At 72.1% G+C, this 103,764-nt stretch carries 101 protein-coding genes, 3 pseudogenes and 1 riboswitch (1 of these 105 cut by a window edge); of the genes and pseudogenes, 52 read left to right on the top strand and 52 right to left on the bottom strand.

Going from position 1 to position 103,764, the window contains the following annotated elements; translation table 11 throughout:
* Positions 1-378 precede the first annotated feature (378 nt).
* Positions 379-1,029, bottom strand: a complete 651-nt coding sequence (locus ACFY0P_RS19400; protein ID WP_388914096.1) for a DNA-3-methyladenine glycosylase — start codon at positions 1,027-1,029, stop codon at positions 379-381.
* Positions 1,030-1,178: 149 nt separating this feature from the next.
* Between ACFY0P_RS19400 and ACFY0P_RS19395 the strand changes: the two genes are divergently transcribed.
* From ACFY0P_RS19395 to ACFY0P_RS19385, 3 genes are all read left to right on the top strand, one after another.
* The gene (locus ACFY0P_RS19395; RefSeq protein ID WP_351958545.1) at positions 1,179-1,961 is read left to right on the top strand and encodes a sporulation protein; all 783 of its coding nucleotides are present in this window, start codon (positions 1,179-1,181) and stop codon (positions 1,959-1,961) included.
* Positions 1,962-2,026: 65 nt separating this feature from the next.
* Complete coding sequence (locus ACFY0P_RS19390; protein WP_388914093.1) at positions 2,027-2,566, top strand: YbhB/YbcL family Raf kinase inhibitor-like protein; 540 nt, start codon at positions 2,027-2,029, stop codon at positions 2,564-2,566.
* Between the two features lie 166 nt (positions 2,567-2,732).
* Complete coding sequence (locus tag ACFY0P_RS19385) at positions 2,733-3,245, top strand: HNH endonuclease (RefSeq protein ID WP_388914090.1); 513 nt, start codon at positions 2,733-2,735, stop codon at positions 3,243-3,245.
* 139 nt (positions 3,246-3,384) lie between these two features.
* On the opposite strand, the gene ACFY0P_RS19380 is transcribed toward ACFY0P_RS19385, so the two are convergent.
* From ACFY0P_RS19380 to ACFY0P_RS19370, 3 genes are all read right to left on the bottom strand, one after another.
* On the bottom strand, positions 3,385-4,332 hold the full coding sequence (locus ACFY0P_RS19380) for an SPFH domain-containing protein (RefSeq protein ID WP_388914087.1): 948 nt from the start codon (positions 4,330-4,332) through the stop codon (positions 3,385-3,387).
* 130 nt (positions 4,333-4,462) lie between these two features.
* Positions 4,463-4,897 (bottom strand): NfeD family protein, encoded by a 435-nt coding sequence (locus ACFY0P_RS19375; protein WP_388914084.1) that lies wholly within the window; start codon positions 4,895-4,897, stop codon positions 4,463-4,465.
* Positions 4,898-4,968: 71 nt separating this feature from the next.
* Complete coding sequence (locus tag ACFY0P_RS19370; protein ID WP_388914077.1) at positions 4,969-5,760, bottom strand: ABC transporter ATP-binding protein; 792 nt, start codon at positions 5,758-5,760, stop codon at positions 4,969-4,971.
* 150 nt (positions 5,761-5,910) lie between these two features.
* Here ACFY0P_RS19370 and ACFY0P_RS19365 point away from each other — a divergent pair, with 150 nt between their 5' ends.
* A complete protein-coding gene (locus ACFY0P_RS19365; protein WP_388914074.1) occupies positions 5,911-6,696 on the top strand; it encodes a hypothetical protein in 786 nt (261 codons plus the stop codon).
* 89 nt (positions 6,697-6,785) lie between these two features.
* Here ACFY0P_RS19365 and ACFY0P_RS19360 read toward each other — a convergent pair whose 3' ends face one another.
* The 3 genes from ACFY0P_RS19360 to ACFY0P_RS19350 form a co-directional block, all read right to left on the bottom strand.
* Positions 6,786-7,034: a chaplin gene (locus ACFY0P_RS19360; protein ID WP_388914071.1), complete on the bottom strand. Its 249-nt coding sequence runs from the start codon at positions 7,032-7,034 to the stop codon at positions 6,786-6,788.
* 170 nt (positions 7,035-7,204) lie between these two features.
* On the bottom strand, positions 7,205-7,846 hold the full coding sequence (locus ACFY0P_RS19355; protein WP_351705757.1) for a response regulator transcription factor: 642 nt from the start codon (positions 7,844-7,846) through the stop codon (positions 7,205-7,207).
* Positions 7,839-8,984 carry a GAF domain-containing sensor histidine kinase gene (locus ACFY0P_RS19350; protein ID WP_388914068.1) on the bottom strand — a complete coding sequence of 382 codons (1,146 nt, stop codon included), beginning with the start codon at positions 8,982-8,984 and terminating at the stop codon, positions 7,839-7,841. Before ACFY0P_RS19350 ends, ACFY0P_RS19355 begins: the two co-directional genes overlap by 8 nt.
* 226 nt (positions 8,985-9,210) lie before the next feature.
* Here ACFY0P_RS19350 and ACFY0P_RS19345 point away from each other — a divergent pair, with 226 nt between their 5' ends.
* The 3 genes from ACFY0P_RS19345 (at position 9,211) to ACFY0P_RS19335 (ending at position 12,104) form a co-directional block, all read left to right on the top strand.
* Complete coding sequence (locus ACFY0P_RS19345; protein WP_388914065.1) at positions 9,211-9,906, top strand: SDR family NAD(P)-dependent oxidoreductase; 696 nt, start codon at positions 9,211-9,213, stop codon at positions 9,904-9,906.
* Positions 9,903-11,048, top strand: a complete 1,146-nt coding sequence (locus tag ACFY0P_RS19340) for an S-adenosylmethionine:tRNA ribosyltransferase-isomerase (protein ID WP_388914062.1) — start codon at positions 9,903-9,905, stop codon at positions 11,046-11,048. The genes ACFY0P_RS19345 and ACFY0P_RS19340 overlap by 4 nt, the downstream gene beginning before the upstream one ends.
* A gap of 234 nt (positions 11,049-11,282) precedes the next feature.
* Entirely contained in the window at positions 11,283-12,104 is an 822-nt protein-coding gene (locus ACFY0P_RS19335) for a transglycosylase SLT domain-containing protein (protein ID WP_388914059.1), read from the top strand.
* A gap of 95 nt (positions 12,105-12,199) precedes the next feature.
* Here the strand turns inward: ACFY0P_RS19335 and ACFY0P_RS19330 are convergent, their stop codons facing one another.
* Complete coding sequence (locus ACFY0P_RS19330) at positions 12,200-14,731, bottom strand: FHA domain-containing protein (RefSeq protein WP_388914056.1); 2,532 nt, start codon at positions 14,729-14,731, stop codon at positions 12,200-12,202.
* Between the two features lie 232 nt (positions 14,732-14,963).
* On the opposite strand from ACFY0P_RS19330, the gene ACFY0P_RS19325 reads away from it, so the two are divergent.
* A complete protein-coding gene (locus ACFY0P_RS19325) occupies positions 14,964-16,991 on the top strand; it encodes a streptophobe family protein (protein ID WP_388914053.1) in 2,028 nt (675 codons plus the stop codon).
* A gap of 235 nt (positions 16,992-17,226) precedes the next feature.
* The gene (gene serB, locus ACFY0P_RS19320) at positions 17,227-18,435 is read left to right on the top strand and encodes a phosphoserine phosphatase SerB (RefSeq protein WP_388914050.1); all 1,209 of its coding nucleotides are present in this window, start codon (positions 17,227-17,229) and stop codon (positions 18,433-18,435) included.
* An 89-nt stretch (positions 18,436-18,524) separates the two neighbouring features.
* On the opposite strand, the gene ACFY0P_RS19315 is transcribed toward serB, so the two are convergent.
* From ACFY0P_RS19315 to ACFY0P_RS19300, 4 genes are all read right to left on the bottom strand, one after another.
* Entirely contained in the window at positions 18,525-19,043 is a 519-nt protein-coding gene (locus tag ACFY0P_RS19315) for a SixA phosphatase family protein (protein ID WP_388914048.1), read from the bottom strand.
* A 90-nt stretch (positions 19,044-19,133) separates the two neighbouring features.
* Entirely contained in the window at positions 19,134-19,340 is a 207-nt protein-coding gene (locus ACFY0P_RS19310) for a hypothetical protein (RefSeq protein WP_388914045.1), read from the bottom strand.
* 176 nt (positions 19,341-19,516) lie between these two features.
* Entirely contained in the window at positions 19,517-19,633 is a 117-nt protein-coding gene (locus ACFY0P_RS19305) for an SGM_5486 family transporter-associated protein (protein WP_089107830.1), read from the bottom strand.
* 110 nt (positions 19,634-19,743) lie between these two features.
* Positions 19,744-21,072: a CynX/NimT family MFS transporter gene (locus tag ACFY0P_RS19300; RefSeq protein ID WP_388914042.1), complete on the bottom strand. Its 1,329-nt coding sequence runs from the start codon at positions 21,070-21,072 to the stop codon at positions 19,744-19,746.
* Positions 21,073-21,151: 79 nt separating this feature from the next.
* Here ACFY0P_RS19300 and ACFY0P_RS19295 point away from each other — a divergent pair, with 79 nt between their 5' ends.
* A complete protein-coding gene (locus ACFY0P_RS19295) occupies positions 21,152-21,844 on the top strand; it encodes a FadR/GntR family transcriptional regulator (RefSeq protein WP_388914039.1) in 693 nt (230 codons plus the stop codon).
* Here ACFY0P_RS19295 and ACFY0P_RS19290 read toward each other — a convergent pair.
* The 3 genes from ACFY0P_RS19290 to fabG all read right to left on the bottom strand — a co-directional run bounded on the left by ACFY0P_RS19290 (position 21,822) and on the right by fabG (position 23,838).
* Positions 21,822-22,172: a hypothetical protein gene (locus tag ACFY0P_RS19290; protein ID WP_388914036.1), complete on the bottom strand. Its 351-nt coding sequence runs from the start codon at positions 22,170-22,172 to the stop codon at positions 21,822-21,824. The genes ACFY0P_RS19295 and ACFY0P_RS19290 overlap by 23 nt on opposite strands.
* A gap of 173 nt (positions 22,173-22,345) precedes the next feature.
* Complete coding sequence (gene fabI / locus ACFY0P_RS19285; RefSeq protein WP_046727988.1) at positions 22,346-23,113, bottom strand: enoyl-ACP reductase FabI; 768 nt, start codon at positions 23,111-23,113, stop codon at positions 22,346-22,348.
* 5 nt (positions 23,114-23,118) lie between these two features.
* Positions 23,119-23,838 (bottom strand): 3-oxoacyl-[acyl-carrier-protein] reductase, encoded by a 720-nt coding sequence (gene fabG / locus ACFY0P_RS19280; RefSeq protein WP_388914033.1) that lies wholly within the window; start codon positions 23,836-23,838, stop codon positions 23,119-23,121.
* A 236-nt stretch (positions 23,839-24,074) separates the two neighbouring features.
* Here fabG and ACFY0P_RS19275 point away from each other — a divergent pair, with 236 nt between their 5' ends.
* The 3 genes from ACFY0P_RS19275 (at position 24,075) to tyrS (ending at position 28,337) form a co-directional block, all read left to right on the top strand.
* Positions 24,075-25,598, top strand: a complete 1,524-nt coding sequence (locus ACFY0P_RS19275; protein WP_388914031.1) for a TldD/PmbA family protein — start codon at positions 24,075-24,077, stop codon at positions 25,596-25,598.
* Positions 25,595-26,989: a metallopeptidase TldD-related protein gene (locus ACFY0P_RS19270; protein ID WP_388914028.1), complete on the top strand. Its 1,395-nt coding sequence runs from the start codon at positions 25,595-25,597 to the stop codon at positions 26,987-26,989. Before ACFY0P_RS19275 ends, ACFY0P_RS19270 begins: the two co-directional genes overlap by 4 nt.
* A 79-nt stretch (positions 26,990-27,068) precedes the next feature.
* Complete coding sequence (gene tyrS, locus ACFY0P_RS19265) at positions 27,069-28,337, top strand: tyrosine--tRNA ligase (protein ID WP_388914025.1); 1,269 nt, start codon at positions 27,069-27,071, stop codon at positions 28,335-28,337.
* Positions 28,338-28,466: 129 nt separating this feature from the next.
* Here tyrS and ACFY0P_RS19260 read toward each other — a convergent pair whose 3' ends face one another.
* Positions 28,467-28,745 (bottom strand): GlsB/YeaQ/YmgE family stress response membrane protein, encoded by a 279-nt coding sequence (locus tag ACFY0P_RS19260; protein ID WP_388914022.1) that lies wholly within the window; start codon positions 28,743-28,745, stop codon positions 28,467-28,469.
* 242 nt (positions 28,746-28,987) lie between these two features.
* On the opposite strand from ACFY0P_RS19260, the gene ACFY0P_RS19255 reads away from it, so the two are divergent.
* Together ACFY0P_RS19255 and ACFY0P_RS19250 are read left to right on the top strand one after the other, a co-directional pair.
* Positions 28,988-29,392 carry a DUF3099 domain-containing protein gene (locus tag ACFY0P_RS19255; RefSeq protein ID WP_388914019.1) on the top strand — a complete coding sequence of 135 codons (405 nt, stop codon included), beginning with the start codon at positions 28,988-28,990 and terminating at the stop codon, positions 29,390-29,392.
* A gap of 217 nt (positions 29,393-29,609) precedes the next feature.
* The gene (locus ACFY0P_RS19250) at positions 29,610-29,825 is read left to right on the top strand and encodes a hypothetical protein (RefSeq protein WP_388914017.1); all 216 of its coding nucleotides are present in this window, start codon (positions 29,610-29,612) and stop codon (positions 29,823-29,825) included.
* A 15-nt stretch (positions 29,826-29,840) separates the two neighbouring features.
* Here ACFY0P_RS19250 and moaA read toward each other — a convergent pair whose 3' ends face one another.
* The 3 genes from moaA to ACFY0P_RS19235 form a co-directional block, all read right to left on the bottom strand.
* Complete coding sequence (gene moaA / locus ACFY0P_RS19245; RefSeq protein ID WP_388914014.1) at positions 29,841-30,830, bottom strand: GTP 3',8-cyclase MoaA; 990 nt, start codon at positions 30,828-30,830, stop codon at positions 29,841-29,843.
* 153 nt (positions 30,831-30,983) lie between these two features.
* Positions 30,984-32,603, bottom strand: a complete 1,620-nt coding sequence (locus ACFY0P_RS19240; RefSeq protein WP_388914011.1) for a cation acetate symporter — start codon at positions 32,601-32,603, stop codon at positions 30,984-30,986.
* The gene (locus ACFY0P_RS19235) at positions 32,600-32,956 is read right to left on the bottom strand and encodes a DUF485 domain-containing protein (RefSeq protein ID WP_388914008.1); all 357 of its coding nucleotides are present in this window, start codon (positions 32,954-32,956) and stop codon (positions 32,600-32,602) included. Before ACFY0P_RS19235 ends, ACFY0P_RS19240 begins: the two co-directional genes overlap by 4 nt.
* Positions 32,957-33,290: 334 nt before the next feature.
* Between ACFY0P_RS19235 and ACFY0P_RS19230 the strand changes: the two genes are divergently transcribed.
* From ACFY0P_RS19230 to ACFY0P_RS19215, 4 genes are all read left to right on the top strand, one after another.
* Positions 33,291-34,817 carry a S8 family serine peptidase gene (locus ACFY0P_RS19230; RefSeq protein ID WP_388914005.1) on the top strand — a complete coding sequence of 509 codons (1,527 nt, stop codon included), beginning with the start codon at positions 33,291-33,293 and terminating at the stop codon, positions 34,815-34,817.
* A 62-nt stretch (positions 34,818-34,879) separates the two neighbouring features.
* Entirely contained in the window at positions 34,880-36,415 is a 1,536-nt protein-coding gene (locus ACFY0P_RS19225; protein WP_388914002.1) for a S8 family serine peptidase, read from the top strand.
* 39 nt (positions 36,416-36,454) lie between these two features.
* The gene (locus tag ACFY0P_RS19220; protein ID WP_388913999.1) at positions 36,455-37,831 is read left to right on the top strand and encodes a CoA transferase; all 1,377 of its coding nucleotides are present in this window, start codon (positions 36,455-36,457) and stop codon (positions 37,829-37,831) included.
* A gap of 157 nt (positions 37,832-37,988) precedes the next feature.
* Positions 37,989-38,990 carry a CopD family protein gene (locus ACFY0P_RS19215; protein ID WP_388913996.1) on the top strand — a complete coding sequence of 334 codons (1,002 nt, stop codon included), beginning with the start codon at positions 37,989-37,991 and terminating at the stop codon, positions 38,988-38,990.
* Between the two features lie 52 nt (positions 38,991-39,042).
* Here the strand turns inward: ACFY0P_RS19215 and ACFY0P_RS19210 are convergent, their stop codons facing one another.
* From ACFY0P_RS19210 to ACFY0P_RS19175, 8 genes are all read right to left on the bottom strand, one after another.
* Positions 39,043-40,089 (bottom strand): zinc-dependent alcohol dehydrogenase family protein, encoded by a 1,047-nt coding sequence (locus tag ACFY0P_RS19210; RefSeq protein WP_388913993.1) that lies wholly within the window; start codon positions 40,087-40,089, stop codon positions 39,043-39,045.
* Positions 40,090-40,125: 36 nt separating this feature from the next.
* Positions 40,126-40,791: a lysoplasmalogenase gene (locus ACFY0P_RS19205; RefSeq protein ID WP_388913990.1), complete on the bottom strand. Its 666-nt coding sequence runs from the start codon at positions 40,789-40,791 to the stop codon at positions 40,126-40,128.
* Positions 40,788-41,654 (bottom strand): sterol desaturase family protein, encoded by an 867-nt coding sequence (locus tag ACFY0P_RS19200; protein WP_388913987.1) that lies wholly within the window; start codon positions 41,652-41,654, stop codon positions 40,788-40,790. Before ACFY0P_RS19200 ends, ACFY0P_RS19205 begins: the two co-directional genes overlap by 4 nt.
* A gap of 118 nt (positions 41,655-41,772) precedes the next feature.
* A complete protein-coding gene (locus ACFY0P_RS19195) occupies positions 41,773-42,486 on the bottom strand; it encodes a VIT family protein (RefSeq protein ID WP_388913984.1) in 714 nt (237 codons plus the stop codon).
* A gap of 66 nt (positions 42,487-42,552) precedes the next feature.
* Positions 42,553-43,782, bottom strand: a complete 1,230-nt coding sequence (locus tag ACFY0P_RS19190; RefSeq protein WP_388913981.1) for an amidohydrolase family protein — start codon at positions 43,780-43,782, stop codon at positions 42,553-42,555.
* The gene (locus tag ACFY0P_RS19185) at positions 43,779-45,065 is read right to left on the bottom strand and encodes an amidohydrolase family protein (RefSeq protein ID WP_388913978.1); all 1,287 of its coding nucleotides are present in this window, start codon (positions 45,063-45,065) and stop codon (positions 43,779-43,781) included. The genes ACFY0P_RS19190 and ACFY0P_RS19185 overlap by 4 nt, the downstream gene beginning before the upstream one ends.
* Before the next feature lie 13 nt (positions 45,066-45,078).
* Positions 45,079-45,963, bottom strand: coding sequence for an SDR family NAD(P)-dependent oxidoreductase (locus tag ACFY0P_RS19180; protein WP_388913975.1), 885 nt, complete (start codon positions 45,961-45,963; stop codon positions 45,079-45,081).
* Positions 45,963-46,766 (bottom strand): acetoacetate decarboxylase family protein, encoded by an 804-nt coding sequence (locus ACFY0P_RS19175; protein ID WP_388913972.1) that lies wholly within the window; start codon positions 46,764-46,766, stop codon positions 45,963-45,965. The genes ACFY0P_RS19180 and ACFY0P_RS19175 overlap by 1 nt, the downstream gene beginning before the upstream one ends.
* 190 nt (positions 46,767-46,956) lie before the next feature.
* Here ACFY0P_RS19175 and ACFY0P_RS19170 point away from each other — a divergent pair, with 190 nt between their 5' ends.
* The 6 genes from ACFY0P_RS19170 to ACFY0P_RS19145 all read left to right on the top strand — a co-directional run bounded on the left by ACFY0P_RS19170 (position 46,957) and on the right by ACFY0P_RS19145 (position 52,566).
* Complete coding sequence (locus ACFY0P_RS19170) at positions 46,957-47,946, top strand: DEDDh family exonuclease (protein ID WP_388913969.1); 990 nt, start codon at positions 46,957-46,959, stop codon at positions 47,944-47,946.
* A gap of 113 nt (positions 47,947-48,059) precedes the next feature.
* Entirely contained in the window at positions 48,060-48,293 is a 234-nt protein-coding gene (locus ACFY0P_RS19165; RefSeq protein WP_089101588.1) for a hypothetical protein, read from the top strand.
* A gap of 49 nt (positions 48,294-48,342) precedes the next feature.
* Positions 48,343-49,140, top strand: a complete 798-nt coding sequence (locus ACFY0P_RS19160) for an SURF1 family protein (RefSeq protein WP_388913965.1) — start codon at positions 48,343-48,345, stop codon at positions 49,138-49,140.
* A 70-nt stretch (positions 49,141-49,210) separates the two neighbouring features.
* Entirely contained in the window at positions 49,211-50,995 is a 1,785-nt protein-coding gene (locus ACFY0P_RS19155) for a glycoside hydrolase family 15 protein (protein ID WP_388913962.1), read from the top strand.
* 5 nt (positions 50,996-51,000) lie between these two features.
* Positions 51,001-51,756 (top strand): SDR family oxidoreductase, encoded by a 756-nt coding sequence (locus ACFY0P_RS19150; RefSeq protein WP_388913959.1) that lies wholly within the window; start codon positions 51,001-51,003, stop codon positions 51,754-51,756.
* A 159-nt stretch (positions 51,757-51,915) separates the two neighbouring features.
* A complete protein-coding gene (locus ACFY0P_RS19145; protein ID WP_388913956.1) occupies positions 51,916-52,566 on the top strand; it encodes an FAD-dependent oxidoreductase in 651 nt (216 codons plus the stop codon).
* A gap of 82 nt (positions 52,567-52,648) precedes the next feature.
* On the opposite strand, the gene amaP is transcribed toward ACFY0P_RS19145, so the two are convergent.
* The 5 genes from amaP to ACFY0P_RS19120 are packed head-to-tail and all read right to left on the bottom strand — an operon-like array spanning position 52,649 to position 54,887.
* Positions 52,649-53,227 carry an alkaline shock response membrane anchor protein AmaP gene (amaP, locus tag ACFY0P_RS19140; RefSeq protein ID WP_388913953.1) on the bottom strand — a complete coding sequence of 193 codons (579 nt, stop codon included), beginning with the start codon at positions 53,225-53,227 and terminating at the stop codon, positions 52,649-52,651.
* Between the two features lie 4 nt (positions 53,228-53,231).
* A complete protein-coding gene (locus ACFY0P_RS19135; protein WP_388913950.1) occupies positions 53,232-53,840 on the bottom strand; it encodes a DUF6286 domain-containing protein in 609 nt (202 codons plus the stop codon).
* A complete protein-coding gene (locus tag ACFY0P_RS19130; protein WP_388913947.1) occupies positions 53,840-54,199 on the bottom strand; it encodes an Asp23/Gls24 family envelope stress response protein in 360 nt (119 codons plus the stop codon). The genes ACFY0P_RS19135 and ACFY0P_RS19130 overlap by 1 nt, the downstream gene beginning before the upstream one ends.
* Complete coding sequence (locus ACFY0P_RS19125; protein WP_388913944.1) at positions 54,196-54,390, bottom strand: hypothetical protein; 195 nt, start codon at positions 54,388-54,390, stop codon at positions 54,196-54,198. Before ACFY0P_RS19125 ends, ACFY0P_RS19130 begins: the two co-directional genes overlap by 4 nt.
* A gap of 32 nt (positions 54,391-54,422) precedes the next feature.
* Positions 54,423-54,887 carry an Asp23/Gls24 family envelope stress response protein gene (locus ACFY0P_RS19120; protein WP_089101589.1) on the bottom strand — a complete coding sequence of 155 codons (465 nt, stop codon included), beginning with the start codon at positions 54,885-54,887 and terminating at the stop codon, positions 54,423-54,425.
* Positions 54,888-54,974: 87 nt separating this feature from the next.
* Here ACFY0P_RS19120 and ACFY0P_RS19115 point away from each other — a divergent pair, with 87 nt between their 5' ends.
* Entirely contained in the window at positions 54,975-55,670 is a 696-nt protein-coding gene (locus ACFY0P_RS19115; protein ID WP_388913940.1) for a nucleopolyhedrovirus P10 family protein, read from the top strand.
* Positions 55,671-55,874: 204 nt separating this feature from the next.
* On the opposite strand, the gene ACFY0P_RS19110 is transcribed toward ACFY0P_RS19115, so the two are convergent.
* From ACFY0P_RS19110 to ACFY0P_RS19095, 4 genes are all read right to left on the bottom strand, one after another.
* Entirely contained in the window at positions 55,875-56,678 is an 804-nt protein-coding gene (locus ACFY0P_RS19110; RefSeq protein WP_388913937.1) for an enoyl-CoA hydratase/isomerase family protein, read from the bottom strand.
* A 128-nt stretch (positions 56,679-56,806) separates the two neighbouring features.
* On the bottom strand, positions 56,807-57,025 hold the full coding sequence (locus tag ACFY0P_RS19105; protein WP_046727957.1) for a helix-turn-helix domain-containing protein: 219 nt from the start codon (positions 57,023-57,025) through the stop codon (positions 56,807-56,809).
* Between the two features lie 361 nt (positions 57,026-57,386).
* The gene (locus ACFY0P_RS19100; protein ID WP_388913934.1) at positions 57,387-58,985 is read right to left on the bottom strand and encodes an ABC-F family ATP-binding cassette domain-containing protein; all 1,599 of its coding nucleotides are present in this window, start codon (positions 58,983-58,985) and stop codon (positions 57,387-57,389) included.
* A 92-nt stretch (positions 58,986-59,077) separates the two neighbouring features.
* Entirely contained in the window at positions 59,078-59,887 is an 810-nt protein-coding gene (locus tag ACFY0P_RS19095) for a hypothetical protein (protein ID WP_388913932.1), read from the bottom strand.
* A gap of 274 nt (positions 59,888-60,161) precedes the next feature.
* Between ACFY0P_RS19095 and ACFY0P_RS19090 the strand changes: the two are divergent.
* Positions 60,162-60,687 (top strand): annotated as a pseudogene (locus tag ACFY0P_RS19090) (neutral zinc metallopeptidase); the annotation flags it as partial.
* 116 nt (positions 60,688-60,803) lie between these two features.
* Complete coding sequence (locus tag ACFY0P_RS19085; protein WP_388913929.1) at positions 60,804-61,217, top strand: VOC family protein; 414 nt, start codon at positions 60,804-60,806, stop codon at positions 61,215-61,217.
* Between the two features lie 22 nt (positions 61,218-61,239).
* On the opposite strand, the gene ACFY0P_RS19080 is transcribed toward ACFY0P_RS19085, so the two are convergent.
* From ACFY0P_RS19080 to ACFY0P_RS19070, 3 genes are all read right to left on the bottom strand, one after another.
* Complete coding sequence (locus ACFY0P_RS19080) at positions 61,240-62,628, bottom strand: hypothetical protein (RefSeq protein ID WP_388913926.1); 1,389 nt, start codon at positions 62,626-62,628, stop codon at positions 61,240-61,242.
* A gap of 408 nt (positions 62,629-63,036) precedes the next feature.
* A complete protein-coding gene (locus ACFY0P_RS19075; RefSeq protein ID WP_388913923.1) occupies positions 63,037-64,164 on the bottom strand; it encodes an alpha/beta hydrolase in 1,128 nt (375 codons plus the stop codon).
* A gap of 93 nt (positions 64,165-64,257) precedes the next feature.
* The gene (locus ACFY0P_RS19070) at positions 64,258-64,992 is read right to left on the bottom strand and encodes a class II aldolase/adducin family protein (RefSeq protein WP_388913920.1); all 735 of its coding nucleotides are present in this window, start codon (positions 64,990-64,992) and stop codon (positions 64,258-64,260) included.
* Positions 64,993-65,187: 195 nt separating this feature from the next.
* Here ACFY0P_RS19070 and ACFY0P_RS19065 point away from each other — a divergent pair, with 195 nt between their 5' ends.
* The 10 genes from ACFY0P_RS19065 (at position 65,188) to cobI (ending at position 79,046) form a co-directional block, all read left to right on the top strand.
* The gene (locus ACFY0P_RS19065) at positions 65,188-65,946 is read left to right on the top strand and encodes a lysozyme (RefSeq protein WP_388913918.1); all 759 of its coding nucleotides are present in this window, start codon (positions 65,188-65,190) and stop codon (positions 65,944-65,946) included.
* Positions 65,947-66,120: 174 nt separating this feature from the next.
* Positions 66,121-67,365: an anion permease gene (locus ACFY0P_RS19060; protein ID WP_388913915.1), complete on the top strand. Its 1,245-nt coding sequence runs from the start codon at positions 66,121-66,123 to the stop codon at positions 67,363-67,365.
* A gap of 18 nt (positions 67,366-67,383) precedes the next feature.
* A complete protein-coding gene (locus ACFY0P_RS19055; RefSeq protein WP_362651701.1) occupies positions 67,384-67,611 on the top strand; it encodes a hypothetical protein in 228 nt (75 codons plus the stop codon).
* Positions 67,612-67,765: 154 nt separating this feature from the next.
* A riboswitch (cobalamin riboswitch) is annotated at positions 67,766-67,906 on the top strand.
* A 106-nt stretch (positions 67,907-68,012) separates the two neighbouring features.
* Complete coding sequence (locus ACFY0P_RS19050) at positions 68,013-68,972, top strand: cobalamin biosynthesis protein (RefSeq protein ID WP_388913911.1); 960 nt, start codon at positions 68,013-68,015, stop codon at positions 68,970-68,972.
* Positions 68,969-70,480, top strand: coding sequence for a cobyric acid synthase (locus ACFY0P_RS19045; RefSeq protein ID WP_388913909.1), 1,512 nt, complete (start codon positions 68,969-68,971; stop codon positions 70,478-70,480). Before ACFY0P_RS19050 ends, ACFY0P_RS19045 begins: the two co-directional genes overlap by 4 nt.
* Entirely contained in the window at positions 70,477-74,160 is a 3,684-nt protein-coding gene (gene cobN, locus ACFY0P_RS19040) for a cobaltochelatase subunit CobN (RefSeq protein WP_388913906.1), read from the top strand. Before ACFY0P_RS19045 ends, cobN begins: the two co-directional genes overlap by 4 nt.
* Complete coding sequence (locus tag ACFY0P_RS19035) at positions 74,157-76,238, top strand: putative cobaltochelatase (RefSeq protein WP_388913903.1); 2,082 nt, start codon at positions 74,157-74,159, stop codon at positions 76,236-76,238. The genes cobN and ACFY0P_RS19035 overlap by 4 nt, the downstream gene beginning before the upstream one ends.
* A complete protein-coding gene (gene cobO / locus ACFY0P_RS19030; RefSeq protein ID WP_388913900.1) occupies positions 76,238-76,837 on the top strand; it encodes a cob(I)yrinic acid a,c-diamide adenosyltransferase in 600 nt (199 codons plus the stop codon). Before ACFY0P_RS19035 ends, cobO begins: the two co-directional genes overlap by 1 nt.
* On the top strand, positions 76,837-78,315 hold the full coding sequence (locus tag ACFY0P_RS19025; protein ID WP_388913897.1) for a cobyrinate a,c-diamide synthase: 1,479 nt from the start codon (positions 76,837-76,839) through the stop codon (positions 78,313-78,315). Before cobO ends, ACFY0P_RS19025 begins: the two co-directional genes overlap by 1 nt.
* Entirely contained in the window at positions 78,300-79,046 is a 747-nt protein-coding gene (gene cobI / locus ACFY0P_RS19020) for a precorrin-2 C(20)-methyltransferase (RefSeq protein WP_388913894.1), read from the top strand. Before ACFY0P_RS19025 ends, cobI begins: the two co-directional genes overlap by 16 nt.
* 11 nt (positions 79,047-79,057) lie before the next feature.
* Here the strand turns inward: cobI and ACFY0P_RS19015 are convergent, their stop codons facing one another.
* Entirely contained in the window at positions 79,058-79,786 is a 729-nt protein-coding gene (locus tag ACFY0P_RS19015) for a ZIP family metal transporter (RefSeq protein ID WP_388913891.1), read from the bottom strand.
* Between the two features lie 84 nt (positions 79,787-79,870).
* On the opposite strand from ACFY0P_RS19015, the gene cobM reads away from it, so the two are divergent.
* From cobM to cobC, 6 genes are read left to right on the top strand one after another with little or no spacing between them, the layout of a single operon-like run.
* Complete coding sequence (cobM, locus tag ACFY0P_RS19010) at positions 79,871-80,719, top strand: precorrin-4 C(11)-methyltransferase (protein WP_388913888.1); 849 nt, start codon at positions 79,871-79,873, stop codon at positions 80,717-80,719.
* Entirely contained in the window at positions 80,716-81,960 is a 1,245-nt protein-coding gene (gene cbiE / locus ACFY0P_RS19005) for a precorrin-6y C5,15-methyltransferase (decarboxylating) subunit CbiE (RefSeq protein ID WP_388913886.1), read from the top strand. Before cobM ends, cbiE begins: the two co-directional genes overlap by 4 nt.
* Positions 81,957-83,660 (top strand): precorrin-3B C(17)-methyltransferase, encoded by a 1,704-nt coding sequence (gene cobJ, locus ACFY0P_RS19000; RefSeq protein WP_388913883.1) that lies wholly within the window; start codon positions 81,957-81,959, stop codon positions 83,658-83,660. The genes cbiE and cobJ overlap by 4 nt, the downstream gene beginning before the upstream one ends.
* Entirely contained in the window at positions 83,657-84,241 is a 585-nt protein-coding gene (locus tag ACFY0P_RS18995) for a precorrin-8X methylmutase (RefSeq protein WP_388913880.1), read from the top strand. Before cobJ ends, ACFY0P_RS18995 begins: the two co-directional genes overlap by 4 nt.
* On the top strand, positions 84,238-85,164 hold the full coding sequence (locus ACFY0P_RS18990) for a sirohydrochlorin chelatase (protein ID WP_388913877.1): 927 nt from the start codon (positions 84,238-84,240) through the stop codon (positions 85,162-85,164). Before ACFY0P_RS18995 ends, ACFY0P_RS18990 begins: the two co-directional genes overlap by 4 nt.
* Complete coding sequence (cobC, locus tag ACFY0P_RS18985) at positions 85,139-86,275, top strand: Rv2231c family pyridoxal phosphate-dependent protein CobC (RefSeq protein ID WP_388913875.1); 1,137 nt, start codon at positions 85,139-85,141, stop codon at positions 86,273-86,275. Before ACFY0P_RS18990 ends, cobC begins: the two co-directional genes overlap by 26 nt.
* Positions 86,276-86,395: 120 nt before the next feature.
* On the opposite strand, the gene ACFY0P_RS18980 is transcribed toward cobC, so the two are convergent.
* The 6 genes from ACFY0P_RS18980 to ACFY0P_RS18955 form a co-directional block, all read right to left on the bottom strand.
* Positions 86,396-87,334: an SCO1860 family LAETG-anchored protein gene (locus ACFY0P_RS18980; protein WP_388913872.1), complete on the bottom strand. Its 939-nt coding sequence runs from the start codon at positions 87,332-87,334 to the stop codon at positions 86,396-86,398.
* Between the two features lie 142 nt (positions 87,335-87,476).
* Positions 87,477-88,568, bottom strand: a complete 1,092-nt coding sequence (locus ACFY0P_RS18975) for an amidohydrolase family protein (RefSeq protein WP_388913869.1) — start codon at positions 88,566-88,568, stop codon at positions 87,477-87,479.
* Positions 88,569-88,573: 5 nt separating this feature from the next.
* Complete coding sequence (locus ACFY0P_RS18970) at positions 88,574-88,795, bottom strand: hypothetical protein (protein ID WP_388913866.1); 222 nt, start codon at positions 88,793-88,795, stop codon at positions 88,574-88,576.
* 21 nt (positions 88,796-88,816) lie between these two features.
* Positions 88,817-89,590, bottom strand: coding sequence for an amino acid ABC transporter ATP-binding protein (locus ACFY0P_RS18965; RefSeq protein ID WP_388913863.1), 774 nt, complete (start codon positions 89,588-89,590; stop codon positions 88,817-88,819).
* Positions 89,587-90,423: an amino acid ABC transporter permease gene (locus tag ACFY0P_RS18960; RefSeq protein WP_388913860.1), complete on the bottom strand. Its 837-nt coding sequence runs from the start codon at positions 90,421-90,423 to the stop codon at positions 89,587-89,589. The genes ACFY0P_RS18965 and ACFY0P_RS18960 overlap by 4 nt, the downstream gene beginning before the upstream one ends.
* Positions 90,420-91,274 carry an ABC transporter substrate-binding protein gene (locus tag ACFY0P_RS18955; protein WP_388913858.1) on the bottom strand — a complete coding sequence of 285 codons (855 nt, stop codon included), beginning with the start codon at positions 91,272-91,274 and terminating at the stop codon, positions 90,420-90,422. The genes ACFY0P_RS18960 and ACFY0P_RS18955 overlap by 4 nt, the downstream gene beginning before the upstream one ends.
* 218 nt (positions 91,275-91,492) lie before the next feature.
* On the opposite strand from ACFY0P_RS18955, the gene ACFY0P_RS18950 reads away from it, so the two are divergent.
* The 5 genes from ACFY0P_RS18950 to thpD all read left to right on the top strand — a co-directional run bounded on the left by ACFY0P_RS18950 (position 91,493) and on the right by thpD (position 96,137).
* Positions 91,493-92,593: a pyridoxal-phosphate-dependent aminotransferase family protein gene (locus tag ACFY0P_RS18950; protein ID WP_388913855.1), complete on the top strand. Its 1,101-nt coding sequence runs from the start codon at positions 91,493-91,495 to the stop codon at positions 92,591-92,593.
* Between the two features lie 383 nt (positions 92,594-92,976).
* Positions 92,977-93,492 (top strand): diaminobutyrate acetyltransferase, encoded by a 516-nt coding sequence (gene ectA / locus ACFY0P_RS18945; protein ID WP_388913852.1) that lies wholly within the window; start codon positions 92,977-92,979, stop codon positions 93,490-93,492.
* Positions 93,493-93,503: 11 nt separating this feature from the next.
* Positions 93,504-94,775, top strand: coding sequence for a diaminobutyrate--2-oxoglutarate transaminase (ectB, locus tag ACFY0P_RS18940; protein WP_388913850.1), 1,272 nt, complete (start codon positions 93,504-93,506; stop codon positions 94,773-94,775).
* Between the two features lie 73 nt (positions 94,776-94,848).
* Complete coding sequence (locus ACFY0P_RS18935; RefSeq protein ID WP_388913848.1) at positions 94,849-95,247, top strand: ectoine synthase; 399 nt, start codon at positions 94,849-94,851, stop codon at positions 95,245-95,247.
* A 2-nt stretch (positions 95,248-95,249) separates the two neighbouring features.
* Positions 95,250-96,137: an ectoine hydroxylase gene (gene thpD / locus ACFY0P_RS18930; protein ID WP_388913846.1), complete on the top strand. Its 888-nt coding sequence runs from the start codon at positions 95,250-95,252 to the stop codon at positions 96,135-96,137.
* A 121-nt stretch (positions 96,138-96,258) separates the two neighbouring features.
* Here thpD and ACFY0P_RS18925 read toward each other — a convergent pair whose 3' ends face one another.
* The 4 genes and pseudogenes from ACFY0P_RS18925 to ACFY0P_RS18910 all read right to left on the bottom strand — a co-directional run.
* Positions 96,259-97,320 (bottom strand): aminotransferase class V-fold PLP-dependent enzyme, encoded by a 1,062-nt coding sequence (locus ACFY0P_RS18925; RefSeq protein ID WP_388913844.1) that lies wholly within the window; start codon positions 97,318-97,320, stop codon positions 96,259-96,261.
* Between the two features lie 97 nt (positions 97,321-97,417).
* Complete coding sequence (locus ACFY0P_RS18920) at positions 97,418-98,134, bottom strand: DsbA family oxidoreductase (RefSeq protein WP_388913842.1); 717 nt, start codon at positions 98,132-98,134, stop codon at positions 97,418-97,420.
* 64 nt (positions 98,135-98,198) lie between these two features.
* Positions 98,199-98,702 (bottom strand): GNAT family N-acetyltransferase, encoded by a 504-nt coding sequence (locus ACFY0P_RS18915; protein ID WP_388913839.1) that lies wholly within the window; start codon positions 98,700-98,702, stop codon positions 98,199-98,201.
* A pseudogene (locus ACFY0P_RS18910) lies at positions 98,699-99,261 on the bottom strand (GlxA family transcriptional regulator); the annotation flags it as partial. The pseudogene ACFY0P_RS18910 and the gene ACFY0P_RS18915, both read right to left, overlap by 4 nt.
* Between ACFY0P_RS18910 and ACFY0P_RS18905 the strand changes: the two are divergent.
* Positions 99,262-100,337, top strand: a pseudogene (locus ACFY0P_RS18905) (MFS transporter); the annotation flags it as partial.
* Here the strand turns inward: ACFY0P_RS18905 and ACFY0P_RS18900 are convergent.
* On the bottom strand, positions 100,297-100,905 hold the full coding sequence (locus ACFY0P_RS18900) for a DUF1349 domain-containing protein (RefSeq protein WP_388913837.1): 609 nt from the start codon (positions 100,903-100,905) through the stop codon (positions 100,297-100,299). The pseudogene ACFY0P_RS18905 and the gene ACFY0P_RS18900 overlap by 41 nt on opposite strands.
* A gap of 209 nt (positions 100,906-101,114) precedes the next feature.
* Positions 101,115-102,644 (bottom strand): aldehyde dehydrogenase (NADP(+)), encoded by a 1,530-nt coding sequence (locus tag ACFY0P_RS18895; RefSeq protein WP_388913834.1) that lies wholly within the window; start codon positions 102,642-102,644, stop codon positions 101,115-101,117.
* A gap of 156 nt (positions 102,645-102,800) precedes the next feature.
* Here ACFY0P_RS18895 and ACFY0P_RS18890 point away from each other — a divergent pair, with 156 nt between their 5' ends.
* Together ACFY0P_RS18890 and ACFY0P_RS18885 are read left to right on the top strand one after the other, a co-directional pair.
* Entirely contained in the window at positions 102,801-103,574 is a 774-nt protein-coding gene (locus ACFY0P_RS18890; RefSeq protein WP_351694752.1) for an IclR family transcriptional regulator, read from the top strand.
* 96 nt (positions 103,575-103,670) lie between these two features.
* Positions 103,671-103,764: the 5' portion of a peptidoglycan D,D-transpeptidase FtsI family protein gene (locus ACFY0P_RS18885; RefSeq protein WP_388913831.1), read on the top strand. Its footprint extends 1,367 nt past the window's final position; only the first 94 of its 1,461 coding nucleotides appear in the window; its start codon is at positions 103,671-103,673; the stop codon falls past the right edge of the window.

Raw genomic sequence — 103,764 nt, 5'->3', positions numbered from 1 at the left:
CTGGCGTTGACTTTTGGCACGCTGTTGAGTTCTCAAGGAACGGTCGCTTCCTTTGTACTCACCCTCTCGGGCTTTCCTCCGGGCTTCCCTTCGGTGTTTCCGACTCTATCAGATCCTTTCGGCGTCCGATTCCCGGTCGGCGGGATTGTCTTTGGCTTTCCGGCTTTCGCCCGTCGGCCTTTCGACATTCACTACGTTAGCCGATTCCCGCCGGGACTCATAATCGAGTTCCGTGAGCTCGAATTCGGACATGCAGGCACGCCGAAATCGACCCCGTCAGGGGAAGTCGTAGGTAGTGGGTGGCCGCTTCCGGCTGCTGGCGATTGCCGTACCCGGTTCAAGCGGCTCGGGCTACATTACGCACCTTCCAGGGACGCGTCAACTTGAGCGGCGCCTCGGCGCATGGGCCCGATAGGGGCTCACGGTGGGGTCGTTGGCGACCCAGTAGCGCCAGGGATGGACGTCGCCGTCGCCGCCCTCGCCGGCGACTCCGGTGCGCGGACCGTTGCGTACCTGGTCGGAGGGGACGGGAGTGCCGGTCAGTATCCGCAGCGGTGTCTCGCCGGAGGCACACGCGTCCGTGCCGTCCAGGGCCCGGTCGACGCCCAGGGCGGTGGCCAGGCGGGCCGGTCCTTTGGCCAGTTCCCTGTCGTATCGGGCCGAAAGTCGACGTTTGCGGGCGAGCTCGGTGCCCTCGATGATCTCGCCGGCACGGAGCAGGACCGCGCACGCGGTGCCCTCGGGACCGCAGACGAGGTTCATGCAGAACCACATGCCGTAGGTGAAGTAGACGTACACATGTCCGGGCGGACCGAACATCACGTCGTTGCGGGGGGTACGGCCGCGATAGGCGTGCGAGCCGGGGTCGTTCGGGCCGTCGTACGCCTCCACCTCTGTGAGGCGCACCGCGATCGGACCGTCCGGGGTGGTGCGGACGAGGGTGCGGCCGAGGAGGTCGGGGGCGACCTCCAGTACAGGGCGGTCGAAGAAGCTTCTGGGGAGTGGCGTACGGTCCGGTGGCGCGATCATGGCGTCCGAGCCTAGTCCAGACCGGGGACCCCAAGGGCTGGTCAAGGATTCGTCTGCTTGCCAGGGTGTGGGCCGGAACCGGTCGTCACCGGATCGCGTTTGTAGGGATCAAGGGTCCGTTCGTACGTAGCAGGTAGTAGAGGAGAGTCATGGGGTTCAAGAAGCTGCTCGCGAGCCTGGGGGCCGGCGGGGCGTCCGTCGAGACGGTGCTCACCGAGGTGAACGTCGTACCGGGCGGTGTCGTCCAGGGCGAGGTGCGGATCCAGGGCGGCTCGGTGAACCAGGAGATCCAGGGACTGTCCGTGGGGCTCCAGGCGCGGGTCGAGGTGGAGCACGGCGACGAGGAGTACAAGCAGAACATCGGCTTCGGCAAGACGCGGCTCGGCGGTGCCTTCGAGCTGCAGGCCGGGGCCGTGCACGCGGTGCCGTTCGGGCTGGAGATCCCGTGGGAGACGCCCGTCACGATGATCGACGGACAGGCGCTGCGCGGGATGCACATCGGGGTGACCACCGAGCTGGAGATCGCGCGTGCCGTCGACTCCGGGGACCTGGACCCGATCAACGTGCACCCGCTGCCGGCACAGAAGGCGATCCTCGACGCCTTCATCCAGCTGGGCTTCCGGTTCCGGAACGCGGACCTGGAGAAGGGGCACATCCGGGGGACGCGGCAGACGCTGCCGTTCTACCAGGAGGTCGAGTTCCACCCGCCGTCCCAGTACCGGGGGCTGAACCAGGTCGAGCTGAGCTTCGTGGCGGACGCCCACGCCATGGACGTCATCCTCGAAATGGACAAGAAGCCGGGGCTGTTCAGCGAGGGCAGTGACACGTTCCGGTCGTTCCAGGTGGGTCTGCACGACTTCCACGGGACCGACTGGGCGGCTTATCTCAACCAGTGGCTGTCCGAGGTCGGCAGCAAGCGCAACTGGTTCTAGGCTCGGGAACCGCGGATTCCGTGACGGGGTCCGTCATCGATCAGTATCGATCAGGAGGTACCGAGGTGACCGAGCTCAAGCGGCGGCCTCTCCCCCATGACTTCCATCCGCCCGTCCCGTCCTTCACGGTGACGAGCGAGGACATCGAGGAAGGGGCGACGCTCAAGGACCCTCAGGTCTACGCCAAGGGCAACACCTCGCCGCAGCTGCGGTGGGAGGGCTTCCCGGCCGGGACCAAGAGCTTCGCCGTGACCTGCTACGACCCGGACGCCCCGACGGGCAGCGGGTTCTGGCACTGGGTCGTGTTCGACATCCCGGTCTCGGTGACCGAGCTGCCGGCGGGCGCGGGCAGCGGCAAGTTCGAGGGGCTTCCCGAGGGCGCGGTCCAGGTGCGCAACGACTACGGGTCGAAGGACTTCGGCGGTGCCGCGCCGCCGCCCGGGGACGGCCCGCACCGGTACGTCTTCACGGTGTACGCGGTGGACCAGGAGAAGCTCGGTCCGGACGCCGATGTGTCGCCTGCCGTCGTCGGGTTCAATCTGCGGTTCCACGCGATCGCTCGGGCGCAGCTCATCGGGGAGTACGAGAACCCCGGGCAGGGCTGACGCAACGCGCGAAATCGGCTGAGCGTTCATTGAACGTTTGCCCGTCTCTGGTCATGGAAGTGATCAGAGGCGGGCAGTTTTTATTGCGTTGTCCATCTCGGCGCGCCCGTCCAGAGTTGATCCAAGCCCGCCGGGGGTGGGCAGGTGCACATGGGAGGTGGGCTGGATGCGTGACACGCTGGTGCTGAACGCGAGCTTCGAGCCGCTGTCTACGGTGACATTGAACCGCGCCGTCGTTCTGGTGCTCCAGGACAAGGCCGTCGTCGAGCAGGCCCACCCCGAGCTGCGCATGCGCGGTGCCGAGGTGGACATACCTGCGCCTCGGGTCATAAGGCTGTGCAGGTATGTGCGGGTGCCCTTTCGGAGACAGGCGCCGTGGTCGCGGCGGGGGGTGCTGGTCAGGGACCGGCACCGGTGCGCGTACTGCGGGAAGCGGGCGACGACCGTGGACCATGTGGTGCCGCGGGCTCAGGGCGGTGCCGACTCCTGGCTGAACACGGTGGCGTCCTGCGCGGAGGACAATCACCGGAAGGCGGACCGGACGCCGGAGCAGGCGGGGATGCCGTTGCTTCGGAAGCCGTTCGAGCCTTCGCCGCAGGATGCGATGCTGTTGGCTATGGGGGCCGAGGATCTGGCGGCGTTGCCTGAGTGGCTTTCGGGGGATGTGGCCGCCGCCTAATCGTCTGCATGGCCGTCCCGTCGTGCGGCTGCGGCCGCGTTGTGGCTTGTCGCGCCCACGCGGCGGAGCCGCAAATCAAACAGAGCCCCGCGCCCCCAAGAAGAAGGTGGGCGCGGGGAACGTTTGCCTACCAGTGGCCCTAGTCGATGTTCGGCTTCTCGCGGCGTTCCTGCTGTGCCGGGATGTTGCCGCCGCCGTTGGAACCGCCGCCCAGGGGGCCGAAGTTGCCCATCGCGCCGGAGAGGCCCTTGAGGGCGTCGCCGATCTCGCTGGGGACGATCCAGAGCTTGTTGGCGTCGCCCTCGGCGATCTTCGGGAGCATCTGGAGGTACTGGTAGGAGAGCAGCTTCTGGTCCGGGTCGCCGGCGTGGATCGCCTCGAAGACCGTGCGGACCGCCTGGGCCTCGCCCTCCGCGCGCAGGGCCGCCGCCTTGGCCTCACCCTCGGCGCGCAGGATCTGGGACTGCTTCTCGCCCTCGGCGGTGAGGATCGCCGCCTGGCGGGTGCCCTCCGCGGTGAGGATCGCGGCGCGCTTGTCGCGGTCGGCGCGCATCTGCTTCTCCATCGAGTCCTGGATGGAGGTCGGCGGCTCGATCGCCTTGAGTTCGACGCGGTTGACGCGGATGCCCCACTTGCCGGTGGCTTCGTCGAGGACGCCGCGCAGGGCCGCGTTGATCTCCTCGCGGGAGGTCAGGGTGCGCTCCAGGTCCATGCCGCCGATGATGTTGCGGAGCGTGGTGACCGTGAGCTGCTCGATGGCCTGGATGTAGCTGGCGACCTCGTAGGTGGCCGCGCGGGCGTCCGTGACCTGGTAGTAGATGACGGTGTCGATGTTCACGACCAGGTTGTCCTGGGTGATCACCGGCTGGGGCGGGAACGGTACGACCTGTTCACGCAGGTCGATCCGGTTGCGGATGGTGTCGATGAACGGGACCACGATGTTGAGGCCCGCGTTCAGGGTCCGCGTGTAGCGGCCGAAGCGCTCGACGATGGCGGCGCTCGCCTGTGGGATGACTTGGATCGTCTTGATCAGGGCGATGAAGACCAACACCACCAGAATGACCAGGACGATGATGACCGGTTCCATCGTCGCTCCCCGTACCCTTCTCCGCCTCGGCGCTTCGGCAGATCTTATGGTTGTTGAAGATCTTGCTGGATGAGTCTGACAGACGCACGCGCAACTCGGGGACTCTTCTGTTCAGTTGAGTCTTACGAGGTCAGATGACGATCGCGGTGGCCCCCTCGATCTCGACGACGTCGACTTCCTGCCCCACTTCGTAGGCACGGTCCGGGTCGAGGGCGCGCGCCGACCAGATCTCGCCGGCGAGCTTGATCCGGCCGTCCGCGCCGCCGTCGACGCGTTCGAGCACGACGGCCTGTTTGCCCTTCAACGCGTCGACGCCGGTGGCGAGTTGCGGGCGCTGCGCGGCGTGCCGGTTCGCGATGGGCCGTACGACGGCGATCAGCGCGACCGAGACGACGACGAAGACGAGCACCTGGATCACGGTGCCCGCGCCCAGTCCGGCGGTACCGGCGGCGGCCACGGCACCGGCCGCGAACATGCCGAACTCCGGCATCGCGGTCACCACGAGCGGAATTCCGAGCGCCGCCGCGACGACGAGCCACCACACCCATGCGTCGATGCTGTTCACACAGTCATGGTAGGGCCGGGGGTGCCGACCACGACAGTGCGCTTTGCCGGGTCAGGGCCCGTCAGGTCCGGTCAGGACAGGGGCAGTCCGTGGGCGGTCCAGCGGTCGCCGAGCTGCTCGACGACGAGCGGGAGGCCGAAGCAGAGGGAGAGGTTGCGGGAGGTGAGTTCGAGCTCCAGCGGGCCGGCGGTGAGGACCTTGCCCTGGCGGATCATGAGGACGTGGGTGAAGCCGGGGGCGATCTCCTCGACATGGTGGGTGACCATGATCATGGAGGGGGCGATCGGGTCGCGGGCGAGCCGGCCGAGGCGGCGGACCAGGTCCTCGCGGCCGCCGAGGTCGAGTCCTGCGGCGGGTTCGTCGAGGAGGAGCAGTTCGGGGTCGGTCATCAGGGCGCGGGCGATCAGGGTGCGCTTGCGCTCGCCCTCGGAGAGGGTGCCGAACTTCCGGTCCACGTAGTCGGTCATGCCGAGGCGGTCCAGGAAGGCGCGGGCGCGCTGCTCGTCGACCTCGTCGTACTCCTCCTGCCAGTGGGCGGTCATGCCGTAGGCGGCGGTGAGCACGGTCTCCAGGACGGTCTGGCGCTTGGGGAGCTTCTCGGCCATCGCGACGCCGGCCATGCCGATGCGCGGGCGCAGGTCGAACACGTCGACCTTGCCGAGGGTGTCGCCGAGGACGGTGGCGGTGCCCTTGCTGGGGAAGAGGTAGCTGGACGCGACGTTGAGGAGGGTGGTCTTGCCGGCGCCGTTGGGGCCGAGGATGACCCAGCGCTCGCCCTCCTTCACCGACCAGGAGACCTGGTCCACCAGAGCCCGGCCCTCCCGGACCACGGATACGTCCTGAAGCTCCAGAACATCGCTCATGAGCGCGTTGTCTCCCCTTGCAGTGTCGCCGTTCTCGGCTGTCGCGTACGCCTGTGGCCCGGGCGGCGGCGCCGGTGGGCGCAGCCCTCATGAAATCTACGCCACGAGTGCGGCGCTCCATTCCATCGGTCCGGTCCTTAGGGTGGGGGCATGCTCTCGGAACCGCGTTCAGGACGCCTCGCCGCTTGGGGAAATGCCCTTTTGGCCGGACTTGTCTCTCCGGATGACGCTGTGCTCGCCATCGTCGGCGAGGACGCGGTGCACCGGGTGGAGGGGCTGCCCGGTGAGTCCGCTCCGGTCGGGCTCACGCTGGCCCTGGGGCGGCTGCGGACCCTGGGGACGACCGGGCTGCGGGTCGCGCTGCCGGCGTCGGGGCATCCGCTGGGGCTGAGCGGGCCGCCGGAGTTCAATGCGCGGGCGCTGGAGGCCGAGGAGGCGGTGATCTGTCACGGCGCCCCGTTCGGGCTGGTGCCGGAGGTGTACGAGGCCGGGCCGGCCGGCGATGTACATGTCGACGTGGTCTGGCACGTGCTGCCGGTGCGGGAGGCGCCGCCGGCCGACGTGCCGTCGCTCGGTGAGGCGGAGCGCGAGCTGGCGGAGGCGCTGCGGGATGCCACCGAGGTGTTGTCGAAGCTCGATGTCGCCGGGTCGGGGCCGGTGGCGGAGGCGGCGATCGACGCGTACCGGTCGCGGGCCGAGCGGGGTCGCGAGGTACTGGCGCCGGGGTATCCGCCGCGGGCGGTGCGGGTGCTGGAGCTGGCGCAGCGGGTGGGGCTGCTGATCTCGCTGGCCTACGACAACGGGCCGGGCGGTGCGGTGAGCGCCTCGGAGATGGCGGCGCGGTCGCTGGCGCTGCGGCCGGTGGAGCGGACGGCACGACGGGCGCAGGTCGCGGCGTACAACTCGGTGGTGGAGGAGCGCGAGCGGGGGCGTTAGGGCGTACGGAGGGGGCCGGCCGGAAAAGCCGACCGGCCTTCCGGGAGCGCCCGGAAGGCCGGAGGTCGATGCCGCCGTGCGGCGCGGTGTCAGTGGTTGAGGCAGGTGTTGCCGAACGCGGGGTTCAGTACGCCGATGACGTTCACGCTGTTGCCGCACACGTTGACCGGGACGTCCACCGGGACCTGGATGACGTTGCCCGAGACGACGCCCGGAGAACCGTGGGCCGCGCCGACCGCGGCGGCACCGCCGGTGTGGGCGGAGGCCATGCCCGCACCGGCGGCGACGATCCCGCCGGCCACCATCGTCACGGCCGCTGCCTTCTTCAGGTTCTTCACTTCTTGAGCCCTCCTTGGCGATCGCCACGGCGGTCGCCGCGGCACGCACTGAAGAACGGCGGCGGCCGGCGGAGGATGCGCCGTCCGGGTGACATTCCCACGACGGTATGAATCTCAGCCCGTAGGACGACCCTTCAGGTTGCCGGCGGTGAAGCGTTGCGGAGGGCGTTTCAGCCGGTCACGCCATGGCGAACGGCCCACAGGGCGGCCTGGGTCCGGTCCGCGAGGTCGAGTTTCATCAGGATGTTCGAGACGTGCGTCTTGACGGTCTTCTCGGAGAGCACCAGGGCGCGCGCTATCTCGCGGTTGGAGCGGCCGTCGGCGATCAGCCCGAGCACCTCGCGCTCCCGCTCGGTGAGTGAACCTCCCCTGCCCTGGCCGGAGTTGGCCTCCTCCTGGGAGAGCAGGGCGCCGGCCACCTCGGGCTGGAGCAGGACGTGCCCGGCGTGCACCGAGCGGATGGCGGTGGCGAGCGCGTCGGGATCGACGTCCTTGTAGACGTACCCGGCGGCGCCCGCGCGCAGGGCCGGGACCACCGTGCGCTGTTCGGTGAAGCTGGTGACGATCAGCACGCGCGCGGGGTTGTCGAGTTCGCGGAGCCTGCGCAGCGCCGCCACGCCGTCCAGGCCGGGCATCTTGACGTCCATGAGGACGACGTCGGGGGTCAGCTCCTGGGCGCGCTCGACCCCTTCGGCGCCGTCGGCGGCCTCGCCGACGACCTCGATGTCGTCCTGGACCTCCAGGAAGGTGCGCAGGCCGCGCCGGACGACCTGGTGGTCGTCGACCAGCAGCACCCGGATTGCGTCAGCCACCGGGGACCTCCATCTCGATCGTGGTGCCCTTGCCGGGCGCCGATTCCACGGTCAGCGTGCCGCCGACGCCGCTCGCCCGGTCCCGCATGGAGACCAGGCCGAGGTGGCGCCCGGCGCGCCGGGTGAGGTGCGGGTCGAAGCCGCTGCCGTCGTCGGTGACCCGCAGGACGGCTCCGCCGCCGCGCCGGTTCACCGTCACGTCGACATGCTCGGCCCCGGAGTGCCGCAGGGCGTTGTGCAGGGCCTCCTGGGCGACCCGGAGCAGGGCCTCCTCCTGGGCGGCGGGCAGGGCCCGGAAGCCGCTCGCGGCGAAGGTCACGCGCGCGGTGTGGGCGCGGTCGAGGACCTGGACCTGGGTGCGCAGGGTGGCGAGCAGGCCGTCCTCGTCGAGGGCGGCGGGGCGCAGTTCGACGACGGCCGCCCGCAGTTCGTCGATGGCCTCGGCGGCGAGCACGGCTACCTGCTGCAGCTCGCCCTTGGCGCGGGAGGGGTCGCGGTCGACCAGGGCGGCGGCGGCCTGGGCGGTCAGGCGCAGCGAGAAGAGCTTCTGGCTCACCGCGTCGTGCAGTTCGTGGGCGAGCCGGGAGCGTTCCTCGGCGATGGTCAGTTCGCGGCTGCGCTCGTAGAGGCGGGCGTTGGTGAGGGCGATGGCCGCGTGCTGGGCGAGGATGGAGAGCAGTTCCTCGTCCTCGGCGGTGAAGCCGCAGCCGCCCTCCGGCTTCCCACAGTTCTTGTTGGCCAGGAACAGCGCGCCGATCACCTCGTCGCCGTCCCGGATCGGCAGGCCCAGGAAGTCGGACATCTCGGGATGGGCGGAGGGCCAGCCCTCGAAGCGGGGGTCCGTGCGCACGTCGGCCAGCCGCTCGACCTTCGCCTCCCGCAGCATCGCCGCGAGGATGCCGTGCTGGCGCGGGAGCGGGCCGATGGCCTTCCACTGGGCGTCGGTGACGCCGTCGACGACGAACTGGGCGAACCCGCCGTGGTCGTCCGGCACCCCCAGCGCGGCGTACTGGGCGTCGAGCAGCTCACGGGCGGAGGCGACGATCGTCTTGAGGACGTCGCGCACCTCCAGATGCCTGCTCATGGCCAGCAGCGCGGAGCTGACCGCCGCCAGACCGGACCGGGGACCTTGACTCATGTCCTCACGGTACCGGTGGGCTCCGACAGCGCGGATCGGGCCGACGGCGGCAGCGCCTGGGCCGGTGGCCGTAGGCCTGGGGACCTAGGGCTCGGGGCCCGGACCTGCGGCTTAGTCCGAAGGGCCCCGCCCGGTTGCGGCCCGCGTCCGAGGCGGCCGGGGTGGTCCGGTTCCTACGTTGGGTTCACCGCCGACGCGGGCGGACGGAGCCGAGGGGACGGTTGTCATGCCGGTAGCGATCATCACGGGGGCCTCGAAGGGGCTGGGGCGGGCGCTGGCGGAGGCGCTGGCCACGCGCGGCTGGGATCTGGTGCTGGACGCCAGGGGGGCCGCGGTACTGAAGGAGACGGCCGAGGCCGTCGCGGGGCACGGGACGCGGGTGGCGGCACTGCCCGGTGATGTCACGGATGCCGCGCACCGGGCCGACCTGGTGGCCGCCGCGCGGGAGCTGGGCGGGGTGGACCTGCTGGTGAGCAACGCCAGCGCGCTGGGGGCCGAGCCGCTGGTGCGCCTGGGCGAGCTGCCCCTGGCGGGGCTGCGCCGGGCGCTGGAGGTGAACGTGGTGGCGGCGCTGGGCCTGGTCCAGGAGGCGCTGCCGCTGCTGCGGGAGTCGGCGGCGGGTGCGGTGGTCGCGGTCAGCTCGGACGCGGGCGCCGAGGCGTACGAGACCTGGGGCGGCTACGGCGCCTCGAAGGCGGCCCTGGACCAGCTGGCGGCCGTGCTCGGCGTGGAGGAGCCGGGGCTGCGGGTGTGGGCGGTGGATCCCGGGGACATGGCGACCGGCCTGTACGCGGCGGCCGTCCCGGACGACGACGATCCGCGGCCGGCGCCGGTGAGTGTCGTACCGGCCTTCCTGCGGCTGCTGGACGAGCGGCCGGCGAGCGGGCGGTACGGGGCGCCGGCCCTGGTGGAGGGGCGATGACGACGGTGGTGCGGGTGCCCGAGGAGCTGTCCGCGCGGGTGCCGGCCGAGCAGCGCGGGCCGGGTCTTGAGCGGGACGCCGTACGGCTGCTGGTGTCGCGCGGGACGGCGGTGTCGCATCACGCCTTCGCCGAGCTGCCGGGCCTGCTGCGGGCCGGGGACCTGCTGGTGGTGAACACCTCGCCGACGCTGGCGGCCGCCGTGGACGGGAGGGTCGGTTACGCGCGCGTGGTGGTGCACTTCTCCACGCGCGGGGACGACGGGCGGTGGGCGGTCGAGCTTCGGGAGCCGGACGGGAACGGCACGACCCGCGCGCGTGCGGGCACCCGCGCGGGTACTGGGGTGCGACTGCCCGGAGGCGGGCGGCTGGTGCTGGAGGAGCCGCTGAGCGAACGGGGCGAGCGGCTGTGGTGGGCGCGGGCCTCGGCGGACGTGCGCGGGGTGCTGCGGGAGCACGGGCGGCCCATCCGTTACTCCTATACGGAGCGGGACCAGCCGTTGTCCGTCTATCAGACGGTGTTCGCGCTGCCGTCGGCGGACGGGGCGGGGAGCGCGGAGATGCCGAGTGCGGCGCGGCCCTTCACCGCGCGGCTGGTGGTGGAGCTGGTGAGCCGGGGGGTGCAGTTCGCGCCGGTCACGCTGCATACCGGGGTGTCGTCGGCGGAGGCGCACGAGCCGCCGTACGCGGAACGTTTCACCGTGCCGGAGGCGTCGGCGCGGCTGATCAACGACGTGAGGGCCGGAGGAGGCCGCGTCGTCGCCGTCGGGACGACCGCCGTGCGGGCGGTGGAGTCGGCCGCCGGTGCCGACGGGGCGGTGCGGGCGGCCGAGGGGTGGACGGAGCTCGTCGTGACGCCGGAGCGCGGGGTGCGGGTGGTGGACGGGCTGCTGACCGGGCTGCACGAGCCGGAGGCCTCGCATCTGCTGATGCTGGAGGCGGTCGCGGGGCGGGCGGCTGTGGACCGCAGTTACGAGGAGGCGTTGCGCGGGCTCTACCTGTGGCACGAGTTCGGGGACGTGCACCTCATCCTCCCGGAGGAGGATGCCTCACGCAGAGCGTTGCGCCAGCAACTCCAGGTGAGATTCATGCGCGGCCGATGTGAGGCCGCACATAGGGCGCACATCACGTACGAACGGACATAGGAGATATACGGTCACGGCGCGAACGGGGCAGACGTTCTAGTCTGTCCCGATTTGCACCTCCGGGCTCCACTATCGAGGTTCGTACGTCACACCTTTGCCAGGGCATTTTGCGGCCGCTAAGAATGGCTGCCGTCGCTCAGCACCGCGGTTTCCTCCCGGTGCTCGTGCAGGAGGAGCCGGTCTCCCCCGCGGACAACGAGCGACCTCCGCGCTATCCGAAGAGGTCTCCACCGCATGCCCAAGCACGCCCACAGTCCCACGCTGACCAAGCACCACAAGATCGCGCTCGCCGGCGTCGCCACGCTCGGCGCCGCCGCCCTCGCCTTCTCGGCCGTGCCCAGCAGCGCCGAGACGATCGCGTCCGGTACCCCCCAGACCGCCGCCAAGGCGGCCTACGGCACCGCGCAGATCAAGGGCGTCACGGGCAAGGTCACGGACCAGCTGGCGCTGCAGAGCGTCAAGGTCGAGGCCATCGCCGCCAAGAAGAAGGCCTCCGCCCACCAGCTGCACGTGGCTCACGTGAAGAAGGTCCACGCGGCCCACGTCGCGCACGTCAAGAAGGCCCACGCGGACCACGTGAGGAAGCTGCACACGGCTCACGTGAAGCACGTCCACGCGGCCCACGTGAAGCACGTCGCCGCCGCCAAGAAGGCCGCCGCCAAGCGCGCCGCCCAGCAGGCCGCGAGCCGGTCCGCGCAGCGCCCGCAGATCCAGCAGGTCGCCGCGAAGACCTACGCCAACAACCTCGACGGCTGGATCCGCCAGGCCCTCGACATCATGAACGCCAAGGGCATCCCGGGCTCCTACAGCGGCCTGCACCGCAACATCATGCGGGAGTCCTCCGGCAACCCGAACGCCATCAACAACTGGGACATCAACGCCATCAACGGCATCCCCTCCAAGGGCCTGCTGCAGGTGATCCCGCCGACCTTCGCGACGTACCACGTCTCCGGCACGTCCTGGAACATCTACGACCCGGTCGCCAACATCACCGCCGCCGCCAACTACGCGGCGCACCGCTACGGCTCGATCGACAACGTCAACAGCGCGTACTGAGGCCGGCGCGGACCTCTGCACGCACACGCCGAAGGGCGGCACCCCATTTGCGGGTGCCGCCCTTCGGCGTCGTACGGCGTCAGAGACCGCGCGTGCTACTTCCGCATGACCTCGGGCTCGTGGCGGCGCAGGAAGCGGGCCACGAGGAAGGCACAGACCACGCCGAGGACGACCAGGGCGATCATGTCCAGGGTCCAGGCGCCGGCGGTGTGCGCCCACAGCGGGTCGTCGGGCTTGCCCTTGCCGGGCGGGGCGATCCTGTTGAAGTCCAGGGTGGCGCCCGCGGCGGCGACCGCCCAGCGCGACGGCATCAGGTACGAGAACTGGTTGACGCCGACCGTGCCGTTCAGGGCGAACAGGCAGCCGGTGAAGACGACCTGGATGATCGCGAACATGACCAGCAGCGGCATGGTCTTCTCGGACGTCTTCACCAGGGCCGACATGACCAGGCCGAACATCATCGAGGTGAAGCCCAGCGCCATGACCGGCACGCAGAGCTCCAGGAGCGTGAGGTGGCCGAAGACCACGCCCTCCGCCGGGATCTTCCGGCTGGCGAAGCCGATGACGCCAACCAGCAGGCCCTGCAGGATCGTGACGATGCCGAGCACGAAGACCTTGGACATCAGGTACGCGGAACGGGACAGGCCGGTCGCGCGCTCCCGCTCGTAGATGACCCGTTCCTTGATCAGCTCACGGACGGAGTTCGCGGCGCCGGCGAAGCAGGCACCGACCGCCAGGATCAGCAGGACTGTGGTGGCCGTGCCGTTCGGAACGGGCTGCTGGGTCGCCGGATTGATCTCCGTGTTGACCAGCAGGTCCTTCCCCGAGTCGATCAGCAGGCTCACCGAGCCGAGGACGAGCGGCAGGATCACCGTCAGAAGCAGGAAGCCCCTGTCGGAGGCGATCACCGACACGTATCGCCGCACCAGCGTGCCGAACTGCGACATCCAGCCCTGCGGCTTGCGCGGCTTCATCGCCTGCATCGGCGGCATCTGTACGGACTGCGGGGCGATCGCGTCGATGTCCGCGGCGTACATCTGGTAGTGCTGCGAGCCCTTCCAGCGGCCCGCCCAGTCGTAGTCGCGGTAGTTCTCGAAGGCGGAGAAGACGTCGGCCCAGGTGTCGTAGCCGAAGAAGTTCAGCGCCTCCTCCGGCGGCCCGAAGTAGGCGACCGCGCCGCCCGGCGCCATCACCAGGAGCTTGTCGCACAGCGCCAGCTCGGCCACCGAGTGGGTGACGACGAGGACCGTGCGGCCGTCGTCCGCGAGGCCGCGCAGCAGCTGCATGACATCGCGGTCCATGCCCGGGTCCAGGCCCGAGGTGGGCTCGTCGAGAAAGATCAGCGACGGCTTGGTGAGCAGCTCCAGGGCCACCGACACGCGCTTGCGCTGGCCGCCGGAGAGGGAGGTGACCTTCTTCTCCTTGTGGACGTCGAGCTTCAGCTCGCGCAGCACCTCGTCGATGCGGGCCTCGCGCTCCTCCCCCGTGGTGTCGGCGGGAAAGCGCAGCTTGGCCGCGTACTTGAGGGCCTTCTTGACCGTCAGCTCCTTGTGCAGGATGTCGTCCTGCGGGACCAGACCGATGCGCTGGCGCAGCTCGGCGAACTGCTTGTACAGGTTGCGGTTGTCGTACAGCACCTCGCCCTCGTTGGCGGGGCGGTAGCCGGTGAGCGCCTTGAGCAGGGTCGACTTGCCGGATCCCGACGGGCCGATGACCGCGATCACGGACTTCTCCGGGACACCGAAGGAGACGTCCTTGAGGATCTGCTTGCCGCCGTCGACCGTGACGGTCAGGTGACGTGCGGAGAAGGAGACTTCACCGGTGTCGACGAACTCCTCGAGGCGGTCGCCGACGATCCGGAAGGTGGAGTGGCCGACGCCCACGATGTCGTTCGCGTCGAGCAGCGCGCTGCCGCCCTTGGCGATCGGCATACCGTTGACGTACGTGCCGTTGTGCGAGCCGAGGTCGCGGATCTCCATGCGGCCGTCGGGCGTGGAGTGGAACTCGGCGTGGTGGCGCGATACCTGCAGGTCGGAGACGACCAGCTCGTTGTCCAGGGCGCGGCCGATGCGCATCACTCGGCCGATGGAGAACTGGTGGAAGGTGGTCGGGCTGCGGTCGCCGTAGACCGGCGGCGCCCCCGCGCCACCACCGGAGGCCATGGCCGGGGCGCTCTGCTGCTGCGGGATCGCGGGCGGGGCCTGCTGCCAGCTCTGTTGCGGAGCCCGCGGCTGCGGAGCGGGCGGCTGGGACCAGCCCGCGCCGCCCGCGCCCTGCGCCGCGAACGGCTGCTGCTGGGGCTGCGGTCGGGCGACGGCGGCCGCGGCGCCGGAGAGGCTCAGGCGCGGTCCGTCGTTCGCGTTGCCGAGATGGACGGCCGAGCCCGGGCCGATCTCCGACCGCTGGACCCGGCTGCTCTGCACGAAGGTGCCGTTGGTACTGCCGTGGTCCTCGATGACCCAACTACGGCCGTCGAAGCTGATCGTGGCGTGCCGCCAGGAGACCCTGGCGTCGTCGAACACGATGTCCCCCTGCGGATCGCGTCCGAGGGTGTATGACCTGGACGGATCGAGCGTCCAGGTGCGTCCGTTTGATTCCAGTACGAGTTCCGGCACTCCAAGCCCCATGAGTAGTCCCCCGAGTTACCCCCATCACAGGGAGTCTAGGGATGTCGAACATCGTCGGGAACTATTTCAGGCTCGGCCCTCTGACCGAAATCCGGGCCTTGTGGAGGCCTCGGACGAGCGCTTCAACTCTTTCCGTTGACGGGGTTGAAACCGGGCCGGAGAGTGGTAATTCACGCGAGGGGGACAAGCACGACGGAGTGGTCCGTGGCTGCTGCGGATCGGGGGGGCTGCCATGAGTGCTGGTGTGTCTGGTACGGGAGTCGAGCACGGGAGGCACGGCGGGCGGCTGCCGTGGGCCGACATCCTGCTGTCCTCGACAGCCGCCGTGAGCTGGGCGTTGATCGGTATGGCGGGTACGGCGGCCCTGGGCCTGCATCTGCTGCGGGCCGATGCGGCGGGTTCGCTGGGCCCGATGACCGCGGCCGTTGTGGCTCTCGGGGCGGGTGGTTCGGTCACCCCGGACGGAGATCTGTCCGCTTTCGGTCTGAAGGGTGCGCAGGCCACGACGGCCATCGAGATCACGCCACTGGGGGTGAGCCTGGTCGGTGCGCTCCTTTTGTCGTGGTTCTTCTTACGGTCCCTGCGCACGGCCGGAGTTGTGATCTCCCCGGCCGAACTGCTGGCCCGCGCGGGCTCGGTGGTGGTGCTGTTCGTGGCGATGCTGGGCGGACTGGCGTGGGCGGGTCACTCCGTCGTGACGATCGACGGCGGCGCGCTCGGCCTGGACAGGCTGCCGGGGGGCGGGAGCGGCGGCGGCGGGCTGAAGATCCCCGGCATCGGTGACATCGGCGGGCTGCTGCCGGACCGCCTCGGCGACCTCGTGCACGCGAAGGCGGCGGTCGGCTTCAGCGTGGACACGGCGGCGACCCTGCTCGGCGGCCTCGGCTGGTCGGTGGGCATCCTGCTGATCGCCCTGCTGGCCTCGCGCCGGACTCCGCTGCCACCCGGCTGGGCGGCGGTGCACCGGGTGGTACGCCCGGCGGCCTCGGCGCTGGTGACGGTGCTGCTGGTGGCCGTGGCGGCCGGCTGGGCGGCGGCGGCCTACGCGGCGATCGGCGACCCGCATCCGGCCCGGATCCTGGGTGCGGCCCTGCTCGGCGCCCCGAACGGCGTCTGGCTCGGCATCCCGATCGGGCTATTCGTCCCCTTCGACGGCAGGGCCACCGGCGTCCTGACCATGTTCCTGCCGCACCCCCTGGACGAGTTCCTGAACTCGAAGTCCGACCGGTCGGTGACGCTGGGCCATCTGGCCGGCCTGGACGGACGGGTGTGGCTGCTGGGGGTGGCGGCGGCCCTGCTCATGCTGCTGGCCGGGGTGTTCACGGCGGTCCGGACACCGGTGGGGCGGCCGGCGGGGCGTCCCGTGGAGCGGAGGACCGACGCGGCCGGGACAGCAGGCACCGGCGAGCCGGAGTCCCGGTCGGGCGCGCTCGGCTTCGCCGGGCGGTGCGCCGTGCGGCTGGGGATCGCCACCGCGCTCGCGCTGCCGCTGCTCGCCTGGCTGGCGGACGTGTCGGTGGACGCCTCGCTGTCGGTGCTGGGCTTCGACGCGTTCGGGGCGGGAATCCAACTGCACGGGCAGCTGGGCACGGCACTGCTGCTCGGAGCGGTCTGGGGTGCGGCGGCGGGGGCCGCGGGAGCGCTGCTGGCCTGGGTGACCGGGGCGGCGGGGGCACGGGCGGCTCCGCTGGCACTGGGTGACGGCGGGGCGGGCGGCGGGCCTGCTCATCAGGGGGCCTGGGCTCCGGGACGGGACGGCGGCGAGGCGGCGGGGCCTTACCTGCCGGGGACTCCGTACCGTCCGCCGAATCCGAACACCAACCCCTATCTCCGGGTGCCGGAGGAACTGCGGGAGCCCGGGGGCGGCCGAGGAGCTCGGTCCGGTGGAGTGCAGGGGGCGGGGGCGGCACCGCCGGGCGGTCCCGCCGTCCCAGGCCGTCGTCCGACAGGCGCTCCGCCCCCGGCGGACGACCGCCGGCGGGCACCGGAGGAAGGTCGGGCGGGCGGCGTCCCCTCCGACGTGCCTCCGCCCGGCTCGGGTGATGTGTACGGCGCTCCCACCATGGCGCGGCCTCTCGATCCACCGCCCCGCTCCTCGCAGCCCCGACCGGGCGCGCGGCGGCCGGACGGGTCCCAGAGCGGCCCGAGCGCCGGGCCCCCACCGCCGCCACCGCCTCCTCCACCGCCTCCACCGCCTCCACCGCCTCCTCCGCCGCCTCCACCGCCTCCTCCGCCGCCGCCCAGGCGGCCCCCCAGGTGAGGCCGGGCGCCGGGCCGGGAAGCGGCGGCCGCGCGGGGCCGTGCCTGTCCTGGCGCTGAACCATGCGTGAAGACGCGGCGGCGTGCGCCCCGGTCCCGGCCATGGACATCGCACGCACGTTCGCTCGTAGGGCGGAGGCAAGGCGTCCGACACCGGCCCGACACCTATTGTTCCGTGTCCGTCAGGCGGACCACCTGCGCCGCAGGCACTGCGTGCCGGTTACCTTGGTTACACCATGAGCGATGCGCAGACCTCCGAGGTCCCCACTCTCCTCGTCAAGATTTTCGGCAAGGACAGGCCGGGCATCACGGCCGGCCTCTTCGACACACTTGCCGCCTACATGGTCGACGTGGTCGACATCGAGCAGGTCGTCACCCGGGGCCGCCTGGTGCTGTGCGCGCTCGTGACCCAGCCCCCGGCGGGTCTTGAGGGCGACCTCAGGGCGACCGTGCACAGCTGGGCCGAGTCGATGAAGATGCAGGCGGAGATCATCTCCGGGCGCGGCGACAACCGCCCGCGTGGCCTCGGCCGTTCCCTGGTCACCGTCCTCGGCCACCCCCTGACCGCCGAGTCGACGGCCGCGATCGCCGCCCGGATCGCCAAGACCGGCGGCAACATCGACCGTATCTTCCGGCTCGCCAAGTACCCGGTGACCGCGGTCGAGTTCGCGGTGTCGGGCGTGGAGACCGAGCCGCTGCGCACCGCCCTGGCCTCCGACGCGGCCGAGCTCGGCGTGGACATCGCGGTGGTGTCGGCGGGCCTGCACCGGCGGGCCCAGCGGCTGGTCGTCATGGACGTGGACTCGACGCTCATCCAGGACGAGGTGATCGAACTGTTCGCCGCGCACGCCGGCTGCGAGGACCAGGTCGCCGAGGTGACGGCGGCCGCGATGCGTGGTGAGCTGGACTTCGAGCAGTCGCTGCACGCGCGCGTGGCGCTGCTGAAGGGGCTGGACGAGTCGGTCGTGCAGAAGGTGCGCGCCGAGGTGCGGCTGACGCCTGGCGCGCGGACCCTGATCCGCACGCTGAAGCGGCTCGGCTACCAAGTCGGCGTCGTCTCGGGCGGTTTCACCCAGGTCACCGATGATCTCAAGGAGCGGCTGGGGCTGGACTTCGCCCAGGCCAACACGCTGGAGATCGTCGACGGGAAGCTGACCGGCCGGGTGACCGGCGAGATCGTGGACCGGGCGGGCAAGGCGCGGCTGCTGCGCCGGTTCGCCGCCGAGGCGGGCGTACCGCTGGTGCAGACGGTGGCCGTCGGTGACGGGGCCAACGACCTCGACATGCTGAACGCGGCCGGTCTCGGTGTCGCCTTCAACGCCAAGCCGGTGGTCCGCGAGGCCGCGCACACGGCGGTGAACTTCCCGTTCCTGGACACGGTCCTGTATCTGCTGGGCGTCACCCGCGAAGAGGTCGAGGCGGCGGACACGCACGACGAGAGCTGAGCCGTCCGGCCGATCCGGATCGAGGGCCCGGCACCGTGGAGATCGGTGCCGGGCCCTCGTCGTACCACGTCAGTGGTGGTGCGGTGGTCTCATTCGGAGGGTGCCCAGTAGTCCACGAGCGTGGCCACGCCGGGTTCCAGGGCCTTCCAGGAGCCCTCGTGCGTCAGGACGGCGAAGGCGGCGGCGGGAAAGCCCCGCCGGTCCATCCGCTCACGGGCGTCGGCCTCGGCGGTGCCGGCGAGTATCTCGGCCACGCCGTGCACGCCGGGGTTGTGGCCGATGAGGATCACGGTCTGTACGTCGTCGGGCACCTCGTTGAGCACGGCGATCAGCTCGCCCGGCGAGGCCTCGTACACCCGCTCCTCATAGACGGTTTTCGGCCGGTGCGCGAGCTCATGGACGGCGAGCTTCCAGGTCTCCCGGGTTCGCACGGAGGTGGAGCACAGTGCCAGATCGAAGGTGATGCCGCTGTCCGCCAGCTTGCGTCCGGCGACGGCGGCGTCCATTCGGCCCCGCTCAGCGAGCGGTCGCTCGTGGTCGGTCACCTGTGGCCAGTCGGCTTTCGCATGGCGGAAGAAGACAATCCTGCGGGATTCTGCGACGCTCATGGCACCCAGCTTCGCATGAAACAGGCCATCGGGCGCAGGGAGTTGACATGCGGCTTCGCCCGGTCCGCGGGTGCCGAGCCCCCGGATGCGCTAGCGGGTGACGATCTGCTGGACGCGCTCGAAGAGGTGGGTGACGGCGGGGTCGCTGGTGGCCGCGTGGGCGTCCGCCGGGTTCAGTATCAGGATCAGCAGGGCGACGAAGGCGAGCGCGGGAAGAGCGAGCGCCCACCAGGGGAGCCGGATGTCGACGCTGCCCGGGGTCGCCGGGCGGGACCGGGTGTGCGTGGGGGCCGGCATGGTCGCCTCCGTGGGTCTCCGGGGTCCGTGGCCGCCCTCGCGGCCACACCTCGAAACTACGGAATCCGCGGTCGCCGCCCCATCCGGCGATCCACCCACTTCACCCTGACCCTCACCCCCTAGGGGATGGTGGGGCCAGCCCCACCACCGGCCGCGGGGGCGGTGGCCGGCTGTGGTCAGGGTGACGCGAGGGTCGCGATGACGGCGATGACGATGAAGATGGCGAAGAACGAGCCGAAGACGATCAGCATCTTCTTCTGACCGTTCTGGGGGTTCGGGTCGAGCACTGGCATGGGGTCAGTCTGGCACTCCCGGGAGGGGACGGACCGCGCGGGGTGGCCGCGACACGGGCCAACCTGCTTCGCGGGGGGGGTGACGGGGAGCCGACCGGGCCGGTGCGACGTCAGGCGGTCGCGGCCGCCTCGTCCTCCACGACACGGTCGCGGCCCGCCAGGACGCCGACGGCCATCTGCGGGACCATCAGGCCGACCATGAGGGCGATCGGCAGTCCCCAGCCGCCGCTGTGCTGGTAGAGCACGCCCACCAGCAGCGGACCGGGGATGGAGATCAGGTATCCGGTGCTCTGGGCGAAGGCGGAGAGCTGGGCGACGCCCGCGCCGGTCCTGGCCCGCATCCCGACCATGGTGAGGGCCAGCGGGAAGGCACAGTTCGAGATGCCGAGCAGTACGGCCCAGGCCCAGGCGCCGCCGGCGGGCGCGAGGTACAGGCCGGCGTATCCGGCGAGGCCGCAGACGCCGAGCGCGATCACGATGGGGCCCTGGTGCGGCAGCCGGGTGGCCACGCGCGGGATGACGAAGGCCAGCGGTACGCCCATCACCATCGTGACGGCCAGCAGCAGCCCGGCCGTGCTCGCGGAGACACCCGCGTCCCGGAAGATCTGCGCCATCCAGCCCATCGTGATGTAGGCGGCGGTGGCCTGGAGCCCGAAGAAAACCGCGAGCGCCCAGGCGGTACGGCTGCGGGTGATCCGCAGGGCGGGCGGCTGCCGCTCCGCACGGGCGCGTGCCTCGGCCTCGGGGGCCGGCGCCGTCCCCCGGTCCCTTACCAGCGGAACCCACGGCAGTACCGCGACCGCCGCGAGCCCGCCCCAGACGGCCAGCCCGGTCTGCCAGCCGCCGCCGAGGGCGTCGGTCAGGGGCACGGTCACCGCGGCGGCCACCGAGGTGCCGGCGGCGAGGGCCATCGAGTACAGGCCGGTCATGGAGCCGACCCGGTCGGGGAACCAGCGCTTGACGATGACCGGCATCAGCACGTTGCTGACCGCGATCCCCATGAGCGCGAGCGCGCTGCCGGCCAGGAACCCGCCGGTGCTCCCGGCATACGGCCGTATCAGCAGGCCGGCCGTGACGGCCGCCATACCCGCGCAGACCACGGTCGCCGGGCCGAAGCGGCGGGCGAGGCGGGGGGCCATGACGCCGAAGACGGCGAAGCAGAACGGGGGCACGGAGGTGAGCAGTCCGGCCACGCTGCCGCTCATGCCGAGGCCGTCGCGGACCTCCTCCAGGAGCGCGCCGAGGCTGGTGATGGCGGGCCGGAGGTTGACGGCGGACAGCACGATGCCGACGACGACCAGCCGTGTCGTCCACGCGCGCGTGGCGGTCGCGGGGCGGCCGCCGGATGCCGTCGCGCGTACCGTCCCGGCCGTCCCGGCCGTCTCGGAGGTCTGAGAGCTCGTCGTGCCGATTTCCTTGCCTACCATGAGGCCCATCATAGAATCATAGGATGATTGATTGTCCATCCCCGGGCGGGCCCGGCCGCTCCCGCCGGGCCCTCGCGTGCGAAGGTGTGTCATGCCTCTGAGTCATCCGCGCCGCTCGGCGCTGTCCGAGCAGGTCATCGCCGCGTTGCGGAACCAGATCACCTCGGGCGAGTGGCCGGTGGGCTCGCGCATCCCCACCGAGCCGGAGCTGGTCGAGCAGCTCGGGGTGGCCCGCAACACCGTCCGGGAGGCCGTCCGGGCGCTGGCGCACAACGGCCTGCTGGACATCCGCCAGGGCTCGGGGACGTACGTGGCGGCGACCAGTGAGCTGGCCGGCGTCATGCACCGCCGGTTCGCCGAGGCCGACCCCCGGCACATCGCCGAGCTGCGCTCCACCCTGGAGTCGTCGGCCGCCCGGCTGGCCGCGGTGCGCCGCACCGAGAAGGACCTCAGGCAGCTCGACGCCCTTCTGGCGCGCCGCGAGCAGGCCTGGCGGTCCGGCGACGCGGAGGCCTTCGTGACGGCGGACGCGACCCTGCACCTGGCCGTGGTGGCCGCCTCGCACAACGACGTGCTGACGGCGATGTACGCCGACCTGGGCGAGGTGCTGCGGGACTGGCTGCGCGCGGACGTCGGCGCCGAGCTGACGCCGCAGTCGTACATGGACCACACCCGGCTCGTCGAGGCGATCCGCGCGGGCGACGCGGACGCGGCGGCGAAGGAGGCGGCGAGCTATCCGTTCCAGTGCCGTCCGGACCGGTTCAGCCCACCTTCTGGTGACTGATCCACACCGCGCGGACGTCCTTCCAGCAGCGGCCGGAGAGCCGTACGGTCATCGCCGGGCCGGTGTCGACCGGGGAGCCGTCGGTGTCGATGTCCCACCACTGGGCGCACTCGATGTGCAGCCGGACCCGGTCCGTGTCGACGTAGGGGTTGTGGCAGTAGGCCACCACGTGGGAGCCGCGCACGGCGGTCCGGCACGACGCCCCGAACAACTGCGGGGCCGGCTTGTGTCCGCTCGGCACGCGTGCGTGGGACTCTGCGTCGCAGGGCAGCGACACCACGAGGGCGAGGGCCAGGGTCACCGGGGCCAGGCTGCGGGAAAGGCGCACAAGGGGACCTCCTCGGCCGGGCTGGGGAGGGACATCGCGCGGTGCACGCGCGTCCAGGGCGCGCCGCCGCGTCTCCAGGGTGCGCCGCCCGTCGGGTGATCACCCGGCCGGTGGGCCGAACGGGTGAGGCCCGCACCCCTCGCGGGATGCGGGCCTCGAAGAGTCCGTGCGGGTCAGGCACCGATGGCGTGCAGGCCGCCGTCCACGTGGATGATCTCGCCGGTGGTCTTCGGGAACCAGTCGCTCAGCAGGGCGACGATGCCCTTGCCGGCCGGCTCCGGGTCCTTGAGGTCCCACTCCAGCGGCGAGCGGTGGTCCCAGACGGCGGCCAGGTCGCTGAAGCCCGGGATGGACTTGGCGGCCATGGAACCGATGGGGCCGGCGGAGATGAGGTTGCAGCGGATGTTCTGCTTGCCCAGGTCGCGCGCGATGTAGCGGCTGGTGGCCTCCAGGGCGGCCTTGGCCGGGCCCATCCAGTCGTACTGCGGCCAGGCGTACTGGGCGTCGAAGGTGAGGCCGACGACCGAGCCGCCGTTCTGCATCAGCGGCAGGCAGGCCATGGTCAGCGACTTCAGGGAGTACGCCGAGACGTGCATGGCGGTGGCGACAGACTCGAACGGCGTGTTGAGGAAGTTGCCGCCGAGCGCGTCCTGCGGGGCGAAGCCGATGGAGTGGACGACGCCGTCGAGGCCGCCGAGCTCCTCGCCGACGAGGTCGGCAAGGCGGCCGAGGTGCTCGTCGTTGGTGACGTCCAGCTCGATGACCTTGGTGGGCTTCGGCAGCTTCTTGGCGATGCGCTCGGTCAGCGTGGGCCGCGGGAACGCGGTGAGGATGATCTCGGCACCCTGCTCCTGGGCCAGCTTGGCCGCGTGGAAGGCGATGGAGGACTCCATCAGCACACCCGTGATCAGGATGCGCTTGCCCTCGAGGATTCCACTCATGGTGATCAGTGACCCATTCCCAGTCCGCCGTCAACGGGGATGACGGCTCCAGTGATGTACGAGGCGTCGTCCGAGGCGAGGAACCGCACCGTCGCGGCGACCTCCTCGGGCTCCGCGTACCGGCCGAGCGGCACCTGCGACACGATGGTGGCGCGCTGCTCGTCGGTGAGCACCTTGGTCATGTCGGTGTCGACGAAGCCGGGCGCGACGACGTTGAAGGTGATGTTGCGCGAGCCCAGCTCACGGGCGAGGGAGCGCGCGAAGCCGACCAGGGCGGCCTTGGAGGCGGCGTAGTTGGCCTGGCCGGGGCCGCCGTAGAGGCCGACGACCGACGAGATGAGGACGACACGGCCCTTCTTGGCGCGCAGCATGCCGCGGTTGGCCCGCTTGACCACCCGGAAGGTGCCGGTGAGGTTGGTGTCGACGACCGAGGTGAAGTCCTCCTCGGACATCCGCATCAGGAGCGTGTCCTTGGTGATGCCGGCGTTGGCGATCAGGACCTCGACCGGGCCGTGCGCGTCCTCGATCTCCTTGTAGGCCTGCTCCACCTGCTCGGAGTCGGTGATGTCGCACTTGACGGCCAGGACGCCCAGTTCCTTGAGGACGGCCGGCGGCTCACCGGAGCGGTACGTGATGGCAACCTTGTCGCCGTTGTCGGCGAAAGCACGGGCGATGGCGAGGCCGATGCCCCGGTTGCCTCCAGTGACGAGAACCGAGCGGCTCAACGGATCACCCTTTCGTTCGGTCTGACCACCCGCCCGAACAGCTGGCACGACAGGCGGCTTCATCGAAAACCTATCGGTCCCGCCATCGCCGCGGGCAAGCGGGCACCGACAGTGGCTCGGGAGTGTCGCTGTCGGATCCCTACAGAAAGGCCCGACGCCGGGCCGAAACCTGTGGTCCGTGGGCCCGCGGGCGCGACATGATCGGACGGACAGGCCACGACAGCAGGGAGACCTCCGTGCCTCATTCCATCGACGAAGCCTTCACGGCGCTTCCGCTACGGGCCCTGGCCGACGCCGCGCTGGCACGCGCGCGTGCGCTGGGGGCCGAGCACGCGGACTTCCGGTTCGAGCGGGTGCGCAGCGCGTCCTGGCGGCTGCGGGACGCCAAGCCCGCCGGATCGTCGGACACCACCGACCTCGGGTACGCGGTCCGGGTCGTGCACGGCGGTACCTGGGGCTTCGCGTCCGGGGTGGATCTGACCCTGGACGCCGCCGCCAAGGTCGCCTCCCAGGCGGTGGCGATGGCGAAGCTCTCGGCACAGGTCATCAAGGCCGCGGGATCCGACGAGCGGGTGGAGCTGGCCGCCGAGCCGGTGCACGCGGAGAAGACGTGGATCTCGTCGTACGAGATCGATCCGTTCACCGTGCCGGACGAGGAGAAGTCGGCGCTGCTCGCGGAGTGGAGCGCGCGGCTGCTGGCGGCGAACGGCGTCAACCACGTCGACGCCTCGCTGCTCACCGTGCACGAGAACAAGTTCTACGCGGACACCGCCGGGACCGTGACGACCCAGCAGCGGGTGCGGCTGCATCCGCAGCTGACGGCCGTGTCGGTCGACGAGACCAGCGGAGAGTTCGACTCGATGCGGACCATCGCGCCGCCGGTCGGCCGCGGCTGGGAGTACCTCACCGGAACCGGCTGGGACTGGGACACCGAGCTGGAGCAGATCCCGCAGCTGCTGGCCGAGAAGATGCGGGCGCCGAGCGTCGAGGCGGGGCTGTACGACCTGGTGGTCGATCCCTCCAACCTGTGGCTGACCATCCACGAGTCCATCGGCCACGCCACCGAGCTGGACCGCGCGCTCGGCTACGAGGCCGCCTACGCCGGCACCTCCTTCGCCACCTTCGACCAGCTCGGCAAGCTGAAGTACGGCTCCGAGCTGATGAACGTCACCGGCGACCGCACCGCCGAGCACGGCCTGGCGACCGTCGGGTACGACGACGAGGGCGTCGCGGCCCAGTCCTGGGACCTGGTCAAGGACGGCACGCTCGTCGGCTACCAGCTGGACCGCAGGATCGCGCGGCTGACCGGCTTCGACCGCTCCAACGGATGCGCGTACGCGGACTCCCCCGGACACGTCCCCGTACAGCGCATGGCCAACGTGTCCCTGCAGCCGGACCCCGGCGGGCTGGCGACGGAGGACCTGATCGGCGGGGTCGACCGCGGGATCTACGTGGTCGGCGACCGCTCCTGGTCGATCGACATGCAGAGGTACAACTTCCAGTTCACCGGACAGCGGTTCTTCAAGATCGAGAACGGCCGGATCACCGGGCAGCTGAGGGATGTCGCCTACCAGGCGACGACCACCGACTTCTGGGGCTCCATGGCGGCCGTCGGCGGCCCCCAGACCTACGTCCTCGGCGGCGCCTTCAACTGCGGCAAGGCCCAGCCGGGACAGGTCGCCGCGGTGTCGCACGGCTGCCCCTCGGCCCTCTTCAAGGGCGTCAACATCCTCAACACCACGCAGGAGGCCGGTCGATGAGTGCCCGTAACAACAAGCCGCACGAGATCGTCGAGCGCGCTCTGGAACTGTCGCGGGCCGACGGCTGCTTGGTCATCGCCGACGAGCACTCCACCGCCAACCTGCGCTGGGCCGGCAACGCGCTCACCACCAACGGCGTCACGCGCGGCCGTTCGCTCACCGTCGTCGCCACCGTGGACGGCAAGGAGGGCACGGCCTCGGGTGTCGTCTCCCGGTCGGCCGTCACCGCCGACGACCTGGAGCCGCTGGTGCGGGCCGCCGAGGCCGCCGCGCGCGGTGCCGGGCCGGCCGAGGACGCCCAGCCGCTGGTCACCGGCGTACCGGAGGCGCCGGACTTCACGGACGCGCCCGCCGAGACCTCCTCCGCCGTGTTCGCCGACTTCGCCCCGGCGCTCGGCGAGGCCTTCGCACGCGCGCGTGCCGGCGGTCGCGAGCTGTACGGCTTCGCCAACCACGAGCTGGTGTCGACGTACGTGGGCACCTCGACCGGACTGCGCCTCAGGCACGACCAGCCCACCGGCACGCTGGAACTCAACGCCAAGTCACCCGACCGCACGCGCTCCGCGTGGGCCGGACGCTCCACGCGGGACTTCAAGGACGTCGACCCCGGCGCGCTCGACGCCGAGCTCGCGGTACGGCTCGGCTGGGCCGAGCGGCGCGTGGACCTCCCGGCCGGCCGGTACGAGACGCTGCTGCCGCCGACCGCCGTCGCCGACCTGCTGATCTACCAGCTGTGGTCGGCGTCCGGGCGGGACGCGGCCGAGGGCCGGACGGTGTTCTCCAAGCCGGGTGGCGGTACCTGCGTCGGCGAGAAGCTGACCGATCTGCCGCTGACCCTGCGCAGCGACCCGAACGAGCCGGGTCTGGAGTCCGCGCCGTTCGTCGTCGCGCACTCCTCCGGCGGCGACCAGTCGGTCTTCGACAACGGGCTGCCCATCGGCGCCACCGAGTGGGTGTCGGAGGGCGTGCTGAAGCACCTGACGACCACCCGGCACACCTCGGGCCTCACCGGACTGCCGACCGCTCCGGCGGGCGGGAACCTGATCCTCGACGGCGGCGGGGACCACTCCCTGGACGAGATGGTCGCGGCCACCAAGCGCGGGCTGCTGCTGACCTGCCTCTGGTACATCCGCGAGGTCGACCCGGCGACGCTGCTGCTCACGGGCCTGACCCGGGACGGCGTCTACCTGGTGGAGAACGGCCAGGTCACCGGGCAGGTGAACAACTTCCGGTTCAACGAGTCGCCGGTGGACCTGCTGGGGCGGGCGACCGAGGCCGGGCGCACGGAAAAGACGCTGCCGAGAGAGTGGAGCGACTGGTTCACTAGGGCTGCGATGCCCGCGCTGCGCGTGCCCGACTTCAATATGAGCTCTGTCAGTCAGGGCGTATAACCTCGTAGCCGGTGGTCGCACGACTGCCCGAAGATCATCCAGAGATCTGCCGAAGATCGCTCAAGGAGATACGAGAACCGTGACGGACATCGTCGACGAGCTGAAGTGGCGGGGGCTGTTCGCCCTGTCCACTGACGAGGACGCTTTGCGCAAGGCGCTCGCGGACGGTCCCGTCACGTTCTATTGCGGTTTCGACCCGACCGCGCCGTCCCTGCACGTGGGGCACCTGGTGCAGGTGCTCACCGTGCGCCGGCTCCAGCAGGCCGGTCACCGGCCGCTGGCGCTGGTGGGCGGTGCGACGGGCCTGATCGGCGACCCGCGCCCGACGGCCGAGCGCACGCTCAACGACCCCGAGACGGTCGCCGGCTGGGTCGGCAGGCTGCGCGCCCAGATCGAGCCGTTCCTGTCCTTCGAGGGCGAGAACGCGGCCGTCATGGTCAACAACCTCGACTGGACCGAGGGCCTGTCCGCGATCGAGTTCCTGCGGGACATCGGCAAGCACTTCCGCGTCAACAAGATGCTGACCAAGGACTCCGTGGCCCGCCGCCTGGAGTCCGACCAGGGCATCAGCTACACGGAGTTCAGCTACCAGATCCTCCAGGGCATGGACTTCCTCCAGCTGTTCCGGCGGTACGGCTGCACGCTCCAGCAGGGCGGCAGCGACCAGTGGGGCAACCTCACGGCGGGTCTGGACCTGATCCATCGCCTGGAGCCGCACGCCAGTGTGCACGCGCTGGCGACGCCGCTGATGACCAAGGCGGACGGCACGAAGTTCGGCAAGACCGAGGGCGGAGCCGTCTGGCTCGACGCCGAGATGACGACGCCGTACGCGTTCTACCAGTTCTGGCTGAACGTGGACGACCGGGACATCTCGACGTACCTGCGGATCCTGTCCTTCAGGTCCCGTACGGAGCTCGAGGAGCTGGAGAAGCAGACCGAGGAGCGGCCGCAGGCGCGGGCCGCGCAGCGGGCGCTGGCCGAGGAGCTGACGACGCTCGTCCACGGGGCCGACCAGACCGCCGCGGTGATCGCCGCGTCCAAGGCGCTGTTCGGGCAGGGCGAGCTGGCGGAGCTGGACGACCGGACGCTGGCCGCCGCGCTGTCCGAGGTGCCACATGTCCAGGTCACCGAGCTGGGTCCGGTGGTCGACCTGTTCGCGGAGGTCGGGCTGGTGGCCTCCAAGTCCGCCGCGCGGCGGACCGTGAAGGAGGGCGGGGCCTACGTGAACAACGTGAAGGTGACCGCCGAGGACGCCGTGCCCTCCGTGCAGGAGCTGCTGCACGGGCGGTGGCTGGTGCTGCGGCGGGGGAAGAAGAATCTGGCGGCTGTGGAGGTCGTCGGTTCGTAGGCGCCGTAGGGGTGCGGGGTGCGCTGTCGGCCGCGGGTTCGAGGTGGCTGGTCGCGCAGTTCCTCCCCCCCAGCCTTCGGCCGGGGGTACCCCCAGCGCCCCTGACGGGGCGCTGGGGTTCGGGGCGCGTCAGACGCGCTGTTTCCGCTTTCCCAGTGTCGCCGTGTAGGCCATGTCGCCCAGGAAGACGATGATGATCGCCGCCACCAGCTGGAACAGGTGACGGGTCCAGTCGATGCCCGGTGTCGCCGCCACGCCGACCGCGCGGGCGATCGCGTTGCCGGCGATGGCGCCCAGGATGCCGAAGATGGTCGTCAGCCACAGGGGGCTGTGCTGCTTGCCCGGGATGATCGCCTTCGCGATCAGGCCCAGCACGAAACCCACGATGATCGCCCACAACCAGCCCATGACTGCCTCCTCGTACGGCTCGACGTGAGCATTACGCCAAGTCTCGGCCCGTACGCCGTACGGCGCATGTCGGTACGCCCGTACGCGCTACTGCGCAGGGCGTTCACGCAGGCGGGAGGGCGACCCGGTCTCGAAGGCGGCGCAGGCGCGGCGTACCGTGGGAAGGGTCCTGGCCCGGTTCCCCGAGCGGGTGCGGACCGGGCAGGGGCCGGGGAGAGTCCGATGCGGGCGGATGGTGGAATGTGACGCGGAAGCAGCGCGGCGACGGCAACGTCCAGGTGTTCCGGATCACCGGAGCCCGTACCGGCCTGGCGGAGGACGTACGCGGCCGGCAGCGGCGGTACGTCATCTCGATGGGCATCCGGACCATGTCGGTGATCCTCGCCGTGACGTTGTGGAACGTCGAACGGTACGTCGCCGTCGTGGCTTTGGTGCTCGGGGCGCTGCTCCCCTATGTCGCCGTCGTCATCGCCAACGCCGGACGGGAACGGCCGCAGTCGCTTCCGTCGACCTTCGGGGTCGCGCCGACCCGGCTGATGATCGCGCCGCCGCGGGCCGAGGAGACGCAGGCGGAACCCGTCCCGGAGGACGTGGTGGCGGATCCGGCGGCGGGGGCCGTGAGCGGCGAGCGTCCGGAGCCGGCCTGAGCCCCGGAGACGCGGCGCGGACGGGCGGCGGCTCCGCCCGAAGCTCAAGAAAAGCTCAGATCTATCGTGCTGTTCCAGTGCCGGGCCAAGGGTGACCCGTGACATACTGCGTACGCGCTCCGCATCCCCCGTCGGAGCGACGGACCGACGCCGGGCAGCTCCCCCCGTGGCTGCTCGGCGTCGCCTTGTTTGCGGGGCTTTTTTGCGAGACGAAGCAGTGAGTGACGTTATTTGTTCAGCGAAGGGCTGTCGCGCCGACGCGGTGTGGGTGCTGGCGTGGAACAACCCGAAGATCCACACGCCGGAGCGGCGCAAGACCTGGCTCGCCTGTGAGGAGCACCGGGAGCATCTCTCGCAGTTCCTTGGGGTGCGGGGGTTCCTGAAGGACGTCGTGCTGTTGCGGGAGTGGGAATCGCCCGAACAGGACGGGTAGGCCGGCCGGGCGGGGCTAGCCGCCGATCGCGGACATCGGCCGGTCCGGCTGCACGAACTGCGGATCGTCCAGTCCCGCCCCCGCCTTCTTCCCCCACATCGCCAGCCGCCACCTGCGGGCGATCTCCTCGTCCGCAGCGCCCGAGCGGAGCGCACCGCGCAGGTCCGTCTCCTCCCGCGCGAACAGGCAGGTCCTTATCTGGCCGTCGGCCGTGAGGCGGGTGCGGTCGCAGGCCGCGCAGAACGGGCGGGTGACCGAGGCGATGACGCCGACGCGGTGCGGGCCGCCGTCGACCAGCCAGCGCTCCGCCGGGGCCGAGCCGCGGTCGTCCGCGCCCTCGGCGGTGAGGTCGAAACGGGTGCGGAGCGAGGCGAGGATGTCCCCGGCCGTCACCATGCTGTCGCGCTTCCAGCCGTGCTGGGCGTCGAGGGGCATCTGCTCGATGAAGCGCAGTTCGTAGTCGTGGGCCACCGCCCAGGCGAGGAGGTCGGGGGCCTCGTCCTTGTTCAGGCCGGGCATCAGGACCGTGTTGACCTTGACCGGGGTGAGGCCGGCGTCGTGGGCGGCGCGGAGGCCGTCCAGGACGTCCTGGTGGCGGTCGCGGCGGGTGAGGGTCTTGAAGACGTCCGGGCGCAGGGTGTCCAGGGAGACGTTGACCCGGTCCAGGCCGGCCGCCTTGAGGGCCGTCGCGGTGCGGCGCAGGCCGATGCCGTTGGTCGTGAGGGACATCCGGGGGCGGGGGGCCAGGGCCGCCACCCGCTCCACGATGCCGACCAGGCCGGGGCGCAGCAGCGGCTCGCCGCCGGTGAAGCGGACCTCCTCGACGCCCAGCAGGCGGACGGCGATGTCGACCAGCCGGACGATCTCGTCGTCCGTGAGCAGGTCGGGCTTGGCCAGCCACTGCAGACCCTCCTCGGGCATGCAGTAGGTACAGCGCAGATTGCACCGGTCGGTCAGCGAGACTCTCAGGTCGGTGGCCACCCGGCCGTAGGTGTCGATGAGCACGCGGGCCCCCTCCCTCGCTCGGATCAGATCCTTACCGTCACTTGTGAGCCTACGTGACGGCACTGACATCGCGAGAGGCCCGATACCACGAGGTACGACACGGCCGCGTCGTAGGATCCTATGATCCCGTCGACGCGGCCAGTCGTACGTAGCTCAGTGAGCTCCGGTCCCTGTCAGGGACCGCACCTCCAGCTCCGCGTACTTGCCGGCGTCCGGGACCTCCTTCGAGAGCAGAGTGCCCACGACGCCGAGGAGGAATCCGACCGGGATCGAGATGATGCCCGGGTTCTCCAGCGGGAACCAGTGGAAGTCGACGCCCGGGAACATCGACGTCTCCTTGCCGGACACCACCGGCGAGAACAGCACCAGGCCGACCGCGGTGACCAGGCCGCCGTAGATCGACCAGAGGGCTCCGGCGGTGGTGAACCGCTTCCAGAAGAGGCTGAAGAGGATGGTCGGCAGGTTGGCGGAGGCGGCGACCGCGAAGGCCAGGGCGACCAGGCCGGCGACGTTCAGGTCGCGGGCGAGGGCGCCGAGGAGGATGGAGACGGCGCCGATGCCGACCGTGGCGTACCGGGCCGCGTTGATCTCCTGCTTCTCGGTGGCCTGGCCCTTCTTGATGACGTTGGCGTAGATGTCGTGCGCGAAGGACGAGGAGGACGCCAGGGTGAGGCCCGCTACCACCGCGAGGATCGTCGCGAAGGCCACCGCCGAGATCGTGGCCAGCAGGATCGCGCCCCAGTTGGAGTCGACGCCGCCCAGGTGGAGGGCGAGGAGGGGCGCCGCGGTGTTGCCGGACTTGTTGGACGCGATGATCTCGTCCGGTTTGATCAGGGCGGCCGCGCCGAAGCCGAGGGCGAGGGTCATCAGGTAGAAGGCGCCGATCAGGCCGATCGCCCAGAGGACCGACTTCCGGGCCGCCTTGGCGGTGGGCACAGTGTAGAAGCGGATCAGGATGTGCGGCAGGCCGGCGGTGCCGAGGACCAGGGCGATGCCGAGGGAGAGGAAGTCCAGCTTGCTGGTGCCGGTGGCGCCGTACTTCAGGCCGGGCTCCAGGAAGGCGGAACCCTTGCCGCTGTTGTCGGCGGCCTTGCCGAGCAGGTCGGAGACGTTGAAGTGGAACTTGGCCAGGACCATGAAGGTCAGCAGCAGGGCGCCCGCGATGAGCAGCACGGCCTTGACCATCTGGACCCAGGTGGTGCCCTTCATGCCGCCGATGGTGACGTAGACGATCATCAGGACGCCGACCAGGGCGACGATGCCGATCTTTCCGCCGTCGCTGGTGATGCCGAGGAGAAGGGAGACGAGGACGCCCGCTCCCGCCATCTGGGCCAGCAGGTAGAAGATCGAGACGACGATCGTCGAGGTGCCGGCTGCGGTGCGGACCGGGCGCTGGCGCATGCGGTAGGCCAGTACGTCGCCCATGGTGTAGCGGCCGGAGTTGCGCAGCGGCTCGGCGACCAGGAGCAGGGCGACGAGCCAGGCGACCAGGAAGCCGATGGAGTACAGGAAGCCGTCGTAGCCGAACAGGGCGATGGCGCCGGCGATGCCCAGGAAGGACGCGGCGGACATGTAGTCCCCGGAGACGGCGAGGCCGTTCTGGAAGCCGCTGAACTGGCGGCCGCCCGCGTAGAAGTCGGCGGCGTCCTTGGTCTGGCGGCCCGCCCAGACGGTGATGACGAGGGTCGCGGCGACGAACACCGCGAACAGGGTGATGATCAGCGTCCGGTGCTCGCTCGCCTCGCCGGCAGCCAGCGTGATCGCGGGGCTCATGCGCCGCCCTCCATCCGGTCCTTGATGGCCTCGGCCTTGGGGTCGAGCTTGGCGGCCGCGTGCCGGGCGTACCACCAGGCGATGAGGAACGTGGTGAGGAACTGGGCGAGGCCGAGGACCAGGGCCACGTTGATGTTGCCGACGACCTTGGTGCCCATGAAGTCGTCCGCGTAGTTGGAGAGCAGGACGTACAGCAGGTACCAGGCGATGAAGGCGAAGGTCAGCGGGAAGGCGAAGGAGCGGTGGGAGTGCCGCAGTTCGGCGAACTCCCGACTCTGCTGCACCTCGGCGAACTCCTCGCCGGAGGGGAGCCGGGTCTGCGTGTTCGAGGGCGGTGGTGTCTCGGTGGCCACGGAGTCTCCTCGCGATACGGACATGCGGATTCTGACCTCACAGACATGCGGAACACCCACCCGGTGTGATGTCGTGACTCCGGGGAGTGATTCCGACGGGGGGCCTCGATCCTGCTGCGGCTCCCTCCTCAAGGTCACGGCGCCACGCGTGGGCAGGTTCAACTCGCCCGGGTTCTTTCGGAAGTCGTCGGCGCAAGTCACCTCCGGTCATTGCTGGCCGGTGACTGCGGGAGATAGCTTCGGCCCTGCACCACCCGTCATGTACCTGCCCAAGCGGTACCTCGGCCTGGGCGGGCCCGTTTTCGGTTGATGTTCCGGATGATGTGGAGACCCCATGGCTCATCTGCGTTCCAGACGCGGGCTGGCGCTCGCCGTCCCGGTCGTCCTGTCGCTCACCGCCTCGCTGGGCCTCGTGCCGGCAGCGGCTTCCGCGGCCCCGCTGACCACCCGGGCGACGCCTGCGGCGGACGGTCCGAACCTGGCCTACGTCGTCAACACCAGAACGGACCATCGCACGATCGAGTCGGTGCAGCGGGCGGTCGTCCGCAACGGCGGCACGATCATCGCGACGTACGACAAGATCGGCGTGATCGTCGTGCATTCGGCGAACCCGGGCTTCGGCACGGCGTTGCGCGCGGTGCGCGGGGTGCAGTCGGCGGGCGCCACCCGGACGGCCGCGCTGAGCGCGGCGGGGACCACGGACGAGGGTGCCGTACAGGTCCTGTCGAAGGCGGAGGCCGCGAAGGTCGAGCAGCGGGCGACGGCGGGTCAGGAGCCCCTCGAGGCCGACCAGTGGGACCTGCGGACGATCGGCGCCGACAAGGCCGCCGCGGTCAATCCGGGGAGCCGCTCGGTGACGGTCGGCATCATCGACACCGGTGTCGACGACACCCACCCGGACATCGCCCCGAACTTCTCCGCCTCGCAGTCCGCCAACTGCGTGAGCGGCAAGGCGGACACCACGTACGGCGCCTGGCGGCCGGTGGACGCCGACCACTACCACGGCACCCACGTCGCCGGTGAGATAGCCGCCGCCCGCAACGGGATCGGCGTGGCGGGCGTGGCACCGGGCGTGAAGGTCGCGAGCATCACGGTGGCCCAGCCCGACCCGACGCAGCTGTTCTACCCGGAGAGCGTCGTCTGCGCCTTCGTCTTCGCCGCCGACCACGGCATCGAGATCACCAACAACAGCTACTACGTTGATCCATGGCTGTACAACTGCATGGACGACCCCGATCAACGCGCCATCGTTGACGCGGTCAACAGGGCGCAGCTGTACGCCCAGCACAAGGGCACACTCAACGTGGCCTCGGCGGGAAACTCGAACGACGACCTGGACTCGCACGCCCTCACGGACACCTCCAGCCCGGACGACTCGACGGCCACCACCCGGACGGTCGACCCGCACGAGTGCTTCGACGTGCCGACCCAGCTGCCCGGCGTGGTCACCGTGAGCGCGGTCGGCGTCAACGACACGAAGTCCTACTACTCCAGCTACGGCCAGGGCGTCATCGACGTGGCGGGCCCGGGCGGCGACAAGTACCAGATCCCGGACACGCCGTCGAAGAACGGCCGCATCCTGTCCACCCTGCCGAACGACCAGTACGGCTTCCTCCAGGGCACCTCGATGGCGTCCCCGCACGTGGCCGCCGTGGCCGCGCTGCTGAAGTCGACGCACCCGCACGCCACTCCGGCCGGGTTGCTGGCCCTCCTGAAGGCCGAGGCGGACAACCCGGGCTGCCCGGCCGGCCCGTACGACGGGGACGGCGACGGCGTCGTCGACGCCACCTGCGTGGGCGGCAAGCACGTCAACGGCTTCTACGGCTCCGGTGTCGTCAACGCGCTCCGTGCGGTCAAGTAGGCACCACAGAGCAGGACTTCCCGCACGGCACGCCTGTTCCGCGAACGAACTGGAGACCTCAGATGACCGCGCCCCAGCCGCGCTACCGTCGCATCCTCGCCCTCCCGCTCGGCATGGCCATGGCCACCGCCCTCGCCTTCCTGCCCAACGTCTCGGCGTCAGCCGCCGAGACCGGTACGTCCGCGTCCGCAGCGGACGCCGGTGACGCGACGTCTCTCAGCTATGTCGTCAACGTCCGTCGCGGACACAGCACCTCCGAACGTGTCCAGCGGGCGATCGAGCGGGCCGGCGGTTCGGTGGTGATCGCGTACGACGAGATCGGCGTGATCGTCGTCCATTCGTCGAACGCCGACTTCGCCAAGATCATTCGCAAGGTGCCCGGCGTGGACTCGGCCGGGAACACCCGCAACGCGCCGCTGCCCGCCCAGTCGACCACCGACGTCGGCACACCGGAGGTGCTCACCTCCGAGCAGGTCTCGGAGGCGGACGCGCAGGCGACCGACGGGCAGGACCCACTGGAGCCGCTGCAGTGGGACCTGCCCGCCATCAAGGCGGACAAGGCGCACGAGAAGACCCTGGGCAGCTCGAAGGTCACCGTCGCCGTCATCGACACGGGCGTCGACGACACCCACCCGGACATCGCCCCCAACTTCTCCGCCTCGCAGTCCACCAACTGCGTCACGGGCAAGCCGGACACGACCTACGGCGCCTGGCGGCCCACGGCGGCCGAGAGCCCGCACGGCACGCACGTGGCGGGCGAGATCGCCGGGGCCAGGAACGGGATCGGCATCACCGGCGTGGCGCCCGGCGTCAAGGTGGCCGGCATCAAGGTCGCCACCACGGCCGGGTACTTCTACACGGAGGCCGTGGTCTGCGGGTTCGTGTGGGCGGCCGAGCACCACATCGACGTCACCAACAACAGCTATTACACCGACCCCTGGTACTTCAACTGCACCGACGACCCGGACCAGAAGGCGCTCGTCGACGCCATCACCAGGGCCTCGCAGTTCGCGGAGCGCAAGGGCACGGTCAACGTCGCGGCGGCCGGCAACGAGAGCTACGACCTGGCCTCCCACTCGATCACCGACCCGGTCTCGCCGAACGACGGCACGCCCACCGACCGGGTGATCGACCCGCACAAGTGCTTCGACATACCGACCCAGCTGCCGGGTGTGGTCACGGTCGCGGCGACCGGCGCGAAGGGCCTCAAGTCGTCGTTCTCCAACTACGGCCTCGGGGTCATCGACATCGCCGCGCCCGGCGGCGACTCGACGGCCTACCAGGCGCCACAGCCCCCTGCCACCAGCGGCCTGATCCTGGGCCCGCTGCCGGGCGGCAAGTGGGGCTACATGGCCGGTACCTCGATGGCGACCCCGCACGTCGTCGGCGTCGCCGCATTGATCAAGTCAACCCATCCGCATGCCTCCGCCGCCCTGGTGAAGGCGCTGCTGTACGCCGAGGCGACCGCCACGCCGTGCACGGACCCGTACGACATCAACGGCGACGGCAAGGTCGACGCGGTGTGCGAGGGCTCCAAGAACCGCAACGGCTTCTACGGCTGGGGCACGGCCGACGCACTGGCGGCAGTGACAAAGTAGGCTCACATATTGATCCAATCAATAATGCATAGTTAAGTCATGACTGGAATCAACTATGCATGGTCCGCGCTGGGCGGCGATCCGTCACTGCTCTCGCGTGTCACGACCGTGACACGCGAGAGCACGCTCCCGGCGCACCTTCCGGTACGACAGCTCGCCCGCGCCTGTGTCGGCGTGTGCGCGCTGGCCGCCGCCGAGCTGGGGGCACGGCGGACCGGGGCCGCGGAGGTGCCCCGGGTCCGGGTGGACGACGGGGCCGTGGCGACGGCGTTCACCAGCGAGCGGCACCTGCTGGTCGACGGGCGGGCGCCCGTGCAGTTCGCCCCGCTGTCCCGGTTCTGGCGTGCGGCGGACGGGTGGGTGCGCACGCACGCCAACTACCCGCACCACCGAGCCCGGTTGCTCGGCGCGCTCGGCCTGCCGGAAGACGCCTCCCCCGAGGAGGTCGCGGCCCGGATCGCCGCGCGGCCCGCGCTGGAGGTGGAGGACACGGTCTACGGCGCCGGCGGGCTCGCCGTGGCGCTGCGCTCGCCCGGGGAGTGGGCCGCGCACGAGCAGGCCGCCGAGGTGGCCGCACGTCCCCTGATCGAGCGGCGACGCCTGGACGCGGCGCACGCGCGCGTGCTCCCACCGCTCGGCGCCGGTGCCGCTCCCCTGCTGCCCGCCGCCGGCCTGCGCGTGCTGGACCTGACCCGGGTCCTCGCGGGCCCGGTCGCCACCCGCACCCTCGGGCTGCTGGGCGCCGACGTCCTGCGCCTGGACGCGCCGTGGCTGCCCGAACTCCCCGACCAGCACGCCGACACGGGCTTCGGGAAGCGCTCGGCGACGCTCGGCCTGACCACGGACCGGGCGGCCTTCGAGGAGTTGCTGGCCTCGGCGGACGTGGTGGTCACCGGCTACCGGCCGGGCGCCCTGGACCGGTTCGGGCTCTCCCCCGAGGCGCTGGCCGAGCGGCGGCCCGGGCTGGTCGTGGCCCAGGTGTCGGCGTGGGGCGCGTACGGGCCGTGGGGCGGACGGCGCGGCTTCGACAGCCTGGTGCAGGTCGCCACGGGCATCGCGGAGATCGAGGGCACGGCGGACCGGCCGGGCGCGCTGCCCGCGCAGGCGCTGGACCACGGCACCGGCTACCTGCTGGCGGCCGGTGTGCTGCGGGCGCTGACCGAGCGGTCGCACGACGGCGGGAGCAGGTCCGTACGGCTGGCTCTGGCGCGGACCGCGCGGTGGCTCACGAAGGAGGTGGAGCCGGGTTCCGGGACCGGTGAGCCGTACGCCGGGCCGGACGCCTGGCTCGCGGAGACGGACAGCGCGCTGGGGCGGCTTCGGTACGCGCGGCCGCCGGTGTCCTTCGCGGGCGGCCCGGCCGACTGGGCGCGGCCGCCGGTGCCGTGGGGGTCGGATGCGCCGCGTTGGGCGTAGCCGCCCGGATCGAGGGCGAGGTCGGCCCCGGCTCGTCGGGGCGTGACCGCGCGCCCCGGGGTGGCCGGAAACGTACGAATGGGTGGTATGCCGTTCCGTCAGCTGTTTTCCTGTACTTGCCCGCTTCTGTCATGGCCGGTGGAGATCAGGGGGGCCGTTGACACGACCGACCGCCGAGGTGGCCGCGAGCGGCCCCGCGAGACGCCCCGGGACCGGCCGGGCCGTCGCCGTCCTGGTGCTGGCCGCAGTGGCCGCGCTGGTGCCGCTGCTCGGGCCGTCCGTCGCGCTGCGGGGCACCGGAGAGGCCGCGGCGCCGGGGGTGGGCGGTATCGCCCTGCTGCGCGGGGTGCTGTTCGCCGCCCTGTGCGTGTCCTCGGGTGAACTGTTCGTGGACCGGCTGGCCCGCCGGCTGCCGGACGCGCCGCCCGAACGGCCGACCGGCTGGGCGGTGTTCGCGGCCGGCGCCGGTTTCGTCGCCGCACTGGGGCTCGCGTCGGTCGTGTCGACGGGCAACCTGGTGCCGCGCTCCCTCGCCGACGTCGACGTGGGCGGCCTGTACCAGTCACGCGACGGCAAGCTCGCGCTGGTCGAGGTCAACGCCTTTCTGCTGGCCGGTCTGTGCGCCCGCTCGCGCCGCCCGGCCACCCAGGTGTGGCCGCTGGCGGCGGTGGCCGTCGCGGAGGCGCTGCGCGCCCATGCCGCGCCCGAGCACAACCCGTTGCTCGGCTCCGCGCTGACCCTGGTGCATCTGACGTGCGCGACCCTGTGGGTGGGCGGTCTGCTGCACGCGTTGCGCATGCTGCGCCGGTGGCGCGGCCGGGAGGCCGGCGCGGCGCTGCTCGGGCTCTACGCGCGCGTGGCCGCCGTACTGCTCGCGGCCATCACCGCGACGGGCGTGTGGAGTTCGCTGCGGCGGATGCCGCCGGGGACGGTCCTGGACCAGCTGACGGCGACGGCGTACGGGCGCACCCTGCTGGCCAAGGTGATCCTCGTCGCCGCCGTCGCCGTGCTGGCGCTGTGGGCCAGGTTCCGGCTGCGCCGGGCCACCGACCCGCTGACCGCGTACGTCCCCGCGCGGGCCGAGGTGGCCGTCCTGGGGGTGGTGGTCGCGGTGTCGGGAGTGTTGACGGCGCTGCCGCTGCCGATCAGGTGGACTTGATCAGATGGACTCGATCAGATGGACTTGATCAAGTGTTGATCGGGGCGTTGATTCAGCCGTTGGTGACGAGCACCTTCAGAGCGGTGCGCTCGTCCATCGCCTTGTAGCCGTCGGGCACGCCCTCGATGCCGACGGTGAGGTCGAAGACCGGCGACGGGTCGATCGTGCCGTCGAGGACGTCGGGCAGCAGGTCGGGGATGTAGGCGCGGACCGGGGCGACACCGCCGCGCAGGGCGATGTTCCGGTCGAACATGACGCCGAGGTCCAGGCCGGTGCCGCTGCCGTGCGGGACGCCGACGAAGCCGATCGCGCCGCCGTCACGGGTGATGTTGACGGCCGTCCGCATGGACTGCTCGGTGCCCACGGCCTCGACGACGGCGTGCGCGCCCTGGCCCCGGGTGAGTTCGCGTACGGCGTCCACGGCCGCGTCCCCGCGTTCGGCGACGACATCGGTGGCGCCGAAGCGGCGCGCGATGTCGGTGCGCACCTCGTGCCGGCCCAGCGCGATGATCCGCTCGGCGCCCAGCCGCTTGGCGGCCAGCACGGCGCACAGACCGACCGCGCCGTCCCCGACGACGGCGACCGTGGCACCGGGCCGGGCGCCCGCGCCGAGGGCCGCGTGATGGCCGGTGCCGAGGACGTCGGAGAGGGTCAGCAGGGCGGACAGCAGGTGGTCGTCGGAGGCCGCCTCCTTGGGCAGCTGGACCAGGGTGCCGTCGGCGAACGGGACGCGCACGGCCTCGCCCTGGCCGCCGTCGTAACCGACGGAGCCCCAGAAGCCGCCGTGCTCGCAGGACGTGGTCAGGCCCTCGCGGCAGTAGTCGCAGACGCCGTCGGACCACATGAAGGGGGCGACCACGAGGTCGCCACGCCGCACGGTGCCCACCTCGGAGCCGGTCTCCTCGACCACGCCGAGGAACTCGTGGCCGATGCGCTGCCCCGGCTGCCGGGCCGCCTCACCGCGGTACGCCCACAGGTCGCTGCCGCAGATGCAGGCCCGCAGCACCCGCACGACGGCGTCGGTGGGCAGCTGCACCACGGGCTCGGGCACGTCCTCCACGCGCATGTCGAACGGGGCGTGGATGGTGGTGGCGCGCATGGCGAGGGTCCTTCTCGTGCGGTGTCGTGGGTGCGCTCAGGGGGTGGTCGAGCGCACTTCACGGTACGCCGTGGCCGGTGCGGGGCGCGCGCCGAGGGTGCCCCGGACCAGTAGGAACTGTGCCGCCGCGTAGGTGAGCATGATCCAGAAGTCGGGTCGCGGCAGCTGCGGCCAGTCGGCGACGCCGGTCGCGATCAGCGTGTCGGAGAGCATGAAGAGCGCGCCGCCGAGCCCGGCGGCCGGGCCGAGCCGGGTGGCGGCGGTGTACGCCATGGCGGTGAGCAGGGTGCTGTAGCCGGCCACCGGCACCCGCAGCCCGGTGGGCAGGTCGGGCCACAGCAGGGCGACCAGGATGACGAGGGCGGTGGCGTAGGCGAGGGCGAGAAGACGCGCACGCGCGTGTGGCGGCCCCTGGCGGCGGAAGAGGACGAGATAGCAGACGTGCCCGGCGGCGAAGGAGGCCATGCCCGCCATGAAGGCCGGGTCGGCGTCGGAGAGGAGCAGGACGTCGCCGCCCCAGCCGCACAGCAGGGCGGCGACGAGGAGCCGCGGGGCACCCGCGCGGGTGGCGGACGCGGCCAGCAGCGGCATCAGGAGCACCTTGGCGACGACGTGCCCGGTGCGGAAGCCGACCGCCAGGCAGGCGAGGTCGATGACGACGGCGAGGGTGAAGGCGGCGAGCAGCTCCCGGGACGCTCTCACGCGGCCACGGACTCCTCGGCCTGCGGCACGGCGGCCGCCGGCGCCCAGCCCGGCCCCCGGAAGACCCGCCCGGCCCGCTCCCGCCAACTGCGCGCGGCCTTGATGTCCTTGGCGATGGCGACGTACTCGTGGGTGGCCACCTTGACGGGGTTGAACGTGTTGATGTTCTTGGTCAACCCGTACACGGGCCGCTCGACCTCCGGTACCCAGGACCCGAACAGCCGGTCCCAGATGATCAGGATCCCGCCGAAGTTGCGGTCCAGGTAGCCGCCCTGGGAGGCGTGGTGCACGCGGTGGTGGGACGGCGTGTTGAACACGAACTCGAACCACCGGGGCATCTTGTCGATGCGTTCGGTGTGGATCCAGAACTGGTAGACGAGGTTGGCGGAGGAGCAGAAGGCGAGCGCGGCCGGGTGCACCCCCACGGCCACCAGCGGGACGTAGAACGGCCAGACGGTGAGCGAGGTCCAGGGCTGGCGCAGCGCGGTGGAGAGGTTGAACTTCCTGCTGGAGTGATGGACGACGTGGCAGGCCCACAGGATGCGGATGACGTGGTGGCCGCGGTGCGACCAGTAGTAGAGGAAGTCCTGCGCGAGCAGCATCAGCGGGACCGTCCACCACAGGACGGGGACGCGCAGCGGGGTCAGCTCGTACACCGCCGTGTAGATCGCGACGATCGGGATCTTCCACACGAAGTCGAAGACGAGCGACCCGAGCCCCATGCCGATGCTCGTGGCCGCGTCCTTGGCCTGGTACCCGGCGACGTCGTCGTCGGGATGGATCCGGTAGCTGATCACCTCGATCACGGTGAGCAGCACGAAGGCGGGTATCGACCACAGCACGACATCGGGCAGGTTCGGCATGTGGGCACCGTAGAACCGCCGGTCGACCACGGCTAGACGTTGTTACCCACAAGTATCACCAGCGGTATGCGCTTGCTTGTTGGCGATCTCCGCCAACAAGCAAGCGCATGAGCGGCCGCTAGACCCCCACCGCGCCCAGCAGACTCCCGGCCGCGTAGGTGACCCCCATGGCCAGCGCTCCGCCCGCCACGTTCCGCAGCACGGCGGGTCCCGCCGCCGCCGCGCCCAGCCGTGCGCTGCTCCAGCCCGTCAGGACCAGGGCCGCGAGGACCGAACCCACGGTCACCGGCAACCGCAGGTCCGCCGGTGGCAGGACGATCGCCAGCAGGGGCAGCAGCGCCCCCACCGTGAACGCCAGGAAGCTGGCGACCGCCGCGTTCCAGGGGTTGGTCAGCTCGTCCGGATCGATACCGAGCTCCACGCGTGCGTGGGCGCGCAACGCGTCCCGCTCCGTCAGCTGGACGGCCGCCTCATGGGCCACCTCCCCCGACAGGCCGCGCCGCTCCAGCAGCTCGGTCAGCTCCTCCAGCTCGGCCTCGGGCTGCTCCCTCAGCTCCCGTTTCTCCTGCGCCAGCGCGGCCAGTTCCGAGTCGCGCTGGGTGGAGACCGACACGTACTCCCCCGCCGCCATCGACATGGACCCCGCGAGCAGCCCCGCCAGGCCCGCCGTCAGCAGGGCGCCCCGGTCGCCGGTGGCGCCCGCGACGCCGACGACGATGCCCGCCGTCGACACGATCCCGTCGTTCGCGCCCAGGACGGCCGCCCGCAGCCAGTTCAGCCGGGAGCCGAGCGCTCCCCCGTGGGCCTCGTTGTCGTGCGTTGGTTCGGTCACAGCAGGGAGGATCGCACCCCGGGGCCGGTACACGCAGTACCGACGTCGTCCGACCCCGTACCCACGTCACCAGACCCGTACCGAAGCTCCTCGCGCGAACACCGGGCTCGTCGCGTCCGCCGGCGGGTCAGGCAGCGGCTCGGCGATCTCCGCGACCGTCGGTCCCACCTTCGCCGCGATCGGGTCCAGGAGGTCGAGGTCGAAGCCGTACACGCGGGCCGCGTTGCCGCCGACCATGGCCGCGAGCTCGTCGCGCGGGACGCCGGCGAAGGCGAAGCGCAGGCCCTCCCTGGTGTACGGGTAGGTGCCCTCGTCGTGCGGGTAGTCGCTGCCCCACATGATCTTGTCGAGGCCGATGCGGTCGCGCAGCGGCACCTCGTGGGGACGCATGAAGCTGGCGCCGACGAAGCAGTTGTCCCGCCAGACCGAGGACGGCGGCTCGCCCATCGAGTCCGCCAGGCCGACTCCGAACTTCGACTCCGCGGTCGTCGTCCTGGTGGCCGCCGCCAGCATGCGGCCGTGGTAGTAGTCCAGCATGGCCAGGACCCCCGGGATCCAGCCGGAGCCCTGTTCGGTCAGGACGAGTTTCAGATCCGGGTGGCGGCGGAAGGCGCCGCCGAAGATCAGGTGCCAGAGTGCCCGGTGCGAGAACCAGGTCGTCTCGACCATGAAGACCGCGCGGGCGGCCGGTTCGTCGCCGAGCGGCGGGGACGCGGAGCCGGCGTGGTGGTTGACGGGGACTCCGAGTTCCGCGCAGACGGCCCAGACCGGGTCGTACACGCGCGCGTGCAGTTCGGGAAGTCCCGATCCCGGCGGGGTGCCCGGGAGCATCAGACCGCCTTTCAGGCCCGCCCCGGCCGCCCGGCGGATCTCCTTCACGGCCTCCTCGACGTCGTTGAGGAGGATCTGGAAGACGCCCGCCCGGCGGCCCGGAGCGGCGGCGCAGAAGTCGGCCAGCCAGCGGTTGTGGGCGCGCAGGCCCGCCCACCGGCGCTCGTACTCCGCCGCCGTCGGCGCGGGCGCCATGAGCGAGCCGGACGGGAAGAACGGCGGGATGGTGTTCGGGAAGATCACCTCCGCGACGATCCCGTCCTCCTCCAGCTCGGCGAGCCGCCGCGCGGAGTTCCAGTTCCGGTCGGCCGAGTCGGCGAGCAGGTCCTCGTACGGGTTAACGTACGTGGCCGCCCACCCGTCGAAGTCGTCGTGGAAGCGCTTCTCCAGGTAGGGGCGGTAGTCGAGGAGGTCCGCCCCCGCGTGGCAGTCGGCCGAGATCACCGTGTAGCGGTCGTCGCTCACGACGTCACCCCCAGAGCCGGGAAGTCGTTGCCGGTCAGCCAGTGGCGGCCCACCTCGCGCGAGCGGGCCCAGGACGCCTCCACCGCCGCCTGGTCGGCCGGCTGGCCGAGGTCGGCAGGAGTGGGGCCGATGCGCAGGGCCAGCGGGGTCAGCCGTGCCACGTCGAAGCCGAAGGCCTCGGCCGCCGCCAGGCCGAGCATCCGGCGGGTCTCGGTCACCGGGATGTCGTGGAAGGTGCGGCGCAGCCACGCGCGCGTGTCCGGCCAGGTGCCCTCGGGGTGCGGGAAGTCGCTGCCCCAGAGGATGTTGTCGACGCCGATCTCGTAGCGCTGGGCGAGTTCCCGGCGCTTGGTGTTGGTGGCGCAGACGAACACCTGCCGGTCCAGGTACTCGTGCGGCGGGCGGGTCAGCTCCTCGAAGGGGGAGAGCTTCTTGCCGCCGTGCGCGCCGAGGTAGAGGCGGTCCATGAACCACAGCAGGTTCGGCAGCCACCAGCAGCCCGACTCCGCGATGCCGAAGCGCAGCCCGGGATGGCGTTCGAAGACGCCGGACCAGAGCAGGAACCACAGCGGGCGGGCCGGCCACCACGTCACCTCGCTGACGTAGATGCCGAGATGGTCGCCGTACTCGTGGCGCGGGGCCGCGCCGGAGTGGGTGAGGACCGGCATCCCGCACTCGGCGGCGGCCGCCCAGACGGGGTCGTAACGGCGGTCGTGGTACGGCTCCTTGTCGACCCACATGGAGGGGATCATCAGGGCTCCGAGGCCGGACTCCTTCGCGCGGTACACCTCGGCGACCACGCGGTCCGTGGGGGCCGTGACCGGCAGCAGGGCCACCCCGCAGTGCCGTTCGGGGTGCTCCGACACGAAGTCGGCCAGCCAGCGGTTGTGGGCCCGGGCCCCGGCCATGCCCAGCTCCGGGTCGTGGTCCCCGGACAGGCCGAGGCCGACCCCGAAGGGCGCCGCGGTCCGGCTGTCGACCGCGTCGGCGTCCGGGAAGACCACCTCGGCGGCCACCCCGTCGCCGTCCAGCTCCTTCACGCGCTGGGCGGCGTCCCAGCCCCCGCGCAGCCCCTCCTCGTTGTCCTGGAACCACCTGGTCGCGAACGCCTCGTTGCGGATGCCGAGCCGGGTCATCTCCTCCCGGCGGCGCTCCCGCCCGGCGAGGAACTCGTCGAAGTCCCGGTGGAACCGGGCGTCCAGATAGGGCCGGTACTCCTCGGTGGGCAGCCCGGCGTGGCAGTCGGAGGAGATGATCAGGTATGGGTCGTCGTAGGCGGTCACCACTGCCCCCTGTTCAGTCCAGGATGAAGCTTTCGAGGTACGAGGGGTTCGTCCGGTCCAGCATCGAGCGGGCCCTGGCCCGGATCTGGGCGTCGCTGTGCCCGCTCTCCGGCAGCAGCCAGAAGCGGTCCGCGCGGATGCCCGCCACGACGAACTCGGCGACCTGCTCGACGGGCGTGAAGGCGACCTCCTTGCCCGCCGCGCGCATCGCCGCCTCCCACTGGTCGAGACTGCGGTACGGAGTCCGGCGCGGCCGTTCCTTGGCATAGCGGTCGGGGCGGTTGCGGTGCGACTCCCACAGGCCCGTGCGCAGCATGTGCGGCCCCGGGAAGAGGACCGAGGCGCCCACGCACGCCTGCTCCGCCCTGAGATGGGCGTAGAGGGACTCGGTGAGGGTGACGACAGCCGCCTTCGTGACGGCGTACACGGACGCCGTCGGGAGCGGTGCGATGCCGCCGTCACCGGATGATGTATTGACCACATGACCGGGTTGACCCGACTTGATCATCCTGGGCAGGAAAGCCTGGACGCCGTGGAACACACCCCACACATTGACCTCGAACGCCCATTTCCAGTCGTTCGGTTCGTGCTCCCACATCCGGCCCTCGGCGCCCGAGCCGACCCCGGCGTTGTTGCACAGGACGTGCACCGCGCCGTAGGTGTCGTAGGCCGACTCGGCCAGCTCCAGGACCTGTTCGCGGACCCCGACGTCGACCACGCGCGCGTGCACGTCGGCACCCTCCGCGCGCAGACCGTCGGCGGCCTTCTCCAGGGCGGCCGGCTCCACGTCGGCGAGGACCACCTTCAGCCCCTCGGCGGCGAACCTCGTGGCCATCGCGAGTCCGATCCCGCTCGCCGCGCCGGTGACGACGGCGACCTGTCCGGCACGGAGTTCCATCAGGCCTCGCCCCCTTCGCTGCCCTCGGGCGGCGCGTCGTGGATCTGGCGAGGGTCGTCGTAGCGCTGGTGGACGTAGGGCAACAGGGCCTGCGCGTCCACCCGTTCGGCGACGCGGCCGCGCTGGTCGCTGGTCTTCTCGCCGAGGGTGAGGTCCAGCAGACGCAGCACCGGAAGGTCGGCGACCGGGTCGTACGCCGACTCACGGAGGACCACCTCCCCGGTGACGCGCTCCAGCCGGCGGACCTTCTCCTCGCGTACGCAGTGCACCAGCAGCGGGTCGCCGTCGAAGCCCGAACCGTCCACCGCCGGGAGGAACTTGAAGTAGAAGTCGGTCTTCGGGGCGGGCTCGGGCAGGGGCAGCGGGCCGTCGACCGTGCCGCGCACCTCCACGAAGGCGACGCCGTGCCGGGCGAGAGCCGCGCGGACGAGGTCGCCCTCGCGTTCGACGGTCACCTCGCCGAGCTTCTTGGGTTCGCCGAACACCTCGCGGCCGCCGGTGAGGGCGCGCTCGTGGGTCATCGGCATGACCAGCGGGTACCAGCCCTCGACCGTGCCGTGCGCGGCGGCCACCGCGAACGAGCCCGCGCCGAGCGGGTATCCGGGCAGTGCGACCCGGCTGATGCTGACGCGGGCCAGCGGCCGGCCGGCCGGCTTGAGCGGCGGCGGCAGCACGGCCGCCACCGCGTCCGGGTCGGTCTCCCAGACGGCCACCACCCCGGTGGACCAGACGTCGGGGAGCTTCGTGGTGCGGGCGGCCGCGATCTCCGCCTCGGTCCGAGCGCCGTACCGTACGCGTGCCATCCGCCCTACCGCCCTTCCGTCGGCCGTCTGCGCTCCGGGCGGGGTGCACGCTGGCACCGGGCGGCCGAAAGGTCCATAGCCACGCGAAGGGCAATCAGGGCGGACGAGGAATCAGGACATGCGAACGGGCGGCTGCACCAGGCGACCTGACGGACCGGGCTGTCGGTGCGGGCCCGTATCCTCAATGACCATGCTCGAAGACCGTACGACCGCAGTGTCCTCCGGCACCCCGTGGCCGGCCGCGTACCCCAAGGGGTACGCCGTCGTCGACGTGGAGACCACCGGACTGGCCCGGGACGACCGGATCATCAGCGCGGCCGTCTACCGGCTGGACGAGCGCGGCGAGGTCGAGGACCACTGGTACACGCTGGTCAACCCCGAGCGCGATCCGGGTCCCGTGTGGATCCACGGACTGACGAGCGAGGTACTCGAAGGCGCTCCTCTCTTCCCCGAGATCGCCGAGGAGTTCTCGGCCCGGCTGGACGGCCGGGTGCTGGTCGCGCACAACGCGGTCTTCGACTGGCAGATGATCGCGCGGGAGTACGCGCGCGCGCAGGCCGAGGCCCCGGTGCGGCAGCGGCTGTGCACGATCGCGCTCGCCAAGGAGCTGGCCCTGCCGCTGCCCAACCACAAACTGGAGACCCTGGCGGCGCACTTCGGGGTCGTCCAGCGGCGGGCGCACCACGCGCTGGACGACGCGCGCGTGCTCGCGGAGGCGTTCCGGCCCAGTCTGCGGGCCGCGGCGGCGGGCGACGTACGGCTGCCGCTGCTCGAGTGCCGGCCCCTGACGGAGTGGTCGGACACGCCCCGGATCGGACCCCAGGCGAGCGGCAGCCACGGCGGCTACCGGCCCAGCAGCTGGCGGCCGTCCCGCAAGCGGCCGGCCTGCCCCTACCCGAATCCCGGACGGTACGAGGACGGCAGGCCGCTGCAGCAGGGCATGCGGGTGGCGTTCTCCGGGGACACCTCGATCGAGCGGGAGCTCCTCGAGGACCGGGCCGTCGAGGCCGGTCTGCACGTCTCGACGAGCATCTCGCGGCTCACCAGTCTGCTCGTCACCAACGACCCCGACTCGGGCACCTCGAAGGTCCTCAAGGCCCGCCAGTTCGGGACGCCGGTGATCGACGAGGCGGCCTTCGGGCAACTGCTGCGGGATGTGGCACCGGCCACGGAGAAGTGAACCCGGGCGTGGGCCGCCCACCCGCCCGCTCGGGCCGTACGGACGGGTGATTGCCGCACGACTCGCCCGGCGGCCGCTCGCCCCCAGGCGGCCGACCGCCCACCCTGTGGCGCATGGCGAAATGTGAAGTTTGCGGCAATGACTACGGAATGACCTTCGAGGTGCACGCGCAAGGCGCGGTCCACGTCTTCGACTGCTTCTCCTGCGCGATCCACCGCATGGCCCCGCTCTGCGAGCACTGCAAGGTCTCGATCATCGGCCAGGGCGTCGAGGCGGACAACCAGTGGTTCTGCGGCGCCCACTGCGCCCGCGAGGCCGGGAAGGCGGGCATCGTCGACCGCGTCTGACCCGGTACCCGCCCGAACGCGCCCCACGACCGAGTTGTACGGTCGTGGGGTGTACCGCTTCCTGTTGACTCGGCAGTGGGTGATCCTCACCCTCATCTCGCTGCTTCTGATCCCCACGATGATCCGGCTGGGGTTCTGGCAGAAGCACCGGTACGAGGAGCGCAGCGCCCGCAATCAGCTGGTCGCCGACGCCCTCGGTGCCAAGCCGGTGCCGGTCGAGCAGGTGACCGAGCCCGGGCACGCCGTGACCCGCAAGGAGCGGTACCACACCGTCACCGCGACCGGCACCTTCGACACCGCCGACGAGGTCGTCGTCCGCCGCCGTACCAGCTCGGACGACGAGGTCGGCTACCACGTCCTCACCCCCTTCGTCCTGACCGACGGCAAGGTGCTGCTGGTCAACCGGGGCTGGATCCCGTCGGACGGCCCGAGCCAGACCGCCTTCCCCAAGATCCCGGCGCCGCCTGCCGGCAAGGTCACCGTCCAGGGCCGGCTGATGCCCGACGAGACCACCGCGGCGAGCGGCATCAAGGACCTCAAGGGCCTGCCCGCCCGGCAGATCATGCTGATCAACAGCGAGGAGCAGGCGCACCGGCTCGGCAAGCAGGTCCTCGGCGGCTACATCGAGCAGACGGCGCCCGAGCCCAAGGGCGACACCCCGGAACAGATCTCCGACCCGGGCAAGGAAGACGCCCCGCTGAACTACGCCTACATGATCCAGTGGTGGCTGTTCGCCGCGGGCGTCCCCTACGGCTTCTTCGTGCTGGCCCGCCGTGAGGCACGCGCGCGTGCGGAAGCGGCGGCGGAGCAGGAGACGGCCGAGGAAGCGGAACCGGCCGCCGTCTGAGAACCGTGCCGGGTCACTCCCCCGGCCCACCCCCTGATTGGCCCCCCGGCCGGCAGGGAAACCGGGTCCCGTGGACCGACGCATCGAGGACTACGCGCTCATCGGCGACGAGCAGACCGCGGCCCTGGTCGGCCGGGACGGCTCCATCGACTGGCTGTGCCTGCCGCGCTTCGACTCGGCGGCCTGCTTCGCCAGGCTCCTGGGCGACGAGGACCACGGCCACTGGCGGATCGCCCCCCGAGGCGCCAAGACCTGCACCCGGCGCGGCTACCGTCCCGACACCCTGGTCCTGGACACCGAGTGGGAGACCGGCGAGGGCACGGTCCGCGTCACCGACCTGATGCCCCAGCGCGAGCACGCGCCGGACGTCGTACGCATCGTCGAGGGCGTCAGCGGCCGCGTCACCGTGCACAGCACGCTCCGGCTCCGCTTCGACTACGGCTCGATCATCCCGTGGATGCGCCGCTCCGGCGGCCACCGGGTCGCGGTCGCCGGGCCGGACTCGGTGTGGCTGCGCAGCGAACCGCCGGTACGGACCTGGGGCGAGGACTTCGGCACGCACTCGGAGTTCACCGTCGCGGAGGGCGAGCGGGTCGCTTTCGTGCTCACCTGGCACCCGTCGCACCAGCAGCGGCCACCGCTCGTGGACCCGTACCAGGCGCTGCGCTCCAGCGTCACCGACTGGCGGCGCTGGACCGCCCGCTGCACCTACGACGGCCCCCACCGGGACACGGTCGTGCGTTCCCTGATCACCCTCAAGGCGCTCAGCTACGAGCCGACCGGCGGCATCGTCGCCGCGGCCACCAGCTCGCTGCCCGAGGAACTGGGCGGGGTGCGCAACTGGGACTACCGGTTCTGCTGGCTGCGCGACTCCACCCTCACCCTCGGCGCCCTGCTCGCCGCCGGCTACCACAAGGAGGCCGAGCGCTGGCGCGACTGGCTGGTGCGCGCGGTCGCCGGCGACCCGGCGGACCTGCAGATCATGTACGGCCTCGCGGGCGAGCGCCGGCTGCCCGAGTTCGAACTGGACTGGCTGCCCGGCTTCGCCGGCTCCAAGCCGGTACGCGTCGGCAACGGTGCCGTCGACCAGCTCCAGCTGGACGTGTACGGCGAGGTGATGGACTCGCTGTCGCTGGCCCGCACCGCCGGTCTGCCCACGAAGCCGCACATGTGGGCCATCCAGTGCGCGCTGATGAAGTTCCTGGAGACGGCCTGGCGGCAGCCGGACGAGGGCCTGTGGGAGGTGCGCGGCGGCCGCCGCCACTTCGTGCACTCCAAGGTGCTGGTGTGGGTGGCCGCGGACCGCGCGGTGCAGACCCTGGAGGACCACGCGGAACTGAAGGGCGAGCTGGAGAGGTGGCGTGCGCTGCGCGACGAGGTGCACCGGGAGGTCTGCGAGCAGGGGTACGACCCGAAGCGCAACACCTTCACCCAGTACTACGGCTCGCGTGAACTCGACGCCTCCCTGCTGCTGATCCCGCGCGTCGGCTTCCTGCCGCCGGACGACCCCCGGGTGATCGGCACGGTGGACGCGATCCGCGACGACCTGGGCCACAGCGGGTTCCTGCGCCGCTACGACACCGACGCGATCGGCGTCGACGGGATGCCGGGCGGCGAGGGCGCCTTCCTGGCCTGCTCGTTCTGGCTCGCCGACGCGCTGCACATGACGGGCCGCACCGACGAGGCGAAGGGACTGTTCGAACGGCTGGTGGGGCTCGCCAACGACGTAGGGCTGCTGTCCGAGGAGTACGACCCGGAGACCGGGCGTCAGCTGGGCAACTTCCCGCAGGCGTTCAGCCACATCGGTCTGGTGAACACCGCCCTCACGCTCTTCGACGGCGAACAGGCAGGATAGGGGCCATGGATCTTGGACTGAAGGACCGGGTGTACGTCGTCACCGGAGCGACCCGCGGGCTGGGCCACGCGGCCGCGCGCGAGCTGGTCGCGGACGGGGCGAAGGTCGTGGTGACCGGACGGGACGAGAAGCGGGCCGCCGACGTGGCGGCCGAACTGGGGCCGAACGCCGTGGGGGTGGCCGTCGACAACGCGGATCCGGCGGCGCCGGAGCGGCTGATCGCGACCGCGCGTGAGCGTTTCGGCGGGTTCGACGGCGTCCTCGTGAGCGTGGGCGGGCCCGCGGCCGGGTTCGTCGCCGACAACACGGACGAGCAGTGGCAGAGCGCGTTCGAGTCGGTGTTCCTGGGGGCGGTACGCCTTGCCCGCGCGGCCGCGGCCGAGTTGGAGGACGGCGGGGTCATCGGTTTCGTGCTGTCCGCGTCGGTGTACGAGCCGATTCCCGGGCTGACGATCTCCAACGGGCTGCGGCCGGGGCTGGCCGGGTTCGCCAAGTCGCTGGCGGACGAACTGGGGCCGCGCGGGATCCGGGTGGTGGGGTTGCTGCCGTCCCGGATCGACACGGACCGGGTGCGGGAGCTGGACACGATGTCTGCCGACCCGGAGGCGACGCGGGCCGAGCACGAGTCGCGGATTCCGTTGCGGCGGTACGGGGCACCGGAGGAGTTCGGGCGGGTGGCGGCGTTCCTGATGTCTCCGGCCGCGTCCTATCTGACGGGGATCATGGTGCCCGTGGACGGGGGGATGCGGCACGGGTTCTGACCCTGCCGCGGGTCAACCGGACGCGGGCCGCAGACTGTTCACGAGCAGGCCGAGGGCGAACTCTCCGACGGCAAGGTCACGGCCCGGTTCGCCCGCCGCGGCCCGGCCACCGCCGACCTGCTCGTCGGCGCGGACGGCGTCGCCTCCGCGGTCCGCGGGGTGCTGTCGCCGCGGACCGCCCCGACCGACACCGGCGTCCGGTTCGTGATCGGCCGCACCCCGCTGACCGACGAGTTCACCGGCCTGTCCAGGGCCTACGGCTCGAAGATCACGGGCGACGGCGTCAGCCTGCTGCTCGGCGCGACGCGCTTCCGTATCCCGCCGAAGCAGGCCGCCGAGCGACTGGCCCCCGAAGTCACGCTCCCCGACATCGGCGACTACGTGCGCTGGGCCATGGTCCTGCCGCCGAACGGCTCGCCGGCGGACCCGACCGCGCAGGACGCCGTGCTGTCCAGGACGGCGGGGTGGCACCCGGAACTGCGCGCGCTGATCGAGCAGGCCGACCCGGACGACAGCGCGCTGCTGTCCATCCGGGTGGTCAGGCCCGGCCCGCGCTGGGCGTCCGGCCCGGTCACGCTGCTCGGCGACGCGATCCACGCCGCCTCCCCGACCGGCGGTAACGGCGCGAACACCGCCCTGCGCGACGCCGACCTGCTGCGCCGCCGCCTGATCGGGGCCGCCGAAGGCCGTCAAGACCTGCTCGGCGCGGTCGACGCCTACGAACGGGAGATGTTCGAGTACGGCGCCGAGGCCGTGCGCAGCAGTCTCGACAGGCTGCCCGCGTTCGCCCCCGAAGCGAACCCGTCCTGAGGCAGCCGCGGGTCCGTGAGCGTGAACCCACGGGACGGACGGCAAGCCGGTGGCCGTGTGCGCGGGTCCCCGGACGACGCTGTCAAGTCACCCTTTCCGCACGGTGCTTCACCGAAGTCAGCCGGACCTCCGCGGGAAGTCTCGGCAGCGCCGCCGAGTTCCGGGCGTGTGTCAGTGCCTGGTTCGTCAGGTCCCTCAGAGCCGCTTCCGGGGCCACGTCCGGCTCCAGTTGGAGCCACACCCGTACCTCCGGTGCCGTACGTGTGCCCCTCAGGACCGCCTGGGCGTGGGAGACGCCCTCCTGGTGGGCCGCGTCCGCGGTCAGGACCGTCTCCAGGGCCCTGCCGCGGAGCAGCGCGCTCTCGCCGTCTCCGGTGTCCACCACGACCTCGGTCAGGCGGCGTCGGCGCAGTTGGGCGGTCAGCCACCAGAGCGAGAGCAGGAACAGCACGGCCAGTGCGCCCAGGACCGTCGGCCACCACCAGCCCGCGTCGCGCCAGTGGGTGCGCTCGGCCGGGGTGAGCAGGACGTCGTGGCGGCCGTTGTGGATCCACCAGGACGGGGGCGGGGCGCCGAGGCCGACGGCCAGGACCGAGCCGCCGAGAGTGAGGAGCAGAAGGCCCGCGAGGGCCATCAGTACACGGTTGACGGTGCCGAGCACGGCGTCACCCCTTCCGGCCGGGGCGGATCACATGCAGGGTCAGGGCGGGTGAGCGGGCCAGCCCCATGGCGCGGATCGCGTCGGTCAGGGCCGCCTCCAGGTCGCCCCGCACCTCGTCGAGTTCGCGGAAGTGGGAGACGGCGAGGACGTGGGCGCGGGACCGGTGCAGCCGTACCCGCACCCGGCGCACGCCGGAGATCTCCATGGCCCGGTCGCGCAGCACCAGGGCGGCGGCGTCACGGCGCAGCCCGGCGCGGACGTCGGGGTGGGTGCGCCGCATGGGCAGCAGGTCCCGCAGGCCGGGCGTGACGGCCAGGACCAGCAGCCACAGGCCGAGGGCGGCGGCGACGCCCGCGCCCGCCAGGACCCAGGCGTCGTCGAGGGGCTGCCGGGCGAGCTGGCGGGCCAGCTCGCGGCGCCAGTGCATGGCGGGGTGGTGGACTCGCACGGCGGCGATGTCGTACAGGAAGGCGCCCGCGGTCACCAGGACGAGCACCGCGACCAGGGTCGCGGGGGCGCGGCGCGGGGACCAGAAGCGGGGCTCGTGGCCGGCCGGCGGTGCGGCGGCCGGTGGCGGTGGCTTCTCGATGACCGGTGTCTGCTCCGTGCTCATCACGCCCTCCCCTGGGTCTGGGCCGGGTGCAGCCGTTCGACGTGGACGGCGACCTCCCGGACGTCCATGTCCACCAACGCGCCTACCCGCTCGACCACATGTCGACGCACCGCCGCGCACCGGGCGCCGATGTCGGACGGGTAGTCCAGTTCGAGGTGGACCCGGACGCGGGCCGTGTCATGGTGCGTGACCACGGTGGCGTGCGGGGGTACGGCGTCCTTGGGAAGGGGGCCGAGCGCCTCGCGGGCCGCCTGTGCGGCGATCTTCGCCACCACCCGGTCGGCGATCCGGATGGCGCCGCGCTCGCCGGGCGCCACGGCCGTCGGGGCGCCGCGTGTCTCACCGCTCACGGAGGTCATCGCCGGCGGTCACGCCGGTCGTCACGGGTGCGGAAGAAGTCGCCGAGTTCGAGATCGCCCTCCGCCAACCGGCCGACGACGAACCCGACGGCCCCGAGCGCCGCCACCAGCAGGAAGGCGCCGAACCCACCGAAGTACCCGGCGAAGCCCAGCGCCATGCCGGCGATCATGCCGACGACGGCCATGCTCATGGTGCGCTCCCCTCAGCGGTCCCGGTCAGCGGTCACTGGAGCCGGGACTCCGGCTCTTCTTCCTCTTCCTCCGGAAGCTTCACATCACTCACCGCGATGTTGACCTCGACCACTTCGAGGCCGGTCATGCGCTCCACGGCGGCGATCACGTTCTCCCGGACCGCGCGGGCCACGTCGGCGATCGACACGCCGTAGTCCACGACGATCTCCAGGTCCAGCGCGGTCTGCACCTCACCGACCTCGGCCTTCACGCCCCGGCTCACGGACTTGGAGCCGCCGGGCACCCGGTCGCGCACGACGCCGAAGGTGCGGGCGAGGCCGCTGCCCATCGCGTGCACGCCGACCACGTCCCGGGCCGCCAGTCCGGCGATCTTCTCCACCACTCCGTCGGCGATCGTCGTCCGTCCGCGGGTCGCCGGGTCGCCGCCGCCGCGTCTGACGGTCTTCCGGGTCTGTACCGTCGGGTCCTTCTCGGGCTCCGCCGCCATCTCGGTCATCGCCGTGCGTCCCTTCCCGTCGTCGTCCTGCGACCACGGTACGTGCGGATGTCCTGTCGTGCCCCGGAGATGCGGCAGGCTGGAGCAATGACGGCGGACCGACGGACACACACGGTACGGCACCCCCTGGGCTTCGGCAGGCTGCTCCCGCTGGGCGGGCCGCACGACGGGGCGTGGCTCGCGGAGGCGGCGGCGGACGCGGTCCTGCGGCGGGCGGCGGCCGAGGTGACAGGGGTGCGGCTGGGTGCGGTGCGGATCGCCCTCGCGGATCCGGCGGAGGTGGCGGAGTCCGTCGTACCGGCACCGCCCGGGGCGGTACCGCCGGGGCCGCTGCGGCTGTCGGCGGACTTCGCGGCGACGGCCGCCGAGCCCCTGCCGACGACGGCGTCCCGGCTGCGCCGGGCACTCGGGGCGGCCACGGAACGGCTGGGGTTGGCGGTGACCGAGGTGGACCTGCGGGTCACCGACCTGCTGGACGACGAGCCGACAGCGGCGGAGGCCGTACGGGTGCCCCGGCCGCCGTCGGTCCGGGAGGGGGCGGATCCCGACGGGGCCCGGGTGACGGCGGCGGCGCTGGCGGTGCCGGGGGTGGCACGGGTGACGGGGGCGCTGAGCCGGGAGGTCCACTTCGACGCCGCGCTGCCGCGCCGGCACGTGCGGGTGGAGGTGGCGGTGACCGACGGCCCGCGGGCCGTGGAGGTGGCCCGAGGGATCCGTACGGCGGTCGGCGAGGCGCTGGAGGACCGGCCGACGGTCGCGGTACTGGTGACGGACGTCAGCTGAAACGCCCCGACAGGGGCGCGGGGAGGCTCTGCTGATGACGGACGTCAACTGAAGCGCCCCGCCAGGGGCGCTGGGGGTACCCCCAGCCGAAGGCTGGGGGAGGAACTGCGCGACCAGCCCGCACCGGCCCGCGGGAAACTGCGCGACCAGCCCCCACCGGCCCGCGGGAAACTGCGCGACCAGCCCCCACCGGCCCGCGGTGGACTACTCGCCCACCCCCGCAAGGTCCCGCAGCCGCCGAGCCTGCGCCTGCCGCTCCGCAGCCCGCTGCTCGTCGTAGGTGCGGTCGGCGGCACCGCGCAGCAACGCCTTCGTCTCCACCACCGCATCCCGCGGCGCAGCCAGCAACGCCCCGGCCAGGTCCCGTACCGCCGCGTCGAGTTCGCCCACCGGCACGGCAACGCTCGCCAGCCCGGAGGCCACCGCCTCCTCGGCCTGGACGTAGCGTCCGGTCGCGCAGATCTCCAGCGCGCGGGCGTAGCCCACCAGGGAGACGAGCGGGTGCGTGCCGGTCAGGTCGGGCACCAGCCCGAGGCTCGTCTCGCGCATGGCGAACTGCACGTCGTCCGCGACGACGCGCAGGTCACAGGCGAGGGCCAGCTGGAAGCCGGCCCCGATGGCGTGCCCCTGCACGGCGGCGATCGACACGATGTCGCTCTGCCGCCACCAGGTGAACGCCTCCTGGAACTCGGCGATGGCCGCGTCGAGTTCGGCGTCGTCGCGGCGCGCGAGCTCGATGAAGGTCGGCTCTCCCGGGATCCCCTCCGGCGTGAACATCTGCCGGTCGAGGCCCGCGGAGAAGGACTGGCCCTCACCGCGCAGCACGACGACCCGGACCGACCCCGGCAGCGACCGCCCGGCCTCCGCCAACGCCCGCCACAGTGCGGGGCTCTGGGCGTTGCGCTTGGCCGGGTTGGTCAGCGTCACCGTGGCGAGCGCGTCGTCGACGGTGAGCCGTACGCCGTCCTTGTCGAGAACAGGAGCGAGGTCCTGGTCGGGCGAAGCCATGGGGCGCCTCCGATGTGTGCGGTCATCACGCATTGCCGTACGGCATGCTAAGTGACTGCACAGTAACCACCCGGCCGGTCAGCCGACCGACCGGGTGGCCACCATCGAAGCCGATGGGCCGCCCGGGGTCAGGACGCGGCTTTCTTGCCCCGCGTCGCCCCGCCACGCCCACGCAGCGTGACACCCGACTCGCTGAGCATCCGGTGGACGAAGCCATACGAGCGGCCGGTTTCCTCGGCCAGTGCCCGAATGCTCGCACCGGAGTCGTACTTCTTCTTCAGGTCTGCCGCGAGCTTGTCGCGCGCGGCGCCGGTCACCCGGCTGCCCTTCTTCAGAGTCTCGGCCACCCGTGCCTCCTCATGGGAAGTGCGCTCTGGTCCCCTCATGATCACCCCTCCGGGGCGTGATGGCCACCCATTCGGCAAGGTCCGTGAGACATCGTTGTGACGACAGGAGCGCATCCCCACATACGGAATCTGTGATTCCGTCGCGGACCGTCCGTGCGGCCGAACGGGTTCATCTGTGAAGTGCCAGGTCAGGCACACAAAGCGGCCGATCCCTTGTCGACAAAGGAATCGGCCGCGAAATCGATGTAGGACACACCTCGATACGAGGAGATCTCACACAGATGATGGATCACCGATAGGCCGAATGATCCATAGCCAGTGGATCAGGCATTCGATCAAACGACGGCGACGGGATCGGATCTCAGGCGAGGGCGACCAGATCCGCGTAGTCGGAGCCCCACAGGTCCTCGACGCCGTCGGGGAGCAGGATGATCCGCTCGGGCTGGAGCGCCTCCACGGCACCCTCGTCGTGGGTGACGAGGACGACCGCGCCCTTGTAGGTGCGCAGGGCGCCGAGGATCTCCTCGCGGCTGGCGGGGTCGAGGTTGTTGGTGGGCTCGTCGAGGAGCAGCACGTTCGCGGAGGAGACGACCAGGGTGGCGAGGGCCAGGCGGGTCTTCTCGCCGCCGGAGAGGACCCCGGCCGGCTTGTCCACGTCGTCGCCGGAGAACAGGAACGAGCCCAGCACCTTGCGCACCTCGACCAGGTCCATGTCGGGTGCGGCCGAGCGCATGTTCTCCAGGACGGTGCGGTCCGGGTCCAGGGTCTCGTGCTCCTGGGCGTAGTAGCCGAGCTTGAGGCCGTGGCCCTCGATGACCTCGCCGGTGTCGGGCTGCTCGACGCCGCCGAGCAGGCGCAGCAGGGTGGTCTTGCCGGCGCCGTTGAGGCCGAGGATGACGACCCGGGAGCCCTTGTCGATGGCCAGGTCGACGTCGGTGAAGATCTCCAGCGAGCCGTACGACTTCGAGAGGCCCTCGGCGGTCAGCGGGGTCTTGCCGCAGGGAGAGGGCTCCGGGAAGCGCAGCTTGGCCACCTTGTCGGAGACCCGGACGGCGTCCAGGCCGGCCAGCAGCTTGTCGGCGCGGCGGGCCATGTTCTGCGCGGCGACCGTCTTGGTGGCCTTGGCGCGCATCTTGTCGGCCTGGGAGTGCAGCGCGGCGGCCTTCTTCTCGGCGTTGGCGCGCTCGCGCTTGCGGCGCTTCTCGTCGGCCTCGCGCTGCTGCTGGTAGAGCTTCCAGCCCATGTTGTAGACGTCGATCTGGGAGCGGTTGGCGTCCAGGTAGAAGACCTTGTTGACGACCGTCTCGACCAGGTCGACGTCGTGGGAGATCACGATGAAGCCGCCGCGGTAGGTCTTCAGGTAGTCGCGCAGCCAGACGATCGAGTCCGCGTCGAGGTGGTTGGTCGGCTCGTCGAGCAGGAGCGTGTCCGCGTCGGAGAACAGGATGCGGGCCAGCTCGATACGGCGGCGCTGACCGCCGGAGAGCGTGTGCAGGGGCTGGCCGAGCACCCGGTCGGGCAGGTTGAGCGCGGCGGCGATGGTGGCGGCCTCGGCCTCGGCGGAGTACCCGCCCTTGGTGAGGAACTCCGTCTCCTGGCGCTCGTACTGCTTCATCGCCTTGTCGCGGGTGGCGCCCTTGCCGGTGGCGATGCGCTGCTCGTTCTCGCGCATCTTGCGGATCAGGACGTCGAGGCCGCGCGCGGAGAGGATGCGGTCGCGGGCGAGGACGTCGAGGTCGCCGGTGCGGGGGTCCTGCGGGAGGTAGCCGACCTCGCCGGAGCGGGTGACGGTGCCCGCGGCGGGGATGCCGTCACCGGCCAGCACCTTGGTGAGGGTGGTCTTGCCGGCGCCGTTGCGGCCGACGAGACCGATGCGGTCACCCTTGGCGACCCGAAATGTGGCGTTCTCGATGAGGACGCGCGCACCGGCGCGCAGCTCGATACCGGAGGCGGAGATCACGGACAGACTCCAGAGCGTACGGATAGTGACGGGTGGGCGGCTGAGGACGTTCCCGCCGTCTAATGCGCGAGGAGAATGGCCATGGGCCAAGTCTAACGGGGTGGCGCAAGCGCTTTTTCGGTGCGCGGGTGTTCGGGACGGCCCGCGCCGGGCGGCTCGTTGCCCAGCGGGGTGCGGTGCGGGGCGATTCCGCCCAGGTCGTCCACGGCGACGAGCTGGGCGGTCCAGGCGCCGTGCGCGCAGGGCTGGGCGACGAGCAGGGCATGGCCGTGACGTACGGCACGTTCGGGGCGGAAGGCACAGCCCGCGCGGGCGGGCAGCACCCAGCGCAGGTCTCCGTCGGCGGTGCGGTACGCGGCGATGCGGGCCGGGGTGACGACCGCGAGGATGCCGCGGCCCAGGGGGCGCAGGACGCCCGCGCCGCCCCGGTTGCGCAGCCAGTCGGTCGCCGCGGGCAGGGCGCGGTGCCAGCGCACGGAGCGGCCGTCGGTGTCGGTGACGAGCCCGTCGTCCCAGACGGTGATCGCCTGTCCGCGCGTGGGCAGCACGCTGAGCGGGCGCCGGCCCACGCGCGCGTACCGCCAGCGCAGGGTCCGCCCTTCGTACGCCTCGACGGCCCCGCCACGCGCGCGGGCGGTCGGCGCGGGCGGGCCGGAGGTGAGGTGGTCGCCGTAGGGGGCGGGGCGGACCTGGTGGGCGACGGCGAGGAGCCCGGCCGCGAGGAGGAGGGCAGGGGCGAGGAGGCGCCCGAGGGGTCTGCGGGCGGGGGGTGTCCCCTGGAGGGCACTCGGAGGCCGGCGCGGCCGGGCGGCCGGGGACTGCTCCCGGCCGGCCGTCGCGGACTGCCCGAGGAGTGCCTCGGTGTCGGGTGGCTCGGTTCTCTCGTGGTGCAGAACGGCCACCCCTTCCCCCCTTCGATGCCCGGCCGGGCACCCCTGTGCCATGAGTCAGGCGCAGAGCGTAGCCACGCCCGCGAGAGGCGGGCAGGCGTGACGCGGGGGCGGGGCGGGAGGTCGCCCGTTCGGGCGTTGCTGCGGTCATCGGCGCGAAGTGGCCGCGCGGATGCCTCAAGGTGGGTGTGGGGGACGGTGCGAGCAGAAGGCGGTGCCCCGTGCAGTTCGACGACGACGCGAACCTGGACACCTCCGAGGTGCGGGACGTGCGGGGCAGCCGGTCTTCAGCGGACGGGTCGGCACCGCGGGCGGGACGGCGACCTCGGCGGTGGGGCCGTTCTACCGCCCCGGCGACCGGAGGGTCTATCTGGACCTCGGCTTCCTCGACGCGCTGCGGTCCGAGTTCGGGGCGAGCGGCGGGGCGTTCGCGCAGGCGTACGTCGTGGCGCACGAGTACGGGCACCATGTGCAGGACCTGAGGGGCACCTTGAGCAGATCGCGGTCCAACCCGACCGACGTGAACAGTGATTCGGCGCGGGTGGAGCTGCAGGCCGACTGCTACGCCGGAGTGTGGGCGCGCCAACGCCACGACCGCGAAGGACGAGTCGACCGGCCGGCCGCTGATCACCGGCCTGACGGCCGCGGACATCCAGGACGGGCTGGACGCGGCGGCGGCCGTGGGCGACGACCGGATCCAGGGGCGGGTGACGCCGGAGACGTGGACCCACGGGTCGGCCGAGCGGCGGCAGCAGTGGTTCCACCAGGGCTGCCGGAGCGGCGACATGGCGCGCTGCAACACCTTCCGATGAGCCACTGACCTGCAACGACGGTACGAGCCCGGGGTGTTGTCAGTGCCGGGTGCAAGACTGGGGACCAGGCCGGAACGACGGCTTTCGGGGGACCGACGCACGAGGGAGTGATCGGGATGGCGGGCACGAGTGGCGGGCGGCCGAGCATCTATCCGTCGCTGCTGTACACGGACGCGAAGGCGGCGATCAAGCAGCTGACGGAGGCCTTCGGCTTCACCGAGCTGTCGGTGTACGAGGGCGAGGACGGCATGGTGCTCCACGCCGAGCTGGTGCAGGGCAACGGCGCGATCATGCTGGGCTCCAAGGGCCGCGGCGGCCGGTTCGACGCGGCGATGGAGGGCGGCGGCCCGGCCGGGGTGTACATCGTCGTGGACGACGTCGACGCCCACCACCAGCGCGCCCTCGACCACGGCGCCGAGATCCTGATGCCCCCGACGGACCAGGACTACGGTTCGCGGGACTACATGGCCCGGGACGTCGAGGGCAACATCTGGAGCTTCGGTACGTACGCCCCGGAGATAGCCGCCTGACCCGCCTGGTCCGCCCCGCCCGCTAGCCGCCGGTGTGCACCTGGAAGGCGGCCCGGCGGACGGCCTTGGCCAGCGCGGGGTCGGGGTGGGCGGCAGCGAGGGCGACCAGGACCTGCACGGTGCGCGGGTGACCGACGGCGCGCACCTCGTCGAGCAGCGCGGGGACGGTGGGCTGCAGCGCCGACTCCAGGTGGCGGACGAGCAGCGGGGCCTCACCGTGGTCGGCGACCGCCGCGGCCGTGTCCACCCAGAGCCAGGTGGCTTCTTCCCGGGTGAGCACCTCGTGGGCGTCCTCGGGGTCGACCCCGTCGTGCTCGGCCAGCCACAGCAGGGCGTACGGCCGCAGGGTCGGCTCGTCGACGACCGAGCGGACGTCCGGTTCGGCGGGGGCGCCGACGACGCGCAGCGCCTCGAAGGCGAGACCGCGCAGCAGGGCGTCCTCGCCGCGGGCGGCGTCGAGGAGTTCGGTGACGGCACCGCCGACGGGGCGGGCGGCGAGCCAGGCGCGGTACTCGGCGCGGGCCGCGTTGGGGCGCAGCTGGGCGCAGCCGCGCAGCATCTCCTCGGCCGCGACCTCGATGTTGCCGGCGGGGCTCTGCGCGGCGACGCAGATCTGCTCCAGCTTGACCCAGACCGCCCAGCTGCCCAGCGGCGTGAGGGTGGCCTGGCCGTCGCCGTAGGTCAGCGCACCGACGGAGGCGAGGGCGTGCAGGGACCAGTCGAGGAGGGGGGCGAGCTCGGCCTCGTCGGCGGGGGCCGGGTCCTCGGCCGGTGCGTGGTCCGCCGGGTCGGCGTCGGCGGAGCGCACGGCGGCGAGGGGCCGGGCGGTCCCGGTGCCGTTCTCCGTGTCGTAGGGGACCTCGCAGCGCTCGGTGCGCAGTTCGGTGACCCGCTGTCCCAGCAGGTCCAGGAGCTGCTCGACCGGGACGGGACCGGCGGACAGCTGGAGGAAGGAGAGCACCTGGGGCATGGCCGAGACGACCTCGGCGACGGCGGCCGGCTCGAACTCCGCGGGCTCCGGGTGGGCGAGCGACCAGGCGTCGAAGAGGGCGACCCAGCCGCGCAGCACGGCGCTGTCGTCGCGGTCCCAGGCGCGCAGGCGCCAGCCGGGGCGCGCGCTGTCCCCGTGCACCTCGACCAGACCGGCGAGGCGGGCGGTGTCCCAGTCGGCGCGGACCTGAACAGCGGTCAGACCCAGGTCGTCGGACGCGCGTTCGGCGGACGCGTCGGAGAGGGTGGCCTTGCCGTCGGCGGTCGCTCCGTCGCTGCCGGGCCCGAGGGCGGCGTCGGCCCAGTGGGCGACGCGGGCCGCGCCGGCCAGCCCGGAGCGTGCCATTCTGGCCAGCTCGGCGGGGGCCGGGGTGCCCTCGGGCGGGCGGGGTGCGGGGCGGCGCGCGGGCCGCTGGTTCATCGCTCGGGGGGCGGCGGCCAGGGGTCGCGTTCGGACGAGTCGAAGCCTTGAGTCGCGCGGGATACGGGACGTCACGGGTGCAGTCTTCCGGTTGACGGTCCGAAAACCCAAACGGAATGTCACCGCGGGCGACGGGGCTGGCCAACGCACGGGGTGAGAGGGGAGGCGAGGAGACATGTTCAGGCCAGTGGTACGGCCTTAAACGGAACCTCCGGAACCGGCCGGAACCAGGGTCTCCGGCTTGGGACGGGGAGCGGTCCGGGACGCGGAGGGGAAGGACCGACGGGTGCGGGAAGAATCACATCGGGGGTGCCATCGGATCTCGTCGGGGGTGCCATCGGATCTCGGGGCGCGCTCGTCGGGGACCGCTCGTCGAGGGCCGCGCCGGGGAGCGCGCGCCGGGGCGCGTCACATCAGGGGCGTGAGGAACCGGCGCAGCCGCTCTTCGTACTCCTCCGGGTCGACGTTCCACATCGCGCCGTGCGGGGCGTCCGGGACGGTGTGCAGGGCCACCAGGTCGGGGCGCCGCTCGGCGAGCCGGCGGGAGTACACCCAGGGGGCCACGGCGTCGTCCGGGCCGTGCACGATCAGCGTGGGCACCGTGAGCTGTTCCGGGTCGACGGGGTCGGCGGCGTGGTCGGCGTGCAGACCGGCGCGGCCCTGGGCGGCGCGTACCGCGAGCGGCAGCAGGTGCTCGGGGATGTGCCGGGCCTGGGCGAGGGCGCGCAGAGTGGCCTCCCAGCTGAGTACCGGGGAGTCCAGGACAAGGCCGGAGATCCGCTCGCGCAGTGCCGAGTGGGCGGCGGCGCGCAGCGCCATGGTGGCGCCGGTGGACCAGCCGTGCAGGACGACGCGGCGGGCGCCGTAGCGGACGGCATAGCGGATCGCCGCGTCCAGGTCGCGCCACTCGCTCTCGCCGAGGTGGCTCAGGCCGTCCGGGGGGCGCGGGGCGCCGAGGTCGCCGCGGTAGGCGAGGGCGAGCACCGGCAGGCGCCGGGCGTGCAGGAACGCCATGACGTTCATGGGGTGCTCGCGGGTGGTGCCGAGGCCGTGCACCGCGATCACCCAGGTGTCCCGGTGGCCGGGCACGAACCAGGCGGGCAGCGGGCCGAGTTCGCCGGGCAGGTCGACGTCGGCGTACTCCAGGCCCAGGGCCGTGCCCGGGTTGCCGACGTGGACGTTGGCGGTGAGCCAGGCCCGGTCGCCGGTCTCGAAGGTGCCGTGGGTCACCCGCTCCAGCCGCCGCACGACGGTGTCGGGGGTGTGCGCGGCGGACTCCAGGACGGCGCCGACGACCGCGTGCGAGCCGTCGCCTGCCAGGCCGTAGGTGCCGGGGCGCAGCGAGGCGAGGTCGCGGGTGAGGGTGATGCGGCCGGCCGCGGTGCCGTGCACGGTGAGCCGGGGTTCGGTGGGCAGGGGGCGGCCGGGCGGTGCCTTCAGCGCGGCGTCACTGGCGAACCGCCCCGCGGCCACGCCGGCCGCACCGGCGGCGAGTACGGCACCGACGGCAGCGGCCGTGACTTTGACTGGGCGCACCTGTCCAGTGTCGGGGCGGACATCGACGGCGGCCAGTGGAGCGGAGGGGCTGGTGCGAGCGGGGCGGGTCCGCGGGGCGCGGTCCGGGCGGGCTCAGCCCTGTCGCTGCCCGTAGCCTCGGAGCCGCTCGCCCGCCTCCGCCACCTGTTCCGGGGAGAGCAGGCTGGGGGTCAGTCCGGGTACCGAGGACGCCGTCAGCCACAGGCGGCACATCCACTCCAGCTGGGCGGTGCGGTCGTAGGCCTGGGCCAGGGTGGTGCCGTAGGTGATGGTGCCGTGGTTCTGGAGGAGGCAGCCGGAGCGGTCGGTCAGGGCGCGGAGCATGTTCTCGGCCAACTCGTCGGTGCCGTACGTCGCATACGGGGCAACCCGGACCGCGCCGCCGAGCGCGGCGGACATGTAGTGGATCGCCGGCAGCTCGGGGACGAGCGTGGAGACGGCCGTCGCGTGGACGGCGTGGGTGTGGACGACGGCCCCGGCGTCGGTGCTGCCGTAGATCGCGAGGTGCATCGGCAGTTCGCTGGTCGGGACCAGGGTGCCGAGGACCTGGCGGCCCGCGAGGTCGACGCCCGTCACGTCGTCCGGGGTGAGCCGGTCGTACGGCAGGCCCGACGGTGTGACCAGCACGGTGTCGCCGACGCGGACCGAGACGTTGCCGGAGGTGCCGACGACCAGTCCGTCGGAGACCGTGCGGCGGGCGGTGGCGACGAGTTCGCGCCAGGCGTCCGCCTCCGCCGCGCGCACATCCCGCCTTCGCGGCTCCGACACACCTTGTGCGCCGGCCCGTCCGTCCCGTCCGTCACCCTCGACCCGGCGCTGCTCAGCCATGGCCCGATCCTGTCAGGCGGCGCCCCAACCGGCCTGCGCGGCGGGGCACTTTAGGCCCGGCGTCCCGAATCCAGTAGAGCGCAAAACGCCACAAATAGGTCTATTTCCTGGCTTGGCCGAAGATCGCTGAAGATACGGCGATCTTCCAATAATCTCTGGACGATTTTTCGTACACGTCGCCATTCCGGGGGAAACATGGCCCGTGACCGCATTCCACCGACCCGCCACCTCGGCCGCGCCCTCGCGGCGTCCGTGGCGGCGCTCGCCCTCGCGGGCACCGCGACCGCGCTCGCCGGGACACCGGTGTCCGCGGCGAGCATGCCGAAGGGGCACGACGTCTCCTCGCACCAGAAGAACGTCGACTGGTCGAGCGCCAGGGCGCAGGGCGCCAGGTTCGTCTACATCAAGGCCACCGAGTCCACGACCTACCGCAACCCGTACTTCGACCAGCAGTACAACGGCTCGCGCCAGGCGGGAATCAGGCGGGGCGCGTACCATTTCGCCCTGCCGGACAAGTCGTCGGGCGCCCGGCAGGCCGCGTATTTCGTGAGCCACGGCGGCACCTGGACGGCGGACGGCTGGACGCTGCCGCCCGCGCTCGACGTCGAGTACAACCCGTACGACAAGAAGCACAGGTGCTACGGGCTGAGCAACTCCCGGATGGTCGCGTGGATCAGGTCCTTCAGCGACGAGCTGAAGCGGGAGACCGGCCGGCGGCCGGTGATCTACACGACCACGAACTGGTGGAACCTCTGCACCGGCGGCAGCAGCGCGTTCGCCGCCGACCACGCGCTGTGGATCGCCCGCCACGGCTCGGCGGACGCCGGGACGCTGCCGGCCGGATGGTCGTCCTGGACCTTCTGGCAGTACGACAACAGGGGCAGCCTGCCGGGTGACCAAAATCTCTTCAACGGGTCGGCGGGCCGGCTGAAGTCGTTCGCCATGGGCCTCTAGCCAAGCGGCGACCGGGCCGCCGGACCGGAATCGGGACGGCGGCCTCGCCCCACCCCGCCCCTCGTCACCCCAGAATCGATCTCATACACCACCAGGACCGCCCCAGTTCACCTTCCGTTCACTCAGGTTGCCTACGGTCCAACAGCCAATGACCTCGAAAGATTGCCTGGGTAAATGGAAAACTTCTCGCTGATCCTCGCGATTGTGGTGGTCACCGCACTCGCGTTTGATTTCACGAACGGTTTCCACGACACCGCCAACGCGATGGCCACGACCATCTCGACCGGTGCGCTCAAGCCCAAGATCGCGGTGGCCATGTCCGCCGCGCTCAACCTGGTGGGCGCCTTCCTCTCGGTGGAGGTCGCCAACACGATCTCCAAGGGTCTCGTCGACGAGAACGGCATTCGTCCCGAGGTCATCTTCGCCGCCCTCGTCGGCGCCATCCTCTGGAACCTCGTGACCTGGCTGGTGGGCCTGCCCTCCAGTTCCTCGCACGCCCTCATGGGCGGTCTGATCGGTGCCACCGTCGCCTCCGCCGGCTTCGGCGCGGTCCACGGCGACGTGCTCGTCACCAAGGTCCTGCTCCCGGCGGTCGCCGCCCCCGTCGTCGCGGGCCTCGCGGCGGCGCTCTCCACCCGCCTCTCCTACAGGCTCGCGAAGAACGCCGAGGACGAGGCCACCCGCAAGGGTTACCGCGCCGGCCAGATCGCCTCCGCCGGCCTGGTCTCGCTCGCGCACGGCACCAACGACGCGCAGAAGACCATGGGCATCATCACCCTCGCGCTGATCGCGGGCGGTGCCATCGCCCCCGGCTCGAACCCTCCCACCTGGGTCATCCTCTCCGCCGGCCTCGCCATCGCGCTCGGCACCTACATCGGCGGCTGGCGGATCATCCGCACCATGGGCACGGGTCTGACCGACCTCCAGCCGCAGCAGGGCTTCGCCGCCCAGACCAGCGCGGCCACCGCCATCCTGGCCTCCTCCCACCTCGGCTTCTCCCTCTCCACCACGCACGTCGTCTCCGGATCCGTGATGGGCGCGGGCCTCGGCCGCAAGGGCGGCACGGTCCGCTGGTCCACCGCGACCCGCATGATGGTCGCCTGGGTGCTCACGCTCCCGGCCGCCGCGCTGGTCGGCGCGCTCGCCGAGTCCGTGACGGACCTCGGCGACTGGGGTACGGCCGTCGTCGCCGTCTTCCTCGTGACCGCCAGCGCCGCGATCTGGAAGCTGTCCCGCCGCGAGGTCGTGGACAGCAGCAACGTCGTCGGCACCGAGGAGCCGGCCGGTGTGGTGACCGCGGCGATCGCCGCCGTGACCCCGCCGCCCGCGGGCCCGGTGGCGGTCACGGACGACCTGACCGCCACCATCCCCGCCCCCGCCCCGGCCGCCACCGCGACCGACCCGGCCGCCACCGTCTGACCCCGAGGAAGAACCGACATGAACATCGACTGGGCAGCCATCGGCTCCGTCTTCGGCGTCAGCCTCGTGGCCACCGTGGGCCTGGTGGCCCTCTTCACCCTCGGCATCAAGGGCCTCTCCGCCCGCGAACGCGCCACCGCCCAGGGCGACTCCGCGGCCCTCGCCGTGACCGCCGCCTACCTCTGCTTCGCCGGCTGCGCGGCCGCCGTGGCGTACGGCATCCACCTGATCGTGGCGAAGGCCTGAGGCGAGAGGCCTGACGCAAAGGGCCTCGTCGGCGCCGCGAAGGCTCCTCTCCGTCCGTCGGAGAGGAGCCTTCGGCATGCCCCACCGGCCCCGTTGGGCAACCGGTGTGGGCCTTCCCACACACTCCCCTCGCAGGTCAACGGCAAGTTGACGGGTCTTCCGGGGGCGTGGTGGACTTCCGGAGCCATGTACGGCGGCAAGGGAGGAAGCCGGTGTGAATCCGGCGCGGTCCCGCCACTGTCACCGGGGTAGCAATCCCCGGAAGCCAGGAACTCCCACCGCCGGTCTCGTCGAACCAGGGCGCGGACACCCTGAGTGAGGACATATCGCCATGCGCGGCTGCCGACCGAGGTTCAGTACCCGGCCCGTCCCCGTATCCGACCCCGCGGCCGGCTGAGCCGATGGGTGCCGATCGCGTCTTCGCGTACGGCGCCGCCGCCGGCCTTCTCGGTGATCTGCTGCTCGGCGATCCGCGCCGAGGGCATCCGGTCGCCGTGTTCGGGCGGGCGGCCGGAGCCGTGGAGCGGGTGCTGTGGCGGGACCACCGCGGGTGGGGCGCGCTGCACACCGCCGTGTGCGCCGGTGGCGCCGTGGCGCTGGGCGCCGTCGCCCAGCGGATCGTACGCCCCTCCGCCGTCGCGTCCGTGGCCCTCACCGGCGCGGCCACCTGGGCCGTGGTCGGCGGTACCTCGCTCGCGCGCGAGGCCCGCGGCATCGGGCGGGCCCTGGAGGCGGGCGATGTCGAGGCGGCCCGTGCCCGGCTGCCACATCTGTGCGGACGGGATCCGCAGGCGCTGGACGCCGACGGGATCGCCCGGGCGGTCGTGGAGTCCGTCGCCGAGAACACGAGCGACGCGGTCGTGGGAGCGCTGGTGTGGGGAGCCGTGGGGGGCGTCCCCGGGCTGGTGGGGTTCCGGGCCGTCAACACCCTGGACGCCATGGTGGGGCACAAGTCGGCCCGGTACCGGCGGTACGGGTGGGCTGCCGCGCGGCTGGACGATGTGGCGGGGTGGCCGGGGGCACGGCTCACCGCCGTCCTGGCCGCGGTGGCCGGTGACGATCGGCGGGGGGCCGTACGGGCCTGGCGGGCCGACGCGGCGAAGCATCCCAGTCCCAACGCGGGGCCCGTGGAGGCGTCCTTCGCGGGGGCGTTGGGGGTGCGGCTCGGGGGGACGTTGTCGTACGGCGGGCGGGTCGAGCACCGGCCGGTGCTGAACGGGGAGGGGCGCGCGGTGGAAGTCGCGGACATCGAACGGGCGGTGCGGTTGTCGCGGCGGGTGGGGTGGCTGGCGTTGGGGGTGAGTGCGGCGAGTGCCTTGCTGCGGGGGTCGCTTTCACGGCGCCCTGGGGGTTCCTCATGAACAGCGGCGGGCTCCTCGTCGCCGGTACCACCTCCGATGCCGGGAAGAGTGTCGTGACCGCCGGTATCTGCCGGTGGCTGGTGCGGCAGGGTGTGAAGGTCGCGCCGTTCAAGGCGCAGAACATGTCGCTCAACTCCTTCGTCACGCGCGAAGGCGCCGAGATCGGGCGGGCGCAGGCCATGCAGGCGCAGGCCTGCCGGGTGGAGCCGACCGCGCTCATGAACCCCGTGCTGCTCAAGCCCGGCGGCGAGCAGAGCAGTCAGGTCGTGCTGCTCGGCAAGCCCGTCGGCGAACTGAGCGCGCGTGGCTATCACGGCGGGCGGCAGCAGAAGCTGCTCGGGACCGTGCTCGACTGTCTCGCCGAGTTGCGGGGCACGTATGACGCGGTGATCTGTGAGGGGGCGGGCAGTCCGGCGGAGATCAATCTGCGCCGGACCGACATCGTGAACATGGGGATCGCCCGGAACGCCGGGCTGCCCGTGCTCGTCGTCGGCGACATCGACCGCGGGGGTGTCTTCGCCTCCTTCTTCGGGACCGTGGCGCTGCTCTCGCCGGAGGACCAGGCCCTGGTCGCCGGGTTCCTCGTCAACAAGTTCCGCGGGGATGTCTCCCTGCTGGAGCCGGGCCTCGACATGCTCCACGGGCTCACCGGGCGGCACACCTACGGCGTCCTCCCCTTCCGGCACGGGCTCGGGATCGACGAGGAGGACGGGCTGCGGGTGTCCCTGCGGGGAACCGTCCGCGAGTCGAACACGGCCCCGCCCGTCGGGGAGGACGTGCTGCGGGTCGCCGTCTGCGCCATCCCTCTGATGTCCAACTTCACGGACGTCGACGCGCTGGCCGCCGAACCCGGCGTCGTGGTGCGGTTCGTGGACCGGCCTGAGGAGCTCGCCGACGCCGACCTCGTCGTCATCCCCGGCACCCGGGGGACGGTCCGGGCCCTGGAGTGGCTGCACGAGCGGGGGCTCGCGGACGCACTGCGGCGCCGGGCCGCCGAACAGCGTCCCGTGCTCGGCATCTGCGGGGGCTTCCAGATCCTCGGTGAGTACATCGAGGACGAGGTCGAGAGCCGCAGGGGGGCCGTCGACGGGCTCGGTGTGCTGCCCGTGCGGGTCCGGTTCGCCCGCGAGAAGACCCTCACCCGGCCGGTGGGCGAGGCCCTCGGCGAACGGGTCGAGGGGTACGAGATCCATCACGGGGTCGGTGAAGTGACCGGAGGCGAGGCCTTCCTGGACGGCTGCCGGGTCGGGCAGACCTGGGGCACGCACTGGCACGGCTCCCTGGAGTCGGACGGTTTCCGCCGGGCCTTCCTGCGCGAGGTGGCGGCCGCCGCGGGCCGCCGGTTCGTACCGGCCCCCGACACCTCCTTCGCCGCGCTGCGCGAGGAGCAGCTCGACCGGCTCGGCGACCTGATCGAACAGCACGCGGACACGGACGCGCTCTGGCGGCTCATCGAGTCGGGCGCGCCGCAAGGACTGCCTTTCATTCCACCGGGAGCGCCCGCATGAGCACTGTGTTGTTGTTGTCGACCGCCGACACCGATCTGCTGGCGGCCCGGGCCGCCTCCGGTGCCGACTACCGGATCGGCAATCCGACGCGCGTCGACGTCGCGGAGGAGCTGCCCGCGCTCCTCGCGGGCGCGGACATCGCCGTCGTACGGCTGCTCGGCGGCAAGCGGGCCTGGGAGGACGGGCTCGCCGCGCTGCAGGCCGCCGGGATCCCGACCGTGCTGCTCGGCGGCGAGGCCGTGCCGGACGCCGAGCTGATGGCGGAGTCGTCGGTGCCGGCGGGCGTGGTCGCCGAGGCCCTCAGGTACCTCGTCGAGGGCGGCCCCGCCAACCTCACCGAGCTGGCCCGGTTCCTCTCCGACACCGTGCTGCTGACCGGCGAGGGGTTCGTCGAGCCGCAGAAGATGCCCGAGTACGGCGTCCACGGCACCCGTGCCCGGGAAAGTGGCCGGCCGACGGTCGGGGTGCTCTTCTACCGGGCCCATGAACTGAGCGGCAACACCGGCTTCGTGGACACCCTCTGCGACGCGATCGAGGCGCGTGGCGCCAACGCCCTCCCGGTGTACTGCGGTTCGCTGCGCGGGGCGGACACCGGGCTGTACGAGCTCCTCGCCGAGTCCGACGCGCTGGTCGCGACCGTTCTGGCGGCCGGCGGCACGCACGCCTCGCAGGCCTCGGCCGGCGGCGACGAGGAGGCCTGGGACATCGGGGCGCTCGCCGACCTCGACGTACCGGTGCTGCAGGGCCTCTGCCTGACCTCGTCCAAGAGTGCCTGGGACGAGTCCGACGCCGCCCTCTCCCCCATGGACGCGGCGATGCAGGTCGCGATCCCGGAGTTCGACGGACGGCTGATCACGGTCCCCTTCTCCTTCAAGGAGCAGGGGCCGGACGATGTCCCGGTGTACGTCGCCGACCCCGAGCGGGCCGGACGCGTCGCCGGGATCGCCGTGCGGCACGCGCGGCTCCGGCACAAGCCGAACGCGGAGAAGAGGATCGCGCTGGTCTTCACCGCCTACCCGACCAAGCACTCCCGGGTCGGCAACGCGGTCGGTCTGGACACGCCCGCGTCGGCGGTGCGGGTGCTGGACGCCCTCACGGCGGCCGGGTACGGGGTGACCGAATACCCCGGCGGCGGCGACGAGTTGATCCACCGTCTCATCGAGGCCGGCGGGCACGACGTCGAGTGGCTGACCGAGGACCAGCTGGCCGCCGCGCCCGCGCGGGTGCCGCTCGCGGACTACCGGGCGTGGTTCGAGAAGCTCGACCCCGAGCTTCGGGACGGGATGCGGGAGGCGTGGGGCGAGCCGCCGGGCAGCCTGTACGTCGACGGCGACGACATCGTGCTGGCCTCCCTGCAGTTCGGGAACGTCGTCGTCATGATCCAGCCGCCGCGCGGCTTCGGCGAGAACCCGATCGCGATCTACCACGACCCGGACATGCCGCCGTCGCACCACTACATGGCGGCCTACCGGTGGCTGGAGGCTGCGACATCGGAGGGGGGGTTCGGCGCGGACGCGATCGTCCACATGGGCAAGCACGGCACGCTGGAGTGGCTGCCGGGCAAGGGCCTCGGGCTGAGCGCCGGTTGCGCGCCGGACGCGGTCCTCGGCGACCTGCCGCTGATCTACCCGTTCATCGTCAACGACCCCGGCGAGGGCACCCAGGCCAAGCGGCGCGGGCACGCCACGGTCGTCGACCACCTGGTGCCGCCGATGGCCCGTGCCGACACCTACGGCGACCTGGCCAAGCTGGAGCAGCTGCTCGACGAGTACGCGCTGGTCTCCGACCTGGACCCGACGAAGGCACCGGCCGTCCGCGCCCAGATCTGGACGCTGGTCAAGGCGGCCGAGCTCCACCACGACCTGCACGTGGACGAGCAGCCCGAGGACGACGACTTCGACTCGTTCGTCATGCACATCGACGGCTACCTGTGCGAGATCAAGGACGTGCAGATCCGCGACGGCCTGCACATCCTCGGCGGCGGTCCGGTCGGCGAGCCGCGGGTGAACCTGGTGCTGGCCGTGCTGCGCGCCTCGCAGGTCTGGGGCGGGCAGGCGAACGCGCTGCCGGGGCTCAGGGCCTGTTTCGCGGCCCACTTCGGGCTCAGCGAGAAGGAGTTGCTGGCCGAGCCGGGCGCGCCGGTGAAGGTGCCGGTGGAGCTGTCGGATCTGGTCGAGGGCCCGTCGCGTACGGCGGCCGACGCGATCGACCTGCTGGAGCAGCTGTGCCGCCGGGTCGCGGAGGGGATGGAGCAGCGGGACTGGGCCGTCGCGGAGAGCCGCACGCTGGTGCGGGAGATCCTCGGCACCGAACTCCCGGCCGCCGTCGCCGTGCTGGAGTTCGCGTGCACCGAGGTCGTGCCGCGGCTCGCGCGGACCACGGACGAGATCGGGCACATCCTGAAGGCCCTGGAGGGCGGTTACGTCCCGGCCGGCCCGTCCGGCTCCCCCACCCGCGGCCTGGTCAACGTCCTCCCCACCGGCCGGAACTTCTACTCGGTCGACCCCAAGGCCATTCCCTCCCGGCTGAGCTGGGAGGTCGGCCAGTCGCTCGCGGACTCCCTCGTGCAGCGGTACCTCCAGGACACCGGCGCCTACCCGAAGTCCGTCGGCCTGACGGTGTGGGGCACCTCCGCGATGCGCACCCAGGGCGACGACATCGCCGAGATCCTGGCGCTGCTGGGCTGCCGTCCGGTCTGGGACGACGCGTCGCGGCGGGTCACCGGCTTCGAGGTGATCCCCCTGGCCGAGCTGGGCCGGCCGCGCATCGACGTCACGGTCCGCATCTCCGGCTTCTTCCGGGACGCGTTCCCGCACGTGGTCGGGCTGATCGACGACGCGGTGCGCACGGTCGCCGAGCTGGACGAGCCGGCGGAGTCCAACCACGTGCGGGCGCACGCCGACGAGGACACCGCCGAGCACGGCGACCGGCGGCGCGCCACCGCCCGGATCTTCGGCTCCAAGCCGGGGGCCTACGGTGCCGGGCTGCTGCCGCTGATCGACGCCCGCAACTGGCGCTCCGACGCCGACCTCGCCGAGGTGTACGCGGTGTGGGGCGGTTACGCCTACGGGCGCGGGCTGGACGGGCGGGCGGCGCGCGGGGACATGGAGACCGCGTTCAGGCGGATCGCGGTCGCCGCGAAGAACGTGGACACCCGTGAGCACGACCTCGTGGACGCCGACGACTACTTCCAGTACCACGGCGGCATGGTCGCCATGGTGCGCCACCTGACCGGCGCCAACCCCGAGGCGTACGTGGGCGATTCGGCCACGCCGGACCAGGTGAGGACCCGGACGCTGGGCGAGGAGACGCACCGCGTCTTCCGGGCCCGGGTGGTCAACCCCCGCTGGATGGCGGCCATGCGCCGGCACGGCTACAAGGGCGCCTTCGAGATGGCGGCCACCGTCGACTACCTCTTCGGCTACGACGCCACGGCGGGCGTGGTCGACGACTGGATGTACGAGAAGCTCAGCGCGGAGTACGTCTTCGACGCGGAGAACCGGGACTTCATGAAGAAGTCCAACCCGTGGGCGCTGCGCGGCATCACCGAACGGCTCCTGGAGGCCGCCGACCGGGGCCTGTGGGCCGAGCCGGACGCGGACACCCTGGAGCGGCTGCGGGCCACCTACCTGGAGCTCGAAGGCGACCTGGAAGGCAACTCGGAGGGCGACGACCAGTGAGTACCCCGTTCCCGTTCACGGCCGTCGTCGGGCAGGACGACCTGCGGCTCGCGCTGCTGCTGAACGCCGTCTCGCCGGCGGTCGGCGGTGTGCTGGTACGCGGCGAGAAGGGCACGGCGAAGAGCACCGCCGTACGTGCCCTCTCGGCGCTGCTGCCGGCCGTGGACGTCGTCGCCGGCTGCCGTTTCTCCTGCGACCCGGGTGCCCCGGACCCGGCCTGCCCGGACGGCCCGCACAACCCGCCCGGTGCCTTCGAGTCCCGCCCGGCGCGGATGGTCGAACTGCCGGTCGGCGCCTCCGAGGACCGGCTGGTGGGCGCGCTGGACATCGAACGCGCCCTGGCGGAGGGCGTGAAGGCCTTCGAGCCGGGCCTGCTGGCCGACGCGCACCGGGGCATCCTCTACGTCGACGAGGTCAACCTCCTCCACGACCACCTGGTCGACCTGCTCCTTGACGCGGCCGCGATGGGCGCGTCGTACGTGGAGCGCGAGGGGGTGTCGGTCCGGCACGCGGCACGTTTCCTGCTCGTCGGGACGATGAACCCGGAAGAAGGCGAGCTGCGCCCGCAGTTGCTCGACCGGTTCGGGCTCACGGTAGAGGTGGCCGCCTCCCGCGAGCCCGACCAGCGGGTGGAGGTCGTACGGCGGCGGCTCGCGTACGACGACGATCCGGCGGGTTTCGCGGCGCGCTGGGCCGGCGAGGAGGCCACCGTACGGCAACGGATCGTGGCGGCACGGGAGTTGCTGCCGTCGGTGCGGCTGGGCGACGGGGCGCTGCGGCAGATCGCGGCCACCTGCGCGGCCTTCGAGGTCGACGGGATGCGCGCCGACATCGTGATGGCCCGCACGGCGACCGCGCTGGCCGCGTGGGCCGGGCGGACCGAGGTGCTCGCCGAGGACGTACGGCAGGCCGCGCTGCTGGCGCTGCCGCACCGCAGGCGCCGTAATCCCTTCGACGCGCCGGGACTCGACGAGGACAAGCTGGACCGGACGCTGGAGGAGTTCTCCGCAGACTCCGGGGAGTCCGGGGAGTCCGGGGAGTCCGGGGAGTCCGGGGAGTCCGGGGAGTCCGGGGAGTCCGGGGAGTCCGGGGACGACGATCCGGATCCCGACGGTCCCGGCGGGGGCGGTGGGCAGCCAAAGCCCGACGAGGGGCCGCAGGGTGACGGTGACACGGACGGTGCCGCCCGGCCCGAGGCCGGGGAGAGCGACGGCGTACCGCGGCAGGCCGGTGCCGGGGAGCAGGCTCCCGTACAGGCCGCCGAGCCCTTTCGCACCAAGGTGCTGAGCGTGCCGGGGATCGGCGAGGGCGCCGCCGGGCGGCGGTCCCGGGCGCGGACCGAGCACGGGCGGACCACGGGGGCGCGGCGGCCGCGCGGTGCCCTGACCAAGCTGCACCTGGCGGCGACCGTGCAGGCCGCCGCCCCGCACCAGCGGGCCCGCGGGCGGTCCGGACCGGGGCTCGTGCTCCGGCGGGACGATCTGCGGCAGGCCGCCCGGGAGGGCCGCGAGGGGAACCTCGTGCTGTTCGTCGTCGACGCGTCCGGGTCGATGGCGGCCCGGCAGCGGATGAGCGCGGTGAAGGGTGCCGTGCTGTCGCTGCTGCTCGACGCCTACCAACGGCGGGACAAGGTGGGACTGGTGACCTTCCGGGGGGCCGCGGCCGATGTGGCGCTGCCGCCGACGTCGTCGGTCGACGCGGCGGCGGCCCGGCTGGAGTCGCTGCCGACGGGTGGGCGGACGCCGCTCGCCGCCGGGCTGCTCAAGGCGCACGACGTGCTGCGGGTGGAGCGGCTGCGGGACCCGGCGCGGCGGCCGCTGGTGGTCGTGGTGACCGACGGGCGCGCCACCGGTGGCCCCGAGCCGGTCGCCCTCGCCGGGCGGGCGGCGCGGCTGTTCGCCGCCGGCGGGGTCGCCTCGGTGGTCGTGGACTGCGAGTCCGGGCCGGTGCGGCTGGGGCTCGCCGGGCAGCTCGCCGGTGAGCTGGGCGGTACCGCGGTGACGCTCGACGAGCTGCGGGCAGACTCGATCGCCGGGCTGGTGAAGGACGTTCAGGGTCGTTCGAGGAGGGCCGCGTAATGCCGCAGGGACAGCCGAGTGTCGTGCCCGACGACGGGCTGACGACGCGTCAGCGCCGTAATCGGCCGTTGGTGGTCGTGCACACGGGCGTGGGCAAGGGCAAGTCCACCGCCGCGTTCGGGCTCGCGCTGCGGGCCTGGAACCAGGGGTGGCCCATCGGGGTGTTCCAGTTCGTCAAGTCGGCGAAGTGGAAGGTCGGCGAGGAGAACGCGCTGCGGGTGCTGGGCGCCTCCGGCGAGGGCGGGACCGTCGACTGGCACAAGATGGGCGAGGGCTGGTCCTGGGTCCAGCGCGACGCGCAGATGGACAACGAGGAGAAGGCCCGGGAGGGCTGGGAGCAGGTCAAGCGGGATCTGGCGGCCGAGACGTACCGGCTGTACGTGCTGGACGAGTTCGCGTACCCGATGCACTGGGGGTGGGTCGACACGGACGAGGTCGTCGACGTGCTGCGGAACCGGCACGGGACCCAGCATGTCGTGATCACCGGGCGGAACGCGCCGGAGAAGCTGGTCGGCTTCGCCGATCTCGTCACCGACATGTCCAAGGTCAAGCACCCGATGGACGCGGGGCAGAAGGGGCAGAGGGGCATCGAGTGGTGATGTCCTCGTCCGTGCCCCGGCTGGTCGTCGCCGCGCCCTCCTCGGGCAGCGGCAAGACCACCGTTGCCACGGGGCTGATGGCCGCGTTCGCCGCGCGGGGGCTGGCCGTGTCCCCGCACAAGGTCGGGCCGGACTACATCGACCCCGGGTACCACGCGCTCGCCACCGGGCGGGTGGGGCGGAACCTCGACGCGTACCTGTGCGGGCCGGAGCTGATCGGTCCGCTGTTCGCGCATGGTGCGCGGGGCTGTGACCTGGCCGTCGTCGAGGGTGTGATGGGGCTGTACGACGGGGCCGCGGGGGAAGGGGAGCTGGCGTCCACGGCCCATGTGGCGAAGTTGCTGCGGGCGCCGGTGGTGCTGGTCGTGGACGCGTCGTCGCAGTCGCGGTCGGTGGCGGCGCTGGTGCACGGGTTCGCGTCGTGGGATCCGGAGGTGCGGGTCGGGGGTGTGATCCTGAACAAGGTGGGGTCCGACCGGCACGAGGAGTTGCTGCGGGAGGCGCTGGATTCGGCGGGGGTGCCGGTGTTCGGGGTGCTGCGGCGGGCTCCGCAGGCCGCTGTGCCCTCGCGGCACCTCGGGTTGGTTCCTGTCGCCGAACGGCGGTCGGCTGCGGTCGAGGCTGTCGCCTTCATGGCCGCGCAGGTCTCCGACGGGTGTGACCTGGAGGGGTTGCTGGGGTTGGCGCGGAGGGCCGGGGCGTTGCCCGGGGCGGCGTGGGATGCGGCTGAGGCGCTGGTTTCCTCGCCCCCGCCGCCCCTACCCGTCCCTTCACCAGGGGCTGCCGCCCCTTCGACCCCGGTCTCGGGGGCTGCCGCCCCCGGACCCCCGCTTCGGCCCGAAGGGCCTCGTCCTCAAACGCCGGACGGGCTGGAGGGGGTGCGTGTCGCTGTTGCCGGTGGGGCTGCCTTCACCTTCTCGTATGCCGAGCACGCCGAGTTGCTGGTCGCCGCCGGGGCCGAAGTTGTCGTGTTCGATCCGCTTCGGGACGAGCGACTGCCCGAGAACACGCGCGGGTTGGTCGTCGGGGGTGGGTTTCCCGAGGTGTACGGGGATGAGTTGGCGGCCAACGAGTCGCTGAGGAAGGACGTCGCCGCCCTCGCGGAGCGCGGTGCTCCGGTCGCCGCCGAGTGTGCCGGTCTGCTCTATCTGGGCCGGGAGCTGGACGGGCTGCCCATGTGCGGGGTGCTCGACGTGACCGCGCGGATGTCGGAGCGGCTCACGCTGGGGTATCGGGATGCCGTGGCCGTGAGTGACAGTGTGCTGGCCGTCGCCGGGACGCGGATGCGCGGGCACGAGTTCCACCGGACCGTGGTGGAGCCGGGGGCGGGGGCGGCTCCCGCGTGGGGGGTGCGTACGCCCCGGCCGCGGGTCGAAGGTTTTGTACAGCGGGGTGTGCACGCGAGTTACCTGCACACGCACTGGGCGTCCGAGCCCGGTGTGGCCCGAAGGTTCGTGGAGAGGTGCCGGACGTCATGAGCAGCAGCAGGTTGATCGGAATCGGGGTGGGGCCCGGCGACCCGGAACTGGTGACCGTCAAGGGGGTCAACGCCCTGCGCGCGGCCGATGTCGTCGTGGTGCCCGTCATGGACAGCGGTGAGCGGGGGCGGGCCGAGGCGACGGTGCTGCACTACGTCGGCGCGGAGAAGGTCGTACGGGTCGTCTTCGCGCTGAACGAGCGCAGTGACCGGGGGCGGCGGGAGGCCGCCTGGGACGCGGCCGGGGCCCGGGTGGCCGAGCTGCTGCGCGGGCACGGGACGGTCGCCTTCGCCACCATCGGGGATCCGAATGTCTATTCGACGTTCACGTATCTCGCGCAGACCATCGTCGAGCTGGTGCCGGACGTGGTGGTGGAGACCGTGCCCGGGATCACCGCCATGCAGGATCTCGCCGCCCGCTCCGGGGCCGTGCTCACCGAGGGGACCGAGCCGCTGACGCTGGTGCCGGTGACGGCGGGGGCCGAGGTGCTCAAGGACGCGCTGAGCGGGCCGGGGACGGTCGTGGCGTACAAGTTCGGGCGGCACGCCGGTGCGGTCGTGGCGGCGCTGCGGGAGAGCGGGCGGGTCGACGACGCCGTGTGGGGGTCGTCGCTGGGGCTGGCGGAGGAGTCCGTCCGGCCCGCCGCCGAGCTCGACGGCTCCCCGCTGCCGTACCTCTCCACGCTCATCGCGCCCCCGCGCCGGGACGGTGGCAGAGGCGGGAAGCTGTGAGCGGTCGGGCGTCAGCTGGAGATGCCCACCACCAGCCAGATGAAGGCCGCACCGGCGACCGTGCACAGCAGCGTCGAGCGGGCCGGGTGCTCGTGGTGGGCCTCGGGGAGGATCTCGGCGGCCGCCAGGTAGAGCAGGACGCCGCCGAAGAGGCCGAGATAGCCGCCGAGCAGGGCTTCCGGGATGGCGAAGAAGATCGTGGAGAGGGCGCCGAGGACCGGCGCGCAGGCGTCGGCGACCAGCATCGCTATCGCCCGGCGCCGCGCGTTGCCGTACAGGCTCGTGATCGTGAACGTGTTGAAGCCGTCCGCGAAGTCGTGCGCGATGACCGCGAGCGCCACCGCCGCGCCCATGCCGCCGCCCACCTGGAAGGCCGCACCGATCGCCACGCCGTCCATCGCGCTGTGGCCGACCATCGCGCCGGCCGCTGTCAGGCCCACCTCGGGCGCCCGGTGGCCGTGCTCGTCGGCGCCGTGCGCGGCCTGGCGCAGGGCCAGGGTGCGTTCGACCAGATGGGCCAGCAGGAAGCCGGCCACGAACAGGAGCAGGGCGGCCGGTACCCCGAAGACCTCCCGGCCGGCCGCGCGCAGCGCCTCCGGCAGCAGGTCGAGGCCGACCACCCCGAGCATCAGACCGCCGGCCAGTCCGAGGACCAGGTGACGACGGTCGGTCACACGCTGTGCCGTCCAGCCGCCGGCCAGCGTCATCAGGAACGCGCCGAGCGCGACGAAGACCGCCATGTGCCCTTGCTATCCGATCGACCCGCCCCAGCGCACATCCAGCAGCACCCGTAACACCCTTTGTCCAGAGAGGACCGAATTTCCATGGCCGATGCCGCTGCCGCCGCCACTGCCTCCGGCGACGCTCCCGCCGGCAAGGTGACCTTCGTCGGTGCCGGCCCCGGCGCCGCCGATCTGCTGACGTTCCGGGCCGCGCGGGCGATCGCCGAGGCCGACGTCGTGATCTGGGCCGCGAGCCTGGTGCAGGCGGAGGTCCTCCAGCATGCCCGCGAGGACGCGGAGATCCTCGACTCCGCGACGATGTCCCTCGAAGACGTCGTCGCCGTGTACGAGCGGGCCCGTGCGGAGGGGCTGCGGGTCGCCCGGATCCACTCCGGGGACCCGGCGCTCTGGGGCGGTACCCAGGAGCAGGTCGACCGGTGTGCGGGGCTCGGCATCGAGGTCGAGATCGTGCCCGGTGTCTCCGCCTTCTCCGCCGTGGCCGCGCTGGCCCGGCGCGAGCTGACCATTCCCGAGGTGGCGCAGTCCGTCGTGCTCACCCGCCTTGGCGGCGGCAAGACGCCGATGCCGCCCGGGGAGGAGGTGCGGGAGTTCGCCCGCCACGGGACGACCATGGCGATCTTCCTCTCCGCCGCGCGCAGCGGACAGCTGGTGCGCGAGCTGCTGGAGGGCGGATACCCGACGTCCACCCCGGTCGTCGTCGCCTACCAGGCGACCTGGCCGGAGGAGCTGGTCGTGCGGTGCACGATCGAGACGCTGGAGGAGACGGTCAAGGAGCACAAGCTCTGGAAGCACACCCTCTTCCTGGTCGGCCCGGCCCTGGCCGCCCACGGCACCCGCTCGCACCTGTACCACCCCGGCCACTTCCACGGCTTCCGCAAGGCCGACCCCGAGGCCCGGCGGGCGCTGCGCGAGCGGGGGGCCAGTACATGATCACGGTCGTCGGTACGGGGACCGGGGTGCCGGTTCCGCCGGATGCGCTGGCCGGGGCCGAGCTGGTCGTCGGCGGGCTGCGGCACCTCGAGGCGGTACGGCTGCCGGAGGGGGCCGAGCGGATCGTCCTGGGGCCGCCGGCACCCGCGCTCGACACCGTCGCGGAGTACGTCCGCAAGGACCGTCCGGTGGTCGTGCTGGCCTCCGGGGACCCCGGGTTCTTCGGGATCGTGCGGGTGCTGGCGGAGCGGTTCGGCGCGGACGCGCTGGACGTACGGCCCGGTGTGTCCTCCGTCGCGACCGCGTTCGCGCGGGTCGGGCTGCCCTGGGACGACGCGGTCGTGGTGAGCGCGCACGGGCGGGAGCCGCGGACGGCGGTGAACGTCTGCCGGGCGCATCCGAAGGTGGCGGTGCTGACGGGGCCGGGGGCGGGTCCGGCGGAGCTGGGGGCGGCGCTGCGGCACTCGCCGGTGTCCGGCGCGCGGTCCCTCGTCGTCGCCTCGGCTCTCGGTTCCGCACGGGAGCGGCTGGAGTGGGTCACACCCGCCGAGGCCGCCGCCCGGGACTGGGGAACGGACGTCAGCGTGGTGCTGTGCCTCGACGAGTCACGGGCGCTCGGCGGCGTTCGGACGGTGGCGGGCGGCCGGACGGAGCCCTCCGGGTGGGCTCTGCACGAGGACGGGTTCGCCCACCGGGACTCGATGATCACCAAGTTCGAGGTACGGGCCCTGGCCCTGGCCCGGCTCGGGCCCCGGCTGGGCGACCTGGTGTGGGACGTCGGCGCGGGGTCCGGGTCGGTGGCGGTGGAGTGCGCACGCCTCGGGGCCGCCGCCGTCGCCGTGGAGAAGGCGGCGGACGGGGTGGAGCGGATCACCGCCAACGCGCGGGCGCACGGCGTGTACGTGGACGTGGTGCACGGCTCGGCACCGGACGCGCTGGCCGGACTCCCCGACCCCGACGCCGTGTTCGTCGGCGGGGGCGGGGCCGAGCTGCCCGCCGTCGTCACCGCGTGCGCGCTGCGCGCCCGGCGGACGGTGGTGGTCGCGATGGCCGCCCTGGACCGGGTACCGGCGGCCCGGGCGGCGCTCACCGGTGCCGGGTTCTCCTGCGACGGGGTGCTGCTGCAGTCCTCGCGTCTCGCGCCGCTGCCGGGTGACGTGACCCGGCTGGCGGCGGCCAATCCCGTGTTTCTGCTGTGGGGGACGCGCATCCCCGTCTCTGAAGAAGGAGTTGCTCTGTGATCGGCCTCATTTCCGCCACCGCGGCGGGGGCGGCGGCGCGCGACCGGCTGGCCGCGGCGTGGCCGGACCGTACGCGGGTGTACGACGGTCCCGTCAAGGACGCCGTACGGTCCGCGCTCGCGGAGTGCGAGCAGCTGGTGTGTTTCCTGGCCACGGGTGCGGTGGTACGGCTGATCGCCCCGCTGCTGGGCGCAAAGGCGACCGACCCGGGCGTGGTGTGCGTCGACGAGGGCGGGCGGTTCGCCGTGTCCCTGGTCGGCGGGCACGGGGGTGGCGCGAACGAACTCGCCCGGGAGGTGGGCGAGTTGCTGGCCGCACTGCCGGTGGTGACCACCGCGACCGACTCGGTCGGGCTGCCCGGGCTCGACACCCTCGGCTTTCCGGCCGAGGGCTCGGTGGCGGCCGTGTCTCGAGCCCTGCTGGACGGCGAACCGGTGGCCCTGCGCGCCGAGTTGGCGTGGCCGCTGCCCCCGCTGCCGCTGGCGGAGGAGGGCGCCTTCTCCGTCCGGCTGACCGACCGCGCGGTCGAACCCGGCGGGAACGAGGTGCTGTTGCGGCCGCCCTCCCTGGTCGTCGGCGTAGGTGCCTCGAAGGGCGCCCCCGTCGACGAGGTGCTCGGCCTCGTCGACGCGGCGCTGCGGGACGCGGGGCTGTCGCCTCGCAGCATCGCCGAACTCGCCACGGTCGACGCCAAGGCCGAGGAGCCCGGGATCGTCGCGGCGGCCGCGCGGCTCGGGGTCCCGCTGGTGGCGTACGCCGCCGAGGAGCTGGCCCGGGTCCAGGTCCCCAACCCCTCCGACGCTCCCCTCGCCGCCGTCGGCACGCCCTCCGTCGCCGAGGCGGCGGCCCTCGCGCGTGGCGGTGAACTCCTCGTCCCCAAGCGGAAGTCGGAGCGCGAGGACGGCCGGGCCGCCATGGCGACCTGCGCCGTGGTGCGGCGTCCGGCGCGCGGCCGGCTCGCGGTCGTCGGCCTCGGCCCCGGCGCCCGGGATCTGCTCACCCCGCGCGCCAGGGCCGAACTGCGGCGCGCCGCCGTGCTCGTCGGCCTCGACCAGTACGTCGACCAGATCCGTGACCTGCTGCGGCCCGGCACCCGGATCCTGGAGTCGGGGCTCGGCGCGGAGGAGGAGCGGGCGCGTACCGCGGTCGCCGAGGCGCGTGCCGGGCACGCCGTCGCGCTGATCGGCAGCGGGGACGCCGGCGTGTACGCCATGGCCTCCCCCGCGCTCGCCGAGGCCTCGGACGACATCGACGTGATCGGCGTGCCCGGCGTCACGGCCGCGCTCGCCGCCGGGGCGATCCTGGGCGCGCCGCTCGGCCACGACCATGTCTCGATCAGTCTGTCCGACCTGCACACGCCGTGGGAGGTCATCGAGCGCCGGGTGCGCGCGGCGGCCGAGGCGGACATCGTCGTGACGTTCTACAACCCGCGTTCCCGGGGCCGCGACTGGCAGCTGCCCAAGGCGCTCGCGATCCTCGCCGGGCACCGGGAGCCGACGACGCCCGTCGGGGTCGTACGCAACGCCTCGCGCCCCGACGAGTCGAGCCGGCTGACCACCCTGGCTGCGCTGGACCCGGCCTGGGTGGACATGATGACCGTCGTGACGGTGGGCAACACGGCGACCCGGAACATCGCCGGGCGCATGGTCACCCCGCGCGGCTACCGCTGGCAGGAGAGCGCTCAGGAGGAGGGCGAGTGAACCGGGTGGTCCATCCCATCGAGCAGGAGTCCTACCGGCGGCTGCGCGCCCGCCTGGACACCTCGCACTTCCCGCCGCTGACCCGGGCGGTGGTGGAGCGGGTCGTCCACTCCGCCGCCGACCTGGAGTACGCGGCCGACCTGGTGACCGACGAGGGCGACCTGGTGAAGGCGCACGCCGCGCTGCACGCCGGAGCGCCGGTCGTCGTGGACGTCGAGATGGTCGGCGCCGGGATCACCCGCCGGGAGACCGTGTGCCGGCTGAAGGACGCCGAGGCCGGGCCGGGCCTGACCCGTTCGGCACACGCGATCCGGCTCGCCTACGAGCAGGTCGGGCCCGGCGCCCTGTGGGTGATCGGCAACGCACCGACCGCCCTGGAGGAGCTGCTGAGGCTGGACGCCTCCCCCGCGCTCGTCATCGGCCTGCCCGTCGGCTTCGTCGGCGCCGTCGAGTCCAAGGCCGCGTTGCGCGAGAGCGGGCTGCCCGCTGTGAGCAACGTGTCCGAGAAGGGCGGCTCGGCGGTCGCCGCCGCCGCGCTCAACGCCCTGCTGTACCACCCCACTTCCGAGGAGACCCTGTGACCACCCCGCCCGCCCTGCTCATCGCCGGCCACGGCACCCGGGACGACGCCGGGGCCGAGGCGTTCCGCGACTTCGTGCGGGAGCTGGGGCGCCGCCACCCCGAACTGCCCGTCGCGGGCGGCTTCATCGAGCTGTCCCCGCCGCCGCTCGGTGACGCCGTCGCCGAGTTGGTGGAGCAGGGCGTGCGGCGGTTCGCCGCGGTACCCCTGATGCTGGTCTCCGCCGGGCACGCCAAGGGCGACATCCCGGCGGCGCTGGCCCGGGAGAAGGAGCGGCACCCGGGGATCTCGTACACCTACGGCCGTCCGCTCGGGCCGCACCCCTCCCTGCTGTCGGTCCTCGAACGGCGCCTGGACGAGGCGCTGGGCGGTTCCTCGCGGGCCGCGCGGGATCGCGCCGACGTGACCGTGCTGCTGGTGGGCCGGGGTTCGACGGACCCCGACGCCAACGCCGAGGTGCACAAGGCGGCCCGGCTGCTGTGGGAGGGGCGCGGGTACGCCGGGGTGGAGACGGCGTTCGTGTCGCTGGCGGCGCCGGACGTGCCGGGCGGGCTCGACCGGTGTCTGAAACTGGGGGCGCGCCGGATCGTCGTCCTGCCGTACTTTCTCTTCACCGGGATCCTGCCGGACCGGGTTCGGCAGCAGGCCGAGGGCTGGGCGGCCGCGCACCCGGAGATCGAGGTGCGTGCGGCGGACGTCATCGGGCCCGAGCCGGAACTGCTGGACCTGGTGATGGAGCGGTACCGGGAGGCGGTCGAGGGTGATCTGCGGATGAACTGCGACTCGTGCGTCTACCGGATCGCGCTGCCCGGCTTCGAGGACAAGGTCGGGCTGCCGCAGCAGCCGCACTTCCATCCGGACGACGACGGCCACCACCACGGACACGGACACCACCATCATGGCGGGCACGCGCATGCGCACTGAGGATGCCTCCGGCGCCCCCGGAGGCGACAGAGGCTCCGAAGGTGCCGGAGGTTTCCCGGGCGGGCACGATCTGCGGCACCACGGCGACGCCGAGGTCCGGGACGGTGGTCCGGCGCTCGTCGACCTCGCGGTCAACGTGCGCACCGGCACTCCCCCCGTCTGGCTGCGGGAGCGGATCGCCGAGTCGCTGGGCGGGCTCGCGGCCTACCCGGACGGCCGGGCGGCGCGGGCCGCGGTCGCGGCACGGCACGGGCTGCCGGTGGACCGGGTGCTGCTCACGGCGGGCGCCGCGGAGGCGTTCGTCCTGCTGGCGCGGGCGCTGAAGGTGCGCCGGCCGGTGGTGGTGCACCCGCAGTTCACCGAGCCGGAGGCGGCGCTGCGGGACGCCGGGCACACCGTGGACCGGGTGCTGCTGCGGGAGGCCGACGGGTTCCGGCTGGATCCGGCGGCCGTCCCGGAGGACGCCGACCTGGTGGTGATCGGCAATCCGACCAACCCGACGTCGGTGCTGCACCCGGCGGAGGCGATCGCCCGGCTGGCCCGTCCCGGGCGGACGCTGGTGGTCGACGAGGCGTTCATGGACGCGGTGCCGGGCGAGCGGGAGGCGCTGGCCGGGCGGACGGACGTGCCGGGTCTTGTGGTGCTGCGCAGCCTGACGAAGACGTGGGGGCTGGCCGGGCTGCGGATCGGGTACGTGCTTTCCGCGCCGGAGACCGTCGCCGAGCTGGCGCGGGCGCAGCCGTTGTGGCCGGTGTCCACGCCGGCGCTGGCGGCGGCCGAGGCGTGTGTGGCGCCCCGCGCGCTGGCGGAGGCGGCGCATGCCGCGCACCGCGTCGCCGCCGACCGGGCCCATCTGGTGGCGGGCCTCGAGGAGTTCGCGCCGGAGGGGGTGCGGGTGGCGGGGCCCGCCGAGGGGCCGTTCGTGCTCGTCCGGATGGCGGGGGCGGCGGCCGTACGGCGGCAACTGCGGGTGCTGGGGTACGCCGTGCGGCGGGGGGACACGTTTCCGGGGCTCGACGAGGAGTGGGTGCGGATCGCGGTGCGGGACCGGGTGACGGTGAACCGGTTCCTGCAGGCGCTCGATCAGGCGTTGATGTTGATACGGGTGTGAGTGGGGGAACTGCGGGCCGTCATACGACTGCGGGTGCGTCGTGGCTGGTCGCGCCCGCGCGGCGGTAGCCGCAAATCGACTACCGCCGCGCGCCCCTTTGGGGCGCCTCAGTGGGCGCTTCTAAGAACGCCTGCGGCGCGCCAGTAGAACCGCTCCCCCGCCCGCCACCACGAGCACGAGCGCTCCCCCGGCCACGTACGGCGTCATCGAACTCCCGCCCGTCTCCGCCAGCTTCGTCTCCTTCGCCGGGGCGCCCTGCACCTTGACGTCGGACACCGGGTCGGCCGGGTCGGCGGGATCCGCCGGGTCGGCAGGGCCGGCCGGAGCTGCCGCGGGGGCCGGCGGCGTCTCGCACGTCGCCTTCGCCAGGGTCAGGGTTCCCTCCACCTCGGCGACGTTGAGCTTCAGCGGGTTGACGGAGACCTTGAGTTCGAGGGCACTGGCCGCCGCCGTGGTCGAGGTCGTCTCCCGCCTGGAGAGGTCGAGGCGGACCTCGCCGACGCCGGGGACCTTGACGTCGGTGGGGCCGCCCGCGCTCAGCGTCACGCGCTTGCCGAGCACGGTGACGGCGCCGAGCACGTTCGCGGCGGCCTCCGGCTGCTTGCCGGTCTCGCAGGTGACCTTGGAGGTGACCGTGTCGAGTTCGACGAGGGACAGCAGGGGCAGTCCCGGCAGGTGCAGCCGGGCGTGGGCGAGGTGGACGGAGGCCTCGGCGCGGTCGGCGGAGACCGTCGCCTTCGCCGCGGCGACGTCCGCGCCGAGGACGTTGAACGGCTTGCCGCCGTCGACGCCGTCGAGAGTGGCGGTCAGCGCCGTTCTGTCGGCGCTCTGCGGTGCCTGGACCTCGTTCAGGGAGACCGCGAGCGGGACGTTCACGGTCTTGCTGAGGAGGGAGACGTCGAGCCCGGTGCGCAGGACGACCGCGCTCGCGCGACCGTGGGCGGTGGTCGCGTGTGCGGTGCCCGCGCCGGCCAGGGCCGCGGGACCGGCGGCCAGGGCCGTGGCCGTCGCGAGGGTCGCGAGACGGCGTGCGGGCATACGGAATGCGGTGCTGTTCAAGGTGGTGGGACCCCCAGAGGAAACGTGCTCGGGACCCGCCAAGAATTACGCACTGTGGGTGAACGGACAGCAATCCTGCGTTACTTCACTCAATAGTGGACTTTTCGTGAATCCGTTCGAGTCGACAGGCACAGGAGTTCCTTTACTCCACGACCTGCCCGTTCAGCACCACTCTCCGGGGGGACGCGAGAACGCGTACGTCCGCGCGCGGGTCGCTCTCGTACACCACCAGGTCCGCCGGCGCGCCCTCCTCGAGGCCGGGCCTGCCGAGCCAGGCGCGGGCTGCCCAGCTGGTCGCCGCGAGCGCGTCGAGGGGCGGGATCCCGGCGGTCACCAGCTCGGTGACCTCGCCCGCGACCAGGCCGTGGGCCAGGCTGCCGCCGGCGTCCGTGCCGACGTACACCGGGATCCCGGCGTCGTAGGCGGCCCGGACGGTGTCGTAGCGGCGCTCGTGCAGCCGGCGCATATGGGCCGACCAGCGGGGGAACCTGGCCTCGCCGCCCGCCGCCAGGTCCGGGAAGGTGGCGATGTTGACGAGGGTCGGGACGATGGCGACGCCGCGGGAGGCGAAGAGGGGGATCAGGTCCTCCGTCAGTCCCGTGGCGTGCTCGACACAGTCGATGCCGGCCTCGACCAGGTCCTGGAGCGAGTTCTCCGCGAAGCAGTGGGCGGTGACCCGGGCGCCGAGCCGGTGGGCCTCGGCGATGGCCGCCTCGACGGCGTCCCGGGGCCAGCTGGGGGCCAGGTCGCCGAGGTCGCGGTCGATCCAGTCGCCGACCAGCTTGACCCAGCCGTCGCCGCGCCGGGCCTCCTGGGCGACGTACGCGACCAGGTCCGCCGGCTCGATCTCGTGGGCGAAGTTCCTTATGTAGCGGCGGGTGCGGGCGATGTGCCGGCCGGCCCTGATGATCTTCGGGAGGTCCTCGCGGTCGTCGACCCACCGGGTGTCGGACGGCGAGCCGGCGTCCCGGATGAGGAGGGTGCCGGCCTCGCGGTCGGTGAGGGCCTGCTTCTCGGCCGTCGCCGCGTCCACCGGGCCGTGCGGGCCGAGGCCGACGTGGCAGTGGGCGTCGACGAGGCCGGGGAGCGTCCAGCCCTCGACGGTCCGGAGGTCACGGGCACCGGTGGGACGGTCGTAGGAGACCCGGCCGTCCACCACCCACAGCTCGTCCCGGACGTCCTCGGGTCCCACCAGGACCCTGCCCTTCACGTGCAGCACCGCTCGATCGCTCATGGGGGTCAGCCTAGGACGACCGGGAGTCCCTTCCCGATACGGCTCAGCAGCCGGCCGCCGTGCACCCGCGGGGCGTCGAAGCCGCGCGGGTCGTCCTCGCCGTCCGCGCGGAGCACCTCGGGGACGAGGACCGTGGCCGGGTCGACGTCCTGGGCGAGGTCGAGGTGGGCGGGCGCGAGGACGGCGCCGTGCAGGGTGCCGCATGACCGAACCCTCGCACACGGCACCGACAGCCGGCCCTCGCCCGCCTACTCCGAGGACTCCTCCTCCACCTGGGCCATGGCCGGGTCCAGGAGCCGGGAGAGGAAGTGGCGGGTGCGCTCGTGGGCGGGGTCGCCGATGACCCGCTCCGGTGTGCCGTCCTCGACGACGACTCCCTCGTCCATGAAGACCACCCGGTCGGCGACCTCGCGGGCGAAGGTCATCTCGTGCGTGACCACCATCATGGTCATGCCCTCCTGCGCCAGCATCCGCATCACCGCCAGGACGTCCCCGACCAGCTCCGGGTCGAGGGCGGACGTGGGCTCGTCGAAGAGCATCACCTCGGGGCCCATGGACAGCGAGCGGGCGATCGCCACCCGCTGCTGCTGGCCGCCGGAGAGGGAGGCCGGGTAGGCGTCCGCCTTCTCCGAGAGACCCACGCGGGCCAGGTTCTCGGCGGCCACGCGCGCGGCCTGCGCCTTGTCCCGGCGGAGCACCCGGCGCTGCGGCAGGGTGAGGTTCTCGGTGACCGTGAGGTGCGGGAACAGGTTGAACTGCTGGAAGACCATGCCGATCCGGCGGCGCACGGCGTCGATGTCGACGTCCGGGTCCGTCAACTCGGTGCCGCCGACGAACACCTGCCCCCGGGTGGGCTCTTCGAGGAGGTTGACGCAGCGCAGCAACGTCGACTTGCCCGAGCCGGACGGGCCGATGACGCACACGACCTCGCCCCGGCCGATCTCCAGGTCGATGCCGCGCAGCACCTCGTTGTCGCCGAAGGACTTGTGCAGGCCCTTCACCTCGATCTCGGGTCGGCTCATTTGACGGCCTCCTGGGCCTTCGCCTCCATGCGGCGCACGACGAAACCGAGCGGGATCGTGACCAGCAGGTAGCACAGGCCGGCGACGAGGATCGGCGTGGAGTTGGCGGTCGTACTGGCCAGGTCGCGGCCGTACTTGGACAGTTCGCGCTCCTCCAGGGTGACGCCGAGGAAGAGCACCAGGGAGGAGTCCTTGAACAGGAGCACCAACTCGTTGGTCAGCGGCGGGAGGATGATGCGGAACGCCTGCGGGATGACGATCGAGACCATGGCGCGGGCGGGTGAGAAGCCCAGCGAACGGGCCGCTTCCAGCTGCCCCTTGGGGACCGCCTGGATGCCCGCGCGGATCGTCTCGGCCATGTAGGCGGCCGCGACCAGGCCGAGGGCGAGGGCCACCTTGCCGTAGGTGCCGCCGATGATCTCGGTGCCGGGGAAGGCGAGCGGGACGGCGACGCCGATGAAGATGAAGATCAGCAGGGCGGGCAGGCCGCGGAAGATCTCGATGTAGATGCCGGCCAGCCAGCGGTAGGGGCCGACCGACGACAGCCGCATGAGCGCGATCACCATGCCGAGCGCCAGTCCGACGACGAAGCCGGACAGGGTGTAGAGCACGGTGTTCTTCAGCGCCAGCGTGATGACGTCCGGGAACATCTGCTTGGCGATGTCCCACTGGGCGAACTGGTTCTGCAGCCGTCCCCAGTCGGCGCCGACCGCGAACGCGACCACGGCGGCGACGAAGACGACGTACTGGGCGCCACGCGACAGCCGGCGCTTCTGCCGCCGGGACAGGCCCTTCCTGCGCGGCTGGAGTTCCGTGTCCGTGCCTACGGTCATGAGGCGGCGGGGGACGCGGCCGTGGCGTCGTAGGGGCCAATCCACTTCTCGTACAGCTTCTTGTACGTGCCGTCGGCCTTGGCGTCGGCGATCGCCTTGTTGACGGCGGCGAGCAGCTTGGTGTTGCCCTTCTTGACCGTGAAGCCGTACTGCTCACCGGTGTTGATGTTGCCGGCGACCTGGAAGGCGTTCGCGTTGGCCTTGTCCTTCAGCCAGCCCTGGACCACCGGGTAGTCGATGACGACGGCCTTGACCTGGCCGGTGCGCAGGCCGTTGAGGACGGCGTCGGAGGACTCGAAGGAGACCGGGTCGAAGCCCTGCTTCTTGACGTAGTCCTCGCCGGTGGTCTGCGCCTGGGCGCCCAGCTGCACCTTCTTGGCCTTGGCGTCGGCGAGCGAGGTGATGCCGCTGTTCTTGTCGACGAGGAGGGCCTGGGTGGCGTCGAAGTACGGGTCGGAGAAGTCGACGTTCTTCTTGCGCTCGGCGGTGATGGTCATGCCCGCCGCGGCCAGGTCGCACTCGCCGGAGTTGAGGAAGGCGCCGGTCTTGAAGTTCTCGAACGGCGTGTCGAGGATCTGCTGCTTGACGCCGAGGTCCTTGGCGACCAGGTCGATCATCGAGACGTCGAAGCCCTGCACCTTGCCGTCGATCTCCGACTGGAACGGCGGGTACGGCAGGTGGGTGCAGGTGGTGAGCTGCCCGGCCTTGACGAGGACGACCCCGCCGGCGGCCGTCCTGGAGGCGCTGGAGCCGTTGCCGCTCGACGTGCAGCCGGCCACGAGGGCCAGCCCGGCCGCGGCGGTGACGGCGGCCAGGGCGCGAGCCCGGCGGCGCCCGAAGAGCGTGGTCACGAGACCTCCCGTGGGTCTGTGGGGGCTCCCCGCGAAACTGTGAGGGAGCTGTGGATTCCGATTCTGCGGGTTCCGATTATAAGGAGATGTTTGGGTTCCTCAAACCAAACCGATGGCCGAGCGGCCGTCTGGCCTAAGAAGTTGCTGGTCGGAGGGGTGGGCGGCCGCCGGTTACGCTCGACCTGATCCACCTGCCCGTGTATGAGGAGAGCACTGCCGTGACCCACCCCTTCCTCGACCTGCCCCCGCTGACCGCCGCCCGCTTCGCCGCGATCGAGGACCGGGTGGCCCGGTTGCTGGACACCCGCCAGGACGTCGTGATCATGCAGGGCGAGGCGCTGCTGCCGCTGGAGGGCGCGATCAGGGCGACGGCGGGGCCGGGGACGACCGCGCTGAACGTGATCACCGGCCCGTACGGGCAGACCTTCGGGAACTGGCTGCGGGACTGCGGCGCGACGGTGATCGACCTCGCGGTGCCGTTCCACACGGCGGTGACGGCCGGGCAGATCCGGGAGGCGTTCGCCGAGCACCCGGAGATCGACTTCGTGTCCCTGGTGCACGCGGAGGCGGCGACGGGCAACACCAACCCGGTCGCGGAGATCGGAGAGGTGGTACGGGCGCACGGCGCCCTCTTCTACCTGGACGCGGTCGCCTCGGTCGGGGCCGAGCCGGTACTGCCGGACGCGTGGGGCGTGGACCTGTGCGTGATCGGGGCGCAGAAGGCGATGGGCGGTCCGGCCGGCGTCTCGGCGGTGTCCGTGAGCGCGCGGGCGTGGGCCCGGATGGCGGCGAACCCGCACGCCCCGCGCCGCTCCTACCTCTCCCTGCTGGACTGGAAGGAGCGCTGGGTCGACGGTGGCCGCAAGGCGCTGCTGCACGCACCGGCACAGCTGGAGATGCTGGCGCTGGAGGCGTGCGTCGAGCGGATCGAGGCGGCCGGCCTGGAGACCGTGATGACCCGTCACCGTAGCGCCGCGCTGGCCACCCGGGCCGGGGCGGTGGCTCTGGGCGGCCGTCTGGAGCCGTACGTGTACGCGGAGTCCGAGGCGGCACCGGTCGCCACGACCCTGCGGGTGCCGTCGGGCGTGGTGGCGTCGGAACTGGTCGCCGAGGCCCTGGCGGGCGACGGCACCCTGCCGCTGGCCGCGGGCGGGGGCGCGCTGGCCGGCGAGATGATCCGGGTCAACCACTACGGGGTGGACGCCACGGCCGGCGCCGTCCGGTCGAGCCTGGCGGCGCTCGGCGCGGGGCTGGCGAAGCGGGGGCTGACGGTGGACCCGGAGGGCGCCCGGCGGGCGGTCGAGTCCGCCTGGCGGTAGCGGGCCGGCCGGTCCCGGGAGACCGGGCCGGGAAGCGGCGGGTGGCACGGCCGTTCTCGCCACCCTGCCGCACGACCGCCGGCCCGCGGATGCGGACGGGCCGGAATCCTGCGGGAGCGTAAGGACGGCGTTACCGGCGCCTGAATTCAAGGAAATCTCGAATTCCTTTTCGGGGGATGGTTTACCCGAGTTCTTCTGCCCGCTTTTTGCGCAGCTAAACCGGGGGAATTTCATCCGGGTTTCAACCCTGTGACGCACTCCACACAACAGGACCATTTGCCCGATTTGTAGTGGGATATATCGGGACATACGGGCAGGCCAGATCCAGCCACCGGAAACACCCGCCGTGCGTTTTTGCATTTGCCTCGCTAAATTCAATTCGCATGACTGCCCCACAAGCAGACCTGATCGTCGACCGCCCGCTGGTGACCGACGGTGCCGCTCTCTGGCGTATCGCCAAGGATTCCGGAAGCCTCGATCTGAACTCCTCGTACAGCTATCTGCTGTGGTGCCGGGATTTCGCCGGCACCTCGGCCGTGGCGCGTGGCGCGGACGGCGAGCCCGTCGGGTTCGTGACCGGATACACCCGGCCCGACCGGCCGGACACGCTGCTCGTCTGGCAGGTGGCCGTGGACGCCGCGCAGCGCGGGCGCGGCATCGCGGCCCGGCTGCTGGACGGCCTCACGGCACAGGTGGCCGTCGACCGGCCGCTCACCGCCGTCGAGACCACCATCACCCCCGGCAACACCGCCTCCGAGCGCCTGTTCACCTCCTACGCCGCCCGGCACGGCGCCGCCGTCGAGCGCACGGTGCTGTTCGAGGCCGGTGAGTTCCCCGACGGTCCGCACGACCCCGAAGTCCTGTACCGCATCGGCCCCTTGACCCCCACATCGCACTGAGGAGCCCCGCCGTGACCATCACCCAGCCCGATCTCAGCGTCTTCGAGACCCTGGAGTCCGAGGTCCGCAGCTACTGCCGCGGCTGGCCGACCGTGTTCGACAGGGCCCGGGGCAGCCGCATGTACGACGAGGACGGACACGAGTACCTCGACTTCTTCGCCGGCGCCGGATCACTCAACTACGGCCACAACAACCCCGTTCTGAAACGGGCGTTGCTGGACTACCTGGAACGCGACGGGGTCACCCACGGCCTCGACATGTCGACGGTGGCCAAGCGGTCGTTCCTGCAGACCTTCCAGGACCTGGTGCTGCGCCCGCGTGAGCTGCCGTACAAGGTCATGTTCCCGGGGCCGACGGGGACGAACGCCGTCGAGTCGGCGCTCAAACTCGCCCGGAAGGTGAAGGGGCGCGAGGCCATCGTGTCGTTCACCAACGCCTTCCACGGGATGTCCCTCGGCTCGCTGGCCGTCACCGGCAACGCCTTCAAACGGGCCGGGGCCGGGATCCCGCTGGTGCACGGGACGCCGATGCCGTTCGACAACTACTTCGACGGGACCGTCCCGGACTTCCTGTGGTTCGAGCGGCTGTTGGAGGACCAGGGGTCGGGGCTCAACAAGCCGGCCGCGGTGATCGTGGAGACCGTGCAGGGCGAGGGCGGCATCAACGTCGCCCGGCCCGAGTGGCTGCGCGCCCTGAAGGCGCTCTGCGAGCGGCAGGACATGCTGCTGATCGTCGACGACATCCAGATGGGCTGCGGACGCACCGGTGCCTTCTTCTCCTTCGAGGAGGCGGGGATCGTCCCCGACATCGTCACGGTGTCGAAGTCCATCAGCGGGTACGGGCTGCCGATGTCGCTGTGCCTGTTCCGGCCCGAACTGGACGTGTGGGAGCCGGGCGAGCACAACGGCACCTTCCGCGGCAACAACCCCGCCTTCGTCACCGCGACCGCCGCGCTGGAGAGCTACTGGGCCGACGGGCCTGCGATGGAGAAGCAGACCCGGGCCAAGGGCGAGCAGGTCGAGCAGGGGCTCATCGCGATCGTCGAGGAGAACCTCGCCGACGTGCGGGAGTACCGGGGCCGGGGTCTGGTGTGGGGCCTGGAGTTCCACGACAAGGAGCGGGCCGGGCGGATCGCCAAGCGGGCCTTCGAACTCGGGCTGCTCATCGAGACGTCGGGGCCGGAGAGCGAGGTCGTCAAACTGCTGCCCGCCCTGACCGTCACCCCGGACGAACTGGACGAGGGGCTCAGCATCCTCTCCCGGGCCGTCCGCGAGACCGCCTGACACATCGTCCGACCCGCCGTCCGACGCGTCGGACACGTCTGACCGGATCGAAACAAGGAGGCTGTACACCACCGTGATCGTCCGTTCGTTCAAGGAGATCGAAGGTACCGACCGGCATGTGAAGTCCGCGTCCGGGACCTGGGAGAGCAAACGCATCGTCCTCGCCAGGGAGCGGGTCGGCTTCTCGCTGCACGAGACGATCCTGTACGCGGGCACGGAGACGTCGATGTGGTACGCCAACCACATCGAGGCCGTCGTCTGCGTCGAGGGCGAGGCCGAGCTGACCGACCACGAGACCGGGACGTCGTACACGATCACTCCCGGGACCATGTACCTCCTCGACGGCCACGAGCGGCACTCGCTGCGCGTCAAGGAGGACTTCCGCTGCGTCTGCGTGTTCAACCCGCCGGTCACCGGCCGGGAGGACCACGACGAGAACGGCGTCTATCCCCTGCTGACGGAGGAGGGCTGATCATGACCACCATCACCGACCTCTACCCGAGCCGCGGCCCCGTCGAGGTCACCGTCCCCCGCAAGGACCCGGTCGTCTGGTCGGCGCCCGGCGCGCCCGGGCCGATCCCCACGGACCGGCTGGAGGCGTTCGAGCGCGACGGCTTCCTCACCGTCGACCAGCTCATCGGGGACGACGAGGTCGCCGTGTACCAGCGCGAGCTGGAGCGGCTGATCACCGACCCGGCGATACGGGCCGACGAACGCTCCATCGTGGAGCCGAAGTCCAAGGAGATCCGGTCCGTCTTCGAGGTGCACCGGATCAGCGAGGTGTTCGCGAACCTGGTGCACGACGAGCGGGTCGTCGGCCGGGCCCGGCAGATCCTCGGCTCGGACGTGTACGTCCACCAGTCCCGGATCAACGTCAAGCCCGGGTTCGGCGCCAGCGGCTTCTACTGGCACTCGGACTTCGAGACCTGGCACGCCGAGGACGGCCTGCCGAACATGCGCACGGTGTCCGTCTCGATCGCCCTGACCGAGAACCACGACACCAACGGCGGCCTGATGATCATGCCGGGCTCGCACCGGACGTTCCTGGGCTGCGCCGGCGCCACGCCCGAGGACAACTACAAGAAGTCGCTGCAGATGCAGGACGCGGGCACGCCCTCCGACGAGGCCCTGACGGAACTGGCCTCGCGGCACGGCATCAGGCTGTTCACCGGCAGGGCCGGGTCGGCGACCTGGTTCGACTGCAACTGCATGCACGGCTCCGGCGACAACATCACGCCGTTCCCGCGCAGCAACGTGTTCATCGTGTTCAACAGCGTGGAGAACACGGCGGTGGAGCCGTTCGCGGCACCGGTGCGCAGGCCGGAGTTCATCGGGGCGAGGGACTTCACGCCGATCCGCTGAGTCCCGCCGCCGCCGAAGCGCCTCACCTTCCGTCCAGGGGCCGCCACGTCCGTCGTGGCGGCCCCTGGACCGCGCTGTCACGGCACCGGGTGACCGGCCGGAACAGCCGGGACCCGCCGGGTCAGCCCGCGAGGGCGTCGAGCAGGCGGTCGACGTCGGCGGGCGTGTTGAAGAGGTGGAAGGCCGCGCGCAGGTTGCCCGCACGGTTGGAGACCTCGATACCGGCCCGGCTCAGCTCCTGCTGCCGGCCGCCGAGCCCGGGGACCGAGACGATCGCCGAGCCGGGGGCGGGCACCGGCTCGTGTCCGAGGTCCGCGAGCCCGGTGCGGAACCGGTCGGCGAGGCCCACGTCGTGGGCGTGCACGGCGGTCGCGCCGAGCTCCTCGATCAGGTCGAGCGAGCGGCGCAGGCCGGCGAACGTGAACAGGGCGTGGGTGAGGTCGAACCGCCGGGCGGAGTGGGCGAGTTCGGCGACCGGGCCGTAGCAGCTGTCCCACGGCTCCTCGCCCGCGACCCAGCCCGCGAGCAGCGGGGTCAGCCCGCCGAAGTCCTCGGGGAGCACTAGGAAGGCCACGCCGTGTGGGCCGAGCAGCCACTTGAAGGAGACGGACGCGGTGAAGTCGTACGCGTCGGCGTCCACCGGCAGCCAGCCGGCGGCCTGGGAGAAGTCGACGTAGGTATGGGCCCCGTGGGCGCGGGCGGCCTCGCGCAGCGCGGGCAGGTCGGCGAGCCGGCCGTCCGCCGACTGGACCGCGCTGACCGCCACGAGGGCGGTGTCCGGACGGACGGACTCGGCGATGCGCTCCAGCGGCACCGCGCGGACCTTCAGGTCACCGCGGACGTGGAACGGGTTCAGTACGGAGGTGAAGTCGTCCTCCGCGGTGAGGACTTCGGCGCCGGCCGGCAGCGCGGCGGCGATCACCCCGGAGTGCGCGGCGACCGAGGCGCCCGCCGCGACCCGGGTGGCCGGGACGCCGGCGAGCCGGGCGTAGGCGGCCCGGCACGCCTCCACGTCCTCGTAGAGCGAGGTCAGCGGCCGGCCCTCGGCCCGCAGCAGCGCCGCCCGGTGCAGGGCGGCCACGGTGCGGGCGGGCAGCAGGCTGTTGCTCGCGGTGTTGAGGTAGGTGGTCTTCGGGGCGAACTCGGCGCGGACGAGGCTCTCGAACGTCTCCGTGGTCTCCATGCGTCCACTCTGCGGCCCGGGGAACCCCCCGTCCATTGCGGATTTTTACACGGAACCGCTAAGCGACCCTTATATGACGCCCCTGACCTGGGCCTTCTCAGTGCTGCGGCACCGCGCACCCGTCCGGCCCACAGGCCTCCGCGCCGCCCTCGTCGATCAGCTTCAGCGGGGAACGCGCACCCCAGGCCTGGCTGAGCGCCTGCGTGAACACCTCGGCGGGCTGGGCCCCCGAGACCCCGTACTTCCGGTCGAGGACGAAGAACGGCACCCCGTTCGCACCGAGCTCGGCGGCCTCGCGCTCGTCCGCCCGGACCTCGTCGGCGTAGCGGGACGGGTCGGCGAGCACCTCGCGCACGGCCGCCGCGTCCAGCCCAGCCTCCACGGCCAGCTCCACGAGCCGGTCCTCGCCCTCGCTGAAGACGGACCGCTCCTCGGCGAAGTTGGCCCGGTACAGGATCTGGATCAGCTCGTCCTGGCGGCCCTGCTCCTTGGCGAAGTGCAGCAGCCGGTGCATGTCGAAGGTGTTGCCGTGGTCGCGCCCCCGGGTCCGGTACTCGAGACCCTCGGCGGCGGCCTGCGCGCCCAGGTTCTCCTCGCCCGCCTGGGCCTGGGCCTCGCTCATGCCGTACTTCTTGCTGAGCATGGCGAGCACCGGCTGGACGTCGTCCTTGGCGCGGCCGGGGTCCAGCTCGAAGGAGCGGTGCACCACCTCGACGTCGTCGCGGTGCGGGAAGGCGGCCAGCGCCTTCTCGAAACGAGCCTTTCCGACATAGCACCAGGGGCAAGCGATATCGGACCAGATCTCGACGCGCATGTTGTCGGCTCTCCAGGTAGTGACAGGAACTCTCTCAACTACCTGAACCTTCAATCAGCCCGCTTCATTCCCCGCCCACCGCGTACCGCAGGTACAGGTGGTGGTCCCCCTCGGCCGGCGGGTTCTCCGGGTCCGGCACCCAGCCCTGGCGGGCGTAGAAGGCCTGGGCCCGCCGGTTGTCGACGTGCACGTCCAGCACGGCGGTCCGCCTGCCGTCGGCCCGCCACTGCTCCAGACAGGCGGCGTGCAGGGCGGTGCCGACACCGGCCCGCCAGCGCGCGGGGTCGACGTGGAACTGGAACAGCTTGACCGTTTCGGCGGTGGCGCCCTCCGGGGTGCGGAAGGAGGCGACCCCGATGATCGCCCCCGCCTCCACCACGCACAGCACCTGGCCGTCCGGCCGCTCGACGGCGCCGCGCCAGGCCGCCGTCCAGTCGACGCCGTCGTCCGGGAGGCCGTCCGGGTAGTACGTCGACCGGGCCCGGTGGTGCAGTGCGGCGATGGCTTCCGCCTCGGCGGACACGGCCGTCCGGATCACCCGGATCCCCTTCGCGTGGTCACTGATCATGCAAGGGAGGACGAGACCGCGTCCGCGCCGGTTCCGAGCCGGCTGAACTGGGCGCGGTAGGCGCTCGGGGTCAGTCCGGTGCGGCGCACCAGGTGGGTGCGGAGGGAGTCGGCGGTGCCGAGGCCGCAGGCGGCGGCCACCCGGTCCATGGGCGGCGTGGTGGTCTCCAGCAGCTCCCTGGCCCGTTCGACGCGCTGGTGCAGCAGCCGCTGCAGCGGGCTGACCCCGCTCTCCGCGTGGAAGCGGCGGGTGAGGGTGGCACCGAGACCCCGGCGTGCCGGGCCAGGTCGGTGAGAGTGAGCGGCTTGTCGAGGTTGCGCATGGCCCAGCCCCGGGTGTCGGCGCAGGCGCTGCCGCGCTCGGGCGGCAGCGGGGTGTGGGTGAACTGGGTCTGCCCGCCCGGCCGTACCGGCGCGACCAGGGTGAGGCGGGCGACCTCGTTGGCGACGGCGGCTCCGTGGTCGGTGCGGATGAGGTGCAGGCACAGGTCGATGCCGGCGGCGTAGCCGGAGGAGGTGAGGAACGGGCCGTCCTGGGCGTAGAGGACGTCGCCCTGGACCTCGCCTCGGCGGCCTGCGGCCTGGCGCCGACCCTGCCGGTGCTGATCGGCGCGCGCGTGGTGCAGGGCGCCGCGGCGGCCGTCGTCCTGCCCGCCTGCCTCTCCCTGGTGCGGCACGCGTACGCGGATCCCGTCCGGCGCACGCGGGCGGTGGCGCTGTGGGGGGCGGCGGCTCGGTCGCGCTGGCGCCGGGCCCGGTGGCGGGCGGCGCGCTGACCGCGGCCTGGGACTGGCGCGGGATCTTCTTCATCAACCTGCCGCTCGGGGCGGTCACCCTCCTGCTGCTGGTGCGCGCACCGCGCTCGGAGCGCCGCCCGGCCCCGCTGGACCTGCCCGGCCAGCTCACCGCCGTCGTCACCCTCACCGCCCTCACCTTCGCGGTCATCGAGGGCGGCACGACGGGACTCGCGGCCTTCGCCGTGGCACTGGCCGGCGCCGTCCTGTTCGTCCGCGTCGAGCGCCGGCAGGCACATCCGGTCGTCCCACCGGAGCTGTTCCGGGACCGGGCGGTACGGGTGTCCGTGGCGGCCGGGGTGGCGTGCAGCGTGGCCTTCTACGGCGTGGTGTTCCTCTTCTCGCTCTTCCTCCAGCAGGTGCAGGGCCGTTCGGCGCTGTACACCGGGCTGCTGTTCCTGCCGATGTCCGGGCTGATCGGGCTGACCAACGTGCTGTCCGGGAAAATGGCCGCCCGCCACGGGCCGCGGCTGCCGATGCTGATCGGCCAGGCCCTGGCCGCGGCCGGCCTGCTGGGCCTGCTCGCCGTCGGCTCCGGCACGCCCGCCGCCGTGGTGGCCGTCCTGCTCGTCCCGATGGCGGTCGGCTGCGCGCTGACCGTGCCGCCGCTGACCGTGGTGATGATGGACGCCGTGCCGGCCGAGCGGGCGGGGCTGGCGGCCGGGGTGCTCAACGCGGCCCGGCAGGTGGCCGGCGGACTCGGGATCGCGGTGTTCGGCGCCCTGGTCGGCGGCGGCTTCGCGGCCGGGATGCGGGCGAGTCCGGTACTGGCCGCGGCCCTGTTCGCAGCGACCTTCGCCCTCAGCTTCCGTCGCGCAGGTCGGCCGGCCAGTCGGGCCTGAACTCGATGTGGTCGTACGTCACCACACAGCCCTCCCCCATCGGCGACTGGGTCATGAAGCCGACCAGTGCGCCTTCCGTCTCCTTCTCGCCGCCCAGGGTGAACAGCCGGACGAAGACCCACTTCTTGCCGTCACGGGAGGCGTGGAAGGCGAGCGCCCGCCCGGTCCGGCTGATCCGCAGCCAGACCGAACTGCCCTCCACGGTGAAGGAGTTGGCGTCGTCGGAGTGTCCCCGGGTGACCACGGTGCAGACGGTGGGCACGTCCGGGGAGTTCTCCAGGCAGAGCTTGGCCCAGGCCCGGTCGCCGACATGGACGTACAGCACACCGGCGTCGAAGGCGGCACCGAACCCGACGGTGACCCGGGCGATCAGCTGGAAGTCCCCTTCGGGCGCCCCCAGCAGCCGGGGCGCGTCCGAGGCGGGATCCAGCGCCTCCCCAGTGGGCGACACAAACCGGTCCTGCCGGGCCCCGGCCCACCCGGTGAGCACCCCGTCTTCATAGAACCAGTGCCCGTCGGGCCCGTAGGTACGGAGAGGAAAAGGAAGTTCGGGAAGTTCGACGTCCATGGTCAGATTCTGTCAGCAGAACCATTGAACTCGCTCAGGGGCAGCCAACCTGAAGGGGCGCGGAGCCGAGCCTGGAAGCCAGGGCAGGCCCAGCCGACCTCAAGGGGCGTTGGGGGTACCCCCGGCCGAAGGCTGGGGGAGGAACTGCGCGAGCAACCACGGACAACCCGCAGCCGCCGACGCACCCCGCACCCCGCACCCCCACGGCGCTAACGCTCCAGAACCCCGTTGAACCGCCGAGGAAGCCCCAGCGGATTGTCATCCTTCAACTCGGCCGGCAGCAGAGCCTCCGGGGCCCCCTGATAGGCCACCGGCCGCAGCCACCGCTCAATGGCCGTACCGCCCACGGAAGTCGACGTGGACGTGGTGGCCGGGTAGGGCCCGCCATGATGCTGGGCCGGGGCCACCGCGACCCCCGTCGGCCACCCATTGACCAGCACGCGACCGGCCAGCGGCGTCAGCTCCGCCAGGATCTCCGCCCCGAGCCCCTCCCCCGCGGCCTCCTCGGCAGAGACATGCACCGTCGCCGTGAGGTTCCCCGGCAGCCGCGACAGCACCGCCGTCGCCTCCCCCCGGTCCTCGTAGCGGACCACCACGGTCACCGGCCCGAAGCACTCCTCCAGGAGCAGGTCGTACGCCCCGGCCTCGGCCAGCCTGGCCGCCGGCACCGTCAGGAACCCGGCGCTCACGGTGTGCTCGCCGCCCGCCCCGGGCGTCACCGGGCTCTCCACGTCGGGGAGTTCGGCGCGCTCGGCGACCCCGGCGACGAAGTTGTCCCGCATCCGGTGGTCGAGCAGCACGCCCGCGTCGGTGTTGCTGACCGCGTCGGTGAGGGACTTGAGCAGGCCGTCACCGGCGGCGCCGGCCGGCACCAGCACCAGGCCGGGCTTCACGCAGAACTGCCCGACGCCCAGCGTCATCGACCCGGCGAGCCCGGTGCCGATCTCCTCGGCCCGCTCGGTGGCCGCGGCCTCGGTGACGAGGACCGGGTTCAGCGAGCCCAGCTCGCCGTGGAAGGGGATCGGCACCGGCCGCGCGGCGGCCGCGTCGAAGAGCGCGCGCCCGCCCCGGACGGACCCGGTGAAGCCCGCGGCGGCGATCAGCGGATGCCTGATCAGCTCGATGCCGGCCTCGAAGCCGTGCACGAGACCGACCACGGCCTCGGGGATGCCGTTCGCGGCGGCGGCCCGGCGCAGCACCTTGGCGACCAGCTCGGACAGGGCCGGGTGGTCGGGGTGGGCCTTGACGACCACCGGGTTGCCGGCCGCCAGCGCGCTCGCGGTGTCGCCGCCGGCGACGGAGAAGGCGAAGGGGAAGTTGGAGGCCGAGTAGACGGCCACCACACCCAGCGGCACCTTGTAGCGGCGCAGGTCCGGAATGGGCGGAGTGGCGGTGGCGTCGGGGTGGTTGATGATGACGTCGAGGAAGGCGCCCTCGTCGACGATGTCCGCGAAGGCCCGCAGCTGGTAGCCGGTACGGGCGAGCTCTCCGGTCAGCCGGACGGGGCCGAGCGCGGTCTCCGCGTCGGCGGCCTCGACCAGCCGGTCCTTGGCCGCGTCGAGTCCGGCGGCGGCCGAGCGCAGGAAGGCCGCGCGGACCGTGCGGTCGGCGAGGGAACCGCGGGCGGCGTGCGCGGCCGTGACGACGGCGTCGACCTCCTCGGCTGTGGCCTCCACCGCAACCTGCTCACGCTGCTTCCCGGTGCGCGGGTCGACACTCCAGACTGGTGCTGCTGCCACCGCGGGTCCCTCCATGGTTGCGTCCTGCCGCGATATCCGGGTCTTTTCCGGGTCATCCACCAGGGACGTTCGATATACTGAACGCTGTCTCTGATGATGAATATGCTGTTGGAGACTATAACCTCGGTTTCTCGTCCAACGAAGGGGTCAAGGGCGATGTCGGCAGGCGAGACAGGCGGCGGGGCACAGGTCAAGTCCGCGGTACGGACCGTGGAATTGCTCGAGTACTTCGCCGGCCGGCCCGGAATGCACTCCCTCGCGGCCGTCCAGGAGGCCGTCGGGTATCCCAAGTCCAGCCTCTACATGCTGCTGCGTACCCTGGTGGAGCTGGGCTGGGTGGAGACGGACGCGACCGGCACCCGGTACGGCATCGGGGTCCGGGCCCTGCTGGTCGGCACCTCGTACATCGACGGCGACGAGGTGGTCGCGGCGGCCCGCCCGACCCTGGACCGGCTCTCCGACGACACCACGGAGACCATCCACCTGGCGCGCCTCGACGGCACGAACGTGGTCTACCTGGCCACCCGCCAGTCGCAGCACTACCTGCGCCCCTTCACCCGGGTCGGCCGCCGCCTGCCCGCGCACTCCACCTCGCTCGGCAAGGCGCTGCTCGCCACCCACACCGACGAACAGGTCCGCAAGCTGCTGCCGGAGACCCTGCCGGCGCTGACCGAGCACACCCTCACCGACCGCGAGAAGCTCATCGAGGAGCTCCACCAGATCCGCGAGCAGGGCTTCGCGATCGACCGCGAGGAGAACACGCTCGGGCTGCGCTGCTTCGGCGTGGCGATCCCCTACCGCACCCCGGCCCGCGACGCGATCAGCTGCTCGGTGCCGGTGGCCCGCCTCACCCCCGCCCACGAACAGATGATCAAGGACGCCCTGTTCGACGCGCGGGACCGCCTGACACTGGCCACGCGGCGGCTCTGACCCGGGGCGGGGCCCGTACGCCCCGTATGAGCGGACGATGAGAAATCCAGCCCTACGGGAACGGACACCCCGCCTTCGCTCGTCTGTCTGAGCGGGATGAACAAGACGATCAGGCGGGCGTCCGTCTTCGCGCTGCTGCTCGTGGTCACTCTGCTGGTCAGGGCGACATGGGTGCAGTTCTACGACGGTC

It is taken from the genome of Streptomyces sp. NPDC001714 (assembly GCF_042892755.1).
In the GTDB taxonomy this organism is placed as follows: Bacteria; Actinomycetota; Actinomycetes; order Streptomycetales; family Streptomycetaceae; genus Streptomyces.
Note: the sequence above shows the minus strand (reverse complement) of the source record. Positions and strands in the feature narration are given on the sequence as shown.

Coding starts and splice junctions, on each gene's coding strand:
- ACFY0P_RS19305 (WP_089107830.1), bottom strand. CDS start 19,633: ATGCCAGTGCTCGACCCGAACCCCCAGAACGGTCAGAAGAAGATGCTG.
- ACFY0P_RS19340 (WP_388914062.1), top strand. CDS start 9,903: ATGACGACGGTGGTGCGGGTGCCCGAGGAGCTGTCCGCGCGGGTGCCG.
- ACFY0P_RS19300 (WP_388914042.1), bottom strand. CDS start 21,072: ATGATGGGCCTCATGGTAGGCAAGGAAATCGGCACGACGAGCTCTCAG.
- ACFY0P_RS19310 (WP_388914045.1), bottom strand. CDS start 19,340: ATGCCGGCCCCCACGCACACCCGGTCCCGCCCGGCGACCCCGGGCAGC.
- ACFY0P_RS19325 (WP_388914053.1), top strand. CDS start 14,964: ATGAGTGCTGGTGTGTCTGGTACGGGAGTCGAGCACGGGAGGCACGGC.
- ACFY0P_RS19350 (WP_388914068.1), bottom strand. CDS start 8,984: ATGAGTCAAGGTCCCCGGTCCGGTCTGGCGGCGGTCAGCTCCGCGCTG.
- ACFY0P_RS19400 (WP_388914096.1), bottom strand. CDS start 1,029: ATGATCGCGCCACCGGACCGTACGCCACTCCCCAGAAGCTTCTTCGAC.
- cbiE (WP_388913886.1), top strand. CDS start 80,716: ATGATCACGGTCGTCGGTACGGGGACCGGGGTGCCGGTTCCGCCGGAT.
- ACFY0P_RS19370 (WP_388914077.1), bottom strand. CDS start 5,760: ATGAGCGATGTTCTGGAGCTTCAGGACGTATCCGTGGTCCGGGAGGGC.
- ACFY0P_RS18890 (WP_351694752.1), top strand. CDS start 102,801: ATGTCGGCAGGCGAGACAGGCGGCGGGGCACAGGTCAAGTCCGCGGTA.
- ACFY0P_RS19175 (WP_388913972.1), bottom strand. CDS start 46,766: ATGGCACGCGTACGGTACGGCGCTCGGACCGAGGCGGAGATCGCGGCC.
- ACFY0P_RS19315 (WP_388914048.1), bottom strand. CDS start 19,043: ATGAGCGTCGCAGAATCCCGCAGGATTGTCTTCTTCCGCCATGCGAAA.
- ACFY0P_RS18960 (WP_388913860.1), bottom strand. CDS start 90,423: ATGACCGTAGGCACGGACACGGAACTCCAGCCGCGCAGGAAGGGCCTG.
- ACFY0P_RS19115 (WP_388913940.1), top strand. CDS start 54,975: ATGACGGCGGACCGACGGACACACACGGTACGGCACCCCCTGGGCTTC.
- ACFY0P_RS18900 (WP_388913837.1), bottom strand. CDS start 100,905: ATGGACGTCGAACTTCCCGAACTTCCTTTTCCTCTCCGTACCTACGGG.
- ACFY0P_RS19180 (WP_388913975.1), bottom strand. CDS start 45,963: ATGGAACTCCGTGCCGGACAGGTCGCCGTCGTCACCGGCGCGGCGAGC.
- ACFY0P_RS19385 (WP_388914090.1), top strand. CDS start 2,733: ATGCGTGACACGCTGGTGCTGAACGCGAGCTTCGAGCCGCTGTCTACG.
- ACFY0P_RS19015 (WP_388913891.1), bottom strand. CDS start 79,786: ATGGCGGTCTTCGTCGCGCTCGGCGCGTTCCTGATGACGCTGGCCGGC.
- ACFY0P_RS19085 (WP_388913929.1), top strand. CDS start 60,804: ATGGCGGGCACGAGTGGCGGGCGGCCGAGCATCTATCCGTCGCTGCTG.
- thpD (WP_388913846.1), top strand. CDS start 95,250: ATGACCACCATCACCGACCTCTACCCGAGCCGCGGCCCCGTCGAGGTC.
- ACFY0P_RS19080 (WP_388913926.1), bottom strand. CDS start 62,628: ATGAACCAGCGGCCCGCGCGCCGCCCCGCACCCCGCCCGCCCGAGGGC.
- ACFY0P_RS19110 (WP_388913937.1), bottom strand. CDS start 56,678: ATGGCTTCGCCCGACCAGGACCTCGCTCCTGTTCTCGACAAGGACGGC.
- ectA (WP_388913852.1), top strand. CDS start 92,977: ATGACTGCCCCACAAGCAGACCTGATCGTCGACCGCCCGCTGGTGACC.
- ACFY0P_RS19060 (WP_388913915.1), top strand. CDS start 66,121: ATGGAAAACTTCTCGCTGATCCTCGCGATTGTGGTGGTCACCGCACTC.
- ACFY0P_RS19260 (WP_388914022.1), bottom strand. CDS start 28,745: ATGGGCTGGTTGTGGGCGATCATCGTGGGTTTCGTGCTGGGCCTGATC.
- ACFY0P_RS19380 (WP_388914087.1), bottom strand. CDS start 4,332: ATGGAACCGGTCATCATCGTCCTGGTCATTCTGGTGGTGTTGGTCTTC.
- ACFY0P_RS19365 (WP_388914074.1), top strand. CDS start 5,911: ATGCTCTCGGAACCGCGTTCAGGACGCCTCGCCGCTTGGGGAAATGCC.
- fabI (WP_046727988.1), bottom strand. CDS start 23,113: ATGAGTGGAATCCTCGAGGGCAAGCGCATCCTGATCACGGGTGTGCTG.
- ACFY0P_RS18965 (WP_388913863.1), bottom strand. CDS start 89,590: ATGAGCCGACCCGAGATCGAGGTGAAGGGCCTGCACAAGTCCTTCGGC.
- ACFY0P_RS19220 (WP_388913999.1), top strand. CDS start 36,455: ATGACTGGAATCAACTATGCATGGTCCGCGCTGGGCGGCGATCCGTCA.
- ACFY0P_RS19330 (WP_388914056.1), bottom strand. CDS start 14,731: ATGGGGCTTGGAGTGCCGGAACTCGTACTGGAATCAAACGGACGCACC.
- ACFY0P_RS19065 (WP_388913918.1), top strand. CDS start 65,188: ATGGCCCGTGACCGCATTCCACCGACCCGCCACCTCGGCCGCGCCCTC.
- ACFY0P_RS19025 (WP_388913897.1), top strand. CDS start 76,837: ATGTCCTCGTCCGTGCCCCGGCTGGTCGTCGCCGCGCCCTCCTCGGGC.
- ACFY0P_RS19345 (WP_388914065.1), top strand. CDS start 9,211: ATGCCGGTAGCGATCATCACGGGGGCCTCGAAGGGGCTGGGGCGGGCG.
- ACFY0P_RS19240 (WP_388914011.1), bottom strand. CDS start 32,603: ATGAGCCCCGCGATCACGCTGGCTGCCGGCGAGGCGAGCGAGCACCGG.
- ACFY0P_RS19045 (WP_388913909.1), top strand. CDS start 68,969: ATGAACAGCGGCGGGCTCCTCGTCGCCGGTACCACCTCCGATGCCGGG.
- ACFY0P_RS19210 (WP_388913993.1), bottom strand. CDS start 40,089: ATGCGCGCCACCACCATCCACGCCCCGTTCGACATGCGCGTGGAGGAC.
- ACFY0P_RS19335 (WP_388914059.1), top strand. CDS start 11,283: ATGCCCAAGCACGCCCACAGTCCCACGCTGACCAAGCACCACAAGATC.
- ACFY0P_RS19150 (WP_388913959.1), top strand. CDS start 51,001: ATGGATCTTGGACTGAAGGACCGGGTGTACGTCGTCACCGGAGCGACC.
- cobM (WP_388913888.1), top strand. CDS start 79,871: ATGGCCGATGCCGCTGCCGCCGCCACTGCCTCCGGCGACGCTCCCGCC.
- ACFY0P_RS19270 (WP_388914028.1), top strand. CDS start 25,595: ATGAGTGCCCGTAACAACAAGCCGCACGAGATCGTCGAGCGCGCTCTG.
- ACFY0P_RS19170 (WP_388913969.1), top strand. CDS start 46,957: ATGCTCGAAGACCGTACGACCGCAGTGTCCTCCGGCACCCCGTGGCCG.
- ACFY0P_RS19120 (WP_089101589.1), bottom strand. CDS start 54,887: ATGACCGAGATGGCGGCGGAGCCCGAGAAGGACCCGACGGTACAGACC.
- ACFY0P_RS19200 (WP_388913987.1), bottom strand. CDS start 41,654: ATGCCGAACCTGCCCGATGTCGTGCTGTGGTCGATACCCGCCTTCGTG.
- ACFY0P_RS19225 (WP_388914002.1), top strand. CDS start 34,880: ATGACCGCGCCCCAGCCGCGCTACCGTCGCATCCTCGCCCTCCCGCTC.
- ACFY0P_RS19230 (WP_388914005.1), top strand. CDS start 33,291: ATGGCTCATCTGCGTTCCAGACGCGGGCTGGCGCTCGCCGTCCCGGTC.
- cobN (WP_388913906.1), top strand. CDS start 70,477: ATGAGCACTGTGTTGTTGTTGTCGACCGCCGACACCGATCTGCTGGCG.
- cobO (WP_388913900.1), top strand. CDS start 76,238: ATGCCGCAGGGACAGCCGAGTGTCGTGCCCGACGACGGGCTGACGACG.
- ACFY0P_RS18925 (WP_388913844.1), bottom strand. CDS start 97,320: ATGGAGACCACGGAGACGTTCGAGAGCCTCGTCCGCGCCGAGTTCGCC.
- serB (WP_388914050.1), top strand. CDS start 17,227: ATGAGCGATGCGCAGACCTCCGAGGTCCCCACTCTCCTCGTCAAGATT.
- ACFY0P_RS19070 (WP_388913920.1), bottom strand. CDS start 64,992: ATGGCTGAGCAGCGCCGGGTCGAGGGTGACGGACGGGACGGACGGGCC.
- ACFY0P_RS19055 (WP_362651701.1), top strand. CDS start 67,384: ATGAACATCGACTGGGCAGCCATCGGCTCCGTCTTCGGCGTCAGCCTC.
- ACFY0P_RS19125 (WP_388913944.1), bottom strand. CDS start 54,390: ATGAGCATGGCCGTCGTCGGCATGATCGCCGGCATGGCGCTGGGCTTC.
- ACFY0P_RS19395 (WP_351958545.1), top strand. CDS start 1,179: ATGGGGTTCAAGAAGCTGCTCGCGAGCCTGGGGGCCGGCGGGGCGTCC.
- ACFY0P_RS19130 (WP_388913947.1), bottom strand. CDS start 54,199: ATGACCTCCGTGAGCGGTGAGACACGCGGCGCCCCGACGGCCGTGGCG.
- ACFY0P_RS19135 (WP_388913950.1), bottom strand. CDS start 53,840: ATGAGCACGGAGCAGACACCGGTCATCGAGAAGCCACCGCCACCGGCC.
- ACFY0P_RS18915 (WP_388913839.1), bottom strand. CDS start 98,702: ATGATCAGTGACCACGCGAAGGGGATCCGGGTGATCCGGACGGCCGTG.
- cobC (WP_388913875.1), top strand. CDS start 85,139: ATGGCGGGCACGCGCATGCGCACTGAGGATGCCTCCGGCGCCCCCGGA.
- ACFY0P_RS18975 (WP_388913869.1), bottom strand. CDS start 88,568: ATGAGCGATCGAGCGGTGCTGCACGTGAAGGGCAGGGTCCTGGTGGGA.
- ACFY0P_RS19050 (WP_388913911.1), top strand. CDS start 68,013: ATGGGTGCCGATCGCGTCTTCGCGTACGGCGCCGCCGCCGGCCTTCTC.
- ACFY0P_RS19295 (WP_388914039.1), top strand. CDS start 21,152: ATGCCTCTGAGTCATCCGCGCCGCTCGGCGCTGTCCGAGCAGGTCATC.
- ACFY0P_RS19165 (WP_089101588.1), top strand. CDS start 48,060: ATGGCGAAATGTGAAGTTTGCGGCAATGACTACGGAATGACCTTCGAG.
- ACFY0P_RS18920 (WP_388913842.1), bottom strand. CDS start 98,134: ATGCGCGTCGAGATCTGGTCCGATATCGCTTGCCCCTGGTGCTATGTC.